Genomic DNA, 114456 nt, shown 5'->3' on the forward strand with positions numbered 1-114456 from the left:
AGCAACTGGCGCATCGTCAGCGCCGCGCCGTTGCCCTGTTCAAAAAGCACCTCTCCGAGAGCTACGGTCGCGACAAGCGCAAGATCGACATCGAGATTGCTACCCTCTCCCAGCGCATGAGCCGTGCCGGGCTGTTCGCGATCGCATCCCGCGCGGTCAAGCGCCTCACCGGTCAGGAAGCGGCCGACAAGCGCCGCCTGCAACAACTGATCAATGCTCGCGACAACGTCGAGATCCGCCTTACGGAAGCGCGCGCACCTTTCGCGCGAACGCTACGCCTCGAACGTCAGCGCATGCAGTTCCGCCACGCCGCAGAATTGATGCGTGACGAACAATATTTTGCGACCCGGGAGCGTCGCCAGTCCGAAGGCGAAAAGCGCGCCACCAAACTGGCTAAAGCGCAATACGCGCAAGCCACTCGTGATCGCAAGGACGACGGATTGGCGTCTGTTGTGCGTAGTCTCGGCGCAACGACCGTCGATACACGGAGTTCACTCGCCGGCGACGGCGAAGAGCAAACCGCGGTACAGAAAAAATGGACCCGCGCACAGGGCCGGAATCCCGACCGACCGCATCGCCCGCGCAATCCCTATGTGCGCGACGAAGGCGCAGAGCCGTCACCCGATCAGCCACGGCGCAGACGCAGGCGTCGCTAACCGTTGAATGCAACAACTCTCGCGCCTATCTACGACACAGCCTAGGGGAGTTCCCATGACCGACACGCGCAGCCATGACCAAAAGATGGAAGAGATGCGCCGACGCTTCGACGGTGCCCGCACGCCCGAGCAGTCGCATGAAAAGGCGCAGGAGAAATCCCGGGAGCGCGCGCGTGAGCAAGATCCGTCGAAGCCAACTCGCGACGACCCTTCCCGCGCGCCGCGACTTCGCCGCTAGGCGAGCGCTTGCCCGATGCGAACGCACACATAGCGATCGCCCTCGCGTGGGATTCCCCACGTCTCCGCCATGGCGACGAATGCCTGCTCGAAATCGGCCTGAGTAATGGGATCAAAATCGCGATCGCGACACCAACTCTCATAGCCGCGGTAAAGGCCGAACAGCGTCACGCCGCCCCTCTGGCTGCGCTGCACACGCTCAAGCGCGAAATCGATGACTGCACCGGTAGCCCTCACGATCGGCGGCGGCGGCAACAACCTCGCTTGGGGCTTCGGTTCGATGTGCGCAGCAGAAGACGCAGATGCCGAAGCCACTAGCCGCGTGTCACGTTCCGTTTTCGCGCCGCGCTGATCTGAATGACCCAGCGCCAGCCACAAACCAAGACCTGAACCCAGCTCAACCAGAAAGGCAACCGCGACCACCAAACCGGTTCTGATTGAGTCCCGTTCCTTGTCGAGAAGCGTCGCCAGCACTGCAACCTGATGATCAGCCTCCCCGCCCGCGCCGCGCTTTTCGAGGTTCGCGATAGCGCTAGTGATCATTGTCAGCTCTGCTTTGACGCGCACAGATTCGAGCGCGCGTTGGCGATCAGCATCGACTCTAAGATATTGTGCGCAGAATTCTCTCGACGTCCGTGCTGTCGCGTTCGTGCAGGAGCTCGACGTGGTGAAACGACGGTCCTGTTTCAGCGCCGCCATCTCTAACAAAATCACACTCTCCGGGCGGACCTGGCCCAACATCACAAGTTCCTGCCCAAGTTCAACGGACTTTGCCTCGAGACGTTTAAGCTCCTTAGCTGCAGCCTCCCGCGACCCCACCAATACGCCCCTAGCGTCCGCGGCAAAGCCCAGCGCGGAAGCAAGCGAGAACAGAGAAAATGCGGCGAAGACTAGACTGCCAAAACCAGTGAACACATACCGCCTGCTGCGGTAGGCGATCGCGATGAACCACGGCAGGCTGGCTTTCAACACGTCCGCCGCAGCAGACGCCCCGCCCAAGACATAGCCTTCCATCTCCGTCGCAGCGAGCGAGCGCATGAACAGGAAGTTCATAGCCCCCGAGACAACGATCATCACTACCGCTGCAATCACGCAGAGGCTTGTCAGAAGCACACGCAAGGGAATCAGACCTCCGCTTTGCCGTACAGGTCCTCGTACGCATCGAGCGCTCGTTTCATCAGCTGCGCCTGACTGATCGCATCTCGTCTGGCCAGTGCCAGAAGACGCGCCACGTCGCGCTTCTCGAGCGACAAATTCTTCTGCACGCGCTCGATCTTCTGCTGTGGCTTTACACCCCCGACACCATCGAACCGCGATCGCATCCTTTCATCATCGTCACCCCGGCCATCCATCCGCTCCTCACGCGTCACACGCCAATACTGACATCCTAGTGCTACAGAACGAAATGGGAACAGACCGCCGGAAGACAAGGGGCCTGACGTCGTGTTCAGGCGTAAAGGCGAGATCACCAAAGCGGCCATACATCGGCCTGGCCTCATCAGGTGTCCCTCTATGCAGAAACCGTTCGCCGCCGCTTCGCGGAGATCGGGGAGGCTTACACGGCAGCACTCGCGCGCGCCGCGCAGGCATTGGTGTTCGTTACAAAGAACAATTTACCTCTACTTCCCTCCTCTTGTTCGCATGCGCCCCAACGCGCGAGCTTCAACGCATGCACGGGGGGCGACAGGCAGGAACTTTGCGGCCCTTCGCTCGGTCCGATCTCCGACCTAGAGGGACGCACATGACACAAACGTCGATCCACGAGACCGAGCCCGGTCCGACGTACGCGGCAGGCATCCTCCCGGCATCAGTCGTGCCCGACTGAATTCCCCAAATGAGCGCAGGAGTACCGGCTAGGGCCTCCCCGCCGTTGCGCCTCAAATTAAGCCGCGCGCATTGGCTGCGCTGGAACCTGAAACTAGTTAACGCGAAAAGTAGAATGGTTTTCCCGTGGTCGGCTAGAAAAATAAAGAATGCCATTTCCAAAATGGCGCATTCGTTAGATTCCCTGAGCTTTACAGTTGCATCCGCATCCAGCCCAATAAAACGAATTTTCTGACTTGCCTTTTTGAGGACCAACCATGCCGAAAATTGACGGCTCCTACGTCGACAATGACTTCGGAAAAAAAATCGATCATCTCGCGGGGATCATTGGCTACCGACACGAGCCAATGATGTTCCGGAGCAACTATCTCGCTCGCATCTTCGGAACCAACGACGCCAGCATGCGCCGCAAGCGCATCGGCAAGGAAGCCGTTCACTTCCGCGAGCTCTCCGTACTGATCAAAATCTTCGATCTCGGAGACGTCTTCGACTACACCGTGTTCCTCCTCGAGATGCCGAAGTTCAAAGATGCTCTGCGCACTGCCGGCGTCGGAACATACGGCCTCAAGGCCGGATCGCACGGTCGCAAGACGCTTCTTGCCCTGGCTCAGAAGCGCAGCCCGCGCTGCGCCCTTCAAATCGTGCGCACGTCAAACGGACATGCACACGGGCTTGGCCTCCGGTCACTCGGCAAACCGGCCCGCGACGTTGTCTGCGCCTATGACGACGAGGTCATCCTGACCGCAACTGTGCCCGGACCCGGACACCTGCTCGTCGTCTCCGACAATCTCTCAGCCATCACCTGCCTGATGCCGTCGGTGCTTGCACCCTCGAGCACCGTCGACACGAAGGAAATACGCATTCCGACTTCAGACGAATATCCCACCATCGTCGTTACGGGCGATCCGGGACGCTACCGACTGTTCGCCGTCTGGACGCGCAACCCGATCTACATCCCCGGCCAGCCCCAGAACGACATCCAAAGATCGAGCCCGTGGACCATCCCCGGGTATTGGATCGACAGCATCGCGAAGGGCCTGCAAGCGCTCCCGCAAGAAGAACGCGCCGTCGCCACAGCGACCTACCGCATCACACACTGACAGCCATTTTTATGAGTGACGCACATGACCAACCACCTGCTCTCCAACCCTGAAGCAACCGCTACCGTTCTCTCGATTCTAACCGCGGTCATCGTCGGCTTCTTCGGATATCGCCAGAATAATGACCGGCACCGGCGCGAGTACACCCTCAACGTCCTTGCCCCCCTTCTCGCCAATGACCGTCTCTTCAAGACTCACGACGCAGTCGTCAATTACCGGATCAAGAACCTCCAGCCCGACTACGCGACGGTTCAAACGAACGAGCGCGAAGATATTCTCCAGCTCCTCGGCTACTACGAGTTCCTCTCCGCTGCCTTCATGCGGGGTGATCTGGACCGGCGAACCGTCCTGAGCCAGCGCAAATCGACGTTCCGCTATGCCTTCGAGACGTTGAAACCGTTCATCGACGCGCGGCGCACTCTGCTCAGCAACAACCGCGTCTACTGCGACTTCGAGGAGTTCGTCACGCGGTACTGCCGCCAGTGCTAACCGCGCCGCGTGTCGGGCAGCGGTTCCCTCTCATCTGGATCAACGATCATGGACAAGCCTCAAGACATACTTGATGCCCGCCTCGCCAAAGGCGAAATCACACTCGACGAGTATCAGAAGCTTTCCGCGACGATCACCAAGACGGCAGAGCCCACTTATATAGCGCCTATACTCGCGCCCAATCACCGTGCAGCCCCTTTTAACGACCTCCCCCCGCGCCCGCTCGGCCCGATTGCCACTATTCTACGCGGCGCGATCCTTATCTCGTGCCTGCTCGCCGCTGTGGTTCAAATACAGGTCATCGCACTGGCCTCGCAGAATGACAAGGCAAGTGCGATTGCCGCCGTGGACATCATCGGCGCCGTATCGGACGATATCCTCTCACAGCTTCAGGGGCTGGCGGGACTGGTTCTCGCGGTAGTGTTCTTTTATTGGCTCTACCGCGGCACGCAGAATTTGCAACGCATCGGAGCCCCGCTCAGTATCTGGCCAATAGGCGCGGTCGGCTGGTGGTTCGTCCCGATTGCATTCTTCTGGAAACCTTACGCCGCGCTCTCCCAACTCTGGCGCGGGTCACTGTACGGGCAAGACTGGATCAATGGGCAAACTCCGCGCGCTTTGCGCACGTGGTGGATTCTGTTCTGGATCGGCCTCATCCTTAGTATCGGCCTACTCGTCTTTGTCAGTTACGTTCGTCGCGACAGCTTCGCCATCAAGAACGTGGCGAACGTCGGCGCCGTCATCTCCAGTTTCTTGGAGATCATCAATGTCACCGCGATGCTGCTCCTGTACAAGATCGTCAACCAGATCACAGAACTGCACGACGCTCGCCTTCCGGCCACATCCGAACAGGCGCATGAAAATGCCGGTGGGTTCTCCTGGTCTACAGCGGCACTTGGCGTCCTCATTTTCGCAGGACTTGCCGCCAAGCACGGCATCTTCGACTCCACCACAACCACCTCGACAGCCGGCGGCTCAGCGAACTGGCGGATCAGCACCGGGGCTGATCCCATCAACGGCACAAAGGGTATTTATGCTCACGGTCACCCAAGCGAGCTAACGGGCACCAATATTCCGCCGACCCTGATCATCGAGTGCAGCAGCGGCAAGCCGCTCATCGCCTTCGACTACAAGCAGCCGATGAAAGATGCCGCCCCGGACGGCACGCTCGATTTCGTCCACGTGATCCTCAAAGTCGACAACGACGATCCCGTACAACTGACCTTCGTTCCGTCTCAAGACTGGACCGTGCTCTCACAATCAAAAGGGGGTGCCGTAGCTGATGGCACCGCGGCAATTCTCAATGGGATCTTCGGGGATTTTCTGCCCGAGGCAAAGAACGTCAGGTTGACATGGGATGCGCAGGTCGTTCTGCGCGCTATCGGCCAGAGCGACAGGCTCGTCACGCGCGCCACGGCACGTAACAACATCGCAGTTACTGCTACCTATGATCTTGCCGGATTCAAGGAAGCCTATCGCGCCATGCCCACGTCCTGCCGCTAGCCAGCTTCGTATCGGGGGCTTCAATCAGCGAGGTGAAGCCCCCCGAATCGTGACATGAAGAAGCTCGATCCTAAGTTCACCGCAAAGGTGACATCCCCCTTCTCCCAATGACTCCGGCACCCCGCTTTCGCGGGGTTTTTCTTACGTCAACCTCAGATACTTCAGCTTGCTCTTGATGCTCTGAGGCGTGCGCTCGAGTGCATCCGCCATAGCTTCGACCGACATCTTGCTATTCTTCATGCCAATGAGACGACGGATTTCCCGCGGCGTCCACGCATCGCGCTCACGCGCAGACCTGCCATTGGCAATGTCCTCCAGCGAGGACATTCGCGAACTCGCCATTTTGTCGAGGCCCGACGACAGCTCTTCCCGCTTTTTTCCGCGTCCGACGAAGCCCCCCACCGCTTGAGAATTTAGAAGCCGAGCACCGCGCGTACGAAACATCTCGATCCAGAAAATCTCTCCGGCGAGTGCCGCTGCCTTGGTCTTGGTACGTTCGAGAACGGTGAACAACGGCACGTATCCGTTGAGCTTCATCTGCTTTACGACGTAGCCCGATAGCTGATCCGTACCTTCCACATGCTGCGCCTTTCGGGCCGCAAAACTCGAGGTCTGCCCTATGTAAAAGATCCCGTCATCGCGAGGATCGATGATGGCGTAAATGCAATATCTCACGCGCATATAATACAGCGTACGGATTGCATCTGAAAAGGCAAAAGGGATTGCCTACTACTGCACCGCTTTCTCGACCCGGAATTCGCCCTGAGGGCCAAATACCCGAACCAGGTCCCGCATCATATCATCCGACAGCAATGCCTCGCGCGGCGGCAAAAGGCTCGGAATGTCGTCTCCAATTGCAGCCCGCTCGAGCCATTGCACCGGCCCCAGCATCAACGGCTTGCGCAAAATCAAACGCAATCCACCAACGACGATCTCTCGCGTAACGCCGACGGCAACAACACCATCCGGTTCTTTAAGTTCCGTCGACATGACGAAGCCAGCGGCACCTTTCCAAGCCAAAAAGGCACTGACCATGCCAAGACGCCAGCGTCGCTCCCCGGCATCTTCAGGAAGCGGAACAAACACCAAGAGTGCAGAACCGTCCGGCATCTGGACACGGAACCGAGGCACGATCTCCTCGCCGCCCAGGATGATCGATGCCGAAAATCGAAGCTCGTCCTCGATCAACTCGCGCATCGTCGTTCCTTCGGGATCGCGTTGCCTTGTGCCAACAGGATATTCCTGCTTCTTGCTCAGGTCCTCACCGGGATCTCGATGACGGGACGCAGTGGCTCTAGCTGGGTTGCGTATTTTCTGACCACCTGATTGTACAGATCGGGAATCGCCTTCGACTGCACCGTGATGACCATCGCATAGGTCAATGGCAGCTCCGGTTCAAAATCCCGGCCCTCGAGGCGTGCCACGTAATGAATGTCGAAAACCGGGTTGCTAAGGCTCTTGCCTTGAAACCGGTTCGACGCATGTAGGCAGTTCTCCCACTTCCAGGCATCGCGCCGCAGCTCGTCCTCAGTCATCCCCTTCTGGGTCTTTCCAAAGAAGCTCTTTGAATCGGCGTGGACCTGTTCAGGCTTCTTTCGCCTGCCATCATGCGGGCGGAACACCGGCTCCAAACCTGCGCGCGTGTAGTTTCCCGGATGGTGGGAGTCTACGTCCGTGGAAAAGCACAAAGTCGCTTTGATCGTGACCATCCCCTTCAGCGCGCCGAGTGGAACCGGCACTGGAGCGCGAATGTACTGTCGCGCTGATATCTCGCCCTGATAGACGACCCGCACCGTGTCATCCGGGCACTCCACCACATCGTGGAGAGATCTCGCCACCCTTCCCCGCCCGACTTCGGAGCAATGATGGGTGCAGGGCTCAAGTGAATGAACGACGAGAGCGTGAACTGCGAGCGTGCTAAGCGTTGGCCCGAAGTGAGCGCGAATTCCGGTCGCGAGCCGCAACGTGCTTGGCGCCGCAAACGATGTGCCTTCGGTGCCTTCCAGTGCGGGCGTCGTCGAGGCCGAAAGCACCACGAACGGCCGTTGCAGGATATCGCCGCCAAACTCGACCAAGTCCGGCTTTACAATGCCCGGACTTCTGCCGGGTCCTACAGAGCTGTAGGCCGCACGGGCCCACGGCTTGTCCGGGCTGTCGCACGCTCCCACCGCCATCGCGTTCACGCAATCCGAAGGAACCTGGACACGGTCGCGTCCGGCACCTTCAGCGCCACCATTGCCCACGGCAATCGTCGCCAGCGTCTTTCCCCGCGCCAACCGGTCGTCGATCACGGCTGTCCAGGGATGGACGTCGTCGTCTTCGATCGGCACTTTGGGACCGATGCTCAAATTCACGAAGTCGTAATGCTGGCTATTGAGCACCTTGTCGATGCGCGCGAGAACGACCGCTAGTTCGTGAGGGTCCTGGCCCGGTGTCGTGTCGAACACGCGATAATGATCCACCGCCGTATAGGGCTGCGGAAGCGGCTTTCCCGGCTCGATGTGACCGAACAGGAATGCCGACGTCACGGCCGTGCCATGCTCGCTAAATTCCGGAATTGTCCCGCCGCCGCCGGTGGCGTCAATTGGCGTAGCCCAGGTCGAAAGAGGATGTTGATCCGGGAGCCCGCCATCGAAAATCGCTACGCGCAGGTTCGGATCGACAGGCCCTACCGCCGGCATGGCGACTGCCTTCGAGGAGTAACCGGTCGTTCGAAATGAGGGGCGAAGCAGCCGAATCTTCGGCATCTGCCTCACAGCGCGCACCGGCGTGAACAGCGCGATCTCATCTGCGAGGTCAACTGGGGCATCGAGATCGACGAAGCAAAGACCGCCGGCGTAAAACTGACGCTCAAACCGCGGTTTGAGGCCCAGTCGTCCCAGGTATTTCTGGAACATCGGAACGATCCGCCGGGCACCCGTTGTCTCGCCGGCGTGCAGCACGATTTCAAATACGATCTCACCCGATTCCGGCAGCTGGCCTTTTATTTTCTCTTCGACCGTCGGCGCATGGATCTCCTCGATCGTAGTGAACCCTTTCGCGACGGCCCCTTCACTGCCCCAGTTCAGAAGGCCGGCGTCCCATTCCCGAAACGCGCTTCGGCGGCCCATGACAAAAAGCTGGGTCGTCAGCGCTTCCTCAGGCTCGCGGTTCTTTGAGCGTTTGGCCGGCAGGATCTTTCGGGGGCGGCTACCGACCGTGGTGAGGCCGACGGCTCTGATCAGATCGGAAGGGTAATATGACTTCGCGATGTACTCTGGATTGATCGTCAGGGCCGCGACCGCCTGGTCGTCAGGACATGCTTCGGCAGGAAGCTCATCAATGCTCCTGGCGACCTTCCCGATCATCGGACGCAGCCGACTCCGGGCTTCGGCGAAGGTGTAGACGTGATGTTTCTCACCGCCACCCCTGACGCCAATGGTTTCCTGAACCAGACGCTCGCCCTTGCCGAGAAGATAATTGGTCATCGCACGAGCCTGAGATTAGCTTTCGACGCCCGCCTTCCCCGTGACTTCGGATCGTCCCCCTTCGTCGCGCGGCTGCGGATCGTGTCGCGTGACACGCCGGTTAGCTCGTGTGCGCGCCGTTGCGAAACAAGCCCTTGGTGCACCAGCGCTGTCGCCATGGCAATGCGATCCGCCTTGGAGCGCTTGTCCATCTGCACGAGGGCTTCGAGCTTGTCATCGAGCGGCGTTTCCATCACCGCCGAGATCCGCCGGGCCGTGAGGATGTCCCGTTCGATGTCACTGAATGAGTGACCCGCCAGGGCAATTCCCAGCACCTTCGCCCAGCTTGACGCCTTATTCGTATGTGGCTCTAACAGCTGTCCAACCATGTTTGTGATCGAAGCCTGATCGGGCAGCGGAAATTTGACGACCGCTTCAAAGCGGCGCCACACGGCAGGGTCGAGCAGATCATCGTGGTTGGTCGCCGCCAGCAGAAGCCCGGTGGAAGGCCAGTCGTCGATCTGCTGCAGCAAAACTGTGACAAGCCGCTTCAGCTCGCCGATCTCACCCTTGTCATCGCGGCGCTTCGCGATGGCGTCGAGCTCGTCCAGAAGCAGTACGCAATCAAGCGATTTGGCGTAATCGAGCACGAACCGAAGGTTGGTTCCGGTACGCCCCAGAAAGCTGCTCATGACGGCCGCGAGATCCAGTATGAGGAGCGGCTTGTTCAGCTCTCTCGCAATCCACCGAGCGACCATCGTCTTACCGACACCCGGAGGCCCAGTAAAAATGGCGCTTCGGGTCGGCAACAGGTTTACCTTCAGCAGCGCTTCCGGTTTGCGGCGTTCCCGGATAAGGCGCACCAGCTGCTCTTCGATGGCAGCATGAAGAACGGGTTCATGGTCAAGTTCCGGGTGTTCCTCAACCCGCATCAATTGAAGGCGGGAATCGATATCGACAGGGAGCGGAACGTCCGCGTGTCGCCGCAGGGGCGAACACTTGGAGGGAATCTCCCGCAGAAGCTGGGTCAACTCAGCCGCCAGTCGCGGCGAGGAATCGCGATGGCGCTTGGCGGCGCGGTGCACCGCCAATTGCACGTCCTGCCCACGCCCCGAAAGGGCGACTTTCGCAAGGTGGATGAAGTCGGCTTCAACATCGGGTTTTTTATCGGTCATGTCCCCACCAGCATACATGCCGATGGACGACTCCTCAAAGCCACGATGGAAAATTCGTCCACAGGGTTCACCAGAGCTGATTTTGCGGACAACTCGCGTGGACGAATATGAAGGCATTTTCGCCGATACATCATCGGCCCCGACCACGGCAACAAGAGGAAAGACCATGGACTACCTCCCGGCCAGCGAGAGCAGCCAGTTCACCCAGCGCGGCCACGCACGCGCTGCGACCTGGGGCGGGCGGCGCAGATGGGCCCGAATGTCGAATAACGGATCACCCGCTTCATCCGCCGGGTGGTGAGGACATACCGAACCCTGCAGGACGTCTGCCCGTGGGCTCGGCACCATCGTCCCCTTGTTCCCGTCATAGATCAGATAGGCGAATGCAAGCGGCTTGCGGTGCCAGGGGGTCAACACTTGCATCATCAGCCCGACGGCGGTCGAGGCAAGCACAGCGTTAGGCCAGACGACCTGCGGCCGTCCACCGACAGCACCATACTTCCCCGCCTCAAAGCCCACACGCTCGTCCGTGATCACGCCGCAGCACCGCAGGCAAGGATAGCCCGGCGTCGAGAGCACGACCTGACCGGCCACCAGGAAACCGTGGGGCTGGATGTCGTGTACATCCATGCCCACATCGATGTACGGGATGAGATTGCGCCGGGCGAAGCGCTCCAACTGTTCTCGCTCGCTGAACGTGTCGACGGCGCCGATGATGAGATCACAACTTTTCAACTCTTCCGTCGCGTCGTGCCACGACTTCTTCACTTCCAGGATGTGCGCCCCGGGATGGACGCCTCGGATCGTCCGCGCCGCTATCGCCGTCTTGAAAGCCCGTCGGAGTACATCCAACAGCGTTCCGCCCACCAGGCGGTTCGTGTTGCTGAGGTCAATCTGGTCGGGGTCAACCAGCACATACCGGCCAATGCCAATGTGTCCGGCCTGCTGAGCGACGTGCGACCCGCCGCCACCGAGACCAACGATCCCGATCTTCGTCGAGGCCAGAACGCTCTCGCTCTTCGCGCCCAGAAATTCCTGCCTAACCAACCTGCTCATGCCGGACTCCATTTCATCATGGCCGCGCCCACCGCGACGAAATCGTTGATTTCCACCGATGCTGAAGCGCGATTGAGCCAGATCTGACCGCGCGCCGCCTGATCGCTCAGGACAAGCGCCCCATGCGCGCATTGCGGCGCGACCTTGAAGAAGTCGGGCACGAATTTCTTGTTCTCGCGGATATCAACGCTGCTGAAGCCCGGGATACCCCGGCCGCCATGCGTGTGAACGTGGAAGATCGCGTGCCCGTTCTGCATCGACCATTCGAGCGCCCGCCGAATGGCCTCGCGCCCCATCATCGCGCCGACCGAGCGATCGTCGAGATAGTCTTCATCCCGCACCCCGCGGTAGCTTCGCGCCAAAACGAGGAGGTCCCGCCCCATCGTGGAGAGTCCCGCCGAGACAAAACCCACGCGTTCATGCGCAAACGCGTGCGGCCTTTGCAGGTCACTGCGGATCTCGGCGAGCAGCGCCTGCGTGATCTTGAACCGAACCCTCATGCCACCGCCCTCAAATGAGCGCACAGCATCGAAGGCCACGCCATCGTTTCAGGCACGTTCTGCCACGACGGAGCCAACCACTCGCGCTCAGCGACACGGAAACGATTCCAGTTCGCACCTTTTCCCGGAACCTGCCGCTCGAAAAACAGGCGCGTCATGTACCCACTGTGCAGCGCCGGAAAGAGCAACAGATCCATTCGCTGATCCGCATCTCCGGCGCGAAACGCGAAGTCCCGAAGAAGGACGACAGGAACGCCGCCCTCCTTCATCAGTGCGCAGTCCGCATGCAGCTTGCGAAGCGCATCGAACCCTACCGCTTCCGGACTCATGACGAGCCTCCGCACGGCGCCTGGCTGATGAATTTCATGCCCTGCTTGACGCGGACCTTATCGCCAGGCTTCAACGACACCAGCTGGCCGTCCCTCATGACGTCGAGCACGTAGCCGTTCTCGACGCCGAAGAGCACCATCAGTTCTTCGGTCGTGTAGACGCCGCGGGGAATCTCGCGATCATCCCCGTTGTATGAGACCGTCACCGTCCCTTTGCGGGTCTTGAGGTGCTCCGTCCCCTTCTTGCCGAGCCGGACCGTGTCGCCGGGCTCGAGTTCGCGGTCGGGTGCGTCCTCGCGCTCCAGAAGGATCACCTTGGTGTCCGGGACACTGGCGAGTTCACGCAGCCGCTCCTCCGCGATTTCGTCCGCTCCCCATTCGTACCCGCGCTCGTCAACCGTGAAGCTGAACACGCGGTCGCTGGCAAAGGCGAAAAAGGTGAACACGCCGCCGCGGCGCATATCCACGGTCTCATCGAGACCGATGGAGACGGATGCCCGGTCCAGAGCCCGGATCAGCACGTGGTCCGAAGCAGGATCAAACCCACCCGCCGACAGCAGCTGGCGGGCTGTCGGAACGGCGTCAGTCAGATGGACGCGGTCCCCGTTGATGAACAACTCGGCCTTGGCACCGCCAGGATGGGCGGCCTCGGCAATATCCGCGGCAACGCCGCTCACTCCGTGACTCATGATGCACTCCTCTGTTCGTTTCCTGCCCCTCATGGGGCCTTATCTGCATAGATAACAGAGCGTGCTTGATATATCAAGCGTTTACTTTGCGCGCTTGACTTAGCAAGCGGCGCGGTGCAAAATAGCCTGAATAATCAAAACGTTCGGAGGAGTGCGCGGATGTCGAACGAGAAGCAAAACGAAGAAACCGGGGTTACTTTGGGGCAGCATCTTGCCCAGGTTCGTGCTGGTAAGAAGCTCAGCCTCCGGCAAGTTGAGGAGGCGACGAACAAGGAGGTATCGAATGCTTACCTATCGCAAATAGAGAACGACAAGATCAAACAGCCGTCGCCCAACATACTCAACGCTCTGGCTGAATTGTACGCGATAGACTTTCAGGAATTGATGCGAATGGCGGGATACGTCAGATCTTCAGCCAACTCCACGGGCGACGCTCGACACGGCCGAGTCGGAACGTTTGCCGAATACAACCTCACCGGCGCGGAGGAATCCGCGCTGGTCGAATACCTTCAGTTCATTCGGGGAAGGAAAAAGCCAGGTGATCAAAGCTGATGATTGCAGCCTCGATCCGAGCGCGTTGCGCTCGGTTGAAGAGCGTGCACGCGCCCTCCTCAACCGAGCAGAAGTCTGGGACAGGTTTCCGACGCCCATCGAAGACATTCTTGCCGCGGCGAACCTGCGGGTCGAAAAAAAATGCCTTCAGGACGCCGACGGGTTCATGGCGTATCTCGCCGGCAAGGCCGCGCACATCGCCACTAAAGCCGCCGAGACACTGAGCGCCGTCAAATCGGCACTCACCAAGGTTTTCGGCATCTACGATCCCGGCGATTCCATCATCCACATCGACGACACCGTCTCCGGTTCGAAACAGAACTTCCTCAAACTCCACGAGACCGGTCATCACGAGCTTCCGGCTCACCGGAAGATGTTTCGGTTCTTTCAGGATTGCGAACAGACGCTCGCGCCGGAAGTCGCGGACCTGTTCGAAAGAGAAGCCAACAACTTTGCCCGCTTCGCTCTGTTTCAAGGAGGCGCCTTCTCGGCCATGGCCGCCGATTGCCCGCTCTTGATCAAGACACCGATGAAGCTGGCTACAAAGTTCGGGGCGTCGATCTACGCCTCGGCGCGCGAGTTCGCTAGAACCAATCATCGCGACTGTCTGGTGGTCGTGCTCAACCGCGCCGAATACATCAATGGCGCCGGGATGCGAGCATCCGTCAGGCGGATCGAGCCGTCGCCGTCCTTTAGGGCCAAGTTTCCGATACCGACGGACGAGTGGATTACCCTAGATCACCCGCTCGGTAGGCTGCTTCCCCGGCACGGACAGCGCATGGTCAAACCTACCTCTCTTGCCATGCGAGACCTAAATGGTCAGCGCCAAGAGTGTATTGCGGAATCCTTCGATACCACGCACAATATTATCATCCTGCTCTATCCCCAAAAGGCGCTGACAACGACCACCGTCATCCTGCCTGCCGGCTTCAAGCAGGCGGGCAACTTTTAAGACGAGCGGGTCTCTTGAGAGTTTTTAAATCCATAACAATTCAGGGTGCGGAATATAATTTCGAACATCTGGTTCCGATCACTATTGAAGTGACCGCAGGCAAGGACACACAGGCGCGCACCTACAAGGTGCTGGTGAATTTCAGCTGCCACTGCTTCACGGAAGAACTCGACGATCAGATTCACACGCCGGACTACCATTACGTCCATGAGAACGAACGCCGCGCGTTCTGCCCGGTTCGTTACGAACTCTCAAGGGGCCTGCCCGACATCATCCGAGAGATCGGCAACAAGCGCGTCTATTTCACCTGGGAGCGCAACTACGTCTACATCGAGCAGGTCGACGACCAGGGAGAGGTCGTGCCGTATACGATTTTCTTCGACGTGAAGCGCGGCAACAAGGGCGTCGCCGATGTCGTCATGACCATCGTCAGCGCCTACGCAAAGCCGGGCATGGCAAAGCAGGCGTCTCCTATCCGCTTCCCTATGCTCATCGCCAAAACAGCGCGCGGCGAGAAACCGACGATCTCAAAACCAGGTGGCATTCGCTGAAAAGAAAATAGGCCCCGCAGGGCCTATCCTTGGAGCTTTCGCTCCCCGCGAGACCCTCTTAATCGCCTGCGCGCCGCAGGGACCGGTTTTACCCGGCAGGGTGACCGTGTTTCACTCGCTCTCGATCACACTTCATTATATAGCGAGCGCGCTCGATATTTCAAGCAATAACAACGCGCCTGCTAAGTATATCAAGCAAGATGGGCGTTGATATACGGGATGTCAAGGCTGCCGGCCTTGTAGGCGCGGATTACCCGCGGATACGCCCGTCCTTGGTATATCCGCGGTATAATGACCGCAGGTCAGGGACCGGGCAATTTCTGTATGTGATTGAAATAATTGGTCGGAGCGAGAGGATTTGAACCTCCGACCCCCAGTCCCCCAGACTGGTGCGCTAACCAGGCTGCGCTACGCTCCGACTTCGGCCCCCCTTATGTCCGGCAATGAGGCCGCGGTCAACGCCTCGTTCCGGGGGCGGCGATTGAATCTCCTATGACAATCTATTTCGGCCCGGCCAGGGCCTCGATCGCCTCCGCGCCGGCCGGAAAGACGACCAGGGGCGGCGGTGGGCGGGCGCCCGCAAAGGCGACCGCGGCGAACGTTCCGGGCGCCGTCGCGAGGTCGTGGGCCATGATGGCGGCGCCGCTCTCGGGAGCGACTGCATCGGGAGCGGATGCCCCGCTCGCGGCGCTGCGCGGGCGCACGGTTTCGAGCAGCGGGCCCACACCCGTGCCGCGCGCCTTGGCCACCGCCTCGATGCGCACCCAGGCGCGCAGGAAGCGCGTGTCGGCGTCGTGCCCTCCAAGCGCGGCTCCGTCCGCGAGGCGGATCGCCTCGACCTCGATTGGAGCGCGGCGTAGGGCGGGCATGCGGACGGTTCGCACCTTCTCGACATCGATGCCGATGGGACCTGCGCCGGAGATCGCGATGAGCGCGAGCCCATGCGTGTGTGCAATGCTGAAGTTGGTGGCGCGATCGGGGAGGCTCGGCTCGCCGCTCGCGCTGCGCTCAAAGGCGACGCCGCGCACGCGAGCGCCGAGCGTGCGTTCAAGGGCGACACGAAGCGCGATATGCGTGAGCCGCCGGTCCCGGCGCGCGTCCGCCACCGCCATGGCGTCGAGCTGGCATCGGCAGGCTTCGCTCAGGCGCGGGGTCGCGGCCTCGACCTGCTCCAGGCCGGCGGCGCACGAAACCAGATCGACGAGCCAAAGCTCCATGTCAGACATTGCCAGCCCTCGCGCCGCGAGGGCTTCTTCCTTCGCCGCGCGTGGAAGATAGCTCTATCTGCCCGGCTGGCAAAACGCTTAGCGGGAGCGCCGTCTGCGGCTCGTCGGCTCATCGCGCCTTCGGTGCGAGCTGGACGCTCGCACCTCACGATCTGGCTCCGACAGCGCGTGCGCCGCGTTATGCGCCAACGGCGCGTGCGCGCCGGGTGGGACGCGCCTGCTCGGATTTGCCCATGGTTTCGAGCAGAAGCGAGCGGCACTCCTCAAGCTCCTTGATGGCCGCTTCGATGGCCGCAAGGTGGCTGACCGCGCCAGCACGCCCACGAGCCGCGCGACGTGCGGGAACGGGATTGCGGGCCGCGGAGGCGACGGCGACGTTGGCCGGCAGAGCGCGCGCATCGGGAGCGGCTGCCCGCAGTACGGCGCGCGTTTCGGTATCGCCCGGCTCGCGGCCGTGCTGCTTCACGTGATCGATGCCCTGCTCGCGCAGGATCTTCTGCACGCCCTTGATGGTGTAACCCTCAGCGTGCAGCAAATGGCGGATGCCGCGCAGCAGCTCCATGTCTTCCGGGCGATAGTAGCGGCGGCCACCGCCGCGCTTCATCGGACGAACCTGCGGAAAGCGTGCTTCCCAAAACCTCAGCACATGCTTCTGCACGTCCAGCTCGTCAGCGACCTCGCTGATCGTGCGAAATGCTTCTGCTGCCTTGCTCATCGTTACCCCTCGATGCCTTGGCTCAGTTTTGTGAACGGCCGCGCCCCACGTTGCTCCCGCTCCGCTGACGCGCCGCCTCACATCAACCCAGCGGCCTGGCCCCCTGATACATCCGGCACTTCGCCCTCAGATGCACAAACGCCAACGCTACAGCCTTGTGTTGGTAATGATACCTGCAACGTTTCGCGCCGTCTCGATCAATTCGTAACTGTGGCCACAGCTTTTTTCCTGACGCACCGATGCGCGTTCGCATTGTCGATGCGCAACTGAAAGCCAATCAAAACGAATGAGAGGGGGCCAACGATGGGCTTGCCTGTGACGCATTTGCACGCCGACACATTTGCACGGCGGCGCGAAGCGGTTATGCGGCGGTCGTGGGAGACGAGCGGGCTGAAGCCTGCAAGGCGCGGATGCTGCGGGAGATTGCAGCGATGCGTCCGCTCACGAGGGGACGTGTGACTTCACAAGCGGAGAGACCGCAAGCAGCCAGAGCGGCTGAGCCCGGCGGAAGATGAGGGCACGTGTCGCCGGGGTGTAACCGAGGATCACTTGTCAGGATCACTCGGCTGCCTTGGGGCGACGCGAGCGTCCGGCGTTGATCCGGTCTTTCATGATGTTGCTGGGCCGGAACACGAGCACGCGACGCGGCGTGATCGGCACTTCCTTGCCGGTCTTCGGATTGCGTCCGATGCGTTCGCCCTTCTTGCGAATGCCGAACGAGCCGAACGACGACAGCTTCACCTGTTCGCCGCGAGCCAAGCTGTCCGAAATCTCATTGAGAACGAGCTCCACGAGCTCTTGAGATTCGTTTCTCGGAAGGCCGACCTTGCGGACTACTGCCTCTGCGAGATCGGCACGTGTCAATGTCTTGCCGCCGCTCATACTTTCAGGCCTCCCCGTAGCTAGGTATTTTTCCTTATGCTACCGGCAGTAAGACGAGCGGTCAATAACAGATCGCAAACAAGCAACTGATATCGCAGGGGGATTTAGACATCCCTTATACGGTGCAATTTTCTGCTGTCAGCCGTCTGATTTGTGCGCTGCGAAGTCGCGACTTCGCTATTGCAAAATCACCAGCGTGCAAGCACTGCGCCCCAAGTAAATCCGCCTCCCATGGCCTCCATGAGCACCAGGCTGCCCTCCTTGACGAGGTGCTCCTCGAAGGCGTGATTGAGCGCAAGCGGGATGGACGCGGCCGACGTGTTGCCGTGCCTTTCGAGCGTCTTAACGATCTTTTCCGGTGCGACGCCGAGCTTTTTTGCGATCCCGTCGAGGATGCGGACGTTCGCCTGGTGGGGGATGAACAGGTCGATCTCGTCGGCGGCATAGCCTGTCGCCACCAGCGTTTCCTCGATCACGCCCGAGATCTTCTGAACCGCGTGGCGGAACACCTCGCGGCCGTTCATGCGCAGGTGGCCGACCGTCTTGGTGGAGCCGGCGCCGCCGTCGACGTAGAGAAGATCCTCGAAGCGGCCGTCCGAGCGGAGCAGCGTCGACAGGATGCCGCGATCGTCGCGCCCGTTGTGCTGGGGCTGGGCCTCGAGCACGACAGCGCCCGCGCCGTCACCGAACAGCACGCACGTCGATCGATCGTTCCAATCGAGGATGCGCGAGAAGGTTTCGGCGCCGATGACGAGCGCGCGAAGCGACTGGCCCGTCTTGATGAAGTTGTCGGCGATCGTCATGGCGTAGACGAAGCCGGAGCAGACGGCCTGCACGTCGAATGCGGCGCCCTTGGTGATGCCGAGACCGGCCTGAATGCGCACGGCCGTCGATGGGAACGTGCGGTCCGGCGTGGCGGTCGCGCAGATGACGAGATCGATGTCGACGGGATCGATGCCGGCGCGCACCAGCGCTTGCCGCCCTGCCCCGATGCCCAGCGTCGAGGTCAGCTCGTCTTCGTCGGCAATGTGGCGAGCGCGGATGCCGCTTCTCTCGACGATCCACTCGTCCGTCGTATCGACGATCTTCGCCAGATCGGCATTGGTCATGATGCGCCTCGGGAGATGCGCACCCACGCCGCGGATGACCGATCGAATGACTGCCAAGGTGTCCTCGTCCTCTCCAGCCGCTTCGGGCTATTTTTCCTCGTGAGAGCCTACCGGAGCGGCTTGCGCCTCGGACGCCACCGCGCTGTCAAGGCGGTGGTGGAACGCCTCAAGGTCGGCGGCCAGGCGCTCGAGCAGCCCGCTCTCCGACATCTCGTAACCGAGATCGACGGCGCTCGCAAAGCCCAGCGCGTCCGTGCCGCCGTGGCTCTTTACGGCAATACCGTTCAACCCCAGGAAAGTCCCGCCGTTTACGCGGCGCGGGTCCATTTTGTCCTTCAGCACGCGGAAGCCGCCGCGGGCCAGAAACGCGCCGATTTTGGACAGCGTCGTGCGCATCATCGCGTCTTTGAGGTACTGGCCGATCTGGCGCGCGGTGCCTTCGGCCGTCTTGAGGGCGATGTTGCCGGCGAAGCCTTCCACCACGACGACATCGACCCGGCCCTGGCCGATTTCGTTGCCTTCGATAAAGCCGTGATAATCGAGGGGCAGCTCCACGGCCTTGAGAAGGACGTTGGCTTCCTTGACCTCTTCGGCGCCCTTGATCTCCTCGACGCCGACGTTGAGGAGGCCGGCTGTCGGGCGCTCGATGTGAAAGAGCGCGCGCGCCATGGCGGCACCCATGAGCGTGAATTCACAAAGCTGGCGTGCCGTGGCGCCGATGTTGGCGCCGACATCGAGAACGATGCATTCGGCGGTGATCGTGGGCCAGAGCGCGGCAATCGCGGGCCGCTCGATGCCGGCCATGGGGCGCAGGATCAATTTGGCCATGGCCATCAGCGCGCCGGTGTTTCCGGCGGAGACCGCAGCGTGCGCTTCGCCTTTTTTGACCGCCTCGAGGGTCAGCCACATGCTGGAGCCCTTGCCACGGCGCAGCGCCTGGCTGGGCTTCTCGTGCATCGAGACGACCTGGGACGTGTGCACGACGCGCGACTTGGCCGCGAGCGCCGGGCGTTCGGCCAGCAGCGGGGCGATGCGTGCTTCGTCGCCGAAGAAGATGAAACTCAACGCAGGGTGTCGCTCAAGCGACAGCGCCGCGCCCGGAACGACAACTTCGGGGCCGTGGTCTCCCCCCATGGCGTCGAGCGCTAGTGTTCGCGGCAAAGCCATGTGGCGATCTTCAACCTGTCAACGAACTGGGCCCGGACTTCCGAGTGTAAGGTCTTCTGCAACGGTCTTCCGCATCGAGACTTCTGCAACGAAGCGACGGCTCGTGCCCGGCACGGCTCTGAGGCCGGCGGCTCGCGTTCCCCGCGCCGAAGCCATCCCCCGAGGTAAAGCCTGCGGGAAAATACAAGTTTGCTTCCCCGAGACAACCACTTTCCGCAGTTGCGAACAGGGCGACAAATATGCCTCGGAGAGCCCGCGGCGTGGGGCTGCGGGCTGCGATTGCGCATTTTCCCGCGCTACGGCTTGGGCTTGAGCTTGGCCAGCGCCGCGAAGGGGTTGGCGGCTTCGGGATCCGCCTTGATCTTGGGATCGACCCAGTCGAACTCGGCATTGGCGCTGCGCGGATAGGGATCGAGAGCCGCTGAAATCATGCCGAAAACCATCGTTCCGACATCGATCCGGCCGTCTTCGATCGGCTCGACGTCAGGCATGCTCAGGATCTCGCGGTCGCCGGCGGGCGCGGGCTCGTCTTCAAGTGCCTCGGGCGGGCCCAAGTCGATGGAAAACGTCTCTGAAATGCGTGCCGGAACGGGCTCGAGCGTCACGACGCAGGCCTGCGACACGGTCGCTTCGAGGGATCCCGTAAAGCGATAGCGGTCCTTGCCCAACGACTTGATCGCGTAGTCCACGCTGACGCTGTCGCAGGCCAGGATGTCGAGCTCGCGCGCCAGCTCGATGCGCTCCTCTTCGGTGGCCTGGCGGGTGCGGCTCAGCGTGCGGTGATCGCCGATTTCCGTGATCTCGTGGGTCCAGTCGCGCAGGGCGGTCATGCGGGTCTCCCGGAATTATTCGGCGCGAGGCGACGCGAAATCCGCGACGGCGGCTGCGAGCCGATCGAGCGGCACGGTACCAAGGTGATCCTTGAACTTCAAAATCCGGCGCGCCATGGCGTCGGCGCCCTCAGAACTCGCGTCCAGGCCTGGAACGGAGGTGGCAAGCTCGGCGCTGAGCGCGGCGACCGGATCGGCGGCCTGCACGGCGCGGCGATAGGCCAAGCAGCGCTCCCCCAGCGCCTGGGCCGCGCGCTTGACCTTTTTCGGCACGGACATGTCGCCGACGCCCATCTCGCGCAGCGTGTCGTCGACATCGGTGACGAACGTTTCGCTCAAGTACCTCGCGAGGCGGGCGGTTTGCCGCCCCTCGGTCCCCAGACGCTCAAGCACCGGAAATATCACGGCGATGATCATCGCGGTGCGGCCTTCTGGCGTATCCGAGACACCCTGGCTGCCAAAAAACGCCGGCTGCCTGGCCTGGGTCACGACCGCGCCATAAAGGTCGATTGCTGTGCGTCGGTCTTGGGCTCGGCTTTTCAACCAGGTGAACACGCAGGTTTTTCCGTCTCGTATGTCAGGGGATGGCGGTGGCCGTGCAGTTGCCTACTGCCCGCCTTTTAAGCTAAGGGCGGGATATGAGCGCAGGGAAATCATGAGTCTCCAAGGGGGTCGTTGCAGCATGCGCCGTTCGGACGCATCGCGCCAGGGCGCGTCAGGTCAAATGCGCCAGGGCGCGTTAGGCAATGGGCGCAAGGGCGCGTCTGACACCTCGCAGCGGCGTGCGGAGAGCAACCGTGGCGCCGATCTTGCGCGCCGCACGCTCATCCCCGTTTTGATCGCGATGACCATCACGGTCTCCGCCTGCAGCGAGCAAATCACCAAGCACGGGCACCTGTTCCGCGAGACGGATATTGCCCAGGTCCAGCCCGGCATGGGGCAGGAGCAGGTGCGCCTGGTTCTCGGCACGCCGACGACGACCACCACGACCGGTTCGGGTTCCGTCTACTACTACATCTCCAGCACCGAGAAGAAGACGGCGTTCTTCAAGAGCGACGAGGTGGACCGGCAGGTGCTCGCGGTCTACTTCACGCCGACGCAGACCGTCGACAGGATCGCGAACTACGGTCTCAAGGACGGCAAGGTGTTCGACTTCGTGTCGCGCACGACGCCGGCTCCTGGCGGCAAGGAAGACGGCATCATCAAGCAGCTCTTCCGCAACCTCGGCGCCAAGCAGATCTTCGGCGAATAGGAGACGTCGGCACACAAGCCTGAGAGAGACCTGCATGCACGATCCGCGCGGCCTTTCGCTGCGGCTCGCGGGCATGCCTGCAGGCACGCGATCCGACGTAGACCGCAAAACGCGACCGGCAAACAACTGGTGCATAAGAAAAAGCCCCGGAGCGCAGGCTCCGGGGCTTCTTCGTCTTGTGCGTCGTTGGCGGCTTAGCTGTGGGACAGAACGGCCAGCAGCAGCAGCGCCACGATGTTGGTGATCTTGATGGCCGGGTTCACGGCGGGGCCGGCCGTGTCCTTGTAGGGGTCGCCGACGGTGTCGCCGGTCACCGAGGCCTTGTGCGCCTCAGAGCCCTTCTGATGCTTGACGCCATCCTTGTCGACGAAGCCGTCTTCGAACGCCTTCTTCGCGTTGTCCCAGGCGCCGCCGCCCGAGGTCATCGAGATGGCGACGAAGAGACCGGTGACGATCACGCCGAGCAGCATCGCGCCGACCGCCGAGAACGCCGCGCCGCGGCCGCCGATCGCCTCGATGGCGAAGAACAGCACGATGGGCGAGAGCACGGGCAGCAGCGAGGGGATCACCATTTCCTTGATCGCGGACTTGGTGAGGATGTCGACCGCGCGCGCGTAGTCGGGGCGCTCGGTGCCCTTCATGATGCCGGGCTTGGCCTTGAACTGACGACGCACCTCTTCGACGATCGAGCCCGCGCAGCGGCCGACGGCCGTCATGGCGATGCCGCCGAACAGGTACGGGATCAGGCCGCCAAGCAGCAGGCCCACGACGACGTAGGGGTTGTCGAGGCCAAAGTCGATTTCGACGCCCTTGAAGTACTGGAAGGACGTGGAACCGGCTTCGTTGGCCTTGGCGATGAAGTACTGCAGATCGTAGTTGTAGGCGGCGAACAGCACGAGCGCGCCGAGGCCGGCCGAGCCGATGGCGTAGCCCTTGGTGACGGCCTTGGTGGTGTTGCCGACTGCGTCGAGCGCGTCCGTCGAGCGACGAACGTCCTTCGGCATGCCCGCCATTTCGGCGATGCCGCCGGCGTTGTCGGTGACGGGGCCGAAGGCGTCGAGCGCGACGATCATGCCGGCCAGGCCGAGCATGGTGGTCGTTGCGATCGCGGTGCCGAACAGACCCGCAATGTTGTAGGTCGCCAGAATGGCGGCGACGATGGCGATGGTCGGGAGCGCCGTTGCTTCAAGCGAGACGGCGAGACCCTGGATGACGTTCGTGCCGTGGCCGGTGACGGACGCCTGGCTGATCGAGCGAACCGGGCGGTAGCCGATGCCGGTGTAGTACTCGGTGATCCAGACGATCAGGCCGGTGAGCGCAAGACCGATGAGGCCGCAGAGGAACAGCGACTGGCCGGTGATGACGACGCCGTTCGCGGTGCCCACGTCTCCGAAGCCGCCGAGCACGTACTCGGTGGCGCCGTAGAGGCCCGCGATGGAGAGCACGCCCGAGGCGATCACGCCCTTGTAGAGCGCGCCCATGATCGAGTTGTTGGCGCCGAGCTTGACGAAGTAGGTGCCGACGATCGACGTCACGATGCACGCCGCGCAGATGGCGAGCGGATAAACCATGAGGGCGGCGAGGTTTGGCTGCCCGGCGAAGAAGATGGCGGCGAGCACCATCGTCGCGACCACGGTCACGGCGTAGGTTTCGAACAGGTCGGCGGCCATGCCGGCGCAATCGCCGACGTTGTCGCCCACGTTGTCGGCGATGGTCGCCGGATTGCGGGGATCGTCTTCCGGGATGCCGGCTTCGACCTTGCCGACGAGATCGCCGCCGACGTCCGCACCCTTGGTGAAGATGCCGCCGCCGAGACGGGCGAAGATCGAGATCAGCGATGCGCCGAAGCCGAGAGCGACGAGAGCGTCGATGACGACGCGGTCAGCCGGGGCGTAGCCCAGCATTTCGGTCAGCACGTAGTAGTAGATGGCGACGCCGAGCAGCGCGAGACCGGCGACCAGCATGCCGGTCACGGCGCCGGCCTTGAATGCGATATCCAGGCCCTTGCCGAGAGAGACGGTGGCGGCCTGCGCGGTGCGGACGTTGGCGCGCACCGAGACGTTCATGCCGATGTAGCCGGCAAGACCAGACAGCACGGCGCCGATCAGGAAGCCGACGGCAACAAGCGCGCCGAGCAGAACCCAGGCGAGGATGAAGATGGCTGCGCCCACGACAGCGATGGTCTGATACTGGCGGTTGAGGTACGCGCTCGCGCCTTCACGGATGGCGCCTGCGATTTCCTGCATCTTTGCGTTGCCCGCGTCGGATTTCATGACCGACTGAATGGTCACGACCGCGTAGACAATCGAGAGTGCGCCGCACGCGACGATCCCCCAGAGAATCTCTGTCATTGAAGTGTTTCCCCTGTTTGGTCAGCTCGTGGGCCGCAACGTCGCGCGAGGCCGGTGTGCGCGACAACAGAAACCCGCCTGATCTCTTCACCCCGGACGGATTCGCAGGGCGCGCGCGGGACCATGCCAAAAGACCCAGAGCGTTGCAATACAAGCACAACAACTAGGCACCACCCGCCGTGCCCCACACGACGCATCGTGCAACATCAATTTATTGCTGTATTTCAAAACGCTAAGCGGGCGGCTCGTAAGCCACCCGCTTGCATTGCTTCTTCCATCCTTTAGGCCAAGGATGCGCTATCGCGCGCGGCCGTGATGCTGCCGCGCCTTGAATTCGGCCGGCCGAATCAATTTCGGCCTACTTGCAGGGACGCGCTTCGAGCTGGCAATCGACGCTGCTGGTGCCGCTCGAGCACTTCATGCTTTTGCTGGCCGCGCGCGAGAACCGCGCCCAGTCGCTGCCGTATTCGAAGTCGGTGAAGCTCGACCACGACCCGATCGCCGCCTTCTGGGCGAGCGCCTTGTTCGCACCGCTGCCGCTACCGTAGTGGTAGTGGTCGGTGAAGCAGGTGCGCCCGCCTTCCTTGCGCAGATCGTGCATGTAGGCAAAGCCCGAGTCATCCGCGAACGCAGGCGCGGCGACCGCCAGCATCAGGCCCGCCGCCGCTACAGCTTTAGTCTTCCGAAGTGCCGACATTTCCGCCTCTTCGCCGTTATTTGACGTCTGTCTAATGAGGCGCGAAGTTTGCATGATTCACCGAACCGTCTCGATAGACCTTGCGCTGCGGGCGCGCGAATCGGCTCAGCCCGAGGCAAAGACGCCACAGGAACATGTTCTGTCGTTCGGGAAGAGCGGCGGAGGGCCGGGCCCGGTTGCTTGTCGGCTTACTTCGCGGCGACGACGCTGATTTCGACCAGCATGCGCGGATCGACGAGCTTGGCTTCGACGCAGGCGCGCACGGGCGTGTCCTTGCCGCCGGTCCAGGCCTTGTAGGCCTCGTTCATCGCTTCGCGGTGGCGGATGTCGTTGAGCCAGATCGTCGCCTGGACGACGTTCGACTTCGAGGTGCCGGCGAGCGCCAGCAGCCGGTCGATTTCGCGCAGCACTTCCTCGGTCTGGCCCTTCACGTCGCGCGAGAGGTCTGCCGGCACGATGCCCGCCGTGAAGACAAATCCATTCGCCTCGGCGGCCTTGGAATAGATTTCGGTCTGCTCGTGGCGCGTGATGGTCATGACGGGAGGTGCTCCGGTTGGGTGACTTCGGCCGACCGCTTAGCAAAGGATGGCGGGCAGCGCCAGAGCCTCGCGCGGGCGGACGGGGGCGCCCCAGCGCTAGAGGAGCGGCTCCTCGTGGATACGCTTGCCGTCCACGGCGAGCGCCTTGATGGCGACGTCTCCCGAGCCGCCGACGGCCAGGACGGCCGAGATCTTCTTGTCACGCACCATCTGCTCGAGCGCGAGCCCGGTGCCTTCGGGCACGAAATAGCTTTCGATGCCAAAGCGAACCGACGCCTTCGGAAGCTCTGCGGGCGTGGCCTGGCTGACGTAGGATACGATGCCCTTGAGCACGACATTATCCGGGCCGCCCGTCAGCGAAGGATACGACCCTTCGGCCGAAACAGGCTCCCATTGGCCGGGACCCGTCGGCTTCAGCGTGACGTAGACCGTGTCGCCCTGAACCGTGCTCACCGGCACCGGCACCTCGCCGCGACCGAAGCTGTAGCCGAGGACGACGTAGTCGCCGCGGAAGAGGTCGCGCGGATCGACGGGGATCACCTCGGCCACGATTTCGCGGCCGTCGCGCAGCAGGCTGACGCGGCCGTAGACCATCCAGGCCAGCGCAGCCGTTTGAATGGCCGCCACGATGGCGATGGCCACCCACGACGCCGGTTGAAGCTTGATCATGACGCGCCTCCCTGAAGCTGCGGTTCTGCGCGTGAATGGATGCGATAGGCGAGGGCGGCGAGCGCCGACACGATCAGACCCGCCACGAGGAAGAAGAGCGACGTGTTGAGCAGCGTGCCGATGGTCTTGACGTAGATCGCCAGGATCTCAACCGAGAAGCCGATGTAGCCGAGCCAGAGCGCGCCTCGATTGCCCGACTGCAATCCCCAGAAGATGGATGCGATCAGCAGCGCCATGGCGAGAACAGCGAGCAGCGTGAACACGTCGAGCTCGGGCGACTTGAAGAACTGCAGCGCCCACAATCCGGCCAGCGTGATGACGAGGCCGTAGTTGAACGTTCCGGACCAAAGGGCCGGCAGCTCCGGCTTCAGGCGTTCGCCCGCGATTGCGGCGGCCATGACGCCGAGGCCCGCGGCCGTGACCAGGCCGTGCGCGTCACCGTCGTTCAGGCGGTAGCCGAGGCTGACGATGAAGCCGGTCAGCGCGATGCCCGACAGATGAAGGCCGGGCCGCCAGCGCTGCCAATAGAAGGCCGCCGAGACGATGGCCCACGGGAGGAGGAACGGCCAGAAGACGGTGTTGAACCGCAGCGCTTCGGAGATCCCCCAATAGGTGACGAGGATCATGGCGAAGGCGAGCGCCGGATTCGACCGCAGCCCCACGCCCGCGACGAGCGCGCCCGCGGCCCAGAGCAGGATCGCATCGGCCGGATTGCCATCCATGTGGTACATCTGCGAAATCAGCATGATGGACCCGCCGAAGATGCCAACGCCGAGCAGCACGGCCGCATGCGCGAAGCCGTCCATGCCGCGGCGGGCGAAGACGCCGGCGAGCGCGTAGGACGCCCAAAGGCTGGCGAGAAGCAGGCCGAGGCGCAGGATGCGCGGCATCTCCTGCCAGTTCGACGCCACGAAGCTCATGACCGCAAAGCCGATCAGCACCGCGCTCAGGATTGCGAGCGCATTGGCGAGACCCAGCGTGCGAATGCCCTTTTCGACGTCGGTGCGGATCGCCGCCTCGCCTTCGGGCGTAATCCAGCCCGCCTCGCGCCAGCGAACGAGGTCGCGGTCGATACGTTTTCGGTAGCTCCACATGGGTAGGGACCTTGAGGGTTCAGTCCGGGCTCGGACGACGGGAGGAGTGTGCGAGGCGCTGCCTCAGCAATCCGGATGCGAGCCAGACCGCATACTGATCACCGAAGTATTATGTCGCGACGATGACCAAGCGCCAGAGGTTCCTCGAGGCCGCGGGGAGCGGCTTGCGAGCGTGCTTAACGCTTGGCGAACGCGATGGGCCAAGGGCGGTGGCGGACCACAGCCCAAGCCCGAGCCGCGTTGCATGTGATCCCTGTTGCCTAGGCGTTGCATAGGCGTTGCATAGGCCGCAGCTCATCGCGCCGCGAAATCGGCGCGGCGGCATCATCGGCAATCCAGTATCGGCCTTCCCTCGACGGACGGTGCTAGGGCTGCGGCGGCGTGGGCGCGGCGGGCGCCGGTTCGGAAGGCGGCGTGGGTGCAGGCGTCGAGGTATCGGAAGCGGGAGCAGGCGTGGGCGCTGCGTCTTTAGCCACATCCGGCGCAGGCGTCAGTGCTGTGTACGCGATGACGGCCAAAGCGATGGCCGCGGCGATCGCAACAACGACTTTTGTGTCCATAGCGTTTCCTCCGTGTTTCCAAGCAACACGAGCGCCTTTCATATCACGCTTTGGTCGCACTCGCCACGAAGCGGCGCAAGGTCGCGAGCCCTTACGGAAAGGCTCGACGGCGGAGGTGACACAAGCCACAATGCGTTATCCGGTTCGTCCGGTGATCGTGATTGCTTCCAACCGCTTCCGAGATGGCGCCCATGGACTTCGACGCAACCTTTTTGGCGCGCATCCAGTTCGCCTTTACGGTCTCGTTTCACATCATTTTTCCGAGCTTCACGATCGGCCTCGCGGCGTTCATCGCGACGCTGCTGGTGCGCTGGCGCATGACCGGACACGACCACCTGCATCGCCTGGCGCGCTTCTGGACCAAGATTTTCGCCGTCAGCTTCGCCATGGGCGTCGTTTCCGGCATCGTGCTTTCGTATGAATTCGGAACGAACTGGAGCCGCTTTTCGGTCGTGGCGGGCAACGTCACAGGTCCGCTGCTCGGCTACGAGGTGCTGACCGCGTTCTTCCTCGAAGCATCCTTCCTCGGCATCATGCTGTTCGGCTGGAACCGCGTGTCGCCCAACTTGCACGTCACGGCGGCCGTGCTGGTGGCCATCGGCACGTCCATTTCGGCGTTCTGGATTCTGGCCGCCAACAGTTGGATGCAGACGCCGGCCGGACATGAGGTGCGCGACGGCATCGCCTACCCGGTGAGCTGGCTCGAGATCATCTTCAATCCGAGCTTCCCCTACCGCTTCTCGCACATGTTCACGGCCGCCTACCTGACGACCTCGCTCGTGGTGGCGGCGGTCGGCGCGCGCTATCTGCTGGCCGGCCGGTTCGTCGAAGAATCCAAGACGATGCTCCGCATGGGCATCGGCATGGTGGCGGTGCTGGCTCCGCTGCAGCTCGTGATCGGCGACGCGCACGGCCTCAACACGGCCAAGCACCAGCCGGTCAAGGTCGCCGCGATGGAAGCGCATTGGGACGGCAGCAAGCCGGCCGACCTCGTGCTGTTCGCCTGGCCCAACGAAGCCGAGGAGCGAAACGACTACGAAATCTCGATCCCGAACATCGCTAGCCTCATCATCACTCACGACGTGAACGGCCTGTTCAAGGGTCTGAAGGACTTCGCGCCGCAGGACCGGCCGCCCGTGAAGCCCGTGTTCTTCGCCTTCCGCGTCATGGTCGGCATCGGCATGCTCATGATCGCAGCCGGCCTCATCGGCGCGTTCCTGTGGTGGCGCGGGCTATTGTTCAATGCGCGCTGGTATCTCTGGCCGCTGTCTCTCGCTTGGCCTGCGGGCTTCATCGCGATCCTGGCCGGCTGGTGGGTGACGGAGACCGGGCGCCAACCGTGGCTCGTGTATGGAATTCTGCGCACCAAAGACGCGGCGTCGCCCGTTTCGGCGGAAGCGGTTCTGACCACGCTGGTCGCGTTCGTGATCGTCTACTCGATCGTCTTCTCGATGGGCATCTATTACATCAACCGGCTGATCGAGAAGGGACCGACGGGGGCCTCCGTCAAGCCGTCTGAAGGCGTACCGTCGCGACCGTTGTCGGCCGCCGAAGAAGCCGCGCACGAAGCAATCGACAAGAAGGGCTGAGGCATGGAGAGCTTGGAGGGCATGGCCTACTGGCTGCCGTTGATTTGGCTCGTCGTGCTCGGCGTGGCGGTGGCGCTTTACGTGGTGCTCGACGGGTTCGACCTCGGCATCGGCATTCTTTTTCCGGCGAGCCCGGAAGAAGCGCATCGCGACCAGATGATGAACTCGGTCGCGCCCTTCTGGGACGGTAACGAGACCTGGCTCGTGCTCGGCGGCGGCGGCCTGCTGGTCGCGTTCCCGCTGGCCTACGCAGTCCTCATGCCGGCCGTCTATCTGCCGGTCATGTTCATGCTGCTCGCGCTCGTGTTTCGCGGCGTGGCGTTCGAGTTCCGCTGGGTCGCGAAACCGCATCATCAGATGTGGGACATCGCATTCGCCGGCGGCTCCATCGTCGCGTCGTTCATGCAGGGGCTCATTCTCGGCGCGTTGCTCGAAGGCATCGAGGTGCGCGACGGGGCTTATGCGGGCGGCACGTTCGACTGGCTGTCGCCGTTCTCGCTGTTGACCGGCGTTGCGGTGGTGGGCGGCTATGCGCTGATCGGGGCGACCTGGCTCGTGATGAAGACCGACGGGCCGGTGCAGGCGAAGGCACGCGAGCAGGCGAAGTTTCTCCTGCCCGCCGTACTCCTTGCGCTGCTGATCGTCAGCCTCTGGACCCCGCTCGCCATTCCGCGCATCTACGAGCGCTGGTTCAGCCTGCCGAACTTCTTCCTGCTGGCGCCGGTGCCGCTGCTGACGGCTTATGCCGCCTGGTCGTGCTGGTCCGGGTTGCAGAGCGGCCACGACACGCGGCCGTTCGTTTCGACCATCGCGCTCTTTCTGCTTGGATTCCTGGGACTTGCCGTCTCGAACCTGCCGCTCGTCATCCCGCCGTCGCTGGACGTCTGGCAGGCGGCCGCGCATCCCTCGTCGCAGCTGTTCATGCTGATCGGCGTCTTGATCCTGGTGCCGGTCATTCTCGCCTACACTGTCTTCGTCTACTACACCTTCCGCGGGAAGGTGCGCGCCGGCGAAGGCTATCACTGACGACGAGCCGGCAGTTTTCGAGCGGGTTTCATCATGCGCTTCGAGCTTGCCAAGCTCACCGGGATGCGGCGCGGCCTCCTCATGGCGTGCGCGCTCGGCGCGGCCTCTGCGCCCGCGTTTGCCGACCCGCGCGGCAGCAGCCGCGTTGTGGCCGAGAACGGCAACATCGTCCTGATCTCAGGCAGCGTGCGCAAGGTGCTGACCGGCACGGGCCGCGACAGCGCTCCTTCGCTCACGCCCGATGGACAGTGGGTCGTGTTCACGCGCAGCGCCAAGCCGCCGCCCGATCCATCCGACGATGCGCTGACCGACTGCGCCTCCCTCTCGGGTTCGGACGAGCTGCGACAGGTGAAGACCGACGGCAGCGGAGACGTGCTTCTGCTGCAGGGGCGCACGGGATCTGAGCCGAGCCAGGCGCTCTGCGGCTTCCACAACAAGCAGTTCTCGTCCGATGGACGCACGATCTACTTCCTGTCGCCCGCGTGGGCGACGTCCTCGGGGCTGCATCTCTATTCGCGGGACTCGCAAACCGCGCGCTTCGTGATGCCCGCCAACGACTTCGTGGTGCTCTCCTGGTGCACCTCGGCCCTCAAGGACGCGATCATCGCCCAGCAACATCGCTACTTCAAATTCGGCGGCAGCTTCGACTGGTATTGGCTCTTCGACGCGAGCGGCAAGACGGAGCAAGGGCCGGTCGGCGAGTTCGACTCCGTCGACGCGATCAAAAACGATCTCGACGCCAGCGGCCAATGTCAGAGCTGATCCAACAGTTGACCGCGACCGGCGACGGGCCGTCCCGGACGCGCAAGGCCGTGCATTTCCTCTCGATCGCCCTCTTGATGGCGGTCACGTACTATGTCGCGGCACGCGTCGGCCTCGCCTTGCTGGACGACGCGGGCGTGGCCGTGTTCTGGCCCGCATCGGGCGTCGCCGTCGGCGCGCTGCTGGCGGGCGGGCGCCACAGCGTGGCCCCGATCGCCGTCGGGGTGGCCGTGGCCACCTTAGCGGCCAACATCACAGCGGGACGCTCGTATTTCCTGACCGCATCGTTCGCCATGGCAAATGTGGTCGAGTGCGTGACGGTGGCCTTGCTCGTGCACCGGGTTCTCGGGGCGCGGCTTCAGTTCGATAGCCTGCTGCGCGTGTTCGGCGTGTTTCAGGCGGCGATCATCGGCGCCGGCCTCGGAGGCGCGCTCGCCACGTTCGCGCTCTACCTCGCCGATCGCTCCTGGACGTCGTGGGCCGACGACTGGCATGTCTGGTTCCGCTCGGACCTGATCGGCATCATCGCACTGTCGCCGCTCATCGTCGGGATGCGCACGCTCTTCACCACGCCCGCGACGTGGCGCGACCACCTCGAGGGGATCGCGTTGACGGGCGTCGTCGTTGCGACCGCCTATGCCATCGGGCCCGGCGGCTCGCAGATATCGACCTCGGCGATCGATCTCCCCATCGCGCTCATCTTTCCGTCGTTGCTGCTGCTCGCGATCCGCCACCCCCTCACCTACTCGCCGATCGGCGCATCGGCGGTCGCGCTGGTGATTGTCGGGTCCGTCATTGCGGAACAGGGCGCGACGGGGGCACTGCACATTTTCAGCACGCAGCTCACAATAGTCTCGCTCACCGGATGCTCGCTCGCCCTCAGCGCGCTCATCGCCGAGCGCCGGGCGGCCGAGACCCGGCAAACGCTCATGGTTCGCGAACTCAATCACCGGGTGAAGAACGCACTGACCGTGGTGCAGGCCGTCGTGGAGCGGTCGCGCGAGAGCACGTCATCGCTCGGCGATTTCTACGTTGCGCTCGGAGGGCGCATCCGCTCGATGGCCCGCACGCATTCGCTCCTCAGCCGCGAACGCTGGCACGGGCTCGCGCTGGATGAACTGGTGGAAGCCGAGCTCGCGCCCTACCAGGCATTCGACGCGCAGATGGTGCGCGGACCGCGGGTCGTGCTCGGGCCTTCGCTGGCTCAGTCGGTCAATCTCGTGCTGCACGAGTTGTCCACCAACGCCGCGAAATACGGCGCCCTGTCGCAACCCGGCGGCAAGGTCAGCGTCGGCTGGGTGGTGGAGACGGCAGGACCCGACGAGAGCGACACGCTCGTCATAACCTGGAGAGAAACGTGCGCCTCGGCCCTCGGCGCCATCGGACCCGAGGGGTTCGGCCTTTCGACCATTCGCGAGCTGCTTCAGTATGAAACCGATGGAACGGTCGAGCTGACCTTCCCGCCGCCGGGCGCGCTGTGCATCATCCGGCTGCCGCTCTCAGAGCCCGGTCTTTCACTCACCTAGAGCGACATCGCCTGCAATCACGCAATGCTCTTGCCGGGCTGATTTCCCGTGAAGGCCGCGATCAGCGCCGAGATGCGGGCGTGGTCGAGCGGCTTGTTCATGCGGTCGATCGCGGCGCGATCCGCATCCGTCGGCAACGCGTCGTAAGCCGTTATGATGGCATACGGAATGTTGCGGGCGATCAGGACATCGACCAGCGGATCGGCGAAGTGATCCTTGAGGTTCATGTCGACGAGGGCCAGCGCGATCGGCTGCGTTTCGACGACCCGCAGCGCTTCTCGCACGGTCGGCACCGGGCCGATGGCGCGCGCACCGGCCTGCTCGACGATGCCCTTGAGGGAAAGCGCAACGTTCCAGGAATCTTCGACGATGAGTACGCCCACCACCGGTTTACCGGCACGCATCTCGCCGTTTCGCGGGATAACTGACATCGGTTCTTTCCGACCTCGTTCTCACCACTCAATGACTACGGTGTCATCAGTGTGAGGGGCAAGTTTATAATCGCCGTTCAATTCTTGCAACGTACGGGGTTGACGCAGCCCCTTCCGGACTGTGATAGCGTCACTCCATGACATCACATCCCATTCACGTCGTCGGTGGCGGACTTGCCGGCTCGGAAGCCGCTTGGCAGATCGCCGAGCGCGGACTGCCCGTCGTACTCCACGAAATGCGCCCTGTACGCACCACCGAGGCCCACAAGACCGACGGGCTGGCGGAGCTCGTGTGCTCAAATTCCTTCCGGTCCGACGACTGGGAGACCAACGCCGTCGGGCTGCTGCATGCGGAAATGCGGCGTGCGAACTCGCTCATCCTGGCGGCCGGCGACCGGCACAAGCTTCCGGCGGGCGGCGCGCTCGCCGTCGACCGCGACGCTTTTTCGGCCGAGGTCACGGCGCGGCTCACGTCGCATCCGCGCGTGACGATTGCGCGGGGCGAGATCGAAGGTCTGCCGCCTGAGGACTGGGACAACGTCGTGGTGGCGACCGGGCCGCTGACCTCGCCTGCGCTCAGCAGCGCTGTGCGGGCGCTCACGGGGGAAGCCGAGCTCGCCTTCTTCGACGCGATCGCACCCGTCGTGCACATCGAGACCGTCGACGAGACCATCGCGTGGCGCCAATCGCGCTACGACAAGGCGGGACCTGCGGGCACGGGCGCGGACTACATCAATTGCCCGTTCTCGAAGGACGAGTACGAAGCCTTCATCGACGCGCTGCTGGCCGGCGACAAAACCGTCTTCAAGCAGTGGGAAGCCGACACTCCCTACTTCAACGGCTGCCTGCCGGCCGAGGTGATGGCCGAGCGTGGGCGCGAAACGCTGCGGTTCGGCCCCATGAAGCCGGTCGGCCTCACGGACCCGCGTACGGGACGGCGGCCCTATGCCGTCGTGCAGCTCCGACAGGACAACGCGCTCGGCACGCTCTGGAACATCGTCGGCTTCCAAACGAAGCTCAAGCATGCCGAGCAGGTGCGCGTGTTCCGCATGATCCCGGGCCTCGGGCAGGCGGAATTTGCACGCCTCGGCGGGCTGCATCGCAACACGTTCCTCAACTCGCCGAAGCTGCTCGACACGGAGCTTCGGCTCAAGGCGCAGCCGCGCCTGCGTTTCGCCGGGCAGATCACCGGCGTCGAGGGCTACGTGGAAAGCGCGGCCATCGGGCTTCTGGCCGGGCGGTTCGCCGCTGCCGAGCGCCTCGGCGCCACGCTTGCGCCGCCGCCGGCCACGACGGCGCTCGGCGCGTTGCTCGCGCACATTACGGGCGGGCACCTTCTGGAAGCCGAGGCGAGCGGGGCGTCGTCCTTCCAGCCGATGAATATCAACTACGGCCTGTTGCCGCCGCTGGAGACAGCTCCGGCCGCCGGTTCCGATGGTCGCAAGCTCAAGGGCAAGGAGCGCGGGGCGGAGAAAAAGCGCATCATGTCGCGCCGCGCGCTGGCGGACTTCGACGGCTGGATCGAAACGACGGGGCGTGCGGAGGCTGCGAGCCGTGCAGTGGGGGCAGACGCCGCGAGCTAGGACCGCGATCCCAAGCGAGGCGACGCGTCGCGACCCAAGCCGATTGATCGCCGTCTCGCCGCGCTTATCTCCTAGGGCGTATCGGAGCCAAGTCGCGGGGACGCGACTTCGCTCACAGGCGCGCGACTTCGTCTTGAGCGGGCCGCGTCTTCCCGCAGAGCACGTGTTGCCGGAGGAGCACTTGGGCGACGCCGAAGCAAGGATCGTGAAAGTCGTCCCGAGCATCGGCGAAATCGCCGCTGCCGACTGGGATGCCTGCGCCAATCCGGACCCGGCGACGTACAATCCCTTTCTCGCGCATGCGTTTCTCAAGGCGCTGGAAGAGTCCGGCGCGGTCGGAGCCGGGACAGGGTGGACGCCGTATCACCTCGTTATCGAGGGCGTGGACGGCGCGATTTCCGGCGTAATGCCGCTGTACGGCAAGACCCACAGCCAAGGCGAATACGTGTTCGATCATGCCTGGGCCGATGCGCTGCATCGCGCCGGGGGCCGATACTATCCAAAGCTGCAGGGCGCCGTGCCGTTCACGCCCGTTCCCGGCCGCCGCATCCTGGCCCGGCCGGGGCCGCAGCAGCAGGAAACGGAGCGCCTGCTGGCACTCGCCACGCGCGCGGTCGCATCCCGCATCGATGCCTCGTCCGTGCACATCACCTTTCTCACCGAAGGCGAATGGCAGCGCCTTGCGGGCGAGGGCTTTCTGCAGCGCACCGGCCAGCAGTTCCACTGGCGCAACGCCGGCTATCGCTCGTTCGATGATTTTCTGGCGACGCTCGCCTCGCGCAAGCGCAAGGCGATCCGCAAGGAGCGGGCCGAGGCGCATTCGTCCGTCGAGATCTTCAGCGTCACCGGACCCGACATCACGGAGACGCACTGGGATGCGTTCTTCGCGTTCTACCTCGACACCGGATCGCGCAAGTGGGGGCGTCCATACCTCAACCGCGCGTTCTTCTCGCAGCTCGGGGCCGCAATGGCGGACCGGTGCCTGCTCGTGTTCGCGCGTGAGGGCGATGCTCTCGTGGCGGGGGCCCTGCACCTGATCGGCGGCGATTGCCTTTACGGCCGCTACTGGGGCTCAACGTCCTATCATCCGGCGCTGCATTTCGAGCTCTGCTACTACCAAGCCATCGAATATGCGATCGCGCACGGGCTGGCGCGGGCGGAGGCCGGCGCACAGGGCGAGCACAAGCTGGCGCGCGGCTATCTTCCGGAGACGACGTATTCGCTGCACTGGCTGGCCAATCCGAGCCTGGAAGCGGCCGTGGCGCGCTATCTCGCCGACGAGCGCGATCAGGTCGAGGAGGTCAACGAGCTTCTGCGCGAGCATGGGCCGTTCCGTAAGGACGGCGGCTCGACGGGCGAGACCTAGGGGCTTGCGGCGCATCGCCCGCGATGCTCTTAAGGGGCAGCGTTTCCTTCCAAGAGAGCATGCGCACCATGGCCTACGATACCAACAACGTCTTCGCGAAGATCCTTCGCGGTGAAATTCCGGCTCACAAGGTGCTGGAGGACGACGACGTCGTCGTGTTCATGGATGTGATGCCGCAAGCGCCGGGCCACGTGCTCGTGGTGCCGAAGGCCGCCTCTCGCAACCTGCTCGATGCCGGAGACGCGGCGCTCGCAAAACTGCTGCCCGTGGCCGCCAAGGTCGCGCGCGCCGTGAAGACCGCGTTCGCCGCCGACGGCGTCAGCGTCTTCCAGTACAACGAGCCTGCGGGCGGCCAGAGCGTCTTTCATCTGCACATTCACGTCGTGCCGCGCCACGAGGGCGTGCCGCTCAAGCCGCACACGGGCGGCATGGAAGACGGAGCGGTGCTCGCCGCGAACGCCGCGAAGATCAGGGCGGCGCTCGCCGGCTGATCAGCGGATCGGAGAGAGCTTGTCGCGAACGGGGGCAGCGGGTGCGTGCTTTTCGGGCGCGGCCGCCGGTACGACCGATGCCGACCAGGCCGACGCTTCTTCCCGCATGTCCACGGCTGCGGTTTTGTCGTAGCAGCCGGCGATGCAGGCGAGGTTGCTTTCCTCGACATCGCCCGGCTTTGCACCCGCCCCAGACGACGTGGGAACCATCTCGCCCTGCGTGATGGCCTTTTCGCGTTCGGTCTCGCGGCGCGCGAAGACGATTTCGGGTGTCTGGCCGACGGGGCAGCCGGCCTCGCAAACCACGACATCAAATCCCGGATGTGCGGCGGCAAGCGGGTGCTGCTTTGCTGCGCCCTTCTTTTCCGCTTCGATCACGCTCTCGGCTCGGCGCGTATAGTAATCGGCGGTCGCGGCAGCGCCGGGCGGAGACGCGGCAGAGCCGGCGGGAGACGCGGTGTCTTCCGCCGCGCTGGCCGGCGCGATGCCGCCTGCAAGCAGGGCCACGCTCAAGATCACTCCGCCAATGCTGAGGCCACGCATGTCACGCTCCGCTGGGCAACAGTTTCCACGATGGGGCACTGTCGCAAGGCGGGGTTAACGAATTGCTGCGGCCCCAGTTTACGGCGTCTTGGCCGGATACCTCCAGTAGGCGCCCCGGTCTGTTGCTACCTCATCGAGCAACGGCGTGCGCAGCTTGGGCGGCCGCGTGCCCGTCGCAATCAGCGCGCCGATATCGGTCAGGAGCGCGTTGTTTTCCGCATACCCCGAGTGGTTGAGGCTGAAGCTGTCCGTGCTTGCCGCCGATACGTCGATCGTGTCGATGCCCGGCAGAACGAGCGGTCCCGTCGACGGCACGTCGCCTGCGCGCGGAATGCCGCCGTAGAAGTTGCGCGACACGCGCAGCGCCCGGTCGTTGCCGGCGGCGTAGAGCGTGATGCCGTTCGCCAGGCCTTGGATTTCCGAGACGATGTTCTCGAAATTGTCGCGGTCTACGTCAGGCGCGGCGAGAACGATCTGGCTGATCTGCACATGGTCCGGCTTCGAGCGGCGCAGATCGCGCAGCACCTGGAGCGCCGGCTGGTTGCCCATGCTGTGCGCGATGATGCTGACCGACTTCGCGCCGGATTTGTTGATCACCATCTCCATGAACTTCTTCAGGTACGGCTCTGACTGCCCCGAGCTTTCGCGGTCGTAGGTGTAGCTCGCAAGGCCGCCGCCCGAAGGCCAGCTGTAGGCGAACGGCGCGCCGTCGAACTTGAGGTCGTAGGCGATCTGGGCCGTGCGGTAGAGCGCGTAGTCGAAGGTCGTGTTGTAGCCGTGGATGAAAATGAAGGCGTGATCCTTGTAGCGCTGCGACGCGGCCAACCGCTCGCGCACCTGCGCCAGAAGCTCGTCCTCCGTCATCGCCTTGATCTCCTTCATCGTGAAGTGGCGATCGGGGTCTTCTGCCTCCTGGTAGAGCGTGATGTTGAACACCTTGATGGCCCACGGGCGCTCGACGTTCGGCACCTTGTGCGCCTTCGGCACCGTTACCAGCGCGCGGCCCAGCTCGAGGCGGCGGCCGCGCTCACTGCCGTAATCGAGGCGGTTCTCGTTCGGCGCCTGCGTGCGGTCCGTGCCGTAATAGACCGGGACGACGTCCCATTCGCCCTGCTCGGACTTGGCCGCATCGGCGGGCACGCCGCCGGCAGGCGGAGGCGGCGACGGCATCGGGGGTGGCGCGCCCTGGCCTGCGCCGAGCGGTGGGCCGGAGCCGCCGACAGGATCCGGGCCTGCCGGTGGCGGGGAGCCGCCAGCCGGGGGCTGCTCTGCGCCGGCAGAGGGGGGACGGGCGTAAGCACGCGGGCGGGGCGCAGAGGATCCATTTGCGCCGTGATCGTCGGAGCCCGCGCCTGGCGCAGGAGCGCCCGGTGCGGGAGAAGTCGGTGCTGGAGAACTGGGTACTGGCGCGCTCGGCGCTGGCGACGTGGGTGCTGACGAACCGGGCTCAAGCTCTTCGGGTGCGGACTCGGCGGCCGGAGACTCGGCGGGCGCGGGCTCTGCGGGCTTCGGCGCGGAACTGACGCCATCGGATGGCGTTTTGCTTTCCGTGGAAGGCGGTGTTGCGCCAGACGAATTTTCCGGTGCGTTCGCCTTCTGTGGCGCCTCGCCGCACGAGGCCAGAGCGAGGGCGAAAAAGCAAAGCACCCCAATGCCTATTTTGCGCAAATACGCCTCCCCACACGCCGATGCCATAGAATGCCATTGAAGGATCATAGTCGGGTGCCCACCTGCCTACAGACGGACCGCCTCATGTGGCGGAGCGTAAGACCGATCCAATACGAGATCAATGTGAACACACTGGCCTCCCCAATCCGCGGGTGGCCATTCAATTGATCATTTCCTGAGGCCAGATGCGGCGGCGAGACACTATCCTTTTGACGGGGTTCGGCCCGTTTCCTGGCGTCGAAGAAAACGCCAGCGAGCGGTTCGTGGCCAAGCTCGCGCATCTCGCAGCGCGCCGCTTCAGTGCGCATCGGGTCGTGGCGCGCATCCTGCCCACCGAATGGGAACGGGGACCCGCACGGCTGGCGACGCTCTATCAGCGCGAGCGCCCGAAGCTGGTTTTGCATTTCGGCGTTTCCGCCAACGCGACCGCGTATGTGGTCGAGACCACCGCCCGCAATGCCTGCTCGCTTTCCGAGGACGCGGTCGGCGCCGTACCGGCGGGCCGCCTGCTCGAGCCCAATGGTCCGGACCGGCGCGACGTGCCGCTTCCAGCCGCCGATATCGTGGCGCGCCTGACAGCACTCAAAATACCGGCGACCACATCGGACGACGCCGGATCCTACCTGTGCAACGCCGTTCTCTATCGCTCGCTCGAACTCGCCGAGGAGCAGGAGATCGACGGCGTCGGGTTTTTCCATATTCCGCGCGTGATCCCGCCCGCGCTCCTGAAATCGAAGGTGGAACGGCGCGAGATGCGCTTCGACTGGGGCTCGGCGCTGCTTGGCGGGCTCGAGATCGTGCGCACCTGCCTCGGCCGTCCGCCACCCTCCCGGCGACACGTTAAGTTCCTTTAACTCCCATCCGGCATGATGCGCCCCTGGAGGCCACCATGCCGCTCGACCGCCGCACCCTGCTCTCGACTGGACTCGCATCCGCCGGCCTCGCAACGGCTGCTGCGGCGGCCGGTCCGCGCGCGCGGGACGAGACGGCGACCGCAGCTTTTCAGCCCGTTTTCGCGCCCGATGGCGACGGCGACCAGACCGCTCGTCTGCAGTCCGCAATCGACGACGCCGCCCGGCGCGGCACGCCCCTCACGCTTGCCGCAGGGCTTTTCCGCGTCGGCCACATCAAGCTTCGGCCCAACTTGCGGTTGATCGGCGCGGCGCGCCAGTCGGTGCTCGAATTCACGGGCGGCGCCGCCTTCCTCACGGGAGAGGAAGCACCGGGGCTGCGCCTCGAAGGCCTCGTCATTGACGGCAGCCTGCTCGGCATGGATGCGGGGCTCGGCACCGGCCTGATCTCGCTCTCCGACAGCGACGGCATTTCGCTCGTCGATCTCGACGTGCGGCGCGGCCTCATGAACGGCATCGCGCTCACGCACTGCTCGGGCCGGATCGGCGATTGCGACGTGCGGGACATGTCGCAGGCGGGGATCTTCAGCCTCGATGCGCGCGGCCTCGACATCGCCCACAACGCCGTCATGGATTGCGGCAACAACGGCATCCAGGTCTGGCGCAGCGCGGCCGGCGAGGACGGCACGACGGTGGTCTCGAACCGGATCTCGCGGATCGCGGCCAAGGCCGGCGGCAGCGGCCAGAACGGGAACGGCATCAACGTGTTCCGGGCCGGCGGGGTGCTCGCGGCGTCAAACCGCATCGAGGACTGCGCCTATTCCGCCATTCGGGGCAACAGCGCGGAGAACATTCAGATGGTGGGCAACGCCTGCCGGAAGCTGGGCGAAGTGGCGCTCTACGCCGAGTTCTCGTTCGCGGGCGCGCTGATCGCGACCAACGTCATCGACGAAGCCGCCAACGGCATCGCCGTGACCAACTTCAACGAAGGCGGGCGGCTCGCGGTGGTGCAGGGCAATCTGGTCCGCAATCTGTTCCGCCGCGAACAGGAGCCTGTCGACAAGCGCGGCATCGGAATCGGCATCGAGGCGGACGCGGCGGTGAGCGGCAACGTGGTGGAAGATGCTCCGACGGCCGGTATCTCGGCGGGATGGGGACCCTACCTGCGCGACGTCGCGATCACCGGCAATCTCATTCGCAAGGCGGGGATCGGCATCATGGTATCGTCGGACCCGAAAGCGGGCGCGTGCCTGATCAGCCAGAACATGATTTCGAACACGCGCGACGGCGCCATTCGCGCCATGGACCACGGACAGGCGCACGGGCCGGATCTTGCGTCTGCCGAGGTGCCGGCCGGAAGCCGCCTCGCGATCAGCGGAAATCTCGCCGTTTAGCTCTTTTTTTTCGTGCTTCTTATCGGACACGGTGGCTTGCCTGGCTCCGCCATGACCGGTTCCCACTTTTCCGGAAGCACTCTGCTTGTCGTGTTTCTAATCGGAAAACCGGTTCCCACTTTTCCGGAAGCACTCTACGGCGCGGGCGGCGGCGGCGTTGCGCTGATCAGCTTCAGCAGCTCGCTGTCCTTGGAGATCTGGCCGGTGTCGCGGCACTCGTCCTTGGCTTCCTGCGTGCACTCGACCGTGACGGTGTACGGCACGCCGAAGCGCATGATCGTGTATTCGGCCAAGAGGCCTTCTTCGCCGCCCTCATTGCGGTCGTCGAACACGTTTACGGCCGGGCCGGCCGCCGGGGCCGCGCCGGGGCTCTTGTTCTCGTAGAGCGGCAGTTGCTCGGGCGTGAATTCGTGCTGCACGCGAAGGTCGGCCGAGACCGAGACCGTCACGTCGCCGTAGCGCTCGACAATCTGATACCAGACGGGATTTTCCTCATCGACGACGACATCGCGCTCCGTCGCCGGGCGCGGCCCGAGCCGGAACGTGCTTTCGACCACGCCGGGCGTCGCCCCGAAGGCGAGCACGGGCAGCTTCAGCTTGGAGAGTTTGTCGTCTTCCGTAGGCCCGAGCGAGCGCGCGGACCCGCCCGCATTGGCCGAGACGAAGCTCTTGATTTCAGGATCGGACCATTGCACCGCGATCAATTTGTCGTTGGCGGAGGCAGACGACGTCACGCCGAGGCACACCACGAGCGCGGCGCACACGCTCGGGGCGGCGCGCGAAACCGGACGCGACAAACGATTGATCGGCATGCGAACACATCCTTGTTTTATCAACCGAAGTCGTTTTACCGACCGAACGCGCGCGCTTTATGGCGCTGACCTGCAATTGGGCTGGCCGCACGCGGCAGCGACCTTACCCGGCGGTGGCGTTTGCGATCAAGTCCATCCCTGTGAAGCGTCTCCCACTTGCCACGCACGCGCACTTCGTCGGCTGCTGCCGGTTGAATGCCTACGCCGCAAAGAGTATTCGCTTGGGACCACGCTCCCCGGGGGGAGCGCCGCAATCTCCTGCACGCTGGTTCGCGCACGCGCGCGATTTGGCGGACACAGGGCGGATTGCGGTCTGAGTTGTGCGTGGAGTGCCCAATGGCCTGGCGAATTTTCCGGACCGTGCTCGTCGGCGCCGTCGTGTCGGCCGCACTGCTGATTGCATTCCCGCCCACTGGCCTTCTCAAAGACCAGCTTGCCGCGACCATCGGATCCGCCATCGGACGCAAGGTCACGATCGGCGACCTGCGGCTCAGCGTGCCGCTGAAGCTCGAAAAGCCGCGGCTCGATGTCGAGCTGCATAACGTGACCGTCGCCAACCCCGAGGGGATGCCCGTCCGCGACCTGTTCACGGGACAGATCATCACGACGACGGTCGAATTGCTGCCGCTGATCAAAGGCCGCGTCCGCATGGAGGCGCTGGCCTTCGTCCAGCCTGCCCTCGCGCTCGAGGAAGACGCGGCGGGCAACCGCAACTGGGTGTTTGCCGCCACGAGCGCGCCGGCCGCGGCGGCAGCCGCGCCCACGGAAGCTGCGCAGTCCACCCCTGCGCCCACGACCTCCGCACCGGCCGCCGACTTCACGCTGCCGCCGGCGATCACGATCGATACCGGGGCGGTCTCCTACCAAAGCGCGCTGACGGGATCGAAGGCAGCCGCAAGCGCCATCACCTCGGTGCAGACGCTCGATGCAATCTCGGGCGCCGTCACGTCGAAGGGCCAGCTCACGGCCGGAGGCGAAACCGTCGCGTTCGACGTCGCGCTCGGCGACTACACGGCGTTGACGAGCGTCAAGACGACCACGCTTGTGGCGCGGATGGACGCGCGCCCGCTCACGGCCAGCGTTTCTGGCGATGCTTCTTTTTCCACCACGGCCGAGTTCAAGGGCAACGTGGTGGCATCGACGCCGTCTCTCGTGGGACTTGCGCAGTGGGCCGGAGCGGATGCCGCCGCTTCGGGCGAGCCGCTCAGGACGTCGCTCGAAGGCAAGATCGCGGCTGCGGGCGACGTCATCGCCTTCACCGAGACGGACGTGATGGTCAACACGACCAGCGGGCGTTTCGACGGCACGCTCGATCTCGCGGGCGAGCGCCCGAAGATCTCCGGTGCGGTTTCGAGCGAGCACGTCGACCTCAGGCGCCTGACAGGGGCCACGCCGCGTGCGTCGCTTGCGCCGGAAGCGATCCAGGAGGATTTCGAGCCGCTGGTCAAACCGTCGTGGGAGCAACTGCTCAACGACCTCAACACGCTCGAAAGCGGCCCGCAGGCCGCGGCTGTCGCGCAAGCGGCGCCGACCGCCGCCGTCAGCTCGGCAAGCGGCTGGAGCGACCAGCCGTTCAATCTCAAATCGCTGCGTTCAGTGGACATGGATGTCGAGATCCGCGCCGCCCAGATTTCCTACGGACAGCTCGATCTCAAGCAGGGGCGCGTCAAGGCCGGTCTGGTCGACGGCGTGCTCGATGCCACCATCGAAGAGCTGGCGGTCGGTGACGGCTCGGCCAAGGGCACGGTCAACGTCGACAGCCGCGCATCGCCGCCGCGCGCGAAAGTGGCGCTCAATCTCTCGAAGGTCGCCGCAGAGCCGATCGTGACGGAGCTGACCGGCAAGCCGCTGCTCTCTGGCACCTCGGATGTGGTGATCAACGCCACGGCGGCCGGCCAGAACCAGGCGCAGCTCGCCTCGACGCTGGACGGCAAGGCGCATTTCCAGATGGGCCGCGGCGCGCTGCGCGGTTTCGACGTGCGGCGCATGATCTTCGAGTGGTGGAAGAGCTGGAAGTTCGATCTCGCCATGAAGACGGGATTCGAGCGGCTGGATGCCCAATACGACATCAAGAAGGGCATCATGCGCAGCGAGCCCGGCTTCTCGATGGGCGGGCCCGAGGTCGAGATCAACTCCACCGGCTCGGTGAACGTGCCGGCGCGCAAGCTCAACCAGGAAATCCGCGTCAAAGCCATTCCGCCGCCGACGGCGTTTCCGATCCCCGTGCGCATTTCGGGCGACTGGGCCAAGCCGTCCGTCGGGATCGACTGGGGCGGGCTCTTTTCGTCGTCGCCGGGATTGGGCGGGCCGCAGGCGCTGGCCGCCTCGCCCGAGCCGCCGCCCGCAAACGTCCAGGCGGCGATCCGGCGCGTGCTCGCGGCCGATCTTCCGCCGGACCGTCTGTCACCGGATGCTCGGCAAATGCTCCAATCTCTGCTGCCTCCCGAGGAAGCAGCGCCCGAAAGTGGAACTCCGGAGGGTGGCACGCCTTAGTTTCGTCGTGCTTGTTGTCGGACACTGTTAAACCGCATGGCTCCGCGATGACCGGGTTCTCTTGATTGTGATTTAGTCTTTGACGGTCCACTGCATTTTTTAGTTTGGCGAGCATTTTCGGCGCACCGGTTGCACCCGCGGTTGCGTTGCCAGGACCGGACTGTTTGGGGCATAGTCGGCCGGGGATCCGGATGCGTGTTTCGGCATTGGGAACGGGGGATGTCGCGTGAGAGTGGTTCGTAGGTTTGCGTTGTGGGCCGTTCCCGCATGCGCGGGACTTCTCCTTTTCATTCCAGTCCGCGCACCGGCGGAAGTCGCCGTTCCTCCGACGCCGCGCTCGATCGAAATGGCGACACGCGCCCTCGTGGGCCGCGATCCAACAACGTATGCGTTGGCGCAGAGCCTCGCGGGTGCTCGGACAGGCGGCGGTTTCGGCGTGATGCGCGCCGATGACGGGTCCTGCTACGGGCGCGACGACAGCGGCAGCCTGGTGCACCTCGCGCGCTGCAGCCTGCTGCCGCCGGAAGGCACTCCGCCTACTCCAACACCGACACCGACACCCACGCCGACACCGCCCGAGACCGGTGAAGGCCCGGTCACGCCGCCGACGCCCGGCGAGCCGCCCGCGCCGACGCCGACCGAAAAAGCAGGCTTCGCCTACTACCCGCCCGGATCGCTTTTCGAACGCGACCAGGGGCGCGGGCGCGTCGACCGTTTCGTCTACATGCCGGATATGCTGTTCCCGCTGAAGCTCGCCGAGGGCCAGTATCCGCACATGAACTCCCAGATCTGGGGTTACGGCGGCGGCGGCTGGAACGGCAAGGGCGCGGCCGGCGGCAGCGACAGCGATCCGCGCAACTACGATCCCATGAAGCAGCGCGACAACTATTGCGAAGTGCGCGGCTGGGACATGCCGATGTGCCCGGGCGGCGCAGGCCACCAGGGACAGGACATCCGCCCGCCCTCCTACAAGGACAATTTCTGGGAAGCCGTCGCCGCAGCCGATGGTCAGATCGTCAACGTGACGAGCAACACCACCGTGCAGCTCAAAGCGACCGACGGCACGGATTACTACTACCTCCACATGCACCCCAAATCGATCACCGTGAAGACGGGGGCGAAGGTCAAGAAGGGCCAGGTTCTGGGCCGCGTGTCGCGCTACATGGGCGGCAAAATCGCGACCAGCCTGCATCTGCATTTGCAGGTGCGCCAGCGCGTGAAGGTCGGCGACAAGACGCTGCAGGTTTATGTGCCGACGTTCACGTCGCTCATCGCCGCGTTGCGCCGCTCCAAGGGGATCGACGGGGGGATCGACGCGTCCGGCAATCTGATCGTCGATGCCGGTCTCGAGATCGGCGCGCCGAAGCCGCCGCCCACGCCGCCCACTCCGGCGCCGGAACCCAAACCTGCGCCGACACCCACGCCGCCTCCGGCTCCGGCGCCCGAGCCCGCACCTGCGCCGCAGCCAGAGCCCGCGCCGCAACCGACGCCCGAGCCGCCTGCTCCGCAGCCCGAGCCGGAACCGGCGCCCGCACCGGAACCTGCGCCTCAGCCGGAACCGCCCGCGCCTGCGCCAGAACCGAAGCCGGAACCTGCTCCGACGCCTACACCTGCGCCAGAGCCCGCTCCCGCGCCCACACCTGCGCCTTCACCTGCTCCCACGCCGGAACCGAAGCCTGCGCCGACGCCGGCTCCGACACCTGCACCTGCTCCCGGTCCTGAAAAGGGCTGGTGGCAGTCGACCAAGGACAACTGGAATTCCTGGTGGAACTGGGCCACGGGGCCCTGATCCACGACGATGCCGTTCAATGTTGAGTTAGGAGTCGCTTGATGCCGAGACATACGCCAGCTTCTGCCGTGGCGATGCTCATCGCGATCGCCGCGCCGCTCGCCGCCGCCGAAGCGCAACTGCCGCCGTCGCAGTACGACCGGCTGCAGCGATCGCTCGAAGAGAAGTTCGCGCCGAAAAAGACGCCGCAGCCGAAGCCTTCCCAATCCGGCGGCGGCCAGCAGAAGCAGGACGACTTCATCTACATCGATCCCGGCAACAAGGATCAGAAGGGCTCCAACGAGAAGCGCTCCGACGCCTCGTGGGGCGAGAAGGTCTATGCGTTCTTCTCCTCGAAGTTCGCCGACGAGCCTGCGGCTTCGGCCGCCCAGCCGGAGGGCGCGTTCAGCGAAACCTCCGAGGCGGACACGTCGCGGCAGCCGTCCATCTTCCGCTCGCTCTATCCGCGCAAGTCGCGTTCGCGCCAGGAGCCGAGGGACCAGAGCAGCGAGCGCCGCGTGCCGGTGGCGAAGCCGAACAGCTACGTGATCCAGCTCAGTCCGACGGCCACCGACAAGGACATCGAAGACCTCCTGAAGAAGTACCACCTCAAGATCACGAAGATGATCGCGCCGCTCGGCGTGATCACGGTCGAGGTCGACGAGAGCGCGAGGCGGCGTGCGCCCGTGACATCGCCCGCGCCCGGCGCGGCGCCGGCCGACAGCAAGGCCCAGCTCCAGAACGTGCTCGAGCCGCAGCTGATCCGCGATCTGCGCGACGAGAAGGTCGTCGACGGCGCGTTCGTCAACTCGACGATGCAGGCCAAGCATCTGCCCAAGAGCAAGGGCGCTTCGATCGTCGTCGGCGATGAAGTGTTCTCGTGGCGCTGGCAGGCCGGTGACACGTTCGACGGCAACTGGGGCCTCAAGGCCATCCGGCTGCCGCCCGTCTGGACCATTCTCGATCGCTACCGCAAGGCGAACCCGCAGGCCGTGCGCCCGAAAATCGGCATCATCGACGGCGGCTTCGCGACCAACGCGATGGTTCCGTTCGCTTCGATGCAGAACGTCAATCCGCTGGTGTTCCACACCGCGAGCTGCGGCACGCATCACGGCATGCACGTGGCCGGCATCATCGGCGCCAACCCCGGCGATCAACCCGGGATCAACGGTATCGTGCCCGGCGCGCGCATGGACGCGATCGCCGTCGACGACAAGATCGTGGGCGACTCGGGCCAGGCCGGAGTCGACGAGGGCTGGCAGGTGCACGCGTTGCTGTTCGACGACGTGCTCGCCAAGACGCTCGACTACGTCTACGCCAACCTGATGCAGCCCGACGGGCTAAAGGTCATCAATGTCAGCCTCGGCTACAATTTCGTGGCCAGCGATCTGCTCGGCGACGACGATCCGGACGAGGTGCCGGGGCTCGCGTTGCATGTCACGCATCAGGCCAACCTCATCCGCCTGATGGCCAGTCGCGTGCAGGACCATGTGCTGTTCGTCGTCGCGGCGGGCAACGATTCCGAAGGCCGCACGACACCGATCGACGCGAAGTGGGCTTCGCCCTTCGCCTGGGCCGGCACGCAGAAATCCGCAACCGGTGAAAGCCCGCCCAACATCGTGGTCGTCGAAGCCGTCGATCGGAATGGACTTCGCGCCGACTTCTCCAACACGGGCGGGCATCTCGCGGCGCCCGGCGTCGACATCATGAGCACGCTCGCCGCCGACAAGGTGCCGTTCGGCGTCTGCAGCGGCACCTCGCAGGCAGCGCCGCACGTGGCCGCGCTGGCGGCGATCCTGTTCGAGCTCGCCCCCGACAAGAAGCCAGCCGAGATCGCAGCGATCCTGCGCAAAAGCGCGACCCCGCCGCCTTCCGGCGCGGCGCAGGCGGCGACCATCGACGCGCTCGAAGCGGTCAGCGAAGCGGCTCCCCAGGCGGCGCGCCTGGTCGCGGACCTCGACGGCGACGGCGCGGTCGGGCCGAGCGACCTTGCGCTGTTCTCGCGCCAGATCGCATCGCTCGCCAACGCGGCGACGGCCAACGCAGCCTTCACCGAGGACCTCAACGGCGATGGCGTAGTCGACGACAACGAGTGCTTCTGGCCGCAGATCGACATCAACGGCAGCGGACAGGGCGCGTTGACGCCGAGGGACGCGCGTTTACTCAGCGGCTCGCGGCGCACGGATCTCGCCGCGATGGACTTCCTGTGGTCGGATTCGGCTACGCCCTTCGCAACCGCCATGGCGGCGGCCGGCCTTACGACGCCGCCCGAGATCTATGCGGTGGCGGAGTCGACTCCTGAGCCGGTGACGCAGTGCCGCCGTCTCATCAATTCGAACGTCGTGGCCACCGGTCCCACGCAGCCCACCGGCACGGGCGGCGGCACACCGATCGCGGCGACCGCCGGTACGACGGCGGGCGCGTCCACCAGCGACGCCGCGGCGGTGCGCAGCGAAGTCGAGGCGGCGATTTCGGAGCTGCGCAAGACGCATCCGAACCTGCACGTCACGATCAACCCGGCGACCGGATTGCCGAGCACCGTGATGGGGCTTTCGCCGCAACCCGGCGGCACGGCCGGGCTCGGCGCGGCAAGCGGTTCGGGCGATCTCTCGGAAGAAGAGACCAAGCGGGCCGTGGAGAGCTACTTCGGTACGGGTGGCCTCGGCACGCTGTTCCCGAGCAAGAACAAGAGCGCCAAGCAGCAGTATGTCGACCGCCGCAAGGATCCGGATTTTCCGGATCGCTACGTGGCGGAGGTCGAGCAGCGCATCGAAGGCGTGCCTGTGTTCGGATCTTCGGCCAAGCTTACCGTGTCGCGCTCGCTCGGCGTGACGAAGTACAGCGGCACGACCTCCAATGCCGCCGTCGAGACCACGAAGCCGAAGATCGCCGAGGGCGAGGCGGTGGCGGCCGCACGTGCCAAGCTCAGCGAGGTGCTGCGCAGTGCGCCGGACGCCTCGCGGGCGTTCCCGCTCGCGCCCGATCCGCAGAAGGCCGACGTGGCGAAGCCTGAACTCACCGTGTTCGACCCCGCGCTCGTCGGCAAGGCGAAGGCGGGCCCGACACGGCTCGCGTGGCTCGTGACGATCGACTCGTTCCGCATCTTTGTCGACGCGGCGACGGGCGAGGCCTTCTACTACTACCGCGACCAGCCGTCGGGCATGCTGCGCCGGATCTACGATCTGGCGCAGACGACCACGTTCCCCGGCACGATCGGGATCGACGAGGACGCCCGCACGCGCGCCGAGAAGCTTTCTCCCGAAACGCTGATCGCGTTCCGCAACGCGGGCATCGTGCGCGACTACTTCTTTCTCACGTTCGGCCGCAACAGCTTCGACGATCGCGACGGATCGGGCGGATCGCCGCTCGAAGCCTACGTGCAGCACGGGCGCACACAGAACGCCTACTGGTGCACCACGAAATCCTATGACTGCCCCAAGGGCAACGTGATGGTGTATGGGCCGGGCTACGCGGGCGCGCTCGACATCGTGGCCCATGAAATGACGCACGGCATCATCGCGCACGAAAAGAACCTGCTCTATCTCAACGAGCCGGGGGCGGTGAATGAATCGCTCGCCGACATTTTCGCAGCCCTGATCGAACTCGACGCGAAGGGCGACGGCGGCAACTGGCTGATCGGCGAAGCCTCGCCTGGCTTCTCCGTGACGGCGCCGTTGCGCAGCCTGGCCGACCCCAACCTCAAGGACAGCAACGGCCTCTCGCTCTTCAACCGGGCGGCGCGCTTTTCACTCGCCAACCGCGGCCAGCCGGATCACTACGCGGACGTGCTCACGCCGGACGATACGCAATGCGGCTCGACGGCCTACCAGGACAACGGCTGCGTGCACTTCAACAGCGGCATCCTGAACAAGTTCGCCTACCTGATCTCGGAGGGCGGCACGCATCGCGGCATGACGGTGCGCGGCATCGGACGCTACAAGCTCGCGCGCATCACCTATCGCGCCATGACGGTCGGCATGAACCAGAGCTCGACGCTGGCGCATGCGGCGAACGCGTTCGTCGAGGGCTGTTTCGAACTCGCGAGCGGCGAGATCGGCGGCTTGATCCCGGCCGACTGCGAGCAGGTGATCGCCTCGCAGCGCGCGGTGGGGCTTGAAATGCCGTCGTCGTGAGTGACGTCGTCGTAACGGCGGACATGACCCGGAACTGAAGTTGACGCACGCATGAGAAGCACGAGGGAGTGAGCATGACACGGGTCAATCTCGACCGCCGCCAGATCGCCGCGGGGCTTGCCGCCGCGATGGCCGCGCCGTTCACGCCTCGCCTCAGCCTCTCGCCCGCGCTCGCGCAGACCGGCCGGGGGCCCTGGTCGGAGCTTACCGCGCTCGCCGAGGAAGCCCAGCGGCTCGGGCTGTCGGTTCCGCGCATGGGGCTCGCGCCGTCATCGGGGGGTGACGATTTCACCGAGATCCAGCCCGCGCTGGTGGACTTCATGGACGGTGTCAGCGCGTCCGCGCCGGATGCGCCGGGAGCAACGTCCGCCGACGTTGGCAGCCTGATCGACCGCGCGTCCGAGATTCTGCGCACGAGCCGCAACGCGGAACGCGTACAGCGCGACATTCCGGAAGGTCCGCAGGCGGCTGCCGTCACGGCGCCGAAGTTCGAAGCCATCGCAGACGATTATCGCAAGCTGTTCGACACCTGCGTGATCCGCCCGGAAAAGAAGTCCGAGGTGATGTGGTACGTGTCGAAGATCGCCGATCCGACGCGGCGCAAGGCCTACGAGCAGGTGTTCGAGGAAACCTGCGTGCCGTGGTACGTGGTGGCGATCATCCACGGCATGGAATGCTCGTTCGACATGAACTCGCATCTCCACAACGGCGACTCGATCAAGGCAAAGACCTGGCAGGTGCCAAAGGGACGGCCCAATCCGTGGCTGCCGCCGTCCGACTGGGTGTCGAGCGCGGTGGACGCGCTCAAGTACGACAAGCTGCACGAGCAGTCCGACTGGAGCCTGCCGCGCATTCTCTATCGCTGGGAAGGCTACAACGGCTGGCGCAGCCGCGTGCTCTACAAGATCAACACGCCGTATCTCTGGAGCTTCTCGAACCACTACAGCAAGGGCAAGTTCGTGGCCGACAACGTGTGGGACGGAAACGCCGTCTCCAAGCAGTGCGGCGCGGCGGTGATGCTCAAGGGGCTGGTGGAAGCCGGCCATATCGCGACGCCGGCGTAGGGTGTAGTTGGCGAGGCTCAGCCGATAGAGAACGCCGGCATGGAGCCGACAGCGGACCTCGGTTGAAAGTGAAGCCCGCAAGCACGTCGGCTTAGCGGCTGCCGCCGGTCACTTCTTCTGCGCAGGATCGGCGGCGGTGCCCGCTGTAGCGGGCTGTGCTGCCTTCGGCGTCGCCGCGGTCGTGGCGACCGCTGGCTTCTTCTTGACCGCGGCAGGCTTTTTCACTTTTGGCTTTTCGGGAGGGTCGCCGAAAAAGCCGAAGTCGAACAGAGATGACAACGGCGCGGTCTCGCTCACGCCGCCGTTGTAAGCTTGAAGCACGCTCACCTTCGTGCCGACCTTCGCAATCGAGGCCAGGTGCACGACGTGCTCGTTCGTCAGACGGAAGCAGCCCGACGAATTCGCGCGCCCGACCGTGCGATCGTTGTTCGTGCCGTGGATACGATACACGGTACTGCCGAGATAGAGCGCGCGCGCGCCTTGCGGGTTCTTGAGCCCGCCCGAAACCGTGAGCGGCAGGCCCGGCACGCGCTCGTGCATTTCAGGCGGCGGCGTCCACGACGGCCAGGACGCGATCCGGCTGATGCGCTGCGTGCCCGTCCAGGTGAAGCCCTCGCGGCCGACCGAGATGGGATACTCGTAGGCCTTCTTGTTCGGCAGCACGAAGTACAGCTTGCGCGATTGCGTATCGACGATGATGGAGCCGGTTTCCTCGCTGCGGTCGAAATAGACGATCGGCGGCGCGACAGGCGCGATGTCCGGCCGCTCGCCGCCATCCATATGCTTGGGATAGACAACGGGCTCGGCGGTTGCACGGCGCGCTTCGCGCTCGAGGCGCTCCGCTTCCTTCATTTGCGCATCATGTTCAGCGACAGAGTCGCTGAACTGCGCGTTCGCCGGCGCCGCCATCAGCGCGACACAGGCCGCCAAAGCCAGACACGTTGCGCGCATTTCCATAAGCGTTCCGCAACCGGTTGATTACCTTAGCCCTGATAGGGCACCTCGCCGCCCCTGGACAAGTCCCGATCACAGTCCAGCGGCTGCACGAAGCGTCACCTGTTGCAGTCCTGCCCCATTGCGGCACGGCGCGTTGAGGCCCCAATCTTGCGAACAAGCTCACCGAAGCATCAACTTGTAGGCACCCTCGCAACTTGCTAACTCATGCGACCTTGCGAAATCGCGCATGTGTTTTCGCCCTTGAGCGTCTGCTCGCGGACCGCATGCGGCGCCTCCTAATCCTCATAGGACATGATTGTGACACTTGCCTCCGGCGCGTGCGGCCTTGACTTTGGCACATCCAACAGCGCTATCGGCCATGCCGCTGAAGCTCATCCCTCTCTGATCCCCCTGCAGGACGGCCGCGCTTCGATCCCCACCGCAGTGTTCTTCAGCTTCGAGGACGGAAGCGTCACCTTTGGCCGAGATGCGGTCTCCCGCTACTTGCAGCGCGAGAATGGACGCCTGATGCGGTCGCTGAAATCGGTGCTCGGATCCTCGCTCATCCACGAGCAGACGCAAGTTGGAACGAAGCGCATCCGGTTCGATGAGATCATCTCGCTTTTCCTCGGCTACGTGCGCAAGGCCGCCGACGAACCGTCGTCCGTCGTCATGGGCCGCCCCGTGTTTTTCGTGGACGACGACCCGGTCGCCGACAAGAGTGCGGAGGATCAGCTCCGGCAGGCGGCGCAACACGCAGGCTTCAAGCATATCGAATTCCAGTTCGAGCCCATCGCTGCCGCCCTCGACTATGAGCGCCAAGCCGGCGCCGAAGAACTCGCGTTCGTCGTCGACATCGGCGGCGGCACTTCGGATTTCTCTATTGTCCGCGTCTCTCCGCACCGGCGCGGGAAAGTGGACCGCAAATCCGACATTCTCGCCTACTCGGGCGTGCACATCGGCGGCACCGATTTCGACCGTCGCCTTGAGCTCCAGGCCGTGCTTCCCTATCTCGGGCTTGGCGCCAAGCTTCGTCACAAAGACATGGAAACACCTTCGTGGTGGTACCAGGATCTCGCAACCTGGCAGCGCATCAACGTCCTCTATGACCACAAGATCCTTGCCGACATTCGCCGGGTACGCCGAGATGTGTTCGAGCCCGAAAAGCTCGACCGGCTGCTCGAGGTCCTGGAGAACAGGAAGGGTCACGCGCTGCTGACCGCCGTCGAGGACGTCAAGATCCAGCTCTCCTCCGCAAAGCTCGTGGCGATGGATTTGCAGAAGCTCGCCGGCATCGAGCCGATCGACATCACGAGAAAGCAGTTCGACGGCGCGATTGCCGACCAGATCGGCCAGATCCACAAGACGATCAGAAACACCCTGAGCCAGAGCAACGTGGCCGCCGACGCCATCGGCTCGGTGTTTCTGACCGGTGGCTCGTCGCGGATACCGCTGCTGCTTGCGACCTTGCGCAAGGTGTTCGGCAATGCCCGTATCGTCGAAGGCGATGCGTTCGGTTCGGTCGCCACGGGGCTCGCACTTGAAGCCCATAGCCGTTTCGGGGCGATGCGCGCGACGCCGGCGTAGGGTGGGCGGTGGCGAGAGCTCAGCCAAGAAAACGTCGGCTTCGGCGTCACAAGCCGACATAGATACTTGGTCCACGGCGGGATGAGCAGATCGCTTCAATGCATGTCAGAAATCAGCGACGACCAGCGTGTATGCGTCTCGGTGGCGGTCGGAATAGGCATTTGAGGCCACTTTAAGAATTCGATCCCTGTAGCGATCGAACGTGTTTAGGAAGCCGGCTTCATCCAGCTTCGTGCTGGGGTCTATGCGAGAGAACGCGCGCTGCTCCACGAAGAAATTGATCTCAAACGTTCCGTCGTAGCCCCAAAAACGCACGCGGCGGCCTCGCTCATCGTAGCTCCGGCTCAGGTTAGGAAAGGTGAGGGTCATAGAGCGATCCTCCTTCTGGCGTCTCGCTGGCGCAAAGGACGGCTAATTCTGTGTGTGGATGCGCTCACACACTGTCTTCCATAACGTCTTGCTCATGTGCGTCGCGGGCTCCCAGAGATCCATGCACGAAGCAAGCTTCTGCGCCTCGGTCGGCGGCGCGTAGCTTCTGGTCTCCGCGGCCGGTTTTTCGATTTGCGCGTCAACGGGCAGGCCCAGCGGCTGTTTGGCACGAGCAGGTGAATGTGCCATGCTCGTCGAACATGCCAGCAAAACCAAAGCTAAGGTGGTCGCGCGATCTTGCCGGACGGCCATTGCAATCATCGCCCCTTTTTGTCGACGAAGCGCTTCGGAGCGCCGTTTGAGAACGCATTGTCACCTGGCGTTCCGTGGCTGTCGGATTCTCCGACCCATCAATCTAGCGATGTCGGGTAGCTGAGTGACGCCCGGCCGTGACGTGTACGCCCGCCGCTACGATCGTGAACGATCATGTCCGCATGGACTTGAAAGGCAACCGCGCGCGCGAAAGCCATGGCATGAGCACGTAGGCGGTAGCTTGAAGAAGCGAGGATCTGTCCGCCTTCTCTGACCCGCCAGGATTCGCCGGGTCCGTGCACCACGTGAATTTCTCTGACCGATGCCTCGACGTGATCGTGGGTCATGGCTTTATCCTTTCGGGGAAGGCGGTGACGCTCGAATTCCAAAGCGTGGAAAGCAAGACCAACTCTTCATGATCGGCAAAACGCTCGTCGGGTTCGAGGATCGTCTTGACGCAATAGGACGGACCCCGCCCATGCCGAGGCCGGAGCCGCAGTATCTTGTAGGCAACGAAGCGTGCCGCTGCGGAATCGCGCGTCATGCCGACAAAGCACACCACTTGACCGACTTTGAAATTCACATCCGGTCATCCTCGTCCATCGCATCTCTCGCAAGGGCAGCGGCGAGATCCGCCGGATCAATCGTCGTGAGCTGCCGGGATAGCGCCGTCGGTGCCTGCACCGTGATCGTGGTCGAGGTCCGGCGCCAACCGACGATGGAAAGGCTGTCGATCTGCTCTTCCACCACTTCGATCTCGTATGTCCCGGGCGGGAGCAATTCGTCGAAGCCGGCCAGCCGAAACGGGCGGCGAAATTGAACGGACGTTTGAGCTGTTCGTTCGATCATGGGGTTCGCCTAGCGGAAGGTCGCCCCCGGCTATTCCCGAGGGCGAGTCTCAGTGGCTCTTCAGCTTGGAACTAGAGCTGGCGGCCATTCGCGAAAGCATCGACGTCCCGCTGGGCCTGCCCCTTGTCGAGGCTGTATTTCGCCTGGACCTGCGTGACGAGGTCGTCCTTGTCCTTGAGGCCGGCGATCTCCGTGGCGTTAAACTTCGACCACTTCTGCGCGATTTCACTACGCATTCCGGCAGCCTTGTCAGGCTGCGGAGTTGCTGGAGTTGTCGCCTGGGGTGCATTTGTCATCAGAAATCTCCTTAAGTAATTTTCAAATAATCTGGGACGTTCCCAAATCTTATTTTCAACTTATGTCACGCTATTTCATTTGAATTATGTCATTTCTCAAAATAAACTGAAATTTATTTTTCGATACTTGCGGACAATAACTTTTTGATTACTTGACGTGAAATTTGAGATGTCGGATCGATAAGCGCATATTTAGGGGTGCGGCGACTATCGTTACTTAAATGTATTGCGTTGGTGTTGCTGTGTCGTTGCATCAAGCGGCCTGTGCGATGCTGGGATTGGGCAGCGTCGTGAAGCAACAGGAGGCGCAGCGCAGCTTCCCTCACGCGCGATCACGGACGTGAGTGTGCAAGGGGGCGCTGATCACGAACCTCCGTGGCGCCGAGCCGCTTTGGGCCCGCCGACGTCAGCGCAGAAGCGGCGGATCCGACCGGGTCAAAAGCGCAGCAGCTCCTGCCGACTTGCCCCCTACTCCAACAGCGTCCGGAGCTGCGATTGGGCGAGGCCGTTGCCGTCGTTGAACATGTCGAAGTAGGTCTGGACGACCTGATTGACCAAGGGGCCAGAGTTCTCGAAGTCCTTCCCCTGGTTCTGTTGCAGCGGCTTTTGCAGCTCGCGCAGAGCGGCGAGCAGCGCTTGCGGCTTGCCGTTGAAGTCTTCGAGATCTTCCGCGCCTTTGGGCTTCGCGGCCGCGAACTTGTCGAACGTTTCGACGGCCTCCGCGTAGGATTTCATCGCGGGATCGAACAGCGCCATGTCGATGACGACCCCTTTGGGCGGCACCACGCCGGCGATGATCTGGTCGAACTCGGCTCCCGAGCTGTTCGGGCCGAGATTGCCGATCATCTGATCGAGCGTGTCGGCGTCGATGGGCTGGGGCCGCGTTTTCGGAAAGGTGTCGATGATGCGGTTGGCGGCGTGGAGCACGTTCGCCGCCTGCCATCTGAGCGTCCGCCCTTCGCTTGCCTCGATCGCCGCCACCTCCATGCCTTCGGCCGCGCGCACGAAGGGGCGCAGCTCGCGCAGCATCGCCTCGCGCTTGGCCAGGAAGTCTTCGGCCAGGGGAACCATGCGGACGTGGAGCGCCTTGCCGGCCTTCATGCCGTCCGTGCGATAGCCCTCGCGCTCGTAATAGGCATTCGCCTCGTTCAGAACCGGCGCCAGAGCCTCGTAGGCTGCGAGGTAGGTCGCGATGGCAGCGTCGAGCGCGGGCGTGTCGGGCTTCAGGCTCGCGCTGTTGCGGACTTCCGTCAAAAGACCGGCGATGTCGTGGACGTCGTACATGCCGTAGGAAATGTAGCGCTCTTTGCCGGTCGGGCCGGTCTTCATGTTGACCCAGCTCGCATAGCGCTCCCACGAGTCGCGGGCACGCTCGGTGGACCGGGACACCTCGATGTAGAGGTTGGCTTTCTGGAGCGTGGCGGCGGGGTCCTCGGCGGCAGCGCCCGGCACAGTCATCATCGGGATGGATGCCGCGAGCGCCAACGCGAGCCAAGCTGCACGGGCCGTGTTGCAAGATCTCAGCGCGCGCATGCATTGCTCCCTCAGCCGTGGGCGCGGGGCAGCGGGCGGCCCCGTCTGTGTCTCTATGAGGGCATCAGCGTCGCCAATAATCAGCGCTCGGGCAATCGGATTTGGAGAAGGCCGTAAAAATTTGCTCTCTGAACCCGTGTGCGGAGCGGGGGCATCACCCCAGCGTGACGCCGCAGGCGGCGGGCCAGCCGAGGCCCGCAAGCGTGTCGCCGCGCGGCTTGTACTCACAGCCGATCCAACCCGTATAACCGCTCGCGTCGATGGCGCGGAACAGGCGGGCGTAATCGAGCGTGGCGAGGCTCGGCTCGCCGCGATCCGGCGGGTCGGCGCACTGGTAGTGGCGCGCGAGGGGCCCGAACTCGGCGATGGCCGCCTCCACGCCGCCTTCCATTATGTGGCGGTGATAGAGATCGAACTGCAGGCCCAGATTGGGCGCGCCGACCTCGGCGATCACATCGCGGGCGTCCGCGGTGCGGGTGAGAAAATAATCCGGCATGTCGCGGGTGTTGATCGGCTCGATCACCAGGTCGATGCCCATCGGCGCGGCCCAGCTCGCCGCCATGCGCAGGTTCGCGACGTAGGCTTCGCGCGTCGCGCCGTGCGTCGTGAGCCCGGCCATGACGTGAAGGCGCGGGCACCCCAGCGCCTCGGCATAGTTCAGCGCCAGATCGACGGCGGACGCAAACTCGTCCTCGCGGCCGGGCAGCGCCGCAAAGCCGCGCTCGCCTTTGTCCCAGTGGCCGGGCGGAAGATTGAACAGCACGAGACTCAAACCGTTGGCATCCAGCCGGGCGCGGATGTCGGCGGCGGGCACGGCGTAGGGGAACATGAACTCCACGCCCTTGAAGCCCGCTTTCGCCGCCGCATCGAAGCGGTCGAGAAACGGCAGGTCCATGAACATGAAGCTGAGGTTGGCGGCAAAGCGGGGCATGGGCACTCGATCGCGCGGTTCAATCTTCAGGCTTAATCGTGGGACGGGCGAGACTGGCGGAGCTTCTTGACGCCGCCGCGCTTCACCTTGCTGTCGACGCGGCGCGCCCTGGCGGCCCGGCTCGGCTTGGTGGCGATGCGCCGCTTCGGAACGTGCATCGCTTCCTTCACCAGCTCCACGAGACGCTGGCGGGCGTCATCCCGATTACGCTCCTGCGTGCGGAAGCGCTCGGCGCGGATCACGAGCACGCCCTCGTCCGTGATGCGCCGGCCGGCGAGCTTAACGAGGCGGTCGCGCACGGCGAGCGGAAGGCTGCCGGAATGGCGCACGTCGAAACGCAGCTCGACGGCGGTCGAGACCTTGTTGACGTTCTGGCCGCCGGGACCGGATGCGCGGATGAAGCGCTCCTCCAGCTCGCGGTCGTCGATGGAAAGGGTGTCGTCGATATCCAGCATGGCTGGGATTTAGCAGAGTTCCCGGGCCAGGAAACCTGGAATGTGGCGGCGGCCGCGCCGCCTGGGCAGTGTGTATCGCCGGGGACTGACGGTTGCCGCCCGATGGGCCATGGTCAGCAAATCCATCTCATGGAGGCATTCGTGGTGACCCTATTCGACCTCATCGTCTCCGGCTTCGTGGCGCTCGTCGTTCTGCCACTGGCCGTTTCATCGCTCGTGGCGGGCTCTCCGCCACCGCCCCCCAACATGTTCCTCGCGAAGTACTACCTGGCCGAGCCGCGCCTGATGCTGGCGAGCAACCTGTTCCTGCTCGCGGTGTGCGCCACCGCCATTCAGAGGCTCGCGACCCATTTCGGTGTCTTGAGCGAGCCTGTCTCGCGCAGCCTCGATATCTGGATCAGCGTGCCGTTCGTCGTTCTGCTGCTGGCGTTTCTCGGCCTCTTCATCAAGGCCATTCTCACGGTGCGGCGCGCAAACCGGGCGGCCTGAACCAGCGCCCGGTGCGTTCCGCTCCTCTGCATTTTTGTCAGCGCGCGGCCAGCGCGGCGACGCACTCCGTCACACCCCGTTGCCAGGGCGGCAGGCGGAGCGCGAATACGCGCTCGAACTTGTCACAGTTCAGCGTTGCGTTGACGGGACGCGGCGCGGCCGCCGGGTAGTCCGACGATGCAATCGCCTCGGGCGCGGCTGAGGGCCTTGCGGCCGGGGCGCGGGCAATCAGCTCGCACGCCAGGCTATGCCAGGTCGCTTCTCCGCTGCCGGCCGCGTGGTAGGTGCCCCAGGGCATTGCATCGGAGGCGCCATTTTTTTCAGACGGGGCAGCAGCCAGGCGGCAGGCGATTTCGAGAATGGCGGCCGCGAGATGCGGCGCGTAGGTCGGGTTGCCGCGCTGGTCGGCAACGACGCGCAGGTGCTCGCCGGATTGAGCCTGGGCCAGCATGCGGGCGGCAAATCCGTTGGGGGCGGTGCTGAACACCCAGCCCGTGCGAATGATGACGTGGCGCGGGTTCGCGTCCGCAACGGCGCATTCGCCCTCATACTTCGAGCGGCCATAGACGGTGGCGGGCGACGGCTGGTCGTGCTCGTCGTAGGCGGCCGGTTTGCCGCCGTCGAAGACGTAGTGGGTCGAGAGGTGGATGACGGGGATGTTGCGGCGGGCGGCGGCGCGCGCCAGCAGCGCCGCACCGTCCCGGTTCATTGCAAAAACGGCGTCTCGATCGTGCTCGGCCTTGTCGACGGCGGTGTAAGCCGCGCTGTTGATGACCATGTCCGGCGACAGATCGCCGAAGGCACGCTCGATCGAGCGCGGGTCGCGCACATCGAGCGCCGGACGACCGGCCGCCAGAGCCTTGATTTCCGGCCGGGAGGGCGCCGCCTCGATCAAGGCCCGCGCCACCAGTCCATGCCAGCCCGCAATCAACAGCCGCATCCGTCTCCGGCCTTATCGACGTGTCCGGATGCACGATCGCAGCGCCGGGCCCAGATGACACGTGGGGCGCACGACCGAAGGCTTCAAGCGCACGCCGCGAGACGAACCGGTTTGCCGTTCTCGCCGGCCGTCATGTGCGGGCGGACCAGGGTGACCGGTGCGCCGCTCAGGGCGTTGCTGACGATGTCCTGGTCCATGCCGTGATCGAGCCCCTCGCACGCGAGGTCATGGGCGTACTGCAGCAGCGTGTCGTGAATGGCGACCCGCAGCGCATCCGAGAATGCCGCGCGCGCATGGCCGCCGGCGACGTAGCCCTCGGACGCGGTCAGATCGATCGTGCAATCGGAGCCGGACAGGCGGGTGAGCCCGTGCATCAGGTCGCGAACGGCGCGCAGTTCGCGTTCGTAGTCAAACGCGAGGTCGCGCTTCATGGAAATGTACTCGGATAGCTTTCCCATCGGACTTTCTCCCCAATACCGTGCCTTTCAGACATGGGTGAAGGCTCGATTTATTCGCTTACCAAAAGATTAATGCGGCATCGGCGCTGGATTATTTTTTCCTATATATATCAGATAGTTGACATACTTTGTGCGCTATCATTTAGAGCACAAGTCCACCTTGCCCGGCTCAGCGGCGCTTGCGCAGATCGCGCAGGATTTCGCGCGCCGCGTTGTGGCCCGGAACGCCCGTCACGCCGCCGCCCGGATGTGCACCCGACGCGCATAAGTAGAGGCCGTCGAGCGGCATGCGGTAGTCGGCGTGGCCGAGCACGGGCCGGAGCGAGAAGAGCTGATCGAGAGACAGCGCGCCGTGGAAGATGTCGCCGTCGACCATGCCAAAGCGCTGCTCGATATCGAGTGGCGACAGGATCTGACGGCCGAGGACGCTCGCTTTGAAGTTCGGCGCGTGGCGCGTCACGGTCTCGATCACGAGGTCGGCGAAGGCTTCTTTTTCCGCGGGGTCCGCCCACGAGCGGGGCGCGGGCAGATGAGGCGCGACGTGCTGGACGAACAGGCTCGCGACGTGGCGGCCGTCGGGAGCCAGCGTCGTGTCGAGCATCGTCGGAATCAGGATCTCGACCACCGGTTCCTTCGACCAGCCGTCGCGGCGCGCATCGAGATAGGCGCGCTCGAGGTAATCCATGGTGGGCGCGATGACGATGCCGGCGCCGAGCGTGCCGTCATTCTCGCCGCGTCCGCGCAGGCAGGTGAAGCGTGGCAGCTCCGAAAGCGCCACGTTCATGCGGAAGCTGCCGGAGCCCGACTTGAGGGTCTTCAGGCGATGATGCAGATCCGGCGCGACGGCCCCTTCGGGCACGAGGCGGGAAAACAGCAGCTTCGGCGGCACGGCTGCGGCAACGGCGCGCGCGCGCACGACCTCTCCGCTCGCGAGCTTCACGCCGGCGGCACGGCCGTTTTCGACGACGACTTTGGCCACCGGCACGTCAGTTCTGATCGTGGCGCCTTTTTCGCGCGCAGAGGACGCGATCGCCGCGCTGATCGCACCCATGCCGCCGATGGCGTGGCCCCAGACGCCGGTCTTGCCGTTCACTTCGCCGAAGCAGTGATGCAGCAGCACGTAGGCCGTGCCGGGCGTCGAGGGCGCCGCGTAGGTCCCAACGATGCCGTCGAAGGCGAACGCGGCCCGCACCGTCTCGTTCTCGAACCAGCGCGCGAGGTAGTCGGCCGCGCTCTCGGTGAAGAGGGCGGCCAGATCGCGTTGCGTCTCGAGCGGCAGCTTCAGAATGGAATGCGACAGGCGCGCGCCTTTCCAGAGCGCCGCCAGCCCGCCGCCCGCGTTCGGCGGCGTTTCGAGCACGAGACGCTTCAGCACGTTGGCGGCCGCTTCGAGGGCATCATCGTAGGCGGGAAGACGGGCGGCGTCGCGCTCGGAAAAGGCGGCGATGGCTCGCTGCCGCGCGGCGAGGCCGTAGGGCATCACGAGCGCGCGCGTCTCGTCGACGGGCCAGAAGTTGGCGACCTTGCGCTCGACGACGCGCAGGCCATGCCGGTGGAGATCGAGATCCGAAATGACTTTCGGATTGAGCAGGCTCACGGTGTAGGCGGCGACGGAATTGCGGAAGCCCGGATGGAACTCCTCCGTGAAGGCCGCCCCGCCCACGTGGGCATTCTTCTCGAGCACCACGACATCGAGGCCAGCGGCCGCCAGATAGGCCGCGGCCGTCAGGCCGTTGTGGCCGCCGCCAATGATCGCCACATCGTGCACGAGTGTCCCTCCGGAAACGCGCTGCGTTTACGGAGACCTACATCGCGCTCACCCCCAGGTACAGACCGACTTGCTGCACCGCTTGCGAGCACCGCCGATCACGCACGTCGATGCAACGTAGCGGCAATACCGGCAACTGTAGGACGAGAGGCATCCCCGATAGCTGCCGCCCCTCTGGAACTGGCAGGTGGTGATGGTCTGACAATCGCGGCCGGGGTTGACTCCCTGAGCGGAACTGCCGGCGGCCGTGGCCAGAGCGATGGAGAAAACCGCGACGAGGGAGAATGCCCCCAGGCCGGCGAGGCGAAACAGATTTTTGCGCAGGTTTCTCATGGCGATGGCCGCGCTGCTGGATCCGATCGGCCCACTTTCTGCCACATTTCGGCATCCCGCAAGAGGGATCGACGCTTGCGCCGCGCCCACGGGCCGGCATGCTTGCTCGCGCTCCAGTCATTTCGCGAAGGCAGGTCTCTTCCATGGCTCCCGATCCCGCCTATTCGATCCGCCACCTTCAGGCGGGAGACCTCGCGCTCTTCCGGCAGATGCTGGACATGTTCGGCGAGGCCTTCGAGGATCGCGACGCGTACACGGCCGCGCAACCCGACGACGCCTATCTCGCGCGGCTTCTCGGCGACGAGACGTTCGTGGCGCTCGCGGCGATGCGGGACGGCGCAGTTGCCGGCGGGCTTGCGGGCTACGAACTGCGCAAGTTCGAGCGGGCGCGCAGCGAGTTCTACATTTACGATCTTGCGGTTGCGGCCGCGGATCGCCGCCAGGGGGTGGCGACGGCGCTGATCGAAGCGCTCAAGACCCTCGCGCAGGCGCGCGGCGCCTACGTGATCTTCGTGCAGGCCGACCTCGTCGACGATCCGGCCATTGCGCTCTACACGAAGCTCGGGTGCGGAGAGACCGTTCTCCACTTCGATATTGCCGTGCCGTAGCCGGCTGGCGACCGGCAGGCGGAACGGGAGGCCGTTTTCCCTCCGGATCGGGCGGGAGACGTTGCCCGGATGCATCAACGGCTCGAATTCAAAAATTGCGGGTAAACTGACTATTGCCCCGCTCGACCAACGGCACTTACGCTCCTTGTACGAATTGCAAGCAGCAAGCGGGCTTTGGCCTGTCACAAATGTCCGGAGAGACGACCTTGCTGAGAACGCGCGTTGCGTCATCTGCCGTGACTGCGGCTCTGGTGCTCTCAGCCTCGTCCGCTGCGCACGCCGCGTGCCCTACTGGCGTCGCCAGCGGGGAAACGCAGACCACGACAGCCACGCTCGGCAGCGCCAATTCCTGCGCCATCGAGCAGGGCGGCGCGATTGACGTCCTTAACGCCGCCACCGCGACCGGCATCGATGCGACCGACACCAACTCCATCATGAACAACGGCTCGGTGTCCGCCGCCGCCGGCAACGGAGGCGTGGCCGCCGGCATCACCGCCAACGACTTCAACACAATCGTCGGCAGTGGCGCGGTATCGGCCATCGGCGGAAACGCTTCGAACGTCACGGGCATCGGCGTCGCCAACAACAACACGATGACGTTGAGCGGATCGATCACCGCGTCGGCCGGCGACGGCGGACCGCTCGTGCGGGGTATCAACGCCCTCAACACCAACACGATCACGACGAGCGGGGCGATCACCGCGACCGGCGGGCTCGGCGCGGACGCGTACGGCATCTATGCCCGCGACGGCAACACCGTCTCGAACAGCGGCAGCGTTTCCGCATCCGGCGCGGCGTTCTCCGATGTTGCTGGCATCCTCATCCGGTCTGGCAATTCCGTAACGAACACCGGCAGGGTATCCGCCAGCGGCGGTTCCGGGGTGTTCGGCATCTTCGGCGCAAACAGCAATTCCGTCACGAACAGCGGCGTCGTCACCGCGACCGGCGCCAGCGCCGTGGAAGTCATCGGCATCTACAGCTTCGCATCAGGCGCGATCATCAATACCGGCGAGGTCAGGGCCACGGGCGGCGCCTCGAACATCGGACTGTTCTCATTTTCCGACGGGACGATGATCAACAGCGGCACCGTCATCGCCGCCGGACCGACAGCGAGCGCGATCGGCTTCGGCGACGGCGCAAATACGCTGACGCTTCTGCAGAACTCGCGCATCTCCGGAGGGATCCGGCTCGGCATCGACGCCGATGCGGTGACGCTCGGGCGCGGCGAGAACTGGCTCATGACCTTCAACCAGGACCCGACCCTCGGCGGCAATACGCTCGACACACGCGGGCGGCCGTTCGCACTGCTCAACGGCGGGCTGACGGTTGCGACTTTCGACGCGGCGACCACGCTGTTCGGCATCGAGGACGAGGCGCTCTCGGATCTCACGGGCGCGATCAATTCCGCATTGCATGACCGCCTGACGTCCGGGAACCCGGCGAGCTACGTTTGGATGCAGGGCTTCAAAAGCACCCGCAGCAGCAGCGGCAACGCAAGCGGCACGGGGGGCGACGACGTCCGCCTCACAGGTGGACTGGCCGGCTTCTCGTTGCCGCTCGCCTCCTGGGCGCGCGGCGGCCTGTTTGCGGGCTATGCGGAAGCCGACCTCGAGAGCGCGTTCGCAAACAGCATCGGGGGCGCGACGCGGCGCCATGCGATCGAGCAGGACGGCTGGTTCGGCGGCGCGTACGGGCGCGCGTTCGCCGGGCAGGTCTACACCGACATCATCGTCACGGCAGGCTCGACCGAGTCCGAGTCGCGCCGGCGGATCCTGAACAACCTCGATGCCGACGGCGTCGAGACCGCGACCGGCAGCCGGGATGGCTGGCTCGTCAATTCGGAAGCGACCGTCGGCATGGAATTGCCGATGATGGGCGTGCTGGTCGTGCCGTCGGCGAGCGTCGGCTATGCGGCGCACTTTCTCGATGGCTTCACGGAGAGCGGATCGCTGGCATCGGTGGCGTTCGCGAGCCGCGACGTCGAGATCGTCGAAGGGCGGCTTCAGGTCGAGCTGCGCAGACGCTGGGAGGACGCATTCGGAAGCTGGCTTGCGATGTGGCGCGGCGGCGTCAAGGGGCGCAGCAACATCGGCGACGACGATCTCGTGGGCGTGCTTGCCAATACGACCGCGTTCAACGTTGCGATCCAGGGTGACGACGATGCGGCTGCTGTCTTCCTCGGCACCGACGTGACCTGGAGCCCCACCGCCGGCATGGCGCTGTTCGCGGGCCTCGAAGGCGCCCTCGAAAGCCAGGGCGACACGGTTCTCAACGCCCGCTTCGGCGCAAACCTCAAGTTCTAACGGCGGTCTTGCGCGGCTTCCCCCGCGGGAGGCTGCCAGGAGCCCCCCCCGCCAACACGCGCTTCGCGCTCGTGCCTAGGGCTTCAGATGCGTGTCGAGGAACGACCGCAACTGATGGATAGCGGCGACAGGGTCGAACTTGTTCAAGATGACCGCGCGCACGCACACGCCGTCCAGATAGGTCGAGATGAACGTTGCGGTCTCGTCGACGTCGATCTTGCGGAAATCCCCGCACGCGATGCCCGCAGACAGCGTCTGCCGAAGCACCTCGCGCTCCTCGTCGTAGAACCTGTGAATGACTTCGTGGACGCGCGATTTGCGTGGGGCGGTCTTGGAGTAGTCGATCGAGATCATGATCAGCTTCGCGATCGCATCGAACTGCACGATGTGCGTGTCGAGCCAACTGCGGATGATATCGCCCGGCCGCTCCAGGCTCTGACGTGAAGCGCGGAACTGCTCGAACGCGCGCTCGACCGCGAGCGTGACCGACTGGCGGAACAGATCTTCCTTGCTGCCGAAGTAGTAGTAGATCAGCGCCGGATTGAAGCCCGTGGCGTCGGCGATGTCCTTCGTCGTCACCGACGAAAAGCCTCGCTTCGAAAACAGCTCCAGCGCCGCCTCTCTGATCCGCAGCTGCGCATCCGGCGTGGCCACCGAGAGCTTCGGCCGCCCCGCGCCGCTTGCGCGTTTCGAACGCGGAACGCCCTCGCCGCTCTTCTTCGAACGTTCCTGCGTTTTTCTCGTTTCCCGGGCCATTCCCTCGCCTCTCCGCGCGCGCACGCGTCCTCTTGTATCAGACTCGATCCGTTTGCAGCGACGCCGCACGTTTGTGCACGGTGGTGCAATTTCTGTTCGAAAAATGGGCGCTTTTCAACGACTTCTCGCTTGAACGCATAAATTATTTCAGCAGTTAATTAAATACACAAAACGCAGCAGCGTGAGTGGTCGAGAACCTCTTCGCCTGGGACGGACGGATGATCGCGATGGACGCAGGCAGGGCAACGAAACCGCGGGAGCTGGAGCCTGCCGCAGGATCCGGCACACCGCCGAACCGTCGCCGCCCCCGGCTGTGGGCGATCCGCGGAACCCTGTCTTCCAAGACCTACGCTGCGATTGCCGTGCTGGGGATCGCGCTCCCGTTCCTTCTTTGGATCGGCCTTCTTTCGCTCGGCGCCGTTCCGAAGCTGTTCATGCCGGCACCCATCGAAGTGGTCGGGCGCTTTGCAAACTGGGTGACCAACGAGGGCTTTGCCGCCGATCTCTGGATCAGCGTGCAGCGTGTCACGCTCGGCTTCGCGCTCTCTCTCGCGATCGCTCTGCCCCTGGGCTTGCTGTGCGGCACGTTCAAGCCGTGCGAGGCCTTTCTCGAGCCCGCTTTCGACTTCGTCCGCTACATGCCCGCCGTGGCGTTCGTGCCGTTGATGCTGCTGTGGTGCGGCATTGGGGAAGCTTCGAAAGTCTCCGTCATCTTCATCGGCACGTTCTTCCAGATGCTGCTGATGTTCGCGGACGACGTGCGCCGTGTGCCGATGCAGCAGATCGAGGCTGCACAGACGATGGGCGCCACGTCGCGGGAGATCCTCTTTCGCGTGATCCTTCCCTCATCGGCGCCGGCATTGCTGACCACGTCGCGCGTGACGCTCGGTTGGGCTTGGACCTACCTCGTCGTGGCCGAAATGGTCGCTGCGAACTCCGGCATCGGCTACGCGATCCTCAAGGCTCAGCGCTTCCTGCAAACCGACAAGATCTTTGCCGGTCTCATCGTGATCGGCCTCATCGGCCTGCTGCAAGACCAATTCATGCGCGCCCTTCGTGCCGTGCTCTTTCCTTACCTCAAGGGGCGCTGATCATGACAAAGGGCCTCTCTGTTCAGAATCTCACGAAGGCGTTTGGCGAAACGCGCGTTCTCGACGACGTCAGCTTCGTCATCGAGCCCGGCGAGTTCGTCACCATCGTCGGCGCATCCGGATGCGGCAAGTCCACGTTGCTGCGCATTCTCGCGGGGCTCGAGTTTTCCGATGCCGGAAGCGTCACGTGCAGCAGCCACCCGATTGAAGGGCCTGGCGTCGAGCGGGCCATGGTGTTTCAGGACTACAGCCTGTTCCCCTGGCTGAGCGTTATGGACAACGTGCTTTTCAGCCGCCGGCTCTCGACCAACGAAGACGACAATCTCGCCCTCGAACGTGGAGCCGAGGAAGCGCGCGCCCAGAATCTGCTGTCGCTCATCGGCCTGTCGAAGGTGAAGAGCGCCTACCCCTCGCAGCTTTCGGGCGGCATGCGCCAGCGAGTCGCCATTGCCCGCGCGCTGATGTCAAAGCCCGCCGTGCTGCTGATGGACGAGCCCTTCGGCGCCCTCGATGCCCAGACACGCGAAGTCATGCAGGACCTTGTGCTCGATGTCGTGCGCGAGGAAGGCACGACCATCGTGTTCGTGACGCACGACGTAGAGGAAGCGATCTATCTCGGCTCGCGCGTCGTGCTGATGGCCCCTTACCCGGGGCGCATCGACAGCATCTACGACGTGGCGCTGCCTTCCCCGCGCACAGACGACATCCGCCTTGAGCCCAAATTCATGGAGCTCAAACGACGCATCACGTCTCGCGTCCGCGAGACCGCCGCCGCCTCGTTCGACGGCGCAGACCCGAGTTCATCCAGCTGAGGCGATGCCGCAGCGTTCTCAAGAAAGGGAGTATCCTATGCTTGCTAAACTCGCTCATGGCCTACGAAAGGCTTCGATCCTTGCGGCCGGACTTGCCGGCGTGCTCGCGGGTGCGGGCGTGCCGCAGGCGCGGGCGGAAGAGAGCGTGACGCTCGCGACCGTCGCCTGGATCGGTTATGCGCCCTTCTACGTGGCCGTCGAAAAGAACCTGTTCAGCAAGCATGGCGTCAAGGTCGAGCTCAAGGATTTCGCAGATCCCGCGCTCATCCCTGCCGCTCTCGCCAGCGGCGGCATCCAGGGCGCCATGTACACCTACGACCAGGTGATCAACCTCGTCGCCAACGGCAACGACTACCGCGTCGTGATGCCGATCGACTACTCGAACGGCGCCGACGCCATCATCGCGAGCAAGTCGGTCAAGTCGCTCGCAGACCTCAAGGGCAAGAAGGTCGCCTATCCGTTCGCCACGTGCGACAACCTTCTCGTCGCCTACGCTCTGAAGTCGGCCGGGCTCACCGAAGCGGACGTCGAGGGCATCGACACGACGCCGGAGAACGTGCCGGCAGCCCTCGCCGCTGGCGCAAGCGCGGGTGCGACCTACGAGCCCAACGTCAGCAAATCGCTCAAGCTCGAGGTCGGCGACGGCTTCCACGCCATCTACACGTCGGCAACCGCGCCGGGCCTCATCACGGACGTTCTCTACTTCCCCGCCGATTTCATCGCCAAGAAGCCGGCGACCGTCGAAGCCGTCATCAACGGCTACATCGACGGCATGAAGTTCCTCAAGGAGAACCCCGAGGAAGCCTACGCGATCGTCGCCAAGTACTTCTCGACCACGGTCGAGGACGTCAAGGAGCAGGCCAAGGGCGTCTACAACGTGCCCGTCTCCGAGATGGCCGGCTACTTCGGTCCCCGCGACGATGCAAAGTCGTTCTACACGACGGGCAACCTGATCGCGGAAGTTCTCATGGCGCGCAAGCAGATCACGGCCGCCCCGAAGGTCGAGGATACCTTCACCAAGGTGTTCGTCGATAAGCTCGCCGCCGCGAAATGAGTGACCGGAACGGCCTCGTCCTCCGGATGAGGCCGTTCACCTCCCCACACACCCGCGTACCTTCATAAACAACGGAGACTTGCCGTGGACGCCGCCGCCGATAAGAAACCGCACGCACTGAGCGAAACGCTCGGGCCATCAGGCGTGAAGTACCTGCTTGCCAGCTACGTCGACATGCACGGCGTCTCCAAGGGCAAGGTCGTTCCGGTCGCGCATCTCGACCGCATGATGACTGGCTCGGAGCTGTGCACGGGAGCAGCGCTCGATGGCGTGCCGCAGGACGTAAGCGACGAGGAAGTCGCGGCCCATCCCGACGCCGCCTCATGCACCGTTCTGCCGTGGAAGCAGGATGTGGCCTGGTTCGCGAGCGACCTCTGGTGCAAGGGCAAGCCGTTCGAGGCCTGCAGCCGCAACATCCTCAAGCGCTCGCTCGCGAAGGCGGCCGGCATGGGATACGGCATGAACCTCGGCATGGAGGCCGAATTCTACGTGCTGCGCGACGATCCCGCGCTCGGCTACCGCCCCATGTCCGATCGCCGGAACCTCGACAAGCCCGCCTATGACGTCTCGCGCATGCTCGACAACATGGGATGGATGGACGAACTCGTGCAGGCCATGAACGGCCTTGGCTGGGACGTGTACAGCTTCGATCACGAGGACGGCACGGGTCAGTTCGAGATCGACTTCCGCTTCTTCGACGCGCTGTCGATGGCCGACCGTTTCGTGTTTTTCCGCCTGATGGCGCATGAGATCGCGCGCAAGCACGGCGGCTTCGCCACGTTCATGCCGAAGCCCTACGGGGATCGCGCGGGAAGCGGTGCGCACTTCAACATGTCGCTCGCCGATCTCAAGTCCGGGCGCAACCTGTTCTCCGATCCGGACGATCCGCGCGGCTGCGGCCTCTCGAAGCTCGGCTATCAGTTCCTGGCCGGTGTCATGAGGCATCTGCCGGCGATCTGCGCCGTCGTCGCGCCGACGGTCAACAGCTACAAGCGGCTCGTGCTCAAGGGATCGATGTCCGGCTTCACGTGGGCGCCTGTCTGGGCATGCTACGGCGACAACAACCGCACCAACACGCTGCGCATTCCTCTGGGCGGCGGGCGCGTCGAGCTTCGTGCCGCCGACAGCGCCTGCAATCCGTATCTCGGAGCCGCGCTCGTGCTGGCCGCGGGACTGGAAGGCATCGAGCAGGGGCTGGATCCCGGCGAGCCTCACACGGACAACATGTATCTCAAGAGCGAAGCCGAGCTGAAGGATCTCGGGATCTCGCGCCTCCCCAAGACTCTGGAAGATGCGCTCGACGCCTTCGAGGCCGACCCACTGACGCGCACCGTGTTCGGCGATGCGATGCATACGTCGTGGCTGGACTTCAAACGCGACGAGTGGATGAGCTACATCAACCACGTGTCTGACTGGGAGAAGTCCCGCTACCTCAAGTTCTACTGAGGCGCACGCCAACCGCGAGGGAGCACACCCGGTGCAATGGGCCGAACGGACGTGGACCGAGCTGCCTGCCGATCTGGCAGCGGCCAACTACAGCGCGCTGCTGCCGATCGGAGCGACCGAGCAGCACGGCCCGCATCTGGCCACAGGCATGGACTTCGTGCTTGCGGATGTTCTCTGCAGAGAGGTGGCGGCACGCACGCAGGTGCCGATGCTGCCACTTCTCCCCTACGGCTGCTCCATCGGCCACAGCCGCCGATGGCCCGGAACGATCGCCCTTCAGCCCATCACGCTCATCAACCTGGTCAAGGAGATCGGAGACTGGGCGTTCCATAGCGGCGTGCGGCGCCTGTTCATCGTCAACAGTCACGTCACGAACGCCGCTCCGCTGCGCTGCGCCTTGGAGATGCTGCGGGCGGAGCACGACGAGCTCAAGGTCGCGGTCATCAACAGCGCGCACATCAGCGCGCGCGTGCGCGAAGCCCATTTCGCCGATGGTGACGATTGGCATGCGAACGCGGCCGAGACCGCGCTGATGATGGCGGTGGCGCCTCACATTGCCCGACCTGAACTCAATGCAACCGCGGACGATCCCGATCGCACGGAGGGCCTGGTGTTCTCCCACCCCGTCAACCGGACCAGCCTCAACGGCGTGACGGGGACGCCGAGCACGGCCACCGTCGAACAGGGCCGGCAGCTTTTCCAATGGATGGTGGAGGATCTTGCCGAGCTGGTCGAGCGCGGCAAACGAGAAACGCCGCCTCTCGAATTTTGCTACAACGCCCGGGTTTAGGCGGTGGCGTAGGAAAACGCGCCCGCTCCGACCACCTGATCGCGGGATGCCGCTTGCGATAGATGCCGACCACCTTGCCACCTCCAAGCTAAAATCTCGGGGAGTGGCGTGAAGCCGCCATCAGAGCTGAACACCCGCCTCGCCAGTTTCTTCGTGGACGGCAGAGTTGCACCGGCCTACAGGTGGAACGAGCTCGCTCCCCCAAGACGCTGATCCCGCCGGCCTGATGTCGATATCCAGCAAACCCCTGCCCCTGATTGCAATCGTGCTCCTGGTCCCCGTCGCGGTGCTGGCGCTGCTTGCGGTTCGCACGCTGGCGCTGGAATACGACGGCTTGAAATTGCGCCGCGAGCATCTGGCCAAGGAGCGCATGGACGCAGCCAAAGCGCTCGTGATCGCGCCGCTTGAAAGTCTCGGATCGGAGGCGCTCACCAAGACACACGCGGCGTATGCCGCCGGCGGAAGCGATGCGCTCTCGGCGCTGGCCCGCAAACGCGTTTTCACATACGCGTTCGTATTTGAGCTTGGCGCGCCCTTGTATTCGGCGACTGGGCTCGAGCATCAGTACGACATTGCCCGCGTGCTGCAGGACAAGGCGCAGTCCCTGGTCGTCACGCTCGATAAGACGCGGTCATCGGCTACACAACTGGCGCCTGCCGGATCGGGGTTTTCTATCGTGCGGTGCTCGGCCGGCACGATGGACACTTCGGTCTGCATTGCAGTCGACAGCGCGGACGTGACCGGAGCGCTTCGAACGGCGATGGATCGCGTCACGCAGAGCACGGGCCTGACGAATGTCGCTCTCGTCGATCCAAACGGATTGGAAATCGGACAACCAAAAACCGGCCCGCTCAGTGCGACCTCTCAGCCCCTCGAGGGGCTGTTGCAGGGCTGGAGCTTGCGCGCCGTCGATCCGGCGTCGGCCGGCGACGGATTGCAGCCGCCGCTCCTTCTGTATCTTGCGGCAGTCGCACTGATCGTGGGCTGGATCGCCATGACGTGGATGTTGTACCGCTCTTCCATGCTCAGGGAGGAAACTGCGGCGGCGCGCGCCAACGTTATCGCCCAGCTCGCTCACGAGCTCAGGACGCCGCTGGCAAACCTGAAGCTCCACACCGAGCTGCTGCTCCGAAAGTCGATGGATGCCGCGTCCGTCGAGCGGTATGGCGCCGTCCTCAACAGTGAGATCGACCGGCTTTCCAATCTGGCGGAGAACGCAATTTCGGTCGCGCGAGGCGCCATGACAACGCCACGGCTCGAGACCGCCATACCGGACGCCTGCTTGCGTGCCATCCTGGAGAAATTCGAGCCAACGCTGGCCGATGCACGCTGCGGAGTTCAGTTCACTCCGGGGGCCGGCCTCGCGAGCCGCTTCGACCGGACGTCCTGGGAGCGCTGCATCGTCAATCTCATAGACAATGCTCGCAAGTATGCCCCCGGTTCGGAAATCCAGATCGCAACGATGCAGAGTTCAGATACGCTGCGCCTCGACGTGAGCGATAGCGGTCCCGGCATCGCCGCAGACCAACGCGAGCAGATATTCGAGCCGCTGGAGCGGGGTGTTGCGACCGCGGCGTCCGGTTTTGGCCTCGGGCTCGCCGCGGTCCGCTTGCTCGCCAAACAAAACGGTGGCAATTGCTGGGTGGAGGCCGAGAGCCCTGGCGCCCGCTTCGTTCTCACCATGCAGTCTTTTCCGGTAGCGCGCGTCGGGCAGGAGCCCTCTGCATGCTGATCCTGATCGCCGAGGACGATCCCAATCTTCGGCGCGGCCTCGCCGAGTTGTTGCAGCTCGAAGGGTTCGCCACGATCACCGCCGAGTGCGGCTCAACCGCCATCGCCGCGTTCGCGGCATCGTCTCCGGATTTCTGCCTGCTCGACGTGTCGATGCCAGGCGTCGACGGATTCGAAGCGTGCAAGCAAATCCGGCACAAGGATCCCCGTGTGCCGATCCTGTTTCTCACCGCCCGCAACGAGGAAATCGACAGGATCCTGGGCTTGGGGCTCGGCGCCGACGACTACATGGGCAAGCCGTTCAGCACTCAAGAGCTGCTTGCTCGCATCCGGGCGATCAGCCGGCGCAGCGCGGTCGCGCCGCCCGATGCACCAAAGGGCTCCAGCGACTTCGCCATGTGCGACCTGCGCGTGGACCCGCGCGCCTTGCGCGCCTATCGCAACGCGACCGTCATCGCCTTGTCGCCGCGCGAGGCGGCGGTTCTCAAATTCTTCCATACGCGGGCGGGCTTCGTCGTCAGCCGCAATGAGCTCTACGACCATTGCTGGGGTCAGGAGCATTTTTCGAACAGCCGGGCGCTCGATCAGTTCATTTCCGCTCTGCGGCGCAAGATCGAAGCCCGCCCGGCCGAGCCGCGCATTATCGTGACCGTGCATGGGGCGGGGTATCGCTTCGACCCATGAGGCGGCCACGCGGCGGGGCCTGACAATTTTCTTACAACCGCCTTCCAGGCGTCTGACCAACGATGTCCGGCTATAAGGCAACGTCGCGCGGTCAGCCGGACGCCGCGCCCCATGCGCCGCGCCGCTGCCCTGGGAGGAATGAGGACATGAAAAAAATTGCCCTGATCGCGATTATGACCGCACTTGGCGCCACGTCGGCTTTCGCACTGGACGCCCACTACAGCAAGGATACGCCGGCCGCTGCCGCCACGGCGTGGGCAGGCATCGGCGACTTCTGCGGAATTTCGGCCTGGCATCCGGCGGTCGAGAAATGCGAGCTGTCGCAGAAAGACGGCGCTACGTTTCGGACGCTCAGCCTCAAAGGCGGCGGCACCATTCTCGAGCAACTCGTCGAGCAGAACGACAAGGCGATGACGCTGACGTACACGATCATCGAGGGCGCCCTGCCGGTGGCTAACTACAAATCGACACTCAAGGTCGTTCCAAAGGGAGACGGCGCCGCATACGATTGGTCTGGCTCGTTCGACGCAAAGGGCGCGTCCGATGCCGACGCCGTGAAGACGATCAACGGCGTCTATGCCGCCGGCATCGACTCCCTGGTGGAAAAAGCCGCGAAGTGACGCCTCATCGAAGCCGCGAGACGATCGACTTCCGACGACGGCTTCCGTTCGCACTCAGGCCTGGCCGGCGACTGCCAAGCAGCGCCGGCCAGGTGCCTCAGCGATGACCGCCGCCCGGCTTCCGAATGCCGAGCAGGCCGAAAATCAATATCGTAGCGCCTCCACCGGGAAGCGCTGCTCCGATCCCCGAAACGCAAGCGGGGCGCCTCGTGATCGAGACGCCCCGGCTGATGTGTAAAATCGAAAGACCGCAGGCTTACTCGGCGGCGAGCTTCTTGTCGGGTTGCACGAGCGCCATGTAGTCGTTGAGAAGCGTCTCGGAGATCTGGCCCGGCGTGTAGCGGAACTCGCCGATCTCGGAGACCGGCGTCACCTCGGCTGCCGTGCCCGTGATGAAGCACTCAGTAAAGCCGCCCAGCTCGTCCGGCATGATGGCGCGCTCGTGCAGCTCGTAGCCGCGCTTCTTGGCGAGCGCGATGACTGTGCGGCGCGTGATGCCATCCAGGAAGCAATCGGCCTCGGGCGTATGGATGACGCCGTCCTTGATGAAGAAGATGTTCGCGCCCGTGCATTCCGCGACGCGACCGCGGAAGTCGAGCATCAGCGCGTCCGCCAGCCCCGCGCGCTCGGCGCGATGCTTCTCGATGGTGCAGATCATGTAGAGACCGGCGGCCTTGGCCTTGGTCGGCGCGGTGGCGGGATCCGGGCGGCGATACTTGGCAAAGCCGATGCGGATGCCCTTGAGGCGCTGCTCCATCGGGAAGTAGGAGCCCCAATCCCAGGCCGCGATGGCGAGATGGATCTTCGTCTTCTGGGCGGACACGCCCATCTGCTCGCTGCCGCGCCAGGCGATCGGGCGGACGTAGCAATCGACGAGCTTGTTGGCCGCCACGACGTCGCGGCAGGCCTGATCGATCTCGGCCACGCTCTGCGTGATTTCGAATTCCAGGATGCGGGCGCTCTCGATCAGGCGCTCCGTGTGCTCGGTGAGCTTGAAGATTTCGCCGCCATAGGCACGTTCGCCCTCGAACACGGCGCTGCCGTAGTGCAGGGCGTGGGTCAGAATGTGGATGTCTGCCTCACGCCACGGTACGAGCTTGCCATCCATCCAGATGAAACCGTCGCGGTCGTGGTAAGGAACGATCTCAGCCATGGTGACGTCCTGTTCGGCTCCTGATTTCCGTAACGTCACGCGGCAGGTCACTCGTAGCGTGACGGGGCGGGGCCAAATGCGGAAAGAACGGAGCGTTGCGCTCGGCGGCGCGGGGGCCGCTTGAAATGACTTGCAAGACGTATCAATGGGCTTCAAATATGTCAACATGGCTGACATAACTCGCGACCCCTCCGCAAACCTGCGCAACGGCTCCTCTGCCGCGGCGGCCGAGGGCCAGTCCGCGCCCGGAAAGCCGCGCGATAGCCTGATCGCCCACGTGGAGCTGTTGTTTTTCGCCTACCGCGACTTCACGGGGGACGCGGACGCCGTTTTGGATCAATTCGGGTTCGGGCGGGCGCACCATAGGGTGCTGCATTTCGTCAGCCGCAATCCCGGCCTCAGAGTTGCCAACCTTCTCGACATTCTGAAGATCACCAAGCAATCGCTCGCGCGGGTTCTCAAGCAGCTCATTGGCGACGGATTTATCGTCCAACGTGCGGGAGCTGAGGACCGCCGCGAACGGTTGCTTTACCTGACCAGCAAGGGGACGCGCCTGGCCGACCGGCTGATGGCGCTCCAGGTGCAACGGGTGGACGAAGCCCTGGCCGCCGTGGGGCCCGAAGCGGAAGCGGCGACCAAGAAGTTCCTGCTCGCCATGATCTCCCCAGAGGATCGCGATCAGGTGAAGGCCCTGGTTCGCGCATCGGCGACGGACGGCGAGAGCGGCGGAAAGGACGGGACATGACGCTATCCGGTCAACGCGCGGAGCCCTTGCCCGACGACGCGCCGCACGTGCTGATCGTCGACGACGACCTCAAGATCCGCGACCTGCTCGCGCGCTACCTCTTCACACAGGGTTTCCGCGTCACGACGGCGGCCGACGCCGAGATGGCGCAGGCCTCGCTCCGGGGCCTCGACTTCGACATCGTGCTGCTCGACGTGATGATGCCCGGCATCAGCGGGCTCGAGCTGGCGCGCATCATCAAGCGCGAGCGCGACATTCCGATCTGCATGCTGACGGCGCGCGCCGAGCCCGAGCAGCGCATCGAGGGCCTCGAAATCGGCGTCGAGGATTACATTCCGAAGCCTTTCGAGCCGCGGGAGCTTCTGCTGCGGCTGCGCAACATCCTGCGCCGCAGCCAGGGCGTGCCGCTCGCGCCTGCGCAGCCGCAATCGGACGAGGTGCGCATGGGCACGTTCGTGTTCCACATCGCGCGCGGCGAGCTGCGCCGCAACGACGAGACGGTGAAGCTGACGGAGCGCGAGCGCGACCTGCTGCGCCAGTTCGCGCAGAAGCGCGGCTTGCCGATCCAGCGGCATGAGCTGGCGACGGAGGATACGACCGGAAACGATCGCGCCATCGACGTGCAGATCAACCGCCTGCGCCGGAAAATCGAAACCGACCCTTCCAACCCGGTCTATCTCCAGACCGTGCGCGGCAAAGGGTACATTCTGTACACTGATTAGTCGTGGACCTGCTCGGCCCCTTCAACAGCGCATCGAACAAAGCAGCCCGCGCATTCCGCTCGCTCACGGGGGCGTCGGCGCCGGCGGCCCAGCGCCTCAAGGTGATCCACCGCGGCTTCCTCAGCGTGCTCGCGGAGATGATGCCGAAGGGCCTCTATGCCCGCGCGCTCATCATCATCATCGCGCCGATCGTGGTGCTCGAAGGCGTGATCGCCTTCGTGTTCATGGAACGGCACTGGCAGAACGTGACGCGCCGCCTGTCGGAGACGACCGCGCGCGACATCGCAGCCCTGATCGACATCTACGAGGCGTCCACGCCCAACGAATACGACGAGATCATCCGCATCGCGCGCGACCGCCTGAACCTGTCGATGCAGATCCTGTCGCCGGGAGACCTGCCGGAAGCGCGCCAGAAGCCGTTCTTCGACCTGCTCGACCGGGCGCTCTCGCGCGAGATTTCGCGCCAGGTGAAACGGCCGTTCTGGATCGATACCGTCGGCCAGTCCCGCCACGTCGAAATCCGCGTGCAGCACGTCGACGCCATTCTCCGCTTCCTGGCCGTGCGCACGCAAACGTATGCATCGAACTCGCATATCTTCCTGCTCTGGATGGTGGGCTCGTCTGTCATCCTGCTCACCGTCGCCATTCTGTTTCTGCGCAACCAGATCCGGCCCATTCTGCGGCTGGCGGAGGCGGTGGACGCGTTCGGCAAGGGACGGCCGGTGCCGGACGATTTCCAGCCGCGCGGCGCGCGCGAGGTGCGGCAGGCGGCGGCGGCCTTCATCGAGATGCGCAACCGCATCCGCCAGCATGTCGAGCAGCGCACGACCATGCTGGCCGGCGTCAGCCACGACCTCCGCACGGTGCTGACCCGCTTCAAGCTCGAACTCGCGTTCATGGGCGAGAGCCCGGACGTGCAGTCGCTGAAGGACGACGTCGACGAGATGCAGCATATGCTCGAAGACTATCTCGCCTTCGCGCGCGGCGACGGCGGCGAGGAAGCCACGCCCACGAACCTCACCGAGCTGCTCGAAGACGTGCACGAGGAGGCGCAGGTCTACGGCACGTCGATCGAGCTCAAGCTGCGCAAGCGCCGTGGCGACATCGTTCTGCCGCTGAAGCGCCAGGCCTTCAAACGGGCGATCACCAACCTGGTGTCGAATGCGGTGCGCTACGGCGACCAAATCGTCATTCGCGCCGCGACGGAAGGCCAGTGGCTGCGCGTCGAGGTGGATGACAACGGGCCGGGCATTCCCGTGTCCGAGCGCGCCAACGTGTTCAAGCCGTTCTACCGCATCGACCGGTCGCGCAATCAGAACGACGGCAACAGCGGGCTCGGCCTCGCCATCGCGCGCGACATCGTCAAGAGCCACGGCGGGGACATCACGCTCGGCGAAAGCTCGATGGGCGGGCTCAGGGCCATCATCTCCGTTCCGCTCTAGCGGTAGGCCTCAGCTCGCCCTTTCTGGCCGCAAGCGCCGGGCCGCGCGCGTTCTTCGTGGAACTTCAGTCCCTTCACGGGAACACGTCTCAGGGGAACGCGGCCTTCACGCGAACTTGAGTTACTTTGTACCACTCGATTTTGTAACGTTATTTCCTGACCGGACGGGAAACCGTCCCGCATCGGAAGGACCTAACGAACATGATCCGAGCAATCACAGCCTCCCTGGCGACCGCCGTTGCGCTCGTTTTGGCCGGCCCCGCCTCGGCCGCGACGCCCGTTTCGCAGGAAACGCCAAATGCCGACGCCTGCACGAAAAACGTCGATGCGATGGGCGCGAGCATGGGCCACACGACTGAAACCGCGCCCGACGGGCGCTCTGTTCTGCGCTTCGTGCTGCGCACGAACGGCCTCGATTACGAAGTCGTCTGCGACCCGAAAACCGGCATTCTGGGCGATATCACGCCGCGCGCATCGCACTAAGCCGCTTAGGCTTTTTCGTAATTATTTCAGCGGGCTCGCTTCGGCGTGGCCCGCTTTTTCGTGGCTGATCCTGGCGCTTACACAAGTCCGTGATCGGGAAAAATGCCGCGTTGCATCAACTGTAACAGTATAGCATAACTTGATCAGCGAGGGTGATGCTGCACTTGCAGCGGCGTCGAAGCTCAAGCTAGCCGGAAAGCGGGACCGCCACCTGCCCAACGGTCGTGAAACTCAATACGGCGCGCGTGATCGAAACCGGCTCTCCTCCTTGTCGGCCAGATCGCCCCGTATCGAGATCGCAGGGATCCGGTGCTCACCCTTCGGGCGCGCCGGGTTCGAATGAGGATACGTAGCCGCGAGTATGGGTCGTGTGACCCGCCATGATCACTTCGCCAGCTCGCGGCTGCGCCCCTCACCCGCCAAGACGGCCTTCTTCATCAGATCCTCGACGCCGCCTTCCGCCATCAGCACCGCCAGCGCTGCGGCCGTGGTGCCGTTGGGCGAGGTCACGTTCTGGCGCAGGACGGACGCGTCCAGGTCGGAGCGTGCCAGAAGCTCGCCCGAGCCCGAGACCGTCGCGCGCGCAAGACGCCTCGAGAGCGCGGGATCGAGCCCGGCCGCGATGGCAGCCTTCTCCAGGCACTCGGCCAGCAGGAACACATAGGCAGGGCCCGAGCCTGAGACCGCAGTCACGGCGTCCATGGCGGCCTCGCTATCCACCCACACCACCTCACCCACTGCTGCCATCAGCGCTTCGCATGTCGCGCGGCCGTCAGCAGTTACATGCGGGTTGGGCGCGCAGGCGGTGATGCCCCGGCCAATGGCTGCGGGCGTATTGGGCATGGCGCGAACAATGGCGGCGCGTGCAGGCAGATGCTGTTCAAAGCTCGCCAGCGTGCGGCCGGCCGCGATCGAGACCGTCAGCGTGCCGGGACCAGAAAGGCGCGCGACGGAGGGGAAGACCGCATCCATGAGCTGAGGCTTGACCGCCACCACGATGACGCCGGGCGGCTCGCGCATCTCACCGATAACAGGTTCCGCGACGACGCCCAAACGCGACAGCAGCGCGGCGATTTCCGGGGGCGGGGCGGGATCCTGCACGCGGATGCGGGACGGGTCGAGCCCGCGGGCGATCCAGCCCTCGAGCATGGCGCCGCCCATCTTGCCCGCTCCCACCAAAAGAAGCGGCCCGTCGAATGTAAATGCCATGGCTGTCAACCTGATGCGGAGCGAAGGGGATGGGCACCCGAATGGCCCAGCTCCGCCGGCCTCAGGCTTGGCCCTCGGTCTGGAACATGGTCGACACGAGAGCTTCTCGGCTTTCCTTACCCGCCCAGACGACGAACTGGAAGGCCTGGTAGTAGCGCTCGCACGACTCGAGCGCCGCCTTGAGGATCGCCTCGCACTGGGCGGGCGTGACCACCGCGCCGTTGAGCAGCAGCGCGTGGCGGAACATGACGAGGCCTTCCTGGGTCCACAGGTCGAAGTGGCCGAGCCAGAGCTGCTCGTTGATCTGGGCGATCAGGCGATACATTTCGTTGAGGCGCTGCTCGGGAACGCGGAAGTCGAAGGCGCATGCGAGATGCAGGGCTTCGAGGTCGTCGCGCCAGTTCAGCGAGACATGGTAGTCCGTCCAATTGCCGCCGACGACCAGCGTCAGTTCGTCGTCGCCTTGGCGATCGGTCGCCCAGTCGTAGGTGACCGCAAGCTGCTCCACCAAATCGATCGGATGGATCACACGCTCGTAGGCCTTCTCGGACGATGCCATCCTGGCTCCTTCAAACCTCGCGCGACAGCCGGTGCTGCGTGCGCCCTGTTTCGCCGACACCTGCACGTCTTCCCATGTCGGGAATGGGGCAAATACCCGGTTGTCCTCAGTCGCGGGGACGAAAACAGAGGGGCGTGCGAGTCGCAAGCCGAAGGCGCTCTTGTCCACGAGCATCTGTAATTTCGAGACTTTTTCACCACCGTGGGCGTCGCCGGTGTGGACACGCGGCGCTTAGCGCTCGACACGCGCGCGCAAATGCGCGGGTGTGCGCAAATCACGAAACCAAGCGGGTGCGAAGGTCAGATTTTGGAGGCCGCCTCGAGCGCGGCGAGGCGGGCTTGGAGTGCCGAGACGAGGCCCTCGAGACGTTCATTCTCGGCGCGAGCTTTTTCCGCCATCGCCTTGACGGCCTCGAACTCTTCGCGCTTGACGATGTCCATCGACTGCAGCATCCGCTCGGCCTGCCCGCGCATGACGCCCTCGACCTCGCGGCGAACGCCTTGGGCCGCACCCGCCGCGTCGGTCATCAGCTTGGCGACTTCATCGAGCAGGCGGTTGGAGGTCTGGGTCATCGGGTGTCCTTCACGTCGTGGTGGGCGCTCACGCCGCACGTGCGCGGCCATGGCGACATCCTCAAGGGAGATAGGGCGGACTATGGTGGCTCGGGCGGCTCCGTTCAAGCGCCGCGGCTGTCTTACGGGCGATGGGCCCCATGTGCCAGAGCTTGACTCGCTTCCTGAGACCCGGCAGCGTCCCGCCGCCATTCCACCCGGTTCTCGGGGTGACCCGATAAGAGCTAAAGGGCGCAAACACCATGACGATTTTCGCGCTGACTTTTCCGGATTTCGATCCGGTCGCCCTCTCGATTGGGCCATTCGCCATCAAGTGGTACGGGCTCTCCTATCTGGCCGGACTGGTCATCGGCTGGATCTACATTCGCCGCCTTCTGAGCCAACCCACTCTCTGGCGCAACAACACGCCTCCGTTCAGCGTGGCGAAGGTGGACGATCTCCTGCTCTACATCACGCTCGGCGTGGTGCTCGGCGGGCGCCTCGGCTACGTGCTGCTGTACGAACCCGCCACCTATCTCGCCGCGCCCGCCGACATCCTGGCGGTCTGGAAGGGCGGCATGAGCTTCCACGGCGCGCTCGCGGGCTGCGCGTTCTCGGTCTGGCTGTTCGGCCGCCGCAACGGCGTCAGCGCGCTCAGCGCCATGGATCTCGGCACGGCGGCGGTGCCGCTCGGCATCTTCTTCGGGCGCATCGCGAACTTCATCAACGGCGAGCTGTTCGGCCGCGTGTCCGACGTGCCGTGGGCGATGGTGTTTCCGCACGCGCGCTACCTGCATCCCGACGTCGAGCCCGCGACGCGCCATCCGAGCCAGCTCTATGAAGCCGCGCTCGAAGGCCTCGTGCTGTTCGCCATCATCCGGCTGCTCACGCATTCGTTCGGCGCGCTCAAATCGCCGGGCCTCGTGACGGGCACGTTCCTCACCGGCTATGCGCTGGCGCGCTCGTTCGGCGAGATCTTCCGCGAGCCGCACATCCATCACGCGCTCAACATCGGGCCGCTGACGGCCGGGCAGATCTATTCGCTGCCGATGCTTCTGGGCGGGCTCTACCTCATCTGGCGCGCGCGCCAGGAGGCGACGCCCGGCGTACGATGACGGAGGCGCCACGATCCGAAACGGCGCTCGGGGCCAAGATCAAGACGCTCATCCGCCGTGACGGGCCGATGAGCGTCGCCGGCTTCATGGCGGCGTGCCTCACCGACCCGGAACACGGCTACTACCGCCGTCGGCCCGCGATCGGCGCGGGCGGGGATTTCGTCACGGCGCCGGAAATCAGCCAGGTGTTCGGCGAATTGATCGGGCTGTGGTGCGCCGTCGTCTGGCAGCAGATGGGTTCGCCCAAGCGGCTCAACCTCGTCGAGCTCGGACCCGGGCGCGGCACGCTGATGCGCGATGCGTTGCGGGCGGCGCGGATCGTGCCGGGCTTTCGCGACGCGCTGGATGTGCATCTCGTCGACCGGAACGAAACGCTTCGCGACCTGCAGCAGGCGGCGCTGGCGGACTGCGGCGTGGCGCTCCACTTTCATGCCGACGCTTGCGACGCGTTGCTTCTTCCTTCTCGGATTGCCAGCGAGCCGACGCTCGTGCTCGCCAACGAGTTTCTCGACGCGATGCCCGTCGAGCAGGTGCAGTTCGCGGGCGGCGCCTGGCGCAGGCGTCTGGTCGTGCTCGACGCGGCGCAGGCGGGCCTTTGCTTCGAGCCTGACTTGCGTTCAGTGGTTGAGCCTCATCCGGCGCCGGACACCCTGCGACCGGCCGAGGGCGACATCTTCGAGTTTTCGCCGGCCATCGATGCGCTCGCCTCTGCGCTCCGGACGCGGGCGGGGTTCGCGCCGCTCGCAGCGCTGTTCATCGACTACGGACACGCGGCCTCAGGCTTCGGTGACACGCTGCAGGGCGTTGCCGGGCATCGCTATGCCTCGCCTCTCGATGCTCCGGGCGAAACCGATCTTTCGGCGCAGGTCGACTTTCAGAGCTTCGCAGGCCGATGCCAGGGGGCCGGGCTCGCGGTGGATGGTCCGGTTCCGCAAGCCGAGTTCCTGGGGCGGCTCGGCATCGTCGAGCGTGCCTCGCGCCTGATGTCGGTCAATCCGGACAAGGCGGGCGCTGTGGAAGCGGGCGTGCAAAGGCTGCTGGCGCCCACCGGCATGGGCGCACGCTTTCTCGCGCTCGGCGTGCGGTCGGCGGAGCTTGCGCCTCTACCTGGTCTTGCCTAAATCGAAGCGACGCGAGACGAACCGCGTTTCGAGACTTGATCCCAAGGACTTTGGCCCCAACGACAGCGAGCCTTCATGCTGAGCCCCATTCAGGCCGACAGTCTTTCCATCCTCCCCGGCATCCGGCACGGCTTCTTCACGCGGCAGGGCGGACGATCGCGCGGGCTCTATGCGAGCCTCAATTGTGGCGCGGGCTCGAAAGACGATCCGGTGGCGGTGATCGAGAACCGCGCGCGGGTGGCGCAGCACCTCGGCAGCTTCCACGACGACGTGCAGACGATCTATCAGGTGCACAGCGCCGACGTGCACGTGGTTAATGCGCTCGCGCCGCGCGAGAGCCTGCCCAAGGCGGACGCGCTCGTCACGCGCACGCGGGGCCTCGCCATCGGTGTTCTCACCGCGGACTGTGCGCCGGTGTTGTTCGCGGACCCCGAGGCGGGTGTGGTGGCGTGCGCGCACGCGGGCTGGCGCGGGGCGATCGGCGGCGTGCTCGAGGCCACCGTCGCCGCGATGGAAAGCCAGGGCGCTGAGCGGTCACGGATTTTCGCGGCCCTGGGGCCGGCAATCAGTCAGAAGTCGTATGAAGTAGGCCCCGAATTCGTGGCCGAGTTCGAAGCTGCCTCGGCCGAAAACAAACGGTTCTTCGCGGTTCCCAAGGGCAAAACCAAGCCCCATTTCGACCTGCCCGCGTTCGTGATGGACCGGCTCGGCAAGCTCGGCATTCATCATGCCGAGCGCGAATCGCCGTGCACCTATGAGAACGAATCGATGTTCTTCAGCTTTCGACGCTCTACGCATCGAAAAGAGCCCGATTACGGGCGCCAAATCTCCGCCATTGTTGTGGCCTAACTGCAAAATCCACAGTCTCGCTGTGGATGTTGCGGATAGAATTAGCCACGAAACCGTTTTCACCTCGATTCCGTCTGGACGCACCGCAGTCGTGTAGTTACAGGACTCGATAGTGGGTACCGGCAAAAGTTCGGGAGTGGATGGCCGCAAAGTATGTACGCCGGCCGCCGGGTTACAGCGGATCATTCATAGGGGGACGTCATCGTGACGACCATTGATGCTGCTGCGACATGGCGTGGAAACAAGTCCATCGTGTTCGCAGTGTTCGCAACCTTGATGGGTTTCGGCCTCGGCGGATGCGAGACGGGCGCGAGCCTGTTCCCGGCAGCCAGCGATCCCGGCACTTCGATCAGCACGAATGGCGGGGCGACCCCGGTCGCGCAGTCCGCGAAGATCGCAATCGCGCCCGTGATCGGCGCTCCCGACACGGTGGCCAAGCAGCTCCAGGCGCAGCTTGCGACCGCGATCGAGGGCCAGCGGATCACCGTCGCGAAGGCGCCGACCGACACCGCCGAATACACCGTGCGCGGCTATGTCGTTTCGGCTCGCGAAAAGGGCCGCACGAAGGTTTCCTACATCTGGGACGTGACCGACCCGGCCGGCAAGCGCGTGAACCGCATTACCGGTGAAGAGGTTCTCTCCGGCGCGCAGTCGAAGGATCCCTGGGCCGCTGTGACGCCGCAGGTGGTCGACACCATTTCCAGCAAGACGGCGGGCTCGCTCGCCACTTGGCTGCCGACGCAGACCGCCGGCGGGGCCATGGCTTCGGCTGGCGCACAGGCCAACACGCATGTCTCGAACGCCGCAGCCGGCGCCGTGCAGACGTCTGCCGTCGTGACGGGCGGCCAGATGGCACCGCCGCCCTCGGCTTCCATCGCACCTCCCTCGGCCGCAGGCGGTCCCACGACCGGCAGCATCGAGCGGTCCGGCGCGGTGAACGCCATGGTGCCGAGCGTCGTCGGCGCACCGGGCGACGGCAGCGTGGCTCTCACGTCCGCCATCCAGCGCGAATTGACGCGCAGCGGCATCGCGCTGACGGCCGCGCCCTCCGATCAGACCTACCGGGTCGAGGGCAAGGTCGTGGTCGGCCAGGGCGCCAACGGCAAGCAGCCGATCCAGATCGACTGGGACGTTAAGGATCCCAAGGGCAAGAAGCTCGGCACGGTTTCTCAAAAGAACGAGATTCCGCAGGGGTCTCTGGACGGAGCCTGGGGCAAGACCGCCGATGCTGCGGCCTCGGCAGCAGCTCAGGGAATCCTGAAGCTCATCCCTCAGACGAAGGTCAACTGACGCATGACGCCGCGGCCACACTCGTTGGACCGCGGCAACACATCAACAGAGTCTGCTAAACATGCCGAGCCCGGGTGGTTTACACACCCGGGCTCGCGCGTTAGAACGCGCGCCATCGAAGGGACGTATGAGGACACTCGATGCCATTCGATGCACGTGACGGCATGGGCAGAGGCGGCCAGACTATGAAGATCGTAGCCGGAAACAGCAACCGGCCACTGGCTGATGCCATCGCCCAGTATCTCAAGGTCGCGCCTGCGAAGTCGCAGGTGAAGCGCTTTGCGGACATGGAAGTGTTCGTCGAGATCCAGGAGAACGTGCGCGGCCAGGACGCGTTCGTGATCCAGTCGACGTCGTTCCCCGCCAACGACAACCTAATGGAACTCCTGATCCTCATCGATGCGTTGAAGCGCTCGTCTGCGCGCCGCATCACCGCCGTGATCCCCTATTTCGGATATGCGCGCCAGGACCGGAAGCCCGGCCCGCGCACGCCCATCTCGGCCAAGCTGGTCGCCAACCTCATCGAGCGCGCCGGCGTCGACCGCGTTCTGACGGTCGACCTGCATGCCGGCCAGATCCAGGGCTTCTTCGACATCCCGACCGACAACCTGTTCGCCGCGCCCGTCATGGTGCGCGACATCCAGGAGCATCACGACACGAAGAACCTCGTCGTCGTCTCGCCGGACGTCGGCGGCGTGGTGCGCGCACGCGCGCTGGCCAAGCGGATCGACGTGCCGATCGCGATCTGCGACAAGCGCCGCGAGCGGCCGGGCGAGTCCGAGGTCATGAACGTGATCGGCGACGTGGACGGCAAGCAGTGCATCCTGATCGACGACATCGTGGACAGCGGCGGCACCATCGTGAACGCGGCCGACGCGCTGCTCGAGAAGGGCGCCACCGACGTCATGTGCTACGTCACGCACGGCGTGCTTTCGGGCGGGGCGGTGTCGCGCATCCAGAACTCGCGACTGAAGTCGCTCGTCATCACGGATTCGATCCTGCCGACCGCCGCCGTGCAGGCCGCGCGCAACATTCGCGTGCTGTCGATAGCGCCGCTGCTCGGAGAAGCCATCCTGCGCACGTCGCGCGAGGAAAGCGTGTCGAGCCTATTCTACTGAAGCCCCTGCCCGCTGCTGCCCTGCCGCGAAGCTTTGCCGCCTACGCGGCTTCGCGACGCCACGGCGGAAACGGATCCGGCAGCTCGGACCACAAGACTGGGTCGGGCTTGGCGCCTTCGGGCACCGTCACCAGACAAGCATCCAGCTCGCGGCGTATCGCAGCCTCGTCCATCTCGCGCGTGCCGATGAACACGATCTCCTGACGACGATCGCCCCACTGCTTGTGCCAGGCGCCCTTGATGCGTGACACCATGTGCTCGTCGTTGGGCCAGTTCTTCTTCGGCACCGCCGCCCACCAGTAGCCGATGGCCTCATGGCGCACCACGGCGCCCGCCTGCGCAAGCTCGCCCACCCATTGCGGGCGCGTCGCGAGCCAGAAGAAGCCTTTTGCGCGGATCACGCCCGGCCAGGACGTGTTGAAGAACGCATGCAGCTTGGCCGGCTCAAACGGCGCGCGTGCGCGGTAGACGAAGCTCGATATGCCGTATTCCTCGGTCTCGGGATGATGATCCTTGAAGCCGTTGAGCTCCTTGAACCACGTCGGATGGCGATGGGCGGTGTCGAAATCGAACAGGCCGGTATCGAGAATATCGGCTGCGTCCACGCGCGCGTTGGACGCCTGGATCACGCGGGCATCGGCGTTGAGGGCGCGGATGATCGCCCACGCGGTGGCAATCTGCTCAGGCGTTGCGATGTCGATCTTGTTCAGCACGATGACGTCGGCAAACTCGATCTGCTCGACCAGAAGCTGCACCAGGGGCCGCTCGTCGTCCTCGGACGCGCGCTCGCCGCGGTCTTCGAGAAAATCCTGCGAGGCATAGTTCTGAAGGAGGTGGGCCGCATCGACCACCGTCACCATCGTGTCCAGGCGAGCGACATCCGACAGGCTGAAGCCGTTCTCGTCGCGGAACTCGAAGGTGGTGGCGACGGGAAGCGGTTCGGCGATGCCGGTGGATTCGATCAGAAGGTAGTCGAAGCGGCGTTCTTCGGCGAGGCGGCGCACCTCGCTCAAGAGATCGTCGCGAAGCGTGCAGCAGATGCAGCCGTTCGACATCTCGACCAGCGTCTCGTCCGTGCGCGAGAGGTTGGCGCCGCCCTTTTCGACGAGCCCGGCGTCGATGTTCACCTCGCTCATGTCGTTGACGATGACCGCGACCTTGAGGCCGTCGCGATTGTTCAGGACGTAATTGAGCAGCGTCGTTTTACCGGCGCCGAGAAATCCCGAAAGTACCGTGACCGGCAGGCGATGATCCTGGCGGGCCGGGTTGCTCTTGATGTGCTCCGCAAGCTTGCTGTCCATTGGGGGGGGCTCCTGGAGGTGTCTGGGGTCATTTGGGTTGCGCGAAAGGGCGCGCGTTCACGCATGGCCGTGCATGCGCGGTCCAGCCACGCACGGCCTCTGCTCGTGTGATGTGTCGCTCAGTTCAACTTGACGGAACCGAACAGGCGCACGCTAGCGCCGGGTCCGAGGACGTCTTCGCGCCGCTTGAACGAGGCGTGATTGAGCACCTCGTCATCGGCCAGGTTCTCGCCCTTGAGACCGATGGTGTAGACCGGGGCCGACACGCCGCCGTCCGCGCTCTGGTAGGTGTAGGTCACTTCGGCGGAGACAAGCGTGTAACCGGGCGTGGCAATCTCTTCCAAGCCGATCCGGTTCTGATCGAAGGCGTGCAGAACGCCGACCCGCGCGGACCAGTTGGCGTCGCGGTAGTAGAGACCACCGCCGAGCCGATGCGGAGGAATGCGCGGCACGTTCTCGCCGTTCTCGAACTCGGCATTGACGAAGTCGTACTGCCCGTCGATGCCCCAAACGCCGTTCCAGATCGGTGCGACGTCATACTGGCCCGCGACCTCCATGCCGTAGAAGCGTGCGTCGCGCTGCTGGAAGTGAACGAGGTCGAAAGCTTCGTGCGCGTGGCCGCCTCCGCCGCCGCCTCCACCCGCAACCTCGCAGTGGAATTCGCCTCCGGCCTCGGGAGCGCCGTCGCATTCGCGGTCCGTGAGCTGGCGGTAGATGAAGCCGTTGTAGCGCGTGTAGTAGACCGAGGCGTCGAAGCGGAAAGCGCCCGTCGACCGCTTCAAGCCAGCTTCGAGCGTGGTTGCGCGTTCGACATCGAGGAACGGGTTGCCGACCTCGAACGTGCCGGTCGCCTCGTGCATGCCCTTTGAGAACAGCTCGGCCGCATCGGGTGCACGCTCGACGTATTGGCCGGTCAGGCGCCCGACGGTCTGGAAGGGAAGCGCCTGCAGCAGGCCAAGGCTGGCGCTGGTCGGCGTGAAGCTGCGTTCACCTGTAAAGGTGCTCGGCAGGAAGTGATCCGGATCGCCCGGGTCTTCCGTGAATGCGTCCCAGCCTTGCCCATCCACCGATGAATGCTCGATGCGGGCGGCGGCCTGGAGCTTCATCGTTGGGCTGAGGCTCAGCTCCTCGAACCAGAATGCGGCGACGCTGTCGGTCGAGACGGGCTCGAGCAGCGATTCCCCTTCGAAGCTCTGGCCGCGCGTATCACGGCTGCCCCATTGCGCGCCGAACGCACCCGTCAATTCGCCTACAACGGTGCCGACCGGAAGATGCTGCAGCTCGACGCGCGCTTCCTGCTCCTTGTTCGTAAACCGCGAGCCGATTTCGAATTCGTTTTCGACCCCCGGATCGTGGATCGCGAGCTCGTCGTGCGCGTAGTTGGATGCGCCGAACCAGAACCGCACGGCTTCGAGGCCGTAGTCGCGAACGCGCCATTCGCCGCGGGCGAGCACCTTCTGCTGCTCCATATCGATGCGCGGCACGACGCCTTCGCGCGCCTCGTCGCCAGGAATGCCGTACAGGCTTTCGATATGGGCAAAGGCCACGCCGATGAAACCGTCGGGGCCGACGCGCGACACGCCGAAGGAGCCGCCCTTGCTGTCGACGAACGAGTTCAGCTCACGGCCGCGCGGCGTGTCGTAGTCCTCGGCGTTGCGCGCGAACCCGTCCGCGTGCACGACGATGCCGTTGGGCGTGCCGGCCGTGACGGCAAATGAGCCATCCGCGCTGTCATCGACCGACGTCAGGCCGCCGCGCACCACGCCGCTCACGCCGCCTTTCGGCGCGAAAGTTGGAATGCGCTCGTTCTCTACAGCAACGACGCCGCCGATAGCCTGCGAGCCGTAGCGCAGCGTTGCCGGGCCGCGCACGACCTCGACCCTGTCGGCGGAGTTCGGATCGATCGGCACGGCGTGATCTTCCGAGATCGCCGCGACGTCGTGCGTGCCGATGCCGTCCTCCTGGGTGCGGACGCGGTAGCTGTCGAGACCGCGGATGATCGGCCGATTGGCACCGGGCGCGAACGACGTGGACGAGATGCCGGGCTCGTTTGCGAGCGCATCGGTGAGGGTCGGCCCGTTGGAGGCCGCGATCTCGCTGTCCGTCACGGTGGTGACCGCGACGAACGCGTGGTCGTCCAGAACCGTGCCGGGCGGAACCGCGACCTGCTCGGCCGCCGGCGATGCTTGAGTTGCAGCTCCTGCCGACGCGTTCTTCTTCGGCCGGGATTTGGCCTTCACCACCGGGCTCGAGGTCGTCACTTCGACCGGCGGCAGCTCCTGGACCGAGGGCTGCTCCTGCGCACGGCTGCCCGGGGCTGCCAGAAGCACGCCCGAGGTCAGCGCCGCGGTCGCGCAAGCGATCCCCGCCGCGCGCGTCTTGCGCCCATGTACCTTGCTCCGCATCCCAGTCCCCTCGCCGCTAACGGATGTTATATTATCCGTACTAGCAGCCGCATTCGACGCTGGCAATACTGTTTTGGATTTTATCACAACCGGCGCTGATTCGGCGACACGGGCTGGACATGCGCTCTGATATTGCGCGCTGACAGGGGACTCTCGGGCCTTCATGAACGCCGGAAATTGGCGGCTCAAGCCGCGCATTCCAGGCGCTGTGCCGCCCATACGCAGAAGACATAAGGACTTGTTTATATCTTATTGCGGCGTGCGGTCTGCGACGCTATACGAGGGCCGACTCTCGGGCCGGGCGCCATCGCTCCCGGCAAACGCGCGCACATGAGGCCCCAATGACCGACTACATCGTCAAAGACATTTCGCTCGCGGATTTCGGCCGCAAGGAGATCGATCTCGCGGAAACGGAAATGCCCGGCCTGATGGCCATCCGCGCCGAATACGGCCCCAGCCAGCCCCTCAAGGGCGCGCGCATCGCCGGCTCGCTGCACATGACCATTCAGACCGCCGTGCTGATCGAGACGCTCAAGGCGCTCGGCGCTGACGTCCGCTGGGTGTCGTGCAACATCTTCTCGACCCAGGACCACGCCGCAGCCGCCATCGCCAAGGCCGGCACGCCGGTGTTCGCGTTCAAGGGCGAGACGCTGGTCGAATACTGGGACTTCACCGCAAAGCTGTTCGACTGGCACGGCGGCGGCTTCCCGAACATGATCCTGGATGACGGCGGCGACGCCACCATGCTCATCCACCACGGCCTGACGGCCGAGCAGGGCGACACCGCCTTCCTCGACAAGCCGGGCTCCGAGGAAGAGGAGATCTTCTTCGCTCTCATCAAGCGCCTGCTCAAGGACAAGCCCAAGGGCTGGTTCGCCGAGGCGGCCAAGTCGATCCGCGGCGTATCGGAAGAAACCACCACGGGCGTGCACCGTCTCTACAAGCTCGCCGAGCAGGGCAAGCTCTTGTTCCCCGCCATCAACGTCAACGACAGCGTCACCAAGTCGAAGTTCGACAACCTCTACGGCTGCCGTGAATCACTGGTGGACGCCATCCGCCGCGGCACCGACGTGATGCTCGCCGGCAAGGTGGCGTTCGTTGCGGGCTTCGGCGACGTCGGCAAGGGCTCGGCCGCCTCGCTGCGCCAGGCCGGCGCGCGCGTGATCGTCTCGGAAGTCGATCCGATCTGCGCACTGCAGGCCTCGATGGAAGGCTATGAAGTCGCGACCATCGAAGACGCCTTCAGCCGCGCCGACATCTACGTCACGGCGACCGGCAACAAGGACATCATCACCGTCGATCACATGCGCCAGATGAAGGACCGCGCCATCGTCTGCAACATCGGCCACTTCGACAACGAGATCCAGGTCGCGGGCCTCAAGAACTTCAAGTGGGCCAACATCAAACCGCAGGTGGACGAGATCGAGTTCCCGTCGGGCAACCGCATCATTCTGCTGTCGGAAGGCCGCCTCGTGAACCTCGGCAACGCGATGGGCCATCCGTCGTTCGTGATGAGCTCGTCGTTCTCCAACCAGACGCTGGCGCAGATCGATCTGTGGGCGAACCCTGGTAAGTACGAGAAGAAGGTCTACACGCTGCCCAAGGTTCTCGACGAGAAGGTCGCGGCGCTGCACCTCGAGAAGCTCGGCGTGAAGCTCACCAAGCTGCGCCCCGACCAGGCTGACTACATCGGCGTGCCGGTCAACGGCCCGTTCAAGCCCGAGCACTACCGCTACTAAGACGACTTTCCTCTCCCCGCTGATCGTGGCCGCGGGGCCGCGTCGGCGGGGAGAGGCACCACTGTGCCCCGGCGGGACTGGCATCGGTCCCAGAAGCTCCCCATAATTCGACAGCGATTCGCACGGCCGACGCCACGTCCGGCTGCCAGTTCATGCGCGCGCGTTCGTGCCGTTATTCATTTCGACGACACCGCCGAATTCCGGGATCAAAGCCAATCAGAAGCCCCACACCAGAGCGGCAGAACACGCGAGTCGAGATCGCCATGCTCGTGCTAGCGAGCCTCGCGTGCGTTGCCGTGCTGACCGCCACGCTGGCATCCGGCCGCAGGCTGATCGAATCCGGCGGCCTGCCGGGCGGAACGTGGCTGCTCGCCGCGCTCGTGGCCGCGGGCGGCGCCGGCACGATCTACCTCCTCTACCAGACCATCACCTCCATGCGCACGCAGGCGCGCCGCGCCCAGGACGAGGCGCGCGACCTGCGCCGTCAGCTCGCGGCCGCGGAAGCCCTGATCAAGTCCGAGCCGCAGGTGCTCATGCATTGGGAGCAGGGGCGCGGCTTTTCGGTCGTCACCAATACGCTCAACGGCGTGCCGGGACTGCCGGGCAACGCCATCGAGCTCGTGCGCTTCAATTTCTGGCTCGATCAGAAGAGCACGGCGGCGCTCAAGTCCGCGCTCGACGGATTGCTGTCCGAGGGGCGAGCCTTCAACCTCATCCTCAAGACGGCGGCCGGCGGGCACATCGAGGCGGACGGACGGGCGGCCGGCGCACGCGCAGTGCTGCGCTTCAAGGATGTCGCGGGCTACAAGCGCGACCTTTCGGTCATTCTCGACCAGCACATGCGCCTGGCGCGCGACGTGCGATCCAGCCGGGCGCTGCTCAGCGCGCTGCCGCATCCGGCCTGGCTCAGCGACGCATCCGACCGGCTGACGTGGGTCAACAGCGCCTACGTCAAGGCGGTCGACGCGGAAAGCGAAGCCGAGGTGATCGACGGCCAGATCGCGCTGTTGGAGTCGCGCCAGCGCAAGATCGTGGCGCGCGCGCTCAAGTCGGGCCAGACCTACAACGACCGCATTCCCCTCGTCATCGGCTCGGAGCGCAAGGTGCACGCCGTGACCGTGCTGCCGCTCGGAGACGCAACGGCGGGCGCGGCCATCGACGTTGCCGATCTCGAATCCGCCAAGGGCGAGCTCGATCGCCAGGTGGCGGCCTACGACCGCACGCTCGATCGCGTGGCGACCGCGGTTGCGATCTTCAACTCCGAGCAGAAGCTCACGTTCTTCAATGCGGCGTATCTGAAGCTCTGGAAGCTCGATGCGGACTGGCTTGCGACCTCGCCCGGCGACGGGGCGGTGCTGGACCGTCTGCGTGAGCGTGGACGTCTGCCTGAAGTCGTGAACTATCGCGAGTGGAAGTCGCGCCTGCTCAGGGCCTACAAGGAAGAGAGCGAACACGAGGACTGGTGGCATCTGCCGGACGGGCGCGTCGTGCACGTGATGGCGGCGCAGCGGCCGGACGGCGGCGTGACCTACCTCTACAAGGACGAGACGGAACGCCTCGCGCTCGAGAGCGACTACAATGCCCTCATCGGCGTGCAGCGCGAGACGCTCGACAGCCTCAAGGAAGGCGTCGCCGTGTTCGGTACCGACGGCCGCCTCAAGCTGCACAACTCGTCGTTCGCCGCGATCTGGAAGCTTTCGCCGAAGAAGCTGGACGACGAGAGCCCGCACATCGAGGATTTCATCTCCATCACGCAGGCGCTGCACGGCGGCGAAAGCATGTGGATCGAAATCAAGAGCGCCGTGACCTCGTTCGAGGATCGCGAGGCGCTCGAAGGGCAGATGCTGCGGCCGGACCAGAGCGTGATCGACTACGCCGTCACGCCACTGCCCGACGGCGGCACGCTGCTGACGTTCGTCGACGTGACGGATTCCAAGCGCTACGAGCGCGCGCTGATCGAGCGCAACGAAGCCCTCATCACGGCGGACAAGCTCAAGAACCAGTTCATCAGCCATATTTCCTATGAGCTGCGCACGCCGCTGACGAACATCATCGGCTTCAGCGAGCTGCTGGCGAACCCGATCTTCGGCGCATTGACGGGGCGCCAGCGGGAATACCTGGAAGACATCTCGTTCTCGTCCAAGACGCTGCTCGCCATCATCGACGACATCTTGGATCTCGCGACCATCGACGCGGGCGGGCTCGAACTGACGTTGGAGCCGGTGAACGTGCGGGCCGTCATCGACCAGGCCATCGTGAGCGTGCGCGAACGGGCGGCGCATGCGCGCCTGACCCTCGACATCGCCATCGCCGACGACGCGACGACGTTTCTCGCCGATGCGCAGCGGGTGCGGCAGGTGCTGCAAAACCTGCTTTCGAACGCCGTTGGCTTCTCGAAACCCGAGGGTGTCGTGCACCTCTCGTGCTGGCGGGAAGACGGCCAGATGGTGTTCATGGTCGAGGATCAGGGCGTCGGCATCCCGAAAGACCAGCAGCAGCGCATTTTCGAGCGCTTCGAAAGCCGCAGCCAGGGCTCCAAGCATCGCGGGGCGGGCCTCGGACTTTCCATTGTCAAGAGCCTCGTCGACCTCCACGGGGGCGACACCGTGCTCGACAGCGAGCCTGGAAGAGGAACCAAGGTCACGGTACGCTTCCCCGAACGCGGCTTGGAAGAGAACGTGAATGTCCCCACCAGCACCGGATCCGACGCAACACACCCTGCCGCAGCACGATTGGCGCGTAACTGACGCCTCGGAAAGCGCAGCAGGCCTGCTTGCGCAGCGCATCGCGCTGAAGCTCGCGCCTGGCGATGTGGTCGCGCTCTCGGGCGATCTCGGGGCCGGCAAAACAACGTTCGCGCGCGCGCTCATCCGCGCGCTGCTCGCCGATCCGGCGGCCGAAATCCCGAGCCCGACGTTTTCCCTCGTCCAGGTTTACCCAGCGCCTCGTTTCGAGGTCGCGCATCTCGATCTCTACCGGCTTGCGGGCGAGGACGAACTCGACGAACTCGGGCTCGACGAAATCCTGACCCACGGCGCGGCAATCATCGAATGGCCGGAGCGGGCGCCGAACCTGCGTGCGTCGGCGCGTCTCGACATCCATTTCACGCAAGGCTCTGAGCCCGACCTGCGCACGATCCGCTTCTCAGCATCGGGATCCTGGGCCAAGCGGCTCGGCCGCATCGAACAGATGTCGCGCTTTCTCGATGGTGAGCCCGAGTGGGCCCGCGCGACGAGCGCCTACCTGCAGGGCGACGCTTCTGCGCGCGCGTATGCGCGGCTCGCGACCTCTTCCCCTGCCCCTTGTGGGGTGGGGGGAAGCCCGACAATTGACGGTCGTGAGTCCCCCCCTCCCGGCCTCCCCCACGAGGGGGGAGGAGCAGGAGCCGTGGGGGGAGGGGAATTCCAGAGCGCGATCCTGATGGACCAGCCGCGCCAGCCGGACGGCCCGCCGATCCGTGATGGACGCCCTTACAGCCGCATCGCAGGACTTGCGGAGGACGTGCGCCCGTTCGTGGCCGTCGCATCGGCCTTGCGCGGCTGCAATCTCAGCGCGCCGGAGATTTTCGCCGCCGATCTCGACAACGGATTCCTCGTGCTCGAAGACTTTGGCGACCGCGTGTACGGGGCGGAGCTCGCGGCGGGCGCATCCCAGGAAGAGCTGTGGCGGGCCGCGACCGAAGCGCTGCTGGTGCTCGGCACGATCCCCGTGCCGGACGCCATCCCGCTTCCGAACGGCGAGGTGCACCGCGTGCCCGCGCAGGATCGCGACGTGCTGGGCATCGAAGTGGACCTGCTGCCCGAGTGGTACTGGCCGGCGGTGCATGGCGGGCCGATCCCGTCTGACGTCCGCGCAGACTTCGACGCGGCGTGGAGCTCGGTGTTCGACCGCCTCGACGGCGAGCCCGCGGGCTGGGTGCTGCGCGACTATCATTCCCCCAACCTGGTCTGGCTGCCCGAGCGAGAGGGCTATCAGCGCGCGGGGCTATTGGACTTCCAGGACGCGCTCAAGGGATCGCTCGCCTACGATCTCGTATCGCTGCTGCAGGATGCGCGCCTCGACGTGCCGGACAAGCTCGAGCACAAGCTGCTCGCCTACTATCTGCGCATGCGCGGGGCCGTTGAGCCCGGGTTCGATGCGGGGCGGTTTCAGTTCGCCTATGCGGCGCTCGGCGTCCAGCGCAACACCAAGATTCTCGGGATATTCGCGCGTCTCGCCGCCCGCGACGGAAAGCGCGCGTATTTGCGTCACATCCCTCGCATATGGGGCTATCTGGCGCGCGGGCTCGCCCATCCGGAGCTTGCCGCGCTCTCCCGCTGGTTCGATGCGCATTTCCCGCAGGCGATCCGCGAGGTGCCGCTCAACATCCCGACCCTCAAGAGTTCCCCTACATGACCCACCCTGTGACGACGGCCATGGTGCTTGCGGCCGGATTCGGCAAACGCATGCGGCCATTGACCGACGCGATGCCGAAACCCCTCGTGCCCCTCAAGGGCAAACCGCTGATCGACCATGTGCTGGACCGGCTGGCCGCCGGGGGCATCACGCGCGCCGTCGTCAACGTGCACTACCTGGGCGACATGCTGGAAACGCATCTCGCCAGCCGCACGCGGCGGCCTTCGATTGTGATTTCCGACGAGCGCGACGCCATCCTGGATACCGGCGGCGGAGTGGCGCGCGCGCTGCCGCTGCTCGGCGACGGTCCGTTCGTGATCCACAATTCCGATTCGGTCTGGATCGAGGGCGTCAGCTCGAACATCGCCCGGCTGATCGCGGAATTCGACCCCGACCGCATGGACAGCCTCATGCTGCTGGCGCTCGGCGCAACGAGCATGGGCTATGACGGCCACGGAGATTTTTCCATGGCGCCGGACGGCCTGCTGGCGCGCCCCGGCGAGCGGCGCGAGCAGCCGTTCGTGTTCACGGGCGTCTCGATTGCCCATCCCCGCCTGTTCGCGGGCGCGCCCGAGGGGCCGTTCTCGCTCAACCTGCTGTGGGACCGCGCCATCGCGCGCGGGCGCCTGTTCGGGCTTCGTCTGGACGGCTCCTGGATGCATGTCGGCACGCCGCAGTCGGTGCAGGACGCGGAACAGTGGATAGACCGGTCCGCCGCCGTCTAAGCGCTTCATTTGCAGGCTATACGGGACACTCGATCGCGTTTTCCCGCGTTGGCGACGCACGCCCTGGGCTCCGGATTTAGCTGCGCACGCGCATGGCTCCCGGATGGTTGTTCAACTGCGGCCACACACCCGGCCGCATGTCCCGGAGCATCGCCCGCCCATGACGCCGACGGCTCGCGCCAACATCTATACCGTGGAAGCCGGGCGTCCGTTTCTGGAGAGCCTTGCTTCGGCGCTGCTGGACGGCCGCCTGCCCGCTGAGGGAGGCCCTGCGCCGACGGCGCTCGACCTCGCCCGCGTGACGCTCTACCTGCCGACGCGGCGCGCCACGCGCGCGCTGCAAGATGCGTTTCTGCGCGTCGCGGGCGGGCGCGCGCTGCTGCTGCCAAAGATCGTGCCGATCTCGGAAGGCGAGGAGGACCTGTCACTCATCGCGGGCGCTGCGCGGAGCGAGACGACATCGGGCCTCGCTATCGCGCCCGCCATCGGCGAACTCGACCGCCGTCTCGTGCTGACGAGCCTCATCCGCCGCTGGACGGAGGCGATGCATGCGGCGCGCGGCGCCGAGAGCGACGGAGAGCCGTTCGCGGCCGCAGGCGCCAGCACGCCCGCCCAGGCCGCGGTGCTGGCCAAGGAACTCGCCAACCTCATGGACATGGTCGAGACGGAGAACGTCTCTCTCGACGGTCTTGCCAAGCTCGTGCCGGAGACGTTCTCCGAGCACTGGCAGAAGACGCTGACGTTCCTCGAGATCGTCACCGCTTACTGGCCCGCGCATCTGGCCGAGCAGGGTTTGATCTCGCCCGCCGCGCGCCGCAATGCCGTGATCCGCGCTGAGGCTGAACGCCTCACGCTGTCGCCGCCGAACGCCCCGGTGATTGTCGCGGGCGTCACGGGTTCGATCCCGGCGACAGTGGAGCTGATGCGCGCGGTCGCGCGGCTACCGAACGGCGCCATCGTGTTGCCGGCGCTCGACACGGAGCTCGATGCGGAAAGCTGGGACGCCATTGGATCAAATGCGTCGTTCAGCGCGTCGTCGAGCGCATCCAAGGATCGCCATCCCGAGCATCCGCAGTACGGCCTCAAGATGCTGCTCGACGCGCTCGGCTGCGCGCGCGCGGATGTCGCATCGCTCGGCGGGCGGCCGTCGCCACAGGTGCGCGCCCGCAATCGGCTGGTGGCGGAGACCATGCGTCCGGCCGGCACGACGGAGCGTTGGGAAACGTTTGCCGCGGCTGCGCGCGCCAATCCTTCGGCAAGCGCGCCGTCGGGTCTCAGCCTCATCGAAGCGCCGACCGCGCAGGACGAAGCGGAAGCAATTGCGTTCATTCTGCGCGAGGCGGCGGAAACGCCGGGCCGTACGGCGGCGCTCGTATCGCCCGACCGGCTGCTCGCGCGGCGCGTTGCGATCCGTCTCGAAGCTTGGGGCATCAAGGTCGACGACTCGGCTGGACGGCCGCTCATCAAGACACCGCCGGGCGCGTTTCTGGATCTCGTCATCAACGCGGTATCCTCGCGCTTTGCGCCGGCAGACGTGGTGGCCTTGCTCAAGCATCCGCTGACGCGTCTCGGCCTCGATCCATTTGCTGCACGACGCGCGGCGCGAGCGCTCGAACTCACAACGTTCCGCGCGCCGTATCTCGGCGACGGCCTGGACGGCATCGAGGCCGCATTCGAAAAGGCCGCCGCTGCGCTAGGTCGCCGCGAGCGTGCACATGCGGCCGTCAAGCGGCTGTGGACCGAGGACTGGCAAGGGGCGCGGGATCTGCTTGCGCGCCTGAGGCAGGCATTCGGCCCGCTCGTCGCCGTCTACGACAGCGCAGACACGACGACGCTGCGGGATGTGGCGCGCGCGCACACGACTGTGGCCGAGGCGGTGGCGCGGCTGCCGGAAAACTGGGACGCTGCAGAGGATGAAAGCCCGCTGTGGCGTGACGAAGCGGGCGTAACCGCGGCGCGCTTCCTCGCCAGCCTCATCGACGAGCATCTGCCCGAAGTGGATCTCAAGGCGGCCGACTACGCGGATCTCTATCGCAGCCTTGCGTCCACCGAAACGGTGCGCCCGCGCGGCCCGGTGCATCCGCGCCTGTTCATCTGGGGTCCGTTCGAAGCGCGCCTGCAGCAGACCGATGTGGTCGTGCTCGGGTCTCTCAACGACGGCACGTGGCCGAAGTCTTCCGATCCCGGCGCGTGGCTCAACCGGCCGATGCGCGAAGCGCTCGGCTTGCCGTCGCCCGAGGAGAAGATCGGCCAGTCCGCGCACGATTTCGCAACGCTGCTGGCCGCGCCCGAAGTGATCCTGACGCGCGCCGAAAAGAAGGACGGCGTGCCGACCGTGCCGTCGCGCTGGCTTTTGCGCCTCAAGGCGCTGCTCGACGGCATGGGACAGGCCAACGCGCTCGAACCGCGCCTGCCGTGGCTGGCCTGGGCGCGCCGCCGCGATGCGGTGGCGGCCGTGCCGCGTCTTCCCGTCCCCGAGCCGAGGCCGGCCGTATCCCAGCGGCCGCGCAAGCTTTCGGTCTCGCGCATCGAAACCTGGATTGGCAATCCCTACGCCATTTTCGCGCGCGAGGTGCTGGGGCTCGAACCGCTCGATCCGCTCGGCCAGCAACCCGGGCCTTCCTTGCGCGGCAGCATCATTCACGACGCGCTTTCGGAATTCGCGAAGACGTATCCCGACACCTTGCCCCGCGACATCGAGCGGGAGCTGGTTCAGTTCGCGCGGGCTTCGCTCGACTCCTACGCGGCGCACCCGCGCATCGCGGCATTCTGGATCCCGCGCTTCGAGCGCTTCGCGGCCTGGTTTGCCGCGACTGAGCCACGGCGGCGCGAGGACATCCGCAGGGTGGCCGCCGAAGTCTCGGGCGTGCTGGTGTTCGCCGCGCCCGCCGGGCCCTTCACGCTCACGGCGCGCGCCGACCGCATCGACATCGGCGACGACGTGCTCGTCATCTCCGACTACAAGACCGGCTCGCCACCGCCCGATTCAAAGGTGATGGCGGGTGTCGCGCCGCAGTTGCCGCTCGAAGCGGCGATCGCGCTCGACCCTGATCTCGGGTTCGACAAAATCGCCAAGCGTCCCGTGGCGACGCTGCGCTACATCCGCGCCTCGGGCGGTGAGCCGCCGGGCGACGAGCGCGACGTGAAAAGCCGCGACATCGCGGCGCTCGCGGCCGAGACGCTGGATGGCCTCAAGCGCCTCGTTGCGCGCTTCGACGACGTGCGCACGCCCTATCGGCCCGTACGGCGCGCGCGCTTCGGCTACGATTACGATGACTACGCGCACCTGGCGCGGGTGGCCGAATGGTCGTCCGGCGCATCGCTCAGCGAGGAGGCTTGAGCATGTCGGACCGCATGGCATCCCTGCAAACGGAACTCGACCGCACGACGCGCCGGCAGGCCGACGCCGCCGATCCCGCCGCCTCCGTGTGGGTCAGCGCGAACGCGGGCACGGGCAAGACGCACGTGCTTACGATGCGCGTGCTGCGCCTGCTGCTGGCCAACACGCCCCCGCAGCGTATCCTCTGCCTCACCTATACGAAGGCGGCAGCCGCCGAAATGTCGAAGCGCGTGTTCGACAGCCTCGCCCGGTGGGTGATGTTGCCCGACGCCGAGCTTGCCCGCGTGCTGCGTGAGTTCCTCGGCCGCGACCCGAGCACCGATGAGACGGCGCTGGCGCGGACGCTGTTCACGCGCGCCACCGAAACGCCGGGCGGCCTTGCCGTGCAAACGATCCACGCCTTTGCCGAGCGGTTGCTACAGCGCTTTCCGCTCGAAGCGGGCGTGACGCCGGGCTTCAGCATTCTCGACGACGATACGGCGCGCAAGCTGATGCGGGAGGCGACCGATCACGTCATTGGTGACGCGGCGCGGTCGCGCGCGAGCGTGCTCGGGCGTGCGCTCGAAACGGCCATCGCCTATGCGGCCGACGACCGCTTCGACGACATCCTGGGCGATGCGTTGCGGGAGCGCGACTGGCTCGAAGCGGCGCTGAGGTTACCGGCGGCGGCACCGGGCGCTGCCGATGGCCTCGACGCCGTGGACGCGCTCTACCGGCGCCACTTTGGCGTTCGGCCGAACATCACGCGCGCCGCAATCGAAGCGGAAGCCGCGTCCGTCATGGGGCCGCGGGACCTCGACCATGTGCGCATCGTTCTCATGGGCGGCGGCAAGACCGACCAGGGCATGGCCGCGCGCGTTGCCGACATCCTGGCCGCCGCGACCGACCGCGAGCGCGCCTCCGCGCTCTCGGGCCTGTTCCTCAAGAGCGACGGGGAGCCGCGCGAGAAGTTCCTGACGAACGCTCTCAAGGCGAGCAATCCCGAAGTGGACGCGATGCTGTCGCGCGCGCAGTCGCGCTTCCTCTCGCTCTGGGCCGAGCAACAGGGCGCGGCGGCCGTGGAAGCGACAATGGCGCTGATGCGTCTCGCCGATGCCGTGCAACAGCGCTACACGGAAGCGAAGGTGCGCCGCGCGGCGCTCGACTTCGACGATCTCATCGCGCGCACGAAGGGCCTGCTCTCGTCGCGCGAACAGGCCGCGTGGGTGCTCTACAAACTCGACAACGGTCTCGATCACATTCTCGTCGACGAGAGCCAGGATACGAGCCCCTCGCAATGGCGCGTTGTGGAGGCCATGGCGACGGAGTTCTTCTCCGGGGATAGCGCGCGCGAAGATGTCGTGCGCACGCTGTTCGCGGTCGGCGACGAGAAGCAGTCGATCTACTCGTTCCAGGGTGCGGCGCCGGAAATGTTCTCGCGCATGGGCGACCGGTTCGAGGCTTTGGCGGCGAGTGCAGGCCAGCCCTGGCGGCGCATCCCACTTACACTTTCGTTCCGCACCGTCGCGCCTGTGTTGGAGGCTGTCGACAGCGTGTTTGCCAATCCGCTCCGTACGACCGGCATCGCGCCCGCGCCGCATATCGCCAAGCGTCTCGGCCACGCGGGGCTCGTCGAGGTCTGGCCGGTCGAGCCGCCCGCGGACGTCGCCTCGGTGGACGCGTGGTCGCCGCTCGACGAGACCTCCGCGGACGCGCCGGACGTGCGCCTCGCCAATCGCATCGCCGACACGATCAAGGGCTGGATCGACAGCGGGGAAAAGCTCGACTCCACCGGGCGGGCGATCGAGCCCGGCGACGTGCTGATCCTCGTGCGCAAGCGCCAGCCGTTCGCGACGCCCATGGTGCAGGCGCTCAAGGCGCGCGGCATTCCGGTTGCAGGCGCGGACCGCATGCGCCTCACGGAGCAGATCGCGGTGCAGGATCTTCTCTCGCTCGGCGATTTCCTGACATTGCCGGAAGACGATCTGGCGCTCGCAGAGGTTTTGAAGAGCCCGATCTTCGGGCTCGACGATGCCCACCTCACGACGCTCGCGTTCGACCGCGCCGATCCCACGCAACGGCGCAAGCGGACACTCTGGAAGGCGCTGCTGGACGCGGGCGAGCAGGAGCTCGCGTTTGTCGAGGCGGCCACAACGCTCAAGCGCTGGCGCAAGGCGGCGGACTTCCGCCCGCCGTTCGAGTTTTTCGCAGACCTTCTCGACCGCGACCGGGTGCGCGCCAAGCTGATCGCGCGGCTGGGGCCGGACGCCGCCGATCCGCTCGACGAGTTCCTCAATCTCGCGCTCACCTATGACGACGGCGCGCCGCCGTCGCTGGCGGGCTTCCTCGCCTTCATGCGCGACGGCACGCGCGACATCAAACGCGACATGGAGCACGGCCGCAACGAGGTGCGCGTGATGACCGTGCACGGCGCCAAGGGCCTCGAAGCCCCGATCGTGTTCCTGCCGGATACGTGCAGCGCGGGCTCGGCGGCGAGCCAGGGCGGGCGGCCGATCCGGCTCGACATGGAGCGTCCGGCCGGCATGCCGCCGCCGTTCGTTTGGCCGGTCAAGGGCACCAGCGATCTGGCGCAGATCCGCGACGCGCGCGACAGCTTGCGCCTGCGCGAACGCGAGGAGCGCGACCGGCTGCTCTACGTTGCGATGACGCGCGCGCGCGACCGGCTTTACATCGCGGGGTTCGCGGGGCCGCGCGGGCCCGAGGCCGGATGCTGGTATGAGCTCGCGCGCGCGGGCCTCGACGGCACGCTGGAACGCACCCGTGACGATCAGGGCCGCGAGGTGCTGCGGCGCGCGTCTCCGCAACTCACGGGTGCAGAGGCGCCAAAGGGCGCCTTGACCGCCGTGCGCGCGGCTGCCGATCTGCCCGCCTGGGCCGCCACACCGGTGCCGCGCGAGGCGCAGCTCACCGTGCCGCTCGCGCCGTCCCGCCTCGCCCCCTACGACACCGACGACGAGGGCGAGCCGCTCGCCGCGCCGCCGCCGAAAGACCGTCAGGCCAAGCCCGCCGCCACCAGCCCGCGCGGATCCGAACAGAACCGCTTTCTGCGCGGTACGCTGACACACGCGTTGCTGGAGCATCTGCCGGGGGTGCCTCGCGATGCGTGGCCGCGGGCGGCAGACGCCTATCTCGCCGCGCACGGCCAGGGTGTGTCGCAGGCCACGCGCGCGAGCATTGCGGCGCAGACCATCGCCGTGCTGGGCGATCCGGCCTTTGCCGAGGTGTTCGGTGCGCAGAGCCAGGCGGAGGTTCCGATCGTGGCCGTCATCCCGCGCCCGGATGGCGTTGCCGGTCCGCCGCTCCGGATCACGGGGCAGATCGACCGGCTGGCCGTACTCGAGACCTCCGTGCTGATCGTCGACTACAAAACCAACGCGGCCGCGCCGCGCACGCTCGCGGGGGTATCGCAAGCCTATCTCTATCAGCTTGCCGCCTACCGGTTGGCTGTACAGGAGATCGTGCCCGGCCGTACGGTCAGAGCTGCCCTGCTCTGGACGCAGGGGCCTCATCTCATGGAAATTCCAGGAGAAATTCTCGATTCAGCCACTCAGGAGCTGTGGCGGCTGGACACTCTGGCACCGTGAGTCCGCCTTGACGACCTGAGGGGGCATTCTTACGTTCACGGTCCGCAGGCCCGATCCTTTTGGGCCGCAGGCCCCGGGCGCTCCCGCGCCCGTTGCGCCGCAACAGGAGACACCCATGACTGCACTCGTAAACGATCAAACGTTCGACGCTGAAGTTCTGAAGTCGAGCGAACCCGTTCTGGTGGATTTCTTTGCTGAGTGGTGCGGTCCCTGTAAGGCGATGGCGCCGGCGCTCGAGCAGGTTGCGGCCGAGCAGAAGGGCAAGGTGAAGGTCGTCAAGATCGACGTCGACCAGAGCCCGGGTATCACGACCCGTTATGCCATCCGCGCCATGCCGACGCTGATCATGTTCAAGAACGGCCAGGTGGCCGGCCAGCACGTCGGCGCGCTCGTGCAGAAGCGCAAGCTCGAAGAGTGGATCGGCCAGCAGATCGGCGAGAGCATCGCCAAGGCGTAAGTCGCGCGCACTCAGATTGCTGAAACCGAAAAGGGCCTCTCGCGGGGCCCTTTTTGTTTGCTCGTTCGGTTCGGCTCGTGCGGCTCAATTGGCCTGCGGCTCGACGCCTTCCTGCAAAGCCAGGACGTGGCCGGCGAGGTAAAGCGAGCCGGTGACGAGGATGCGCTTCGGGCCGGGATGCAGCACGTCGATGCGCCGGAGCGCGGCCTCGACAGACGACGCCGCCTCGGCGCTGAGCGAGACCGACAGCGCCGCCTGGGCGACCCCGTCAGGCGAGAACGGGGCTTCGTGCGCGCCGGGGATCGGCACGCCGATGACGTGTCGCGCGAGGCCACGGAACGAGCCGAGGAAGCCGGCCGCATCCTTGAGCCCCAGCATGCCGACGACGAGATAGAGCGGCTTCGGAGAGCGTTCCTCGAGGTCGGCCAGCGACTGGGCCAGGAACTGACCGGCCGCCGGATTGTGCCCGCCGTCGAGCCACAGCTCCGCGCCCGGATGCAGCAGAGACGGCAGCGGGCCGCTGTCGATGCGCTGCATGCGCGCCGGCCAGCGCACGGTCTCGAGGCCCTGCTCGATGGCCTGCTCGTCGATGACGACGTCGGAGAGCTCCAGCGCGGCGGCGACGGCCGTTCCGGCGTTGATGATCTGGTGGCGACCGATGAGGGCGGGCAGCGGCAGGTCGAGAAGCTGGTCTTCTTTCTGCACGACGAGGCGACTGCGCTGCTCGAAGGCGTCGAAGTCCTGGCCCCAGACGATGAGCTTGGCGCCGACGCGCGCGGCCGTATGGGCGATCACCTCGTGGGCGGCGTCTTCCTGCTGCGAGACGATGCAGGGCACGCCGCGCTTCAGGATGCCGGCCTTTTCGAACGCGATGGCCTCGATGGTGTTGCCAAGCTTGTCGGCGTGGTCGTGCGAGATCGGCGTGAGAATGGTCAGCGCCGGGCGGTCGATGACGTTCGTCGCGTCGAGGCGTCCGCCCAATCCGACCTCGAGCAGCACGACATCGGCGGGCGTTTCGGCAAAGGCGAGGAAGGCGGCTGCGGTCGTGATTTCGAATTGCGTGATGTCGTCGCCGCTGTTGACGGCGAGCGTGCGCGACAGGACATCCACCAGCTCCGCTTCGCCAATCGGGCGCGTGATGCCCTCAGACACGGCCAGCTCGATGCGCTCATGAAAGCGCACGAGATGGGGCGAGGTATAGACGTGCACGCGCTTGCCGGCTGCCGTCAGCATGGCCTTGAGGTAGGCCGTCACGGACCCTTTGCCGTTGGTGCCGGCGATGTGGATCACGGGCGGCAGCTTGGTATGCGGATTGCCGAGCTTGGCCAGCAGCCGCTCGACGCGGCCGAGCGACAGGTCGATGAGCTTCGGATGCAGAAGCTTCATGTCCGCGAGGAGCTGTTCGCTGGTCAAAATGTTGAGCCCCTCCTCTGCGCCTCGTCAGCCTCCGCGACAATCCGCGAGACGAAGGCCAAGGTCGACAGAAATCGCCGTGACGGAATGCCGGAATTAGTTCTTGGGCGGGTTGCCCGTGGTGCCGGCGCGCGTACCGGAGGTATCGCCCTGACGCTCGGTCGACGCGTCGGCCGGCTTGGCGACGAACCGCTGCGCATCGTCGACGGGTTCGACCTCGATCGGCGCCTGCTCGATGAGCTTGCCGTCGGCGAGGCCATTGGCCTGCGCCTTGCCGTTGCCGCGGCGCGCCTTGGTCTTGTCGGCCGTGGCCGTGCCCGACGTGAGAAGCCCGCAGATCCGGCTCAGCGTCTCGCGCATCTTGTGGCGGTGCACGACCATGTCGATCATGCCGTGGCTGAGAAGGTATTCGGCGCGCTGGAAGCCATCCGGAAGCTGCTCGCGGATGGTCTGCTGGATGACGCGCGGGCCGGCAAAGCAGATGAGCGCGCCAGGCTCTGCGATGTGGACGTCGCCGAGCATGGCGTAGGAGGCCGTGACGCCGCCCGTGGTCGGGTCGGTGAGAACGACGATGTAGGGCAGCTTGGCTTCGCGCAGGCGCTGGACCGCAATGGTCGTCCGCGGCATCTGCATCAGGGACAGAATGCCCTCCTGCATGCGCGCCCCGCCCGATGCTGCAAACAGAATAAACGGCGACTTGATGGCCACCGCGCGCAGCATGCCGGCGATGATGGCTTCGCCTGCCGCCATGCCCAGCGAGCCGCCCATGAATTCGAAGTCCTGCGCTGCAGCCACCACGCGGCGGCCATCCAGCGTGCCTTCGCCGACGAGCAGAGCATCTTCCATGCCCGTCTTGGTGCGCGCATCCTTGAGGCGGTCGGTATAGCGGCGGCCGTCGCGGAAGCGCAGCGGATCCTGCGCCACGGTGAGGACCGACACCTGCTCGAAGGTGCCGCCGTCGAAGAGGCTGGTGAGACGGGCGCGCGAGCCCATCTTCATGTGATAGTTGGATCCGGGGACGACGAACTGGTTGGCCTCGAGGTCTTTGTAGAAGACCATCTGGCCGGTCTCCGGGCACTTGACCCAGAGGTTTTCCGGCACTTCGCGCTTCGTCGTCAGGAAGCTGCGGATCTTGGGCCGTACGACGCTATTGATCCAGTTCACGCTTCACTGCTCCTCGAAAACCCGTTCATCAGTGCCTTGCCGGCGTGCCTTGTGAGCATTGCCGATCCTGGGGCACCGCCGATCGTGGGACACCCTAGAAAAATCCGTATCGCTATCGCAAGCGGACGACCCATCAGCGCGCGCCCGGCAGCCGGTCGATCAGGCGCGCAACGCCGCGCTCAAACCTTCGACCAAACTTAGGACGGACGCGGCCGTATTTCCAGTCGCGCGGCCATCCTGCGTTAGGCTGTCCTCGATGGACCGCACCAGGGCAGATCCGACAACGACGGCGTCCGCGCCTTCGGCGATGGCCCGCGCCTGATCCGGCGTTCTTACGCCAAATCCGACGGCGACGGGAAGAGTTGTCGCGCGTTTCAGGCGCGCCACTTGCAGTTGTACGTCGGCGGGATCGGCGGAGCCAGAGCCCGTGATGCCGGTGATCGAAACATAGTAAAGAAAACCGGAGGTGTTTTTCAGCACGGTCTTCAAACGCTTATCGTCGGTCGTGGGCGTGGCGAGGCGGACGAAGTTGAGCCCGCGCTCGACGGCGGGCAGGCACAGCTCGTCGTCGGCTTCGGGGGGAACATCCACAACAATCAACCCGTCGACGCCGGCTGAGGCGGCGTCATCGAGGAATTTCTCGGCCGGGTAGACGTAGATCGGATTGTAGTAGCCCATCAGAACGATGGGCGTTTCGTTATCGGTCTTGCGGAACTCCCGCACCATGTCGAGCGTGTCGCGCATGGTGTGGCCGGCCTTCAGCGCGCGCAGCGACGACGCCTGGATCGCGGGGCCGTCGGCCATCGGATCGGAGAACGGCATGCCGAGCTCGATGACATCCGCGCCCGCCTTCGGCAATCCGGCGAGGATCGCCTTTGAGGTTTCGAGGTCGGGATCGCCCGCCGTGACGAAGGTTACGAGACCGGCGCGGCCTTGCGCCTTCAGCGCCGCGAAGCGCCGGTCAATGCGCGTTTCGATTGTCTTGGTCAAAGCTTGATCCCCAGATAGCCCGCGACGGCGAAGACATCCTTGTCGCCACGGCCGCACATGTTCATCACCAGCAGATTGTCCTCGGGGAGCGTGGGCGCGAGCTTCGTGACCCAGCCCAGCGCGTGCGACGGCTCGAGCGCGGGGATGATGCCCTCGAGCTTCGCCGAAAGCTGGAACGCCGTCAGCGCTTCCTGATCCGTGATCGACACGTAGTTCACGCGACCCGAGTCACGCAGCCACGAATGCTCGGGGCCGACGCCCGGATAATCGAGACCGGCCGAGATGGAATGGCCTTCGAGGATCTGGCCTTCCTTGTCCTGCAGCAAATACGTGCGATTGCCGTGCAGCACGCCGGGACGGCCGCCGTTCATCGAGGCGGCGTGGCCGTTCTCGACGTCGAGCCCGTGTCCGCCTGCTTCGACGCCGTAGATCTTGACGCTCTCGTCATCGAGGAACGGGTGGAACAGCCCGATGGCGTTCGAGCCGCCGCCGATGCAGGCTACGAGCGTATCGGGGAGACGCCCTTCGCGCTCCAGCATCTGGGCGCGCGTCTCCTCGCCGATGATGGCCTGGAAGTCGCGCACCATGGCCGGATAGGGATGAGGGCCCGCCGCCGTGCCGATCAGATAGTAGGTGTCGCGCACGTTGGTGACCCAATCGCGCAGCGCCTCGTTCATCGCGTCCTTCAGAGTACCCGCGCCGGACGTGACGGGATTGACCTTCGCGCCGAGCATGTGCATGCGCGCGACGTTCGGAGACTGACGGGCGACGTCGGTCGCGCCCATGTAGATCTCGCACGGCAGGCCGAAGCGGGCGCAGACCGTGGCCACGGCAACGCCGTGCTGGCCGGCGCCGGTTTCAGCGATGATGCGCGTCTTGCCCATGCGGCGCGCGAGCTGGATCTGGCCCAGGCAGTTGTTGATCTTGTGGCTGCCGGTGTGATTGAGCTCGTCGCGCTTGAAGTAGATTTTTGCCCCGCCCGGCTTGCCCGCCTTCTTGGCTTCCGCACGGTAGTGCTCGGTCAAGCGCTCGGCGAAATAGAGCGGGCTCGGACGGCCGCCGTAATGGAGCAGGAGATCCTTCAGGTCGGCCTGAAAGGCGGGGTCGTTCTTGGCCGTGGTGTAGGCCGTCTCGAGATCGAGGATCAGCGGCATCAGCGTTTCGGCCACGAAGCGGCCGCCGAACATGCCGAAAAAGCCGGTATCGTCCGGGCCTGCGCGCAGCGAGTTCGCCTTCGCTTCCGTGGTCTTCTGGTCTTTCGAGGCCATCGGCCTTTGTCCTTTCGGTTCGGGCCCCGCGGGAACGACCCGCAGCCCGATGTTTTCACGCTTGATTAGCGGCCTTTGCGGCGCGAAGGAAGCGGCGGATCAGCTCGGGGTCTTTTTCTCCGGGGCTGCTTTCGACGCCCGATGAGACGTCGACAACGGCGGCGCTCGTCAGGGAGATGGCCGCGGCCACGTTCTCGGGTGTCAGGCCGCCCGCAAGCACGAATGGCCCACGGTCCGCGACGCCTTCCAAAATGCGCCAGTCGAAGGCGAGGCCGTTGCCACCGGGGAGCGCAGATGGATCGGCGGGCGGCTTAGCGTCGAACAGCAGCATGATTTGTCCGGAAGACGCGTAGTCGAACGCTGCCCCGACATCGGCGGGCGTCGCCACCGCTACGGCCTTCAAAACGCATGTCCGGCTTCGCGCGCGGATCTCGTTCACACGCGCGATGGTCTCGGAGCCGTGGAGCTGAATGACATCCGGTTTCACGTCCTCGACCACGCGGTCCACGAGCGCATCGTCCGGGTCAACGAGCAGCGTGACCGTACCTGAGTGCCCACGCTGGTGGGCGCGGCTCACCAGCGCGGCCGCCTGCTCGACGCTCACGTTTCGGGGACTGCGTGGATACAGCACGAAGCCGACCAGATCGGCACCCGCATCGAGTGCGGCGTCGAGCGCGGCCTCGGTGCGCAATCCGCAGATTTTCACGCGCGTGGTCATGGTTTCAATCGCTGTCGCAGCGGTTTTTTCGCTGTCGCGGCCCGAACGGACACTGCGCCCGAGCTTCGCAAGATCAAGTGGGATGCGTTACGCCGCGTTGCGCTTGTCGGGCGGCGCGATGGCCTTGGCGCGGGCTGCGACGTCGGCATCGCGTTCGCGCATCAGCCTGTCGGACTCCATCTGCCAGCGCTTGGCCTCGCTCGTGCGCACGCGCGCTGTGCGGCGCCATCGGGCCTGCGTGAGCCAGACGGCCGCGCCGCCGAGAAGAACGCCAACCAGAAGGGCTGCAAAGAGAAAACCGTAGAACGGCATCACGACGGAGATGACGGGCGTCTCAGGACGGAAGGGATCCAGCACCAGGCGAACGGAATGGCGATTGGCAACCGCGAGAGTCACCAGCAGCGCGGCGGCGGGAAAAGCGATCAACAGCCAAATGATCCGTTTGAGCACGCACTCTCCTCTCGACCGGCTTTACGCCGGTCATACTGCGTTGGCCTCTCAACCGGCTCTGCGCCGGTCATGCTGCCTCGGCTCGCCGCCGACAAAACCGCAACGCAGCTCAGTCGTTGGTGTTGAGCCGGTCGCGCAGCTCCTTGCCCGTCTTGAAGAACGGGACAAATTTTTCCGCCACCGGCACCGGATCGCCGGTGCGCGGGTTGCGGCCCTGACGGGCGGCGCGGTGCTTGACGGTGAAGGCCCCGAAGCCGCGCAGCTCGACGCGATCGCCTTGCGCCAGCGCGTCGACAATCTCGTCGAACACGACGTTGACGATGCGCTCGACGTCGCGATGGTAGAGGTGCGGGTTCGACGCCGCGATCTTCTGGATCAGCTCAGATTTGATCAAGGTACGAACCTCCCGGAAAAGTATTGTTATTCTTCAATTTTCCGGAGGTTGCCAAACGGAAACGAGGCCGTCAAGCCCGAGTCTGCCAACGGATGGAGACAGGGTTACGAGTTCGGCCGTCCGAGCGATCGCGCCGAGCGCCAGGGCGCCGGCCGCCGAGGTGGCCGCTCCGGTCACTCCGCCCCAGGTGCCCTCGGCCGTCGGCTTCCAGTTCACCACTTTCAGGTCCTTGGAGATGCCGCGCGTGGTTTCCAGCCAGCGGACGGCTTCCGTCTCGCCGCCGATCTCGTCCACAAGCTTGCGTTCGAGGGCCTGGCGGCCCGAGAAGATGCGCCCCTGCATCAGGCCGTCGACCGTTGCCGGGTCGATGCCGCGACGCTCCTGGACCAGGGACAGGAACCAGCGGAAGCCGTCGTCGATCGTGTCCTGCATGACGCGCTTGGCGCCTTCGGTGGCGGGTTCGAACGGGTTCGGGGCGGCTTTGAGATCGCCGCTCTTAACCTCGTTGAACTTGACGCCGAGCTTGGCCAGCAGCTCGCTCACCTCGGGCCACTGGGCGAGGACGCCCACCGAGCCGGTGATCGTATTGCCCCGAGTGACGATGTGGTCCGTGCCGAGGCCGACGATGTAGCCGGCAGACGCGGCAATGGTGCCGAACTGGGCGACCACGGGCTTCGTCTGCGCCACGTCGCGCAGCGCCAGATACAGGCTTTCGCCGCCGGTCGTGGTGCCGCCGGGGCTGTTCACGAAGACAATCAGGGCCTCGACGTGGCTGGCGTCCTTGATCTTCTTCAGCATCGCGATCTGATCGCGGTCGTCGGTGATGGTGCCTTCGATGGCGACGCGGGCGATCTGCTTGGTGCCGGCCAGCGTGGACAAGTCCGAGCTGCCGAAGACCATCGCGCCGAGGAGGAGGCCGATGAAGAGCACGGCGGCGCTGCGCCAGAACGAAATGCGCCTGCGCATCCGGCGACGATCGAGGACGGCTTCGAGTTCAAGCGACATGTCTCAGTGCACTCCCGGGTTCAAGCCCGCAAATTAGGTAACCCCGCCATCTCGCGCAATGGCGCTTCGCTTGCCGCGGCCAGAAGTCGGCCGGAAAATGGAAATGCGCGGGACTTTCGTCCCGCGCATCTTGGTAAACTTCAAGTCAGGCAGCTTTGAGCCGCCTACTCCTCGTCTGAGTCGGAATCGGCATCCGCATCGCGCTTCTTGATGGCGGCCTTGAAGATGTCGCCGAGCGAAGCGCCCGAGTCCGACGAACCGTACTGCGCCACAGCCTGCTTCTCTTCGGCGATTTCGAGCGCCTTGATCGAGACCGTGATGCGGCGTGCGGCCTTGTCGACCGTGAGCACTGCGCCATCGACCTTCTGGCCGACGGTGAAGCGTTCCGAGCGCTGCTCCGAACGGTCGCGCGAGAGGTCCGAGCGCTTGATGAACGTGGTGAGATCGCTGTCGGCGATCTTCACTTCGATGCCGTTCTCCTGCACCTGGATGACTTCACACGTGACCTGGTCGCCCTTCTTGTACTTGGCAAGAGCGTCCGCCGGATCGCCGCCGAGCTGCTTGATGCCGAGCGAGATGCGCTCCTTCGAGCTGTCGACGTCGAGGACGATCGCTTTGACGGTGTCGCCCTTCTTGTAGTCCTTGATGACTTCGTCGCCGGCCTTCTGCCAGTCGAGATCGGAGAGGTGGACCATGCCGTCCACGCCGCCGTCGAGACCGATGAAGAGACCGAACTCCGTGATGTTGCGGATCGGACCTTCGACAACGGTGCCCTTCGGATGCTGAGCCAGGAACGCATCCCAGGGGTTGTCCTGGGTCTGCTTGAGGCCGAGCGAAATGCGGCGCTTGGCGGGGTCGACCTCGAGGATCTGCACTTCGACCTGCTGGCTGGTCGAGACGATCTTGCCGGGGTGGACGTTCTTCTTGGTCCAGCTCATTTCGGAGACGTGGATGAGGCCTTCGACGCCCGGCTCCAGCTCCACGAACGCGCCGTAGTCGGCGATGTTCGTGACGGTGCCGGAGAAGCGCGCGCCGATCGGGTACTTGGCCTCGATCGCCGACCACGGGTCGGACTGGAGCTGCTTCATGCCGAGGCTGATGCGCTGCGTCTCGGGGTTGATGCGGATGATCTGCACCTTCACCGTGTCGCCGACGTTCAGGATCTCGGACGGATGGTTGACGCGGCGCCAGGCCATGTCGGTCACGTGCAGCAGGCCGTCGATGCCGCCGAGGTCGATGAACGCACCGTAGTCGGTGATATTCTTGACGAGGCCGTCGATGATCTGGCCTTCGGCGAGACGGGCGACGATGTCGGCGCGCTGCTCGGCGCGGGTCTCTTCAAGAACGGAGCGGCGCGAGACGACGATGTTGCCGCGACGGCGATCCATCTTGAGGATCTGGAACTGCTGCGGCTGGTGCATCAGCGGGCCGATGTCGCGCACGGGGCGGATGTCGACCTGCGAGCCCGGCAGGAACGCCACGGCGCCGTCGAGGTCGACCGTGAAGCCGCCCTTGACCTTGTTGAAGATCACGCCCGTGACCTTCTCGCCCTTCTCGGAGAGCTTCTCGAGGCGGGTCCAGCTTTCCTCGCGGCGAGCCTTGTCGCGCGACAGCACAGCTTCACCCAGCGCGTTCTCGATGCGCTCAAGGTAGACTTCGACGACGTCGCCGACCTTGATGTTGCCCGGCTGGCCGCCGATGCCGAATTCCTTGACCGGTACGCGGCCTTCCATCTTCAGGCCGACGTCGATGACCGCGAGGTCCTTCTCGATGCCGACGACCTTGCCCTTGACGACGCTGCCTTCAAAAAGATCGTCCTTGGCGAGGCTATCAGCGAGCATCGCTGCGAACTCATCGCGCGACGGCGAATAGTCTTTGCTCAAATCAGCGGACATTCAAACTCCTGGTGGTGTGTTGATATGAATGGGATTTAACCGCCGTAGCCCATCGTT

General features: G+C 64.9%; 105 protein-coding genes and 1 tRNA gene (1 of these 106 running past the window's edge). 50 read left to right on the forward strand and 56 right to left on the reverse strand.

Going from position 1 to position 114456, the window contains the following annotated elements; genetic code table 11:
* Both K2Y42_RS10360 and K2Y42_RS10365 read left to right on the forward strand, forming a co-directional pair.
* A protein-coding gene (locus K2Y42_RS10360; protein WP_291151959.1) for a relaxase/mobilization nuclease domain-containing protein crosses the window boundary here: on the forward strand, window positions 1–656 show its end. The gene continues 706 nt to the left of window position 1, outside the view; 656 of the gene's 1362 nt are visible here — the last part of the coding sequence; the start codon falls outside the window, past its left edge; it ends in the stop codon at window positions 654–656.
* A 55-nt stretch (window positions 657–711) separates the two neighbouring features.
* Entirely contained in the window at window positions 712–894 is a 183-nt protein-coding gene (locus tag K2Y42_RS10365) for a hypothetical protein (protein ID WP_291151961.1), read from the forward strand.
* Here the strand turns inward: K2Y42_RS10365 and K2Y42_RS10370 are convergent.
* Together K2Y42_RS10370 and K2Y42_RS10375 are read right to left on the reverse strand one after the other, a co-directional pair.
* The gene (locus tag K2Y42_RS10370) at window positions 891–2012 is read right to left on the reverse strand and encodes a hypothetical protein (protein WP_291151963.1); all 1122 of its coding nucleotides are present in this window, start codon (window positions 2010–2012) and stop codon (window positions 891–893) included. The genes K2Y42_RS10365 and K2Y42_RS10370 overlap by 4 nt on opposite strands.
* Window positions 2013–2017: 5 nt before the next feature.
* Window positions 2018–2374 (reverse strand): hypothetical protein, encoded by a 357-nt coding sequence (locus tag K2Y42_RS10375; protein ID WP_291151964.1) that lies wholly within the window; start codon window positions 2372–2374, stop codon window positions 2018–2020.
* Between the two features lie 600 nt (window positions 2375–2974).
* Here K2Y42_RS10375 and K2Y42_RS10380 point away from each other — a divergent pair.
* From K2Y42_RS10380 to K2Y42_RS10390, 3 genes are read left to right on the forward strand one after another with little or no spacing between them, the layout of a single operon-like run.
* Complete coding sequence (locus tag K2Y42_RS10380) at window positions 2975–3817, forward strand: hypothetical protein (protein WP_291151966.1); 843 nt, start codon at window positions 2975–2977, stop codon at window positions 3815–3817.
* Between the two features lie 24 nt (window positions 3818–3841).
* Window positions 3842–4306, forward strand: coding sequence for a DUF4760 domain-containing protein (locus tag K2Y42_RS10385; RefSeq protein WP_291151968.1), 465 nt, complete (start codon window positions 3842–3844; stop codon window positions 4304–4306).
* Between the two features lie 48 nt (window positions 4307–4354).
* Window positions 4355–5809 (forward strand): DUF4328 domain-containing protein, encoded by a 1455-nt coding sequence (locus tag K2Y42_RS10390; protein WP_291151971.1) that lies wholly within the window; start codon window positions 4355–4357, stop codon window positions 5807–5809.
* 141 nt (window positions 5810–5950) lie between these two features.
* On the opposite strand, the gene K2Y42_RS10395 is transcribed toward K2Y42_RS10390, so the two are convergent.
* The 8 genes from K2Y42_RS10395 to K2Y42_RS10430 are packed head-to-tail and all read right to left on the reverse strand — an operon-like array spanning window position 5951 to window position 13004.
* Window positions 5951–6490, reverse strand: coding sequence for a GIY-YIG nuclease family protein (locus tag K2Y42_RS10395; protein WP_291151974.1), 540 nt, complete (start codon window positions 6488–6490; stop codon window positions 5951–5953).
* 48 nt (window positions 6491–6538) lie between these two features.
* A complete protein-coding gene (locus K2Y42_RS10400) occupies window positions 6539–7006 on the reverse strand; it encodes a hypothetical protein (protein ID WP_291151977.1) in 468 nt (155 codons plus the stop codon).
* Between the two features lie 56 nt (window positions 7007–7062).
* A complete protein-coding gene (locus tag K2Y42_RS10405) occupies window positions 7063–9276 on the reverse strand; it encodes a S8 family peptidase (RefSeq protein WP_291151979.1) in 2214 nt (737 codons plus the stop codon).
* Window positions 9273–10598, reverse strand: a complete 1326-nt coding sequence (locus K2Y42_RS10410) for an AAA family ATPase (protein ID WP_291151983.1) — start codon at window positions 10596–10598, stop codon at window positions 9273–9275. The genes K2Y42_RS10405 and K2Y42_RS10410 overlap by 4 nt, the downstream gene beginning before the upstream one ends.
* Window positions 10599–10601: 3 nt before the next feature.
* Window positions 10602–11486 carry a ThiF family adenylyltransferase gene (locus K2Y42_RS10415; RefSeq protein WP_291151986.1) on the reverse strand — a complete coding sequence of 295 codons (885 nt, stop codon included), beginning with the start codon at window positions 11484–11486 and terminating at the stop codon, window positions 10602–10604.
* A complete protein-coding gene (locus K2Y42_RS10420) occupies window positions 11483–11986 on the reverse strand; it encodes a hypothetical protein (RefSeq protein WP_291151989.1) in 504 nt (167 codons plus the stop codon). Before K2Y42_RS10420 ends, K2Y42_RS10415 begins: the two co-directional genes overlap by 4 nt.
* Complete coding sequence (locus K2Y42_RS10425; protein ID WP_291151992.1) at window positions 11983–12315, reverse strand: hypothetical protein; 333 nt, start codon at window positions 12313–12315, stop codon at window positions 11983–11985. Before K2Y42_RS10425 ends, K2Y42_RS10420 begins: the two co-directional genes overlap by 4 nt.
* Window positions 12312–13004, reverse strand: coding sequence for a multiubiquitin domain-containing protein (locus K2Y42_RS10430; protein ID WP_291151995.1), 693 nt, complete (start codon window positions 13002–13004; stop codon window positions 12312–12314). The genes K2Y42_RS10425 and K2Y42_RS10430 overlap by 4 nt, the downstream gene beginning before the upstream one ends.
* Window positions 13005–13163: 159 nt before the next feature.
* On the opposite strand from K2Y42_RS10430, the gene K2Y42_RS10435 reads away from it, so the two are divergent.
* The 3 genes from K2Y42_RS10435 to K2Y42_RS10445 all read left to right on the forward strand — a co-directional run bounded on the left by K2Y42_RS10435 (window position 13164) and on the right by K2Y42_RS10445 (window position 15059).
* Window positions 13164–13556 carry a helix-turn-helix transcriptional regulator gene (locus tag K2Y42_RS10435; RefSeq protein ID WP_291151998.1) on the forward strand — a complete coding sequence of 131 codons (393 nt, stop codon included), beginning with the start codon at window positions 13164–13166 and terminating at the stop codon, window positions 13554–13556.
* Window positions 13543–14508 (forward strand): ImmA/IrrE family metallo-endopeptidase, encoded by a 966-nt coding sequence (locus K2Y42_RS10440; RefSeq protein WP_291152001.1) that lies wholly within the window; start codon window positions 13543–13545, stop codon window positions 14506–14508. The genes K2Y42_RS10435 and K2Y42_RS10440 overlap by 14 nt, the downstream gene beginning before the upstream one ends.
* 89 nt (window positions 14509–14597) lie before the next feature.
* The gene (locus tag K2Y42_RS10445; protein WP_291152004.1) at window positions 14598–15059 is read left to right on the forward strand and encodes a hypothetical protein; all 462 of its coding nucleotides are present in this window, start codon (window positions 14598–14600) and stop codon (window positions 15057–15059) included.
* A gap of 340 nt (window positions 15060–15399) precedes the next feature.
* Here the strand turns inward: K2Y42_RS10445 and K2Y42_RS10450 are convergent.
* From K2Y42_RS10450 to K2Y42_RS10485, 8 genes are all read right to left on the reverse strand, one after another.
* Window positions 15400–15477 (reverse strand) — tRNA-Pro (locus tag K2Y42_RS10450).
* A gap of 82 nt (window positions 15478–15559) precedes the next feature.
* Complete coding sequence (locus K2Y42_RS10455) at window positions 15560–16285, reverse strand: 4'-phosphopantetheinyl transferase superfamily protein (RefSeq protein ID WP_291152007.1); 726 nt, start codon at window positions 16283–16285, stop codon at window positions 15560–15562.
* A 178-nt stretch (window positions 16286–16463) separates the two neighbouring features.
* A complete protein-coding gene (locus K2Y42_RS10460) occupies window positions 16464–17000 on the reverse strand; it encodes a MerR family transcriptional regulator (RefSeq protein WP_291152010.1) in 537 nt (178 codons plus the stop codon).
* Window positions 17001–17558: 558 nt separating this feature from the next.
* Window positions 17559–17882 (reverse strand): integration host factor subunit alpha, encoded by a 324-nt coding sequence (locus tag K2Y42_RS10465; RefSeq protein ID WP_291152012.1) that lies wholly within the window; start codon window positions 17880–17882, stop codon window positions 17559–17561.
* A gap of 188 nt (window positions 17883–18070) precedes the next feature.
* Window positions 18071–19048: a beta-ketoacyl-ACP synthase III gene (locus K2Y42_RS10470; RefSeq protein ID WP_291152013.1), complete on the reverse strand. Its 978-nt coding sequence runs from the start codon at window positions 19046–19048 to the stop codon at window positions 18071–18073.
* A 30-nt stretch (window positions 19049–19078) separates the two neighbouring features.
* A complete protein-coding gene (gene plsX / locus K2Y42_RS10475) occupies window positions 19079–20158 on the reverse strand; it encodes a phosphate acyltransferase PlsX (RefSeq protein ID WP_291152016.1) in 1080 nt (359 codons plus the stop codon).
* A gap of 296 nt (window positions 20159–20454) precedes the next feature.
* The gene (locus K2Y42_RS10480) at window positions 20455–20988 is read right to left on the reverse strand and encodes a DUF177 domain-containing protein (RefSeq protein WP_291152018.1); all 534 of its coding nucleotides are present in this window, start codon (window positions 20986–20988) and stop codon (window positions 20455–20457) included.
* A 15-nt stretch (window positions 20989–21003) separates the two neighbouring features.
* Window positions 21004–21477 carry a ubiquinol-cytochrome C chaperone family protein gene (locus K2Y42_RS10485; RefSeq protein WP_291152021.1) on the reverse strand — a complete coding sequence of 158 codons (474 nt, stop codon included), beginning with the start codon at window positions 21475–21477 and terminating at the stop codon, window positions 21004–21006.
* A gap of 193 nt (window positions 21478–21670) precedes the next feature.
* Here K2Y42_RS10485 and bamE point away from each other — a divergent pair, with 193 nt between their 5' ends.
* Window positions 21671–22240, forward strand: a complete 570-nt coding sequence (gene bamE, locus K2Y42_RS10490; protein WP_291152023.1) for an outer membrane protein assembly factor BamE — start codon at window positions 21671–21673, stop codon at window positions 22238–22240.
* Window positions 22241–22434: 194 nt separating this feature from the next.
* Here bamE and K2Y42_RS10495 read toward each other — a convergent pair whose 3' ends face one another.
* The 6 genes from K2Y42_RS10495 to K2Y42_RS10520 form a co-directional block, all read right to left on the reverse strand.
* Window positions 22435–24591, reverse strand: a complete 2157-nt coding sequence (locus K2Y42_RS10495; RefSeq protein ID WP_291152026.1) for a sodium-translocating pyrophosphatase — start codon at window positions 24589–24591, stop codon at window positions 22435–22437.
* A gap of 358 nt (window positions 24592–24949) precedes the next feature.
* Window positions 24950–25288, reverse strand: coding sequence for a hypothetical protein (locus K2Y42_RS10500; protein ID WP_291152028.1), 339 nt, complete (start codon window positions 25286–25288; stop codon window positions 24950–24952).
* Between the two features lie 188 nt (window positions 25289–25476).
* Window positions 25477–25824, reverse strand: a complete 348-nt coding sequence (locus K2Y42_RS10505) for a RidA family protein (RefSeq protein WP_291152030.1) — start codon at window positions 25822–25824, stop codon at window positions 25477–25479.
* Between the two features lie 99 nt (window positions 25825–25923).
* Window positions 25924–26496, reverse strand: coding sequence for a GDYXXLXY domain-containing protein (locus K2Y42_RS10510; protein WP_291152033.1), 573 nt, complete (start codon window positions 26494–26496; stop codon window positions 25924–25926).
* The gene (locus K2Y42_RS10515; protein WP_291152036.1) at window positions 26493–27590 is read right to left on the reverse strand and encodes a DUF2157 domain-containing protein; all 1098 of its coding nucleotides are present in this window, start codon (window positions 27588–27590) and stop codon (window positions 26493–26495) included. The genes K2Y42_RS10510 and K2Y42_RS10515 overlap by 4 nt, the downstream gene beginning before the upstream one ends.
* A 365-nt stretch (window positions 27591–27955) precedes the next feature.
* Window positions 27956–28150, reverse strand: coding sequence for a hypothetical protein (locus K2Y42_RS10520; protein WP_291152039.1), 195 nt, complete (start codon window positions 28148–28150; stop codon window positions 27956–27958).
* Between the two features lie 191 nt (window positions 28151–28341).
* Here K2Y42_RS10520 and K2Y42_RS10525 point away from each other — a divergent pair, with 191 nt between their 5' ends.
* Genes K2Y42_RS10525 through K2Y42_RS10540 form a run of 4 tightly spaced genes read left to right on the forward strand, consistent with a single transcriptional unit; the run spans window position 28342 to window position 33053 of the window.
* On the forward strand, window positions 28342–29739 hold the full coding sequence (locus K2Y42_RS10525) for a cytochrome ubiquinol oxidase subunit I (protein ID WP_291152042.1): 1398 nt from the start codon (window positions 28342–28344) through the stop codon (window positions 29737–29739).
* A 3-nt stretch (window positions 29740–29742) separates the two neighbouring features.
* On the forward strand, window positions 29743–30765 hold the full coding sequence (cydB, locus tag K2Y42_RS10530; RefSeq protein WP_291152045.1) for a cytochrome d ubiquinol oxidase subunit II: 1023 nt from the start codon (window positions 29743–29745) through the stop codon (window positions 30763–30765).
* 33 nt (window positions 30766–30798) lie between these two features.
* On the forward strand, window positions 30799–31527 hold the full coding sequence (locus K2Y42_RS10535) for a hypothetical protein (protein ID WP_291152047.1): 729 nt from the start codon (window positions 30799–30801) through the stop codon (window positions 31525–31527).
* Window positions 31515–33053 (forward strand): HWE histidine kinase domain-containing protein, encoded by a 1539-nt coding sequence (locus K2Y42_RS10540; protein WP_291152048.1) that lies wholly within the window; start codon window positions 31515–31517, stop codon window positions 33051–33053. Before K2Y42_RS10535 ends, K2Y42_RS10540 begins: the two co-directional genes overlap by 13 nt.
* 17 nt (window positions 33054–33070) lie before the next feature.
* On the opposite strand, the gene K2Y42_RS10545 is transcribed toward K2Y42_RS10540, so the two are convergent.
* Window positions 33071–33484: a response regulator gene (locus tag K2Y42_RS10545; protein ID WP_291152051.1), complete on the reverse strand. Its 414-nt coding sequence runs from the start codon at window positions 33482–33484 to the stop codon at window positions 33071–33073.
* A gap of 137 nt (window positions 33485–33621) precedes the next feature.
* Here K2Y42_RS10545 and trmFO point away from each other — a divergent pair, with 137 nt between their 5' ends.
* The 3 genes from trmFO (at window position 33622) to K2Y42_RS10560 (ending at window position 36924) form a co-directional block, all read left to right on the forward strand.
* Window positions 33622–35067 carry a methylenetetrahydrofolate--tRNA-(uracil(54)-C(5))-methyltransferase (FADH(2)-oxidizing) TrmFO gene (gene trmFO / locus K2Y42_RS10550; RefSeq protein ID WP_291152054.1) on the forward strand — a complete coding sequence of 482 codons (1446 nt, stop codon included), beginning with the start codon at window positions 33622–33624 and terminating at the stop codon, window positions 35065–35067.
* Between the two features lie 181 nt (window positions 35068–35248).
* Window positions 35249–36433 carry a GNAT family N-acetyltransferase gene (locus K2Y42_RS10555; RefSeq protein WP_291152058.1) on the forward strand — a complete coding sequence of 395 codons (1185 nt, stop codon included), beginning with the start codon at window positions 35249–35251 and terminating at the stop codon, window positions 36431–36433.
* 59 nt (window positions 36434–36492) lie between these two features.
* Window positions 36493–36924: an HIT family protein gene (locus K2Y42_RS10560; RefSeq protein WP_291152060.1), complete on the forward strand. Its 432-nt coding sequence runs from the start codon at window positions 36493–36495 to the stop codon at window positions 36922–36924.
* Here K2Y42_RS10560 and K2Y42_RS10565 read toward each other — a convergent pair whose 3' ends face one another.
* Window positions 36925–37467, reverse strand: a complete 543-nt coding sequence (locus K2Y42_RS10565) for a hypothetical protein (protein WP_291152063.1) — start codon at window positions 37465–37467, stop codon at window positions 36925–36927. It lies immediately after the preceding gene.
* Between the two features lie 78 nt (window positions 37468–37545).
* Window positions 37546–38637 carry an alpha/beta hydrolase gene (locus K2Y42_RS10570; RefSeq protein WP_291152066.1) on the reverse strand — a complete coding sequence of 364 codons (1092 nt, stop codon included), beginning with the start codon at window positions 38635–38637 and terminating at the stop codon, window positions 37546–37548.
* A gap of 683 nt (window positions 38638–39320) precedes the next feature.
* Between K2Y42_RS10570 and K2Y42_RS10575 the strand changes: the two genes are divergently transcribed.
* Together K2Y42_RS10575 and K2Y42_RS10580 are read left to right on the forward strand one after the other, a co-directional pair.
* The gene (locus K2Y42_RS10575; RefSeq protein ID WP_291152068.1) at window positions 39321–39989 is read left to right on the forward strand and encodes a pyroglutamyl-peptidase I; all 669 of its coding nucleotides are present in this window, start codon (window positions 39321–39323) and stop codon (window positions 39987–39989) included.
* Between the two features lie 35 nt (window positions 39990–40024).
* Window positions 40025–41380 (forward strand): TIGR03808 family TAT-translocated repetitive protein, encoded by a 1356-nt coding sequence (locus tag K2Y42_RS10580; protein ID WP_291152069.1) that lies wholly within the window; start codon window positions 40025–40027, stop codon window positions 41378–41380.
* Window positions 41381–41514: 134 nt separating this feature from the next.
* Here the strand turns inward: K2Y42_RS10580 and K2Y42_RS10585 are convergent, their stop codons facing one another.
* Window positions 41515–42192, reverse strand: coding sequence for a hypothetical protein (locus K2Y42_RS10585; protein ID WP_291152072.1), 678 nt, complete (start codon window positions 42190–42192; stop codon window positions 41515–41517).
* 336 nt (window positions 42193–42528) lie between these two features.
* Here K2Y42_RS10585 and K2Y42_RS10590 point away from each other — a divergent pair, with 336 nt between their 5' ends.
* From K2Y42_RS10590 to K2Y42_RS10605, 4 genes are all read left to right on the forward strand, one after another.
* Window positions 42529–44685, forward strand: coding sequence for an AsmA family protein (locus K2Y42_RS10590; RefSeq protein WP_291152075.1), 2157 nt, complete (start codon window positions 42529–42531; stop codon window positions 44683–44685).
* Between the two features lie 226 nt (window positions 44686–44911).
* Entirely contained in the window at window positions 44912–46474 is a 1563-nt protein-coding gene (locus K2Y42_RS10595; RefSeq protein ID WP_291152077.1) for a M23 family metallopeptidase, read from the forward strand.
* A 41-nt stretch (window positions 46475–46515) separates the two neighbouring features.
* Complete coding sequence (locus tag K2Y42_RS10600) at window positions 46516–50586, forward strand: M4 family metallopeptidase (protein ID WP_291152078.1); 4071 nt, start codon at window positions 46516–46518, stop codon at window positions 50584–50586.
* Window positions 50587–50660: 74 nt separating this feature from the next.
* On the forward strand, window positions 50661–51650 hold the full coding sequence (locus tag K2Y42_RS10605) for a hypothetical protein (RefSeq protein ID WP_291152080.1): 990 nt from the start codon (window positions 50661–50663) through the stop codon (window positions 51648–51650).
* Between the two features lie 108 nt (window positions 51651–51758).
* Here K2Y42_RS10605 and K2Y42_RS10610 read toward each other — a convergent pair whose 3' ends face one another.
* Window positions 51759–52502, reverse strand: a complete 744-nt coding sequence (locus tag K2Y42_RS10610; protein ID WP_291152083.1) for a L,D-transpeptidase — start codon at window positions 52500–52502, stop codon at window positions 51759–51761.
* A 402-nt stretch (window positions 52503–52904) separates the two neighbouring features.
* Between K2Y42_RS10610 and K2Y42_RS10615 the strand changes: the two genes are divergently transcribed.
* Window positions 52905–54173 carry an Hsp70 family protein gene (locus K2Y42_RS10615; protein ID WP_291152086.1) on the forward strand — a complete coding sequence of 423 codons (1269 nt, stop codon included), beginning with the start codon at window positions 52905–52907 and terminating at the stop codon, window positions 54171–54173.
* A gap of 105 nt (window positions 54174–54278) precedes the next feature.
* Here the strand turns inward: K2Y42_RS10615 and K2Y42_RS10620 are convergent, their stop codons facing one another.
* From K2Y42_RS10620 to arfB, 8 genes are all read right to left on the reverse strand, one after another.
* Entirely contained in the window at window positions 54279–54542 is a 264-nt protein-coding gene (locus tag K2Y42_RS10620) for a DUF1488 domain-containing protein (protein WP_291152089.1), read from the reverse strand.
* A gap of 410 nt (window positions 54543–54952) precedes the next feature.
* Window positions 54953–55201 (reverse strand): DUF2188 domain-containing protein, encoded by a 249-nt coding sequence (locus tag K2Y42_RS10625; RefSeq protein ID WP_291152092.1) that lies wholly within the window; start codon window positions 55199–55201, stop codon window positions 54953–54955.
* On the reverse strand, window positions 55198–55437 hold the full coding sequence (locus K2Y42_RS10630) for a hypothetical protein (RefSeq protein WP_291152095.1): 240 nt from the start codon (window positions 55435–55437) through the stop codon (window positions 55198–55200). The genes K2Y42_RS10625 and K2Y42_RS10630 overlap by 4 nt, the downstream gene beginning before the upstream one ends.
* Window positions 55434–55703, reverse strand: coding sequence for a hypothetical protein (locus K2Y42_RS10635; protein ID WP_291152098.1), 270 nt, complete (start codon window positions 55701–55703; stop codon window positions 55434–55436). Before K2Y42_RS10635 ends, K2Y42_RS10630 begins: the two co-directional genes overlap by 4 nt.
* 71 nt (window positions 55704–55774) lie before the next feature.
* Window positions 55775–55999: a hypothetical protein gene (locus K2Y42_RS10640; RefSeq protein ID WP_291152100.1), complete on the reverse strand. Its 225-nt coding sequence runs from the start codon at window positions 55997–55999 to the stop codon at window positions 55775–55777.
* A 468-nt stretch (window positions 56000–56467) separates the two neighbouring features.
* Window positions 56468–57532 carry a DUF3829 domain-containing protein gene (locus tag K2Y42_RS10645; protein ID WP_291152103.1) on the reverse strand — a complete coding sequence of 355 codons (1065 nt, stop codon included), beginning with the start codon at window positions 57530–57532 and terminating at the stop codon, window positions 56468–56470.
* A 154-nt stretch (window positions 57533–57686) separates the two neighbouring features.
* Window positions 57687–58463 (reverse strand): 2-oxo-tetronate isomerase, encoded by a 777-nt coding sequence (otnI, locus tag K2Y42_RS10650; RefSeq protein ID WP_291152106.1) that lies wholly within the window; start codon window positions 58461–58463, stop codon window positions 57687–57689.
* A gap of 32 nt (window positions 58464–58495) precedes the next feature.
* Window positions 58496–58918 carry an alternative ribosome rescue aminoacyl-tRNA hydrolase ArfB gene (gene arfB / locus K2Y42_RS10655; protein WP_291152109.1) on the reverse strand — a complete coding sequence of 141 codons (423 nt, stop codon included), beginning with the start codon at window positions 58916–58918 and terminating at the stop codon, window positions 58496–58498.
* A 144-nt stretch (window positions 58919–59062) separates the two neighbouring features.
* On the opposite strand from arfB, the gene K2Y42_RS10660 reads away from it, so the two are divergent.
* The gene (locus tag K2Y42_RS10660; RefSeq protein ID WP_291152112.1) at window positions 59063–59407 is read left to right on the forward strand and encodes a hypothetical protein; all 345 of its coding nucleotides are present in this window, start codon (window positions 59063–59065) and stop codon (window positions 59405–59407) included.
* 37 nt (window positions 59408–59444) lie between these two features.
* Here the strand turns inward: K2Y42_RS10660 and rfbD are convergent, their stop codons facing one another.
* The 3 genes from rfbD to K2Y42_RS10675 all read right to left on the reverse strand — a co-directional run bounded on the left by rfbD (window position 59445) and on the right by K2Y42_RS10675 (window position 62573).
* Window positions 59445–60347 carry a dTDP-4-dehydrorhamnose reductase gene (gene rfbD / locus K2Y42_RS10665; protein ID WP_291152114.1) on the reverse strand — a complete coding sequence of 301 codons (903 nt, stop codon included), beginning with the start codon at window positions 60345–60347 and terminating at the stop codon, window positions 59445–59447.
* Between the two features lie 83 nt (window positions 60348–60430).
* Complete coding sequence (locus K2Y42_RS10670) at window positions 60431–60805, reverse strand: hypothetical protein (RefSeq protein ID WP_291152116.1); 375 nt, start codon at window positions 60803–60805, stop codon at window positions 60431–60433.
* A gap of 169 nt (window positions 60806–60974) precedes the next feature.
* Window positions 60975–62573, reverse strand: a complete 1599-nt coding sequence (locus K2Y42_RS10675) for an NAD(P)/FAD-dependent oxidoreductase (RefSeq protein WP_291152119.1) — start codon at window positions 62571–62573, stop codon at window positions 60975–60977.
* Window positions 62574–63049: 476 nt separating this feature from the next.
* On the opposite strand from K2Y42_RS10675, the gene K2Y42_RS10680 reads away from it, so the two are divergent.
* Together K2Y42_RS10680 and K2Y42_RS10685 are read left to right on the forward strand one after the other, a co-directional pair.
* Window positions 63050–63514 (forward strand): AAC(3)-I family aminoglycoside N-acetyltransferase, encoded by a 465-nt coding sequence (locus K2Y42_RS10680; RefSeq protein ID WP_291152121.1) that lies wholly within the window; start codon window positions 63050–63052, stop codon window positions 63512–63514.
* A 206-nt stretch (window positions 63515–63720) separates the two neighbouring features.
* Complete coding sequence (locus K2Y42_RS10685; RefSeq protein ID WP_291152124.1) at window positions 63721–65817, forward strand: autotransporter domain-containing protein; 2097 nt, start codon at window positions 63721–63723, stop codon at window positions 65815–65817.
* A gap of 75 nt (window positions 65818–65892) precedes the next feature.
* Here the strand turns inward: K2Y42_RS10685 and K2Y42_RS10690 are convergent, their stop codons facing one another.
* Window positions 65893–66573, reverse strand: a complete 681-nt coding sequence (locus K2Y42_RS10690) for a TetR/AcrR family transcriptional regulator (protein ID WP_291152127.1) — start codon at window positions 66571–66573, stop codon at window positions 65893–65895.
* Between the two features lie 185 nt (window positions 66574–66758).
* On the opposite strand from K2Y42_RS10690, the gene K2Y42_RS10695 reads away from it, so the two are divergent.
* The 8 genes from K2Y42_RS10695 to K2Y42_RS10730 all read left to right on the forward strand — a co-directional run bounded on the left by K2Y42_RS10695 (window position 66759) and on the right by K2Y42_RS10730 (window position 74801).
* Window positions 66759–67664 carry an ABC transporter permease gene (locus K2Y42_RS10695; protein WP_291152130.1) on the forward strand — a complete coding sequence of 302 codons (906 nt, stop codon included), beginning with the start codon at window positions 66759–66761 and terminating at the stop codon, window positions 67662–67664.
* A gap of 2 nt (window positions 67665–67666) precedes the next feature.
* Window positions 67667–68476, forward strand: coding sequence for an ABC transporter ATP-binding protein (locus K2Y42_RS10700; protein WP_291152133.1), 810 nt, complete (start codon window positions 67667–67669; stop codon window positions 68474–68476).
* 37 nt (window positions 68477–68513) lie between these two features.
* Window positions 68514–69530, forward strand: coding sequence for an ABC transporter substrate-binding protein (locus K2Y42_RS10705; protein WP_291152136.1), 1017 nt, complete (start codon window positions 68514–68516; stop codon window positions 69528–69530).
* An 84-nt stretch (window positions 69531–69614) separates the two neighbouring features.
* Window positions 69615–70976: a type III glutamate--ammonia ligase gene (glnT, locus tag K2Y42_RS10710; RefSeq protein ID WP_291152138.1), complete on the forward strand. Its 1362-nt coding sequence runs from the start codon at window positions 69615–69617 to the stop codon at window positions 70974–70976.
* 31 nt (window positions 70977–71007) lie between these two features.
* Complete coding sequence (locus K2Y42_RS10715; protein ID WP_291152141.1) at window positions 71008–71766, forward strand: creatininase family protein; 759 nt, start codon at window positions 71008–71010, stop codon at window positions 71764–71766.
* A gap of 226 nt (window positions 71767–71992) precedes the next feature.
* Window positions 71993–73498: a HAMP domain-containing sensor histidine kinase gene (locus K2Y42_RS10720; protein ID WP_291152143.1), complete on the forward strand. Its 1506-nt coding sequence runs from the start codon at window positions 71993–71995 to the stop codon at window positions 73496–73498.
* Complete coding sequence (locus tag K2Y42_RS10725) at window positions 73492–74181, forward strand: response regulator transcription factor (protein WP_291152145.1); 690 nt, start codon at window positions 73492–73494, stop codon at window positions 74179–74181. Before K2Y42_RS10720 ends, K2Y42_RS10725 begins: the two co-directional genes overlap by 7 nt.
* 146 nt (window positions 74182–74327) lie before the next feature.
* Window positions 74328–74801, forward strand: coding sequence for an SRPBCC family protein (locus K2Y42_RS10730; protein WP_291152148.1), 474 nt, complete (start codon window positions 74328–74330; stop codon window positions 74799–74801).
* A gap of 256 nt (window positions 74802–75057) precedes the next feature.
* Here K2Y42_RS10730 and K2Y42_RS10735 read toward each other — a convergent pair whose 3' ends face one another.
* On the reverse strand, window positions 75058–75954 hold the full coding sequence (locus tag K2Y42_RS10735) for a branched-chain amino acid aminotransferase (RefSeq protein ID WP_291152151.1): 897 nt from the start codon (window positions 75952–75954) through the stop codon (window positions 75058–75060).
* A 166-nt stretch (window positions 75955–76120) separates the two neighbouring features.
* Between K2Y42_RS10735 and K2Y42_RS10740 the strand changes: the two genes are divergently transcribed.
* The 4 genes from K2Y42_RS10740 (at window position 76121) to K2Y42_RS10755 (ending at window position 79345) form a co-directional block, all read left to right on the forward strand.
* Window positions 76121–76699 carry a MarR family transcriptional regulator gene (locus K2Y42_RS10740; RefSeq protein WP_291152153.1) on the forward strand — a complete coding sequence of 193 codons (579 nt, stop codon included), beginning with the start codon at window positions 76121–76123 and terminating at the stop codon, window positions 76697–76699.
* Window positions 76696–77421 (forward strand): response regulator transcription factor, encoded by a 726-nt coding sequence (locus tag K2Y42_RS10745; protein ID WP_291152156.1) that lies wholly within the window; start codon window positions 76696–76698, stop codon window positions 77419–77421. The genes K2Y42_RS10740 and K2Y42_RS10745 overlap by 4 nt, the downstream gene beginning before the upstream one ends.
* Window positions 77422–77423: 2 nt before the next feature.
* Window positions 77424–78863: an ATP-binding protein gene (locus K2Y42_RS10750; protein WP_291152159.1), complete on the forward strand. Its 1440-nt coding sequence runs from the start codon at window positions 77424–77426 to the stop codon at window positions 78861–78863.
* 200 nt (window positions 78864–79063) lie between these two features.
* Window positions 79064–79345 (forward strand): hypothetical protein, encoded by a 282-nt coding sequence (locus K2Y42_RS10755; RefSeq protein WP_291152162.1) that lies wholly within the window; start codon window positions 79064–79066, stop codon window positions 79343–79345.
* Window positions 79346–79729: 384 nt separating this feature from the next.
* Here K2Y42_RS10755 and proC read toward each other — a convergent pair whose 3' ends face one another.
* The 3 genes from proC to K2Y42_RS10770 all read right to left on the reverse strand — a co-directional run bounded on the left by proC (window position 79730) and on the right by K2Y42_RS10770 (window position 81685).
* Window positions 79730–80554 (reverse strand): pyrroline-5-carboxylate reductase, encoded by an 825-nt coding sequence (proC, locus tag K2Y42_RS10760; protein WP_291152165.1) that lies wholly within the window; start codon window positions 80552–80554, stop codon window positions 79730–79732.
* 61 nt (window positions 80555–80615) lie between these two features.
* Entirely contained in the window at window positions 80616–81113 is a 498-nt protein-coding gene (locus K2Y42_RS10765; protein ID WP_291152168.1) for a YbjN domain-containing protein, read from the reverse strand.
* Between the two features lie 299 nt (window positions 81114–81412).
* A complete protein-coding gene (locus tag K2Y42_RS10770) occupies window positions 81413–81685 on the reverse strand; it encodes an accessory factor UbiK family protein (RefSeq protein WP_291152171.1) in 273 nt (90 codons plus the stop codon).
* A 242-nt stretch (window positions 81686–81927) separates the two neighbouring features.
* Here K2Y42_RS10770 and lgt point away from each other — a divergent pair, with 242 nt between their 5' ends.
* From lgt to K2Y42_RS10795, 5 genes are all read left to right on the forward strand, one after another.
* Complete coding sequence (gene lgt / locus K2Y42_RS10775; RefSeq protein WP_291152173.1) at window positions 81928–82779, forward strand: prolipoprotein diacylglyceryl transferase; 852 nt, start codon at window positions 81928–81930, stop codon at window positions 82777–82779.
* Complete coding sequence (locus K2Y42_RS10780; protein WP_291152175.1) at window positions 82776–83900, forward strand: SAM-dependent methyltransferase; 1125 nt, start codon at window positions 82776–82778, stop codon at window positions 83898–83900. Before lgt ends, K2Y42_RS10780 begins: the two co-directional genes overlap by 4 nt.
* Window positions 83901–83975: 75 nt before the next feature.
* Window positions 83976–84749, forward strand: coding sequence for a peptidoglycan editing factor PgeF (gene pgeF / locus K2Y42_RS10785; RefSeq protein ID WP_291152179.1), 774 nt, complete (start codon window positions 83976–83978; stop codon window positions 84747–84749).
* 204 nt (window positions 84750–84953) lie between these two features.
* Complete coding sequence (locus K2Y42_RS10790; RefSeq protein WP_291152181.1) at window positions 84954–86039, forward strand: hypothetical protein; 1086 nt, start codon at window positions 84954–84956, stop codon at window positions 86037–86039.
* 185 nt (window positions 86040–86224) lie between these two features.
* The gene (locus K2Y42_RS10795; protein ID WP_291154015.1) at window positions 86225–87157 is read left to right on the forward strand and encodes a ribose-phosphate pyrophosphokinase; all 933 of its coding nucleotides are present in this window, start codon (window positions 86225–86227) and stop codon (window positions 87155–87157) included.
* Between the two features lie 40 nt (window positions 87158–87197).
* On the opposite strand, the gene zigA is transcribed toward K2Y42_RS10795, so the two are convergent.
* Together zigA and K2Y42_RS10805 are read right to left on the reverse strand one after the other, a co-directional pair.
* Window positions 87198–88457, reverse strand: coding sequence for a zinc metallochaperone GTPase ZigA (zigA, locus tag K2Y42_RS10800; RefSeq protein ID WP_291152184.1), 1260 nt, complete (start codon window positions 88455–88457; stop codon window positions 87198–87200).
* 119 nt (window positions 88458–88576) lie between these two features.
* On the reverse strand, window positions 88577–90862 hold the full coding sequence (locus K2Y42_RS10805; RefSeq protein WP_291152186.1) for a TonB-dependent receptor: 2286 nt from the start codon (window positions 90860–90862) through the stop codon (window positions 88577–88579).
* A 341-nt stretch (window positions 90863–91203) separates the two neighbouring features.
* On the opposite strand from K2Y42_RS10805, the gene ahcY reads away from it, so the two are divergent.
* From ahcY to trxA, 7 genes are all read left to right on the forward strand, one after another.
* Window positions 91204–92601 carry an adenosylhomocysteinase gene (ahcY, locus tag K2Y42_RS10810; RefSeq protein ID WP_291152188.1) on the forward strand — a complete coding sequence of 466 codons (1398 nt, stop codon included), beginning with the start codon at window positions 91204–91206 and terminating at the stop codon, window positions 92599–92601.
* A 263-nt stretch (window positions 92602–92864) separates the two neighbouring features.
* A complete protein-coding gene (locus tag K2Y42_RS10815) occupies window positions 92865–95348 on the forward strand; it encodes a PAS domain-containing sensor histidine kinase (protein WP_291152190.1) in 2484 nt (827 codons plus the stop codon).
* On the forward strand, window positions 95284–96996 hold the full coding sequence (tsaE, locus tag K2Y42_RS10820) for a tRNA (adenosine(37)-N6)-threonylcarbamoyltransferase complex ATPase subunit type 1 TsaE (protein ID WP_291152192.1): 1713 nt from the start codon (window positions 95284–95286) through the stop codon (window positions 96994–96996). The genes K2Y42_RS10815 and tsaE overlap by 65 nt, the downstream gene beginning before the upstream one ends.
* Window positions 96993–97721, forward strand: a complete 729-nt coding sequence (locus K2Y42_RS10825) for a nucleotidyltransferase family protein (protein WP_291152194.1) — start codon at window positions 96993–96995, stop codon at window positions 97719–97721. Before tsaE ends, K2Y42_RS10825 begins: the two co-directional genes overlap by 4 nt.
* Before the next feature lie 160 nt (window positions 97722–97881).
* A complete protein-coding gene (addB, locus tag K2Y42_RS10830; protein ID WP_291152197.1) occupies window positions 97882–101061 on the forward strand; it encodes a double-strand break repair protein AddB in 3180 nt (1059 codons plus the stop codon).
* A gap of 2 nt (window positions 101062–101063) precedes the next feature.
* Window positions 101064–104645 (forward strand): double-strand break repair helicase AddA, encoded by a 3582-nt coding sequence (gene addA / locus K2Y42_RS10835; RefSeq protein ID WP_291152200.1) that lies wholly within the window; start codon window positions 101064–101066, stop codon window positions 104643–104645.
* A 115-nt stretch (window positions 104646–104760) separates the two neighbouring features.
* Window positions 104761–105102, forward strand: a complete 342-nt coding sequence (trxA, locus tag K2Y42_RS10840) for a thioredoxin (RefSeq protein ID WP_291152202.1) — start codon at window positions 104761–104763, stop codon at window positions 105100–105102.
* Window positions 105103–105186: 84 nt separating this feature from the next.
* Here trxA and K2Y42_RS10845 read toward each other — a convergent pair whose 3' ends face one another.
* From K2Y42_RS10845 to rpsA, 9 genes are all read right to left on the reverse strand, one after another.
* A complete protein-coding gene (locus K2Y42_RS10845; protein WP_291154017.1) occupies window positions 105187–106518 on the reverse strand; it encodes a folylpolyglutamate synthase/dihydrofolate synthase family protein in 1332 nt (443 codons plus the stop codon).
* A gap of 93 nt (window positions 106519–106611) precedes the next feature.
* On the reverse strand, window positions 106612–107679 hold the full coding sequence (gene accD / locus K2Y42_RS10850) for an acetyl-CoA carboxylase, carboxyltransferase subunit beta (protein WP_291152204.1): 1068 nt from the start codon (window positions 107677–107679) through the stop codon (window positions 106612–106614).
* A 159-nt stretch (window positions 107680–107838) separates the two neighbouring features.
* A complete protein-coding gene (trpA, locus tag K2Y42_RS10855) occupies window positions 107839–108669 on the reverse strand; it encodes a tryptophan synthase subunit alpha (protein ID WP_291152207.1) in 831 nt (276 codons plus the stop codon).
* Window positions 108666–109937: a tryptophan synthase subunit beta gene (gene trpB, locus K2Y42_RS10860; protein WP_291152209.1), complete on the reverse strand. Its 1272-nt coding sequence runs from the start codon at window positions 109935–109937 to the stop codon at window positions 108666–108668. Before trpB ends, trpA begins: the two co-directional genes overlap by 4 nt.
* Window positions 109938–109992: 55 nt before the next feature.
* Window positions 109993–110655, reverse strand: coding sequence for a phosphoribosylanthranilate isomerase (locus tag K2Y42_RS10865; RefSeq protein ID WP_291152211.1), 663 nt, complete (start codon window positions 110653–110655; stop codon window positions 109993–109995).
* Between the two features lie 87 nt (window positions 110656–110742).
* A complete protein-coding gene (locus K2Y42_RS10870) occupies window positions 110743–111105 on the reverse strand; it encodes a hypothetical protein (protein ID WP_291152213.1) in 363 nt (120 codons plus the stop codon).
* 109 nt (window positions 111106–111214) lie between these two features.
* Window positions 111215–111499 carry an integration host factor subunit beta gene (gene ihfB / locus K2Y42_RS10875; protein ID WP_291152215.1) on the reverse strand — a complete coding sequence of 95 codons (285 nt, stop codon included), beginning with the start codon at window positions 111497–111499 and terminating at the stop codon, window positions 111215–111217.
* A gap of 33 nt (window positions 111500–111532) precedes the next feature.
* Window positions 111533–112504, reverse strand: a complete 972-nt coding sequence (sppA, locus tag K2Y42_RS10880) for a signal peptide peptidase SppA (protein WP_291152217.1) — start codon at window positions 112502–112504, stop codon at window positions 111533–111535.
* Between the two features lie 164 nt (window positions 112505–112668).
* Window positions 112669–114399, reverse strand: coding sequence for a 30S ribosomal protein S1 (gene rpsA / locus K2Y42_RS10885; protein WP_291152219.1), 1731 nt, complete (start codon window positions 114397–114399; stop codon window positions 112669–112671).
* Window positions 114400–114456: the final 57 nt, after the last annotated feature.

It is taken from the genome of Hyphomicrobium sp. (genome assembly GCF_019744875.1).
In the GTDB taxonomy this organism is placed as follows: domain Bacteria; phylum Pseudomonadota; class Alphaproteobacteria; order Rhizobiales; family Hyphomicrobiaceae; genus Hyphomicrobium_C.

Excerpts from the sequence above, each read along its gene's own strand:
- sppA (WP_291152217.1), bottom strand. The coding sequence starts at position 112,504 with ATGTCGCTTGAACTCGAAGCCGTCCTCGATCGTCGCCGGATGCGCAGG.
- K2Y42_RS10460 (WP_291152010.1), bottom strand. The coding sequence starts at position 17,000 with ATGAGCAAGGCAGCAGAAGCATTTCGCACGATCAGCGAGGTCGCTGAC.
- K2Y42_RS10520 (WP_291152039.1), bottom strand. The coding sequence starts at position 28,150 with ATGGACACAAAAGTCGTTGTTGCGATCGCCGCGGCCATCGCTTTGGCC.
- K2Y42_RS10755 (WP_291152162.1), top strand. The coding sequence starts at position 79,064 with ATGATCCGAGCAATCACAGCCTCCCTGGCGACCGCCGTTGCGCTCGTT.
- K2Y42_RS10515 (WP_291152036.1), bottom strand. The coding sequence starts at position 27,590 with ATGTGGAGCTACCGAAAACGTATCGACCGCGACCTCGTTCGCTGGCGC.
- plsX (WP_291152016.1), bottom strand. The coding sequence starts at position 20,158 with ATGGCTTTGCCGCGAACACTAGCGCTCGACGCCATGGGGGGAGACCAC.
- K2Y42_RS10510 (WP_291152033.1), bottom strand. The coding sequence starts at position 26,496 with ATGATCAAGCTTCAACCGGCGTCGTGGGTGGCCATCGCCATCGTGGCG.
- K2Y42_RS10745 (WP_291152156.1), top strand. The coding sequence starts at position 76,696 with ATGACGCTATCCGGTCAACGCGCGGAGCCCTTGCCCGACGACGCGCCG.
- K2Y42_RS10410 (WP_291151983.1), bottom strand. The coding sequence starts at position 10,598 with ATGGTCTTTCCTCTTGTTGCCGTGGTCGGGGCCGATGATGTATCGGCG.
- K2Y42_RS10720 (WP_291152143.1), top strand. The coding sequence starts at position 71,993 with ATGTCGATATCCAGCAAACCCCTGCCCCTGATTGCAATCGTGCTCCTG.
- trxA (WP_291152202.1), top strand. The coding sequence starts at position 104,761 with ATGACTGCACTCGTAAACGATCAAACGTTCGACGCTGAAGTTCTGAAG.
- arfB (WP_291152109.1), bottom strand. The coding sequence starts at position 58,918 with ATGCTGGATATCGACGACACCCTTTCCATCGACGACCGCGAGCTGGAG.
- K2Y42_RS10725 (WP_291152145.1), top strand. The coding sequence starts at position 73,492 with ATGCTGATCCTGATCGCCGAGGACGATCCCAATCTTCGGCGCGGCCTC.
- K2Y42_RS10735 (WP_291152151.1), bottom strand. The coding sequence starts at position 75,954 with ATGGCTGAGATCGTTCCTTACCACGACCGCGACGGTTTCATCTGGATG.
- tsaE (WP_291152192.1), top strand. The coding sequence starts at position 95,284 with ATGTCCCCACCAGCACCGGATCCGACGCAACACACCCTGCCGCAGCAC.
- K2Y42_RS10500 (WP_291152028.1), bottom strand. The coding sequence starts at position 25,288 with ATGTCGGCACTTCGGAAGACTAAAGCTGTAGCGGCGGCGGGCCTGATG.
- K2Y42_RS10590 (WP_291152075.1), top strand. The coding sequence starts at position 42,529 with ATGGCCTGGCGAATTTTCCGGACCGTGCTCGTCGGCGCCGTCGTGTCG.
- K2Y42_RS10525 (WP_291152042.1), top strand. The coding sequence starts at position 28,342 with ATGGACTTCGACGCAACCTTTTTGGCGCGCATCCAGTTCGCCTTTACG.
- K2Y42_RS10540 (WP_291152048.1), top strand. The coding sequence starts at position 31,515 with ATGTCAGAGCTGATCCAACAGTTGACCGCGACCGGCGACGGGCCGTCC.
- otnI (WP_291152106.1), bottom strand. The coding sequence starts at position 58,463 with ATGCCCCGCTTTGCCGCCAACCTCAGCTTCATGTTCATGGACCTGCCG.
- K2Y42_RS10740 (WP_291152153.1), top strand. The coding sequence starts at position 76,121 with ATGGCTGACATAACTCGCGACCCCTCCGCAAACCTGCGCAACGGCTCC.
- K2Y42_RS10705 (WP_291152136.1), top strand. The coding sequence starts at position 68,514 with ATGCTTGCTAAACTCGCTCATGGCCTACGAAAGGCTTCGATCCTTGCG.
- trpB (WP_291152209.1), bottom strand. The coding sequence starts at position 109,937 with ATGGCCTCGAAAGACCAGAAGACCACGGAAGCGAAGGCGAACTCGCTG.
- addA (WP_291152200.1), top strand. The coding sequence starts at position 101,064 with ATGTCGGACCGCATGGCATCCCTGCAAACGGAACTCGACCGCACGACG.
- K2Y42_RS10770 (WP_291152171.1), bottom strand. The coding sequence starts at position 81,685 with ATGACCCAGACCTCCAACCGCCTGCTCGATGAAGTCGCCAAGCTGATG.
- K2Y42_RS10580 (WP_291152069.1), top strand. The coding sequence starts at position 40,025 with ATGCCGCTCGACCGCCGCACCCTGCTCTCGACTGGACTCGCATCCGCC.
- K2Y42_RS10545 (WP_291152051.1), bottom strand. The coding sequence starts at position 33,484 with ATGTCAGTTATCCCGCGAAACGGCGAGATGCGTGCCGGTAAACCGGTG.
- K2Y42_RS10415 (WP_291151986.1), bottom strand. The coding sequence starts at position 11,486 with ATGAGCAGGTTGGTTAGGCAGGAATTTCTGGGCGCGAAGAGCGAGAGC.
- K2Y42_RS10565 (WP_291152063.1), bottom strand. The coding sequence starts at position 37,467 with ATGCGTGGCCTCAGCATTGGCGGAGTGATCTTGAGCGTGGCCCTGCTT.
- K2Y42_RS10700 (WP_291152133.1), top strand. The coding sequence starts at position 67,667 with ATGACAAAGGGCCTCTCTGTTCAGAATCTCACGAAGGCGTTTGGCGAA.
- K2Y42_RS10620 (WP_291152089.1), bottom strand. The coding sequence starts at position 54,542 with ATGACCCTCACCTTTCCTAACCTGAGCCGGAGCTACGATGAGCGAGGC.
- K2Y42_RS10600 (WP_291152078.1), top strand. The coding sequence starts at position 46,516 with ATGCCGAGACATACGCCAGCTTCTGCCGTGGCGATGCTCATCGCGATC.
- pgeF (WP_291152179.1), top strand. The coding sequence starts at position 83,976 with ATGCTGAGCCCCATTCAGGCCGACAGTCTTTCCATCCTCCCCGGCATC.
- K2Y42_RS10765 (WP_291152168.1), bottom strand. The coding sequence starts at position 81,113 with ATGGCATCGTCCGAGAAGGCCTACGAGCGTGTGATCCATCCGATCGAT.
- zigA (WP_291152184.1), bottom strand. The coding sequence starts at position 88,457 with ATGGACAGCAAGCTTGCGGAGCACATCAAGAGCAACCCGGCCCGCCAG.
- K2Y42_RS10375 (WP_291151964.1), bottom strand. The coding sequence starts at position 2,374 with ATGGCCGCTTTGGTGATCTCGCCTTTACGCCTGAACACGACGTCAGGC.
- addB (WP_291152197.1), top strand. The coding sequence starts at position 97,882 with ATGACGCCGACGGCTCGCGCCAACATCTATACCGTGGAAGCCGGGCGT.
- K2Y42_RS10625 (WP_291152092.1), bottom strand. The coding sequence starts at position 55,201 with ATGACCCACGATCACGTCGAGGCATCGGTCAGAGAAATTCACGTGGTG.
- rpsA (WP_291152219.1), bottom strand. The coding sequence starts at position 114,399 with ATGTCCGCTGATTTGAGCAAAGACTATTCGCCGTCGCGCGATGAGTTC.
- K2Y42_RS10635 (WP_291152098.1), bottom strand. The coding sequence starts at position 55,703 with ATGATCGAACGAACAGCTCAAACGTCCGTTCAATTTCGCCGCCCGTTT.
- K2Y42_RS10610 (WP_291152083.1), bottom strand. The coding sequence starts at position 52,502 with ATGAAGGAAGCGGAGCGCCTCGAGCGCGAAGCGCGCCGTGCAACCGCC.
- K2Y42_RS10455 (WP_291152007.1), bottom strand. The coding sequence starts at position 16,285 with ATGTCTGACATGGAGCTTTGGCTCGTCGATCTGGTTTCGTGCGCCGCC.
- K2Y42_RS10570 (WP_291152066.1), bottom strand. The coding sequence starts at position 38,637 with ATGCCGTCGCCGCCTCCGCCTGCCGGCGGCGTGCCCGCCGATGCGGCC.
- K2Y42_RS10575 (WP_291152068.1), top strand. The coding sequence starts at position 39,321 with ATGCGGCGGCGAGACACTATCCTTTTGACGGGGTTCGGCCCGTTTCCT.
- K2Y42_RS10420 (WP_291151989.1), bottom strand. The coding sequence starts at position 11,986 with ATGAGGGTTCGGTTCAAGATCACGCAGGCGCTGCTCGCCGAGATCCGC.
- K2Y42_RS10495 (WP_291152026.1), bottom strand. The coding sequence starts at position 24,591 with ATGACAGAGATTCTCTGGGGGATCGTCGCGTGCGGCGCACTCTCGATT.
- K2Y42_RS10380 (WP_291151966.1), top strand. The coding sequence starts at position 2,975 with ATGCCGAAAATTGACGGCTCCTACGTCGACAATGACTTCGGAAAAAAA.
- K2Y42_RS10400 (WP_291151977.1), bottom strand. The coding sequence starts at position 7,006 with ATGCGCGAGTTGATCGAGGACGAGCTTCGATTTTCGGCATCGATCATC.
- K2Y42_RS10825 (WP_291152194.1), top strand. The coding sequence starts at position 96,993 with ATGACCCACCCTGTGACGACGGCCATGGTGCTTGCGGCCGGATTCGGC.
- K2Y42_RS10585 (WP_291152072.1), bottom strand. The coding sequence starts at position 42,192 with ATGCCGATCAATCGTTTGTCGCGTCCGGTTTCGCGCGCCGCCCCGAGC.
- ahcY (WP_291152188.1), top strand. The coding sequence starts at position 91,204 with ATGACCGACTACATCGTCAAAGACATTTCGCTCGCGGATTTCGGCCGC.
- K2Y42_RS10465 (WP_291152012.1), bottom strand. The coding sequence starts at position 17,882 with ATGAGCGGCGGCAAGACATTGACACGTGCCGATCTCGCAGAGGCAGTA.
- K2Y42_RS10560 (WP_291152060.1), top strand. The coding sequence starts at position 36,493 with ATGCGCACCATGGCCTACGATACCAACAACGTCTTCGCGAAGATCCTT.
- K2Y42_RS10795 (WP_291154015.1), top strand. The coding sequence starts at position 86,225 with ATGAAGATCGTAGCCGGAAACAGCAACCGGCCACTGGCTGATGCCATC.
- K2Y42_RS10730 (WP_291152148.1), top strand. The coding sequence starts at position 74,328 with ATGAAAAAAATTGCCCTGATCGCGATTATGACCGCACTTGGCGCCACG.
- bamE (WP_291152023.1), top strand. The coding sequence starts at position 21,671 with ATGCGCCGTTCGGACGCATCGCGCCAGGGCGCGTCAGGTCAAATGCGC.
- cydB (WP_291152045.1), top strand. The coding sequence starts at position 29,743 with ATGGAGAGCTTGGAGGGCATGGCCTACTGGCTGCCGTTGATTTGGCTC.
- trmFO (WP_291152054.1), top strand. The coding sequence starts at position 33,622 with ATGACATCACATCCCATTCACGTCGTCGGTGGCGGACTTGCCGGCTCG.
- K2Y42_RS10645 (WP_291152103.1), bottom strand. The coding sequence starts at position 57,532 with ATGCGCGCGCTGAGATCTTGCAACACGGCCCGTGCAGCTTGGCTCGCG.
- K2Y42_RS10780 (WP_291152175.1), top strand. The coding sequence starts at position 82,776 with ATGACGGAGGCGCCACGATCCGAAACGGCGCTCGGGGCCAAGATCAAG.
- K2Y42_RS10435 (WP_291151998.1), top strand. The coding sequence starts at position 13,164 with ATGTCGAACGAGAAGCAAAACGAAGAAACCGGGGTTACTTTGGGGCAG.
- K2Y42_RS10395 (WP_291151974.1), bottom strand. The coding sequence starts at position 6,490 with ATGCGCGTGAGATATTGCATTTACGCCATCATCGATCCTCGCGATGAC.
- K2Y42_RS10365 (WP_291151961.1), top strand. The coding sequence starts at position 712 with ATGACCGACACGCGCAGCCATGACCAAAAGATGGAAGAGATGCGCCGA.
- proC (WP_291152165.1), bottom strand. The coding sequence starts at position 80,554 with ATGGCATTTACATTCGACGGGCCGCTTCTTTTGGTGGGAGCGGGCAAG.
- K2Y42_RS10390 (WP_291151971.1), top strand. The coding sequence starts at position 4,355 with ATGGACAAGCCTCAAGACATACTTGATGCCCGCCTCGCCAAAGGCGAA.
- K2Y42_RS10405 (WP_291151979.1), bottom strand. The coding sequence starts at position 9,276 with ATGACCAATTATCTTCTCGGCAAGGGCGAGCGTCTGGTTCAGGAAACC.
- K2Y42_RS10425 (WP_291151992.1), bottom strand. The coding sequence starts at position 12,315 with ATGAGTCCGGAAGCGGTAGGGTTCGATGCGCTTCGCAAGCTGCATGCG.
- K2Y42_RS10640 (WP_291152100.1), bottom strand. The coding sequence starts at position 55,999 with ATGACAAATGCACCCCAGGCGACAACTCCAGCAACTCCGCAGCCTGAC.
- K2Y42_RS10385 (WP_291151968.1), top strand. The coding sequence starts at position 3,842 with ATGACCAACCACCTGCTCTCCAACCCTGAAGCAACCGCTACCGTTCTC.
- K2Y42_RS10815 (WP_291152190.1), top strand. The coding sequence starts at position 92,865 with ATGCTCGTGCTAGCGAGCCTCGCGTGCGTTGCCGTGCTGACCGCCACG.
- K2Y42_RS10505 (WP_291152030.1), bottom strand. The coding sequence starts at position 25,824 with ATGACCATCACGCGCCACGAGCAGACCGAAATCTATTCCAAGGCCGCC.
- K2Y42_RS10670 (WP_291152116.1), bottom strand. The coding sequence starts at position 60,805 with ATGGGAAAGCTATCCGAGTACATTTCCATGAAGCGCGACCTCGCGTTT.
- K2Y42_RS10805 (WP_291152186.1), bottom strand. The coding sequence starts at position 90,862 with ATGCGGAGCAAGGTACATGGGCGCAAGACGCGCGCGGCGGGGATCGCT.
- K2Y42_RS10480 (WP_291152018.1), bottom strand. The coding sequence starts at position 20,988 with ATGACCGCCCTGCGCGACTGGACCCACGAGATCACGGAAATCGGCGAT.
- K2Y42_RS10430 (WP_291151995.1), bottom strand. The coding sequence starts at position 13,004 with ATGAGTCACGGAGTGAGCGGCGTTGCCGCGGATATTGCCGAGGCCGCC.
- K2Y42_RS10680 (WP_291152121.1), top strand. The coding sequence starts at position 63,050 with ATGGCTCCCGATCCCGCCTATTCGATCCGCCACCTTCAGGCGGGAGAC.
- K2Y42_RS10605 (WP_291152080.1), top strand. The coding sequence starts at position 50,661 with ATGACACGGGTCAATCTCGACCGCCGCCAGATCGCCGCGGGGCTTGCC.
- K2Y42_RS10535 (WP_291152047.1), top strand. The coding sequence starts at position 30,799 with ATGCGCTTCGAGCTTGCCAAGCTCACCGGGATGCGGCGCGGCCTCCTC.
- K2Y42_RS10690 (WP_291152127.1), bottom strand. The coding sequence starts at position 66,573 with ATGGCCCGGGAAACGAGAAAAACGCAGGAACGTTCGAAGAAGAGCGGC.
- K2Y42_RS10865 (WP_291152211.1), bottom strand. The coding sequence starts at position 110,655 with ATGACCACGCGCGTGAAAATCTGCGGATTGCGCACCGAGGCCGCGCTC.
- rfbD (WP_291152114.1), bottom strand. The coding sequence starts at position 60,347 with ATGCGGCTGTTGATTGCGGGCTGGCATGGACTGGTGGCGCGGGCCTTG.
- lgt (WP_291152173.1), top strand. The coding sequence starts at position 81,928 with ATGACGATTTTCGCGCTGACTTTTCCGGATTTCGATCCGGTCGCCCTC.